Consider the following 114,967-nt stretch of genomic DNA (forward strand, 5'->3'; position numbering starts at 1 on the left):
TCGGCACCCTTTTCTCTCCGCCAGATACGCAAAACGCCCCTTTCGGGGCGCTTTGCGTATCTGGCGGAGAGAGTGGGACTAAACGTGCCCACTCTTAAACCCTTGATATGCCTACAGAACTCAAACCTGACTGTGTCCTGGTGAGTGTCCCCGAAGAATACGCGAGGCACATCAAGACGTGCAACGTGACCAGTGATAGCTTCGAATTGCGACGCCGGGCTCAGGGGGCGGTGGCGGACAAAAATGGGGCGTCCTTGCACTTCATGAAAAGCCCAGCGCTCCTGGAGCTTTTGTCAGGTTGCTCCTGAGCCTTCGACGGCGCTGCCCTTTCGCCAAGTGGCGCGGACGACCTTCTTGAAGTCGCAGCCCTCTAAGAGCGTTGCCGTCCTGAGCTGGGGAAGGACTCAACGGGCGCTTCATCGCGGCTGGAGCACCAGTGCTACCGACCTTTCCTGGGTTGAGTTTCAGCAGCCTGGATCGATGGGACGCCAGAGGTCCGAGGAACTATCGCTCCTAAGCAGGTGAACCAGACGAGCTGGCACCTTACGCTCTAGCCTCTTCCACAGCGCTCCGCGCAGCAACCGTTCCCGCCCTGGAATGAAGCTCGCTTTCGCCATAATCGTGGGATTCCGCAAGGTCAATTACGCGATCAGCATGGTCAATGGTTTCCTGCCGATGTGCCACGACGACTCTGGTGATGTTCAGCGTGCTTAGGTGCTTGTTGGTAATCTGCTCTGAGTGCTTATCCAGATGGCTTGTCGCCTCATCTAGAACGAGGATACGCGGCTTCCTAAAGAGTGCCCTGGCCAGCAAAACCCTTTGCTTCTGCCCACCCGACAGTGCACTCCCCATGTCGCCGACCAAGCTTTCATAGCCCATCGGCATATTCGAGATGTCGTCGTGAATGTTCGCCATCTTTGCGGCGTCAACAATCTGATCAATTGAGGCGTCACTGTCAAAAAAAGAGATGTTCTCGGCTATTGTTCCCGCGAACAAGTTGTCGTCCTGCAGAACGGCCGACATGACCAATCTGACTCGCTGCACGCTTTCACTATCAATTCTTTGCCCACCAATCTCTATGTGTCCTTCGGAGGGAACATCGAGACCCAACAGCAGCTTAAGCAACGTGGACTTTCCGCATCCACTTCTACCTACAATGGCAACGGATTCACCAGAAGTTATGGTGAGGTTCAAGCCTCTCAGGATCCATGGATCACTGTGAGAGTAGCGAAACCCAACATTAACAAATCGAATGGAATGATCAATAAGCGGCTCGCCGGAATATGGCTTCGGCAATGGGAGCGGCTCCTCGAGCGCAATGTCTGAGAGTCGCTCAAGATGCATCTTGACAAGTTGGAGCTCGTTAATTTTATCGATAAACGCCGTTGACTTAGTCGTAAACTGATCGGCAAAGGTGACGGCTGCAACCAACATGCCGACCGTGAACTGGCCTGAGACGACAAGGCTCGCACCATACGCCAAAAGCCCCACTTTTTGGAGCCCAAAAAGCCCGACGTTTATACCGGATGAGGTCTCGCCAATGCGCTGAGCTTCCATCGATCGCCTGCAAGCCTCTGTCGCCGCATCGGATAAACGTCCTCTCCGTAACGGCTCGATGCCAGCTAGCCTGATCGGATTAATTCCCCGAATCGACTCTATGATCTCCGACTGCTGCCTAGCCATGTAAACCACGTTCTGTTCGTTTGCCTCCCATAGCTTTCGAAACATGGCACGCCTGATTACAAAGTAGGCAACGATCACGACAAGCGAGATGCCCGCAAAAGCAGGACTGTAATAAACCAGAATCCCAAGCGCCAGCAGCCCGAACGCGCTGTCTAACACAGCCGAGACGAACGCAGATGAGAGCGTATTCTGAATTGCGTAGATTGAAGAGAACCTAGTAAGGATATCCCCGGCGGAGCGCTTTTCAAAGAAGGATGTTGGCAGCCTTAGCAAGTGTGAGAACAGGTGGGTAATCCACTGCGAATTGAGTGCAGCCCCAAGCCAGCTGACCAGCCAACCACGCGCGATGGTTAGGAGAGAGTGCAATAATGCGGCGATCGCAAACGCTATTGCGGCGATTATCAATAGACGACCGTCACCTGTGGGGATGATGCTATCGATGGTCCACTGAAGCTGAAATGGAATAGCAAGCGCGATTACTTCGACACCAAATGCGAGCAAGAAGAGGTGCGCGGCGCCTTTAAACAAACCACGTATTCGACCGGTGAGGGACTGCAGGCCGATTCGCCGCCGTTCTTGGGTAGGGCTGAAGTCTGCGTCTGGAGTTAGCTCCAGAAGGACGCCCGTGAAGCTCGCGCTCACCTCTTCATAGCTCAGTCGAAGGCGGCCGCGCGCCGGATCGTGGACCGTTACACCTTTTCTGTCTGCGCGCTCTATAACTACAAAGTGACTCATATTCCAGTGAGCAATGCAAGGCGCGTTGGAGCTGGGGAGATACTCCAGGCCAGCCCGAAGCGCTTTACCCGAAAGACCAAGCTGCGAACAAACAGCAATGATGTGCGAAAGCCCGACGCCGCGAATTGAACCGCCAAAGCGCCGACGCAACGATGCAAGATCGACGTCATGCCCGTGATAGTTGGCAATCATTGCCACACATGCCAGACCGCACTCTGCGCTTTCCGTTTGCAGATAAAGCGGCAGCCTTCTTCTTGATCCCCATGATTGAGCCGTCACGCTAGCCACTAGATGAACCCTCAGTTGATGTTGAAGAGCGTGCGAACGATGCTTCTTGGCTTGGAGGCGATCCGCACGGAAACGACAGCACCAGGCTTCAATCCAGAAATCTGGCGCTGACTCCACTCTCCATCTGGAGCAAGCGAGACCCTGTAATGAGGCGCATCAATTTCAAGTCCGCGCATGTCCCTAATTTGATTGGCAGAGTATGGGCTGCTTGATGTATTCGCCACGGTCGCAGGGATGATGTGCGATTGCCCGAAGCTGCGTTTGATCACGATGCTTGCTCGCTGACCATTTACCGGGAAATCATTGACGCTCGCCGGGATCCACGTCTCCACGATCAGCGGGCTCTCATCATCAACGATGGACATCAGCGGGGGAGAGCTCGGATCCACGAACTGCCCAGCCAGCACGTTCGTCGTCGAGATTCGACCTTTTACAGGTGAGCGAATGAGCGCCCCACGAGCGATATCATTGTCAATGATGGAGTTCTTCACGTCGGCCAACGCTTGAACCAGCTGCGATCTTTCTTGCGCGGCAGTTGACTCTACACGGCCTCGTTCCGCCAGCAGCGCCGAGAGATCTTGCTCTTGTTGAAGCAGCTGATCTTTCGCATCGGCTGTCTGGCTGACCAACTGCAAAGCCGTATCGTATTGCTGCTCAATCTGATAGCGACTGAGAGCCTGAGTTCCCGCGTTACGCCAGGACTCGTAGAGCTTCATGGCGGCATCAGCCCTCTGCTCTTGAATCAGCAGCCTGTCGCGAAGTCTGCGTATCCGCTCCTGGGCAATGTGAATTCTCTTATCTGCGTCCTTTGAACTAGAGACAGTGGAGATGGGCAATAGCTCAAGGGCGCTCTCAATCGACCGGCGCTTCTCCCGAAGTGCTGTCTCCATCTCAGCTTCACTAGACCCGCCTAGACTCGTTCGGTGAAGCTCAATCTCAGCCAAAGGCGTGCCAACTTCGACTGCGACGCCCTCCTTCACCAAGAGCCTGACCACAAAGCCGGACGATGGCGACTTAATGGAAATAATTCCAGTTGTTGGCACCACAACACCCTGGGCAGGAAGCTGTCTTGAATATGAGCCAACCAGGAGCAGGCCCAATAGAGTCATGCAAACTGCTAGGGATGATAAGGACACGATCCAAGTGCCCACGGGAGGCGTCAAGTTGATCGCTTCTGAATGGCCCTGTCGAGCGCATGCCTCTTTGCGAAACAGACTTCCAGTCACTGTATCCATCGCTGCGTTGATGCCTAACATCCATGTCGATGAGGACTCTTATCACACACGCCGGAAAGCTTGCAAGAGATTCGGCACGGTTCAAACCGGCCGCAGTTGACTCATGCGAGCCATGAGTGTGACTCGCATCTCAAAATGAGAAATTCTCATTTCTTCTGACCACGAGTGCTTGCCAATGCCGTTTCGCGCGTGGGCCAAAGAAATTATGCGGTTTTTGGCGCTCAGTCCGGCCAACGCAACAGGGTTGAATGGTCCGGGTGGGGGTTGACACCAAGCGGCGTCAACGGGTAGTCATAAAGCGCCGGGTCATTCGACGCGGCTTAATCACATGCAAAGGAATAAGGAAATTATCATGCTGAATAAAGTGATCACCAAGGAGCTGTCTCGTGAATTCGCGCCGGCGCGCGAGCTGTCTCAGGAAGAGCTGAATGCCGTCAATGGTGGCGATTTCGGCGGCGAGGTGACCTACACCCACACCTTCAGCAACCAGGTGGAAGTGAAGGTCGAAGTCTCGAACGGCAAGTAATTGCCACGGGCACTGCGTGGAGACGCGCGGTGCCCTCTTCATGGAGAGAAGTGGTGATTACAGTTGTTTCATCCTTTTTAGATCTTCACGCAGCAGCGATAGTGTGGTCGCTCAACAAAGCCGGCGTTTCCGCGGAGCTCGTTGAAACCTTCTTCGGCCTAGATCAAGAAGGCGCCGGCGTTTCGGTCACCGCATGCTCAGCCGAAGAGGATCAGAACTCCGTTACCGTGGAGCTAGGGCGTTCATTTTCTGAGCAGAAATTGATGTATTTCCGAGGTGATTACACTCCGCGGGTCGACATGCTTGAAGGGGAAGAAGACTTCCTGTTCGTCCGGCGCGAGAAATCCGTTCACCAGAACTGGCTTTTGCAATTGTCTGTGGACGTAGGGACGCAGATTTTTGTCAATGCACCTTGCTCAGCAATTCGTGCAGATAACAAGATGCTTCAATTGAAAGCCGCGTGCGACGTTGGCCTTTCGCCACCCAAAAGCTACTTCGGATCAAGCATTGATCGTGTAAAAGAAGCATTCGGCAACACACGCAACCTGGTCATTAAGCCGTTTGAGCCGTTCAGCTGGCGCTATGCCGACGGAAGAACTAGGTGCGCCTTCGCCTCAAGGGCGAGTGTTCGTCTACTGGACAACTACGAGGCCGGGACGATCTTGGCAGCACCGGCGATATTCCAGGAAGAGATTGTCAAGGAATTTGACGTCCGCGCCTTTGTCTTTGGCGATCAAATTCACGCCTATAAGATCCACCAGACCTCTGGCCGGCTAGATTCTCGAGAAGATCTGACTGATAGCAAGGTGACAACAATTAGCAAGATGAACCTTCCTGTAGACGTGCAGCAAAAGATAGGTCTCTTGATGTCAAGGATGGGTGTCGAAGTAGCCTGCATGGACCTCGTTCCAGATAGAAATGGCGAATACCATTTCCTGGATTTAAATCCGTCCGGAAACTGGTTGTTCTTGGAATCCAAGGTCCCGGATTCAAGTCTTCTTTCAAAATTCTGCTCATACCTTGCAAGCAGGGCCGGCGCCCAGCTTCTTCAAGAGCCCCCTAGTTACGCAGATTATAGGGCTTCCGTTGACTTTGGGGTGATGCAAGATCGCATAAATTTGCTCGGAGCGAAATTCTCGACTAGGCAACGAAATGATCAGTGGGTGGAACAGTCATGAAACCACGAGCGGCATCTCTACTTCTTATTGCTATTGGTTTGGGAGTCGGAACGGTGACTGCAGCGAACTTGTCGAATGGGTCTAGCGAGGTCGCGGCCCATCCAACTGACAAACGATCATTAGCTCAGGTAGCGAAGCAGCTGATTGCTCTCGGCGAAGAAGATCAGCGTGATCGCACGAAGGCCATGACGCCTGGATTTGATGACGCGGTACTTGCAGAGGCAGACCGGCGCCGCGAGGCAGCATGGCTAGAGATCACTTCCGGAAGGCTGCTGGGCCTGAGCGAGGTTGGTGAAGCCGCTGTTTCCGCACAATTTCTATTGTTGCAACACTCTGGCGACCGTACCCTGCAAGCGGATATGGCCCGCCAGATGCAAGAACTTGTAAACAAGGGAGACTTCCCGAAGGATGCCTTCGCTACATTCGTTGATCGCCAGCTGGTCTACGATGGAAAGCCACAGCGATTTGGCACCCAGGCAAATGAGTCTTTTGAGCTATATCCAATTGAAGACGAAAGCAATGTAGACAAGCGGCGTGAATCCATGGGGCTGCCGCCTATCGCTCAGCTGCGCAAAAAGCTGCAGCAAATCAAGAACGCCGTGGCGTCCGGTAAAGGTCTTGGTGAATAGCTTTCTTTCACGAGACCACGGGAAGCCGCAACCACCCTCGTCGTGCTCATCGAGCACAGGTAAGCTGCCAAGCTCGTTTTTGCGTGTTCCCGGTCGTTCTTCAATGCCAGGAGCGTTTGCTCGATGAGCTTACGGCGAAGGAAGGACTGCAAGTCGGGTGGGCACACGCTGACGAAACGTGCAGGTGTCGGAAGGGGCGGGACTAAACACTCCCATGCCTAATCCTTGATCTGCCTACAGAACTCAAATCGGACTGTGTCCTCGTGAGTGTCCTTAGAGCTACCGATCTCCGACCGCATCCGCCGAGAACGATCCCAATGTCGTGCTATGTCGCGCATGTGCCTCTTTGGGGCCGATTGGGCACCCCGGCGCTATGTACGCTGTCAACGATGTCCAAATAGAACGTCACCAACTCTTGATTAGCAAGGCTCTTTCCGCCGATTTACCAACCTCTAGGCGAAGTAGCATTGATCTCTACGGCAGTGAGCTCGCGCTTCTTGCCGAGCACGGTCGCTGTCAGTTACGTCAGGACACTTGCAACTTTGTCTGATTGCTTTTGCGATGTGTCCGCCGAGACGTGAAAACTGAGATACGGCATACCAAGACTCTCCTTAGGTTTTTAACGCGCGAGAAAAAGTGTATCGGGCCTAGCTGTCCGACACTGCTTTGAGCATGCAATAATTCGTCTGAGCGTAGAGAGCCTGATCGGCCGCCTTGCAAAGCCTGCTGCAACAGATATGTCCAGAGCGCTGCCAGCTTAGCGTCATCAGACCCCACTATAAAGCGGTGCCTCTTGGACTCTACTCCGACAGCGCCGCACCCTAGCTGCATCCGTTTTAAAGGCCCAATGAATGACCAAACTGACCCTTGACTCTATCCTCACCGCCAAGCAAAAGCTTCAAGATGAGATCCAAGCTCTCGAGGCCCAAGAGGCTCAACTGCGTCAAGAGCAAACGTCTGATGCCCACGCGGAGATCTTGAACCTCATTGCTCAGTACGCTAAGAACTTCAACGCCAAGCAAAGAGCTGAGATTTCTTCTTCACTTGCGGCAAGCGTCGGTCAGCCGCGCAAGAGTGCGGGCCCGAGAAAAGCTGTTGCCGCCAAGTATTGGCTGCCTCACACCCAAGAGACTTGGTCAGGCCGAGGCCGCACGCCGAGATCATTTGCTGCCTGGGAAGGCACGGCTGCATACAAAGAGTGGAAAGCTAAGCACCCAGAGGAAAAATTCCCCGCTTATCCGGGCTAACAGTCAGATCAGAAGATCCCCGGCAACGGGGATCTTTTTTTGCCTGGGTTTTCCAAGGCACTTAGAACATCGGTCGTCGCCCTCGCATCCTATGTTCCCAGTTCCCCGCCTCTTCTGCGCGAGCAGGCGGCGGATCCATGTCCCCAAGCGGGCTTCTGGGAAGGATTGCGGCTTTGGGATCAGCAAAGTGCTTTTCCAAGTCGTCCCTTGCCTCAGTCATGCGCTTTCTGGCCTGATCAATACGCCAACGCTGGATCGCCGCAATCCTCGGTGACAAATGGGTCTTCGCGCGGTAGACGCGCTGACGGGCGCGCGTCGCCGCTTGCGTCTTAGGTGCATCGGCGTGCTCCGATAGCTTCGCATGAGCATCAAGTAGCGCCATCCGCGCCCGATGCGGCCGCGCCATCATGTGCGCATACTTGGCCAGGGTGCGGGCCAGCACCTCAGTGTCTTCGAAGGTGAACGCTTTGCCCGCGTAGTCATCCACACGCCGGCACAAGATACTGGCATGGGCAAATTGGAACTCCGGCTCAATTTGAATTCCGGGGACGCTTCGAAGTAGCTCCAATGAGTCCTGAGCAACTTCTCGCTGCGCTTCGAGCCAATCCTCAATGAGCTTCGCTTCTGCATTGAGAACCTCGGCATCGCGTCCTGATGCTCTCGTGATCCGCTGCACACGACTCAGATGCAGGGTTTGGCGGCTGTATTGATCAAAGCTCCGCGCGGCCGTGGGTCGGCGATCCAAGAGATGCTCCCGCACTCTCTCCACGACATCACGCGGGTGAGCTGCCCTGCCCTGCTGCGGTGTGAGCCTGTCTTCCGCCTTCGCTCGATCCCGCAAAGCAGATGCGTGGCTGTGGCCCTCTGGCACCTTTGGATCGTCTATCAATGCTGCTTGGTGTGCCGATATGGTGGCAACGAGCTTCATAGCGGCGTCTTTGCCGCCAAGGCCTTGAACGGACCAAGTCAGCCGGCTTTTCCGTTCTAGTGCGGTCTTGACCTTCCCATTATGCCTTCCTGGCGTGCGTGTCAGCTCCCGCGCAAGCTCAAAATTGCCCTGCAAAGCCGCTTCGCGCGCTTGGGTTTTTAGTTTTCTGGGATCAACCCGCTTCTCAATGCCCGCCAGATCGAGATGGCCGTTGATGGTGGCTGCAATCTCCAGTCGCAGCTCTTTGACTGCCTTGCTGCCCTGCCCTTGCCGACCATCGAACTCAGCACCTGCGCGCATCCCAAAGCCTTCTGGGCCAACTTGCCGAGCGGACATCAAGAGATGGACATGATGGTTACGCTGGTCACCGTTTCGACTTGGCGCGTGAATTGCGACGAGGACAGCGACTTGGTAGCGATCAACCAAGAGCTGCCCCAGGTCCAGAGCCAATTCCTTCCGTTGCGCTTGATCTAAGCTCTGCGGCAGAGCCACCTCTACTTCCCGGGCGACTAAGGCGTTCTTGCGTGTCTCGGCAGCCTCGTTGGCGTTCCAGAACTTTTCCGTGTCCAAGCACCAGGCTGGAGCACCTTTGGGGGCAAGCATCTGGGCGTGATCAACGCCGTGCCGGCGAGAGTACTGATGCGACAGCCCGGTCGCCTCGTCGACAAGATCAAAACCGGCGCGATATGCCGCTGCTGCAACCGAGCTATCGCCTTTGCCTCGGCCAAAGGACTTCATGTGTGAGTGATAAATTGCCACGACCTCTCCTGTTCATATTTGGGAGAAGCCAACAAAAGGTCTTTTGCGTTTTTTGTCTAGACGCGAAACTTGACGGCAACTTCGTGCGCGAAATCACAGGGTTTTGCGTCGCTTTGTGACTCGCGGAGCGAGACACGAGGAGGCCAGCGGCCTCCGCACTGCCGGCAGGCAGCGCACGGAATTTCGAGAATCGAAAATTCCATCAGTGCGCTATTGCTTCTTTGAATTGTGGGTCCCAGTGAAGACCCTGAACGCGGCAGGATGGGACTCACTCCTGCCCCCCCAAACCGCGGCGGTAGACCCGGCAGCCAAAGATGAACGAAACTTAACTTTAACCCAGTCACAAATTAGGTGGATGAGTGGCTTTGCAGCAAAGCAACCCTATCGCGAGCCTTGTTTTCCTGCCTTTCGCTGCAATTCCGCCACGATTAGCCGCTGCTCTTCGAGTGGAAGCTTGACCAAGGCTGTGATTGCCTCTGCGACCTCATCTGTTTCCGCATAGAGCGCTGCCAACGGCATGTCCAATGCCTCCGCAAGACGCTTCGCCGTGCGCAGATCGCATTCGCGCCCTCCTTTCTCGTATCGGTTGATGCGGACCCTGGCCACGTCAACGCTCAACCCGGCCGCTACGCCGAGTGCCTCCTGGGTTAAATCGGCCGCGAGTCGAGCTTGCCGCAGGCGATTGGCAAAGATTAGGGGAGCGTCGTCCAGTTCCAAAGCGTGACCAAGGGTAGAAATCCTTAACGATCATGAAGTCTCCTAGTTGCGCAGTCTGTTTCCTTTTCGGTAACATCATCGCGCATCAAGAGCAAGGCCGCCAGTACCGGGCTTCTCGCTTCTGAGCCGAGGTCATCTACCCCCTCCATCTCTAGGAATTTCCATGTTCAAGGCCCGCATTGCAGCCGTTGGTGCGCTGATCCTCGCTCTGGCCGCCTGCTCAGGCGGTGGTCCCTCGCACGACGAACGGCAGAACGCTTTCTTGCAGTACGTAAAAGACAACAGCAACGAAAAAGCGAAGATTCGGGAGTTCAAGAGCGGGAAATGCGCGAAAGCCGAAGGCGCCCCGAGCTACAACTGCGCCGTCTCGAGTCAGGTCATGGCGATGGAACGGGACTTCGGAAGCCAAATGGATGGCGTCTACACCTTCACCGAGCTGGGCGGCACTTGGAAGATCACTGGCCGAGTCCAGTAGTCCGCCGAACTTCTTATCCTCCCCTCTTGCAACCATGGAGCTCGCATGAGTGTCGGCACCTTCTTTCTCATGCTCGTCCTGAGCGCCTGCGCTCTTGTGGCTCTTGCAGTGGGCAGGACTCTCAGGTCACGCGGCGACCGGGCAGCTTTCGCGGCGGAGTTCGACCAATCCTACTTCTATGGCAACAGCGCCTTGGCGCTGTCCATGGCCCGATCCCGGATCAAGCTCCGCACGATCCGGACAACGAAGATCTATCTGCTGGACGATGTCCGGGCGTGGGAAAAGCACTGGCACAATTCAAAGCGCCAAGGCACCCTGACGCTGAGTGTTCGCGACGCAGACCATCCCGTATGGACGATCCAGTTCGCCAGCGAGAACGATCTGAATCGCTGGTATGAAATTTTGAACCAAGCCATCAACGACAGAGCGATGCTGTAACGGTCCGGTGGCAGGCGAGGAATGGGGGTTGACGGCGAAACGTTCTCTGCTACGAATCAGGTCATGCCCCCACTCGGATTCTTCGCATGAAACAAGGCTCGACCCACTCACCTCTACCCCTGGACGAACAGGAAGCTCAGCTGCGCCATGCTCACGTGGAAAGCTGGATTGCAGATCAACATGCTGCCGGCTTTGGCGTGGACCAGCATATGGCCAACGCACTCGATGCCTATCTTGAGGGTGCGGTGGCTTTGCCAGAGCTGTTGACCGAACTTCGCCGCCCGTACCTTCAATGACTTTTCGCAAGCAGGCGACTTCTTTGGCTTGAATGCGTCAAGGAGACCGTTCCCCACGCAGGGGCATGGAGTGGACGTGCAGATGGACTATAGCTTCTGATTAGCTATCGCGGTGCCGGCCCCAAGCAGGAGCCGGCACCGCGGACTGCCTGCATTACCTCCCGGGTACCGCCTGGATCAGCACGCCGTCCTTGAACGAAAGCGGGATGGTCACCGCCCCCTGCGGCGAGGACAGCTGTAGGGTCAAAGATTGGCGGGCCAAGGTGCAGGATGAAGCTATCCCTTGGAACCAGGATCGCTCCGGCGCCTGCGCGTTAATGGCCCGTAGCTGCGCGGTCGAAACCTCCGCGCCATCCACCTTAAGCTCTGTCAGCCTGACAGGGTTCGGGGACTCCAACGCCAACTCGAACACGCGGCTGCCACAACTCAATCGGTGCTGCGAGATATAGCGATGGGCAGGCATGCCATCTTCGCTGCGCAGCACATCTAGGTCCGATGTTTCAGCACGCGCCACCAACGAACATGCCGCTGCTGCGCCGAAAACGAGCGGGGCTATTGCCACGGCAACATTAATCTTCATAGCGTCGAGCCCAGTGTTTCCGCATCGCGGTCGTGGAAATCATACTCGCGAGTCACGCCGTCTGGCCCGATGATGTAGTGGCGGAATTCGTCGGCATTCATGCCGTGATCGCGTAGCAGGTCGGCCACGCCCCAATCCCCGCCCTCATAGGTCACGCCGTTAACGGTGCGGTTGTCGGACGGGTACTTATTGACCTCATGCGTCTCAGACGGGAAGACCCCCGCCGGATGCGAATGGATGATCCCGACCACTTGGGCCGCTGTTATGCCCCACTCCGAGAGCGGATAGCTGATGGCACCCGGATTGCTGGCATCACCGCGCACCATCGGGCTGGATTTGATTTCCCCGGTCACCGCATCACGGTAGAGAACCGTGCCCAGCTCCTGGCTCTGGTAAGCCGGATCGGCCTTGATCAGTGCTTCCACGTCGCGAGCCACGGCGTCGGCCTGCCCATCCACCACCTCGTACGCGCTCGGCGGCCCGCCACCACCGCCGCCACCGTCTCCACCACCCGGATCGTAAGGATCGGTCCAGTCCGGCGGATCAGTATCTGGCCAGCCACCATCATCCGGCGGCAACGCATCTACGGGAGGGAGCTCGGTGGTATCTACCTGCGCACCGCCAGAAATCAATGCAAGCTCTTCCAACGACCGCTCGCGAATTCCGTTTTTCAGCATATCTGCAACTCCTTGCTTCGTGCCTGAGGTGGGGGTTTTAGCGCAGCTTCCACGTGAAGGTCAAACAGCTCAGCCGATTTGCTTCCAGATGAAAGTGCGATGTCGCGCAAACGCGAGACTCGTCAATTGCTGTGCGTCACCATTCCGTTTAAATCAGAATTTTCTGACAGCGCTACATCTGCTTCTTGTGATACTGGTAGTAGGTTCTTAGGTGCGGGGTGGTCGATACGTGTCTCATAGGAATGGACGCAATGAGATTTTGGATGTCCGCAGCGGTTGTGCTTAGCGTGGCCACGCCTTCGTCAGGCCGCGACGTGGTCGTTAAAGACAGCCATGGCATCACAGTGGCCGTGATGCAGGGCAATTCAGCAGTGCTGGAGGGAATCGGCAAATCGGAAGGACCGGGACACCTGGCCGCTCGCGCCGGCTACCACCGCACCCGAGGCGAAATTGCCCAGTCCAACCGCTGGGCCGACACCTGCATTGCCGATGCTGCCGTCGTACCCGAAAAGAGCCAAGGCGTTATGTACCTCTGCCGCAGCCTCCGTGCCGGCAACCGTCTGCTGGAAGGCGACATCCAGGGCTGGGCCGCCGACATGCAGAAGGTCCGCGCGCTCTATCAGCAACACGTGGCACCGTCGCTGCGTGCTGGCGAGGAAGTGAGTGCCATCACTGCCCCCGCCTTCGATGCGTTTAGCCACTGGCCGCGCTCGGCCATGCTGGCCGCGCCAGCAACGCCCGGGTCTTGGCTGCCCCTGTCTTCCAAAGCTGGTGTCCCCGTGGTTAGCGGCAAGATCCAAGGTGGCCAAGATGAAAAGCAGCGCGACATCGACTCCGATTTCATCATCGATACGGGGGCCACGCGCTCGCACATCAGCCGCAAGGCAGCCCAGGCCATGGGCCTGGCAGTAACCGATGGCTTTGCAATAGACAACACGCTGCCCAACCAGCCTGTTGCGATCGGTCTGGCTGCCCCCGTGGACGTTCAGCTGGGCGACCTCCACTTCAAGGATGTCTCGTTCACTGTCGCCGACCAGATCCAATTCAACATCATCGGCCTAGACCTGCTTTACCGACTGGGTCCGTTCGTCCTGAAGCCTGCCGAACTCGAGTTGCTGCGAGCGCTGCCTGACGGCGCCTGCAAGCAACCCTTAGGTGCCACGTCTGCGCTCTGGGGCGGGCAGTACTCGCTGCGTCTGCCCATGCGCATCGGCAAGCGCGACGAACTTGTCCTGCTTGATACGGGCACGGATGTCACGCTGGAGGCCTCTGGCATGAGCCTGGCTACTTCCCCCCAAGCCAGCCTGGTGCAGCGGCGCCGCTGGACGATGCACGGGCTAGAGCCTGTCCGCTACACTGAAGCCACTGCACCGGTAACCTTCAACGGTCGCACGGTGACCTTGCAGACGCAGGTCTCGGACCAGCCGGCCACTGTGTTCCCTGTGTCGTGGCGCGTGGGCTTCGGCCTGCGCAATGACTACGATTACTACGTGGACGTTGCCGCCGGCCGCGGGTGCCTTGCACCCCGAACCGTGCGATGAAGCCCTCACCGACTCGAACCTTCACAACCACTCGTCAACGCAGGCCAAATGGAACCAGCTAGCAAGGATGAGACGGCGGACGCGATTCCGCTGTTCCGCAACGAGGCGATCGAAGCCACCACACAACGCTTCGGTTCGCCGGTGCAGGCCCCCGGGGTTGGCATGTGGCTGGCGACCGGCTTCGTGGTGGCCCTGCTGGGTCTAGCGGCGCTTTTCCTGGTCACAACCTCGTTCCCGCGCAAAGAAACCGTTGCCGGGGCGCTGGTGCCTTCACGCGGACTGCTGCCGATCATTAGCCAGCGCTCGGGCATCGTCAGCAACGTGCACGTGGAAGAAGGCGCAAAGATTCGCCAGGGTGACCCCATCGTCACCGTCTCGGTCGATTCGGTGAGCGACACCGGCGAAAGCACCGGGGCCACTCTTTCGGGCATGGCCGAACGCCTGACCCAAGCCTCGGTCGATCGCGAACGCGCCACTGAGGCGTCGCTGGAAAGCCAGGGAGCGGGCATCCGCGAACGCATGCTAGGCACCACCCGCCAGCTCGCTGTGCTGCGCGACAACGTAACCTTGTACAAGCAGCAGCAAACCATCGCCGAAAAAACCGTGCACGATTTGGGGCGGCTGCGGGCGGACCAGCTGGTTTCGGAACTGCAATACCGCGACGCCGAAGTACGGGTACTGAACGTGCGCCAGTCGGTGGCAGAGGTGCAAACCCGTATCGCCCAGCTCGAACAAGAACACGAACAGATGCGGCATGAACTGGGACGGTTGAAGGCCGAAAGCGACGCAAACCGCGCCACTTCGCTGTCGGATCTGCTGGGAGCCCGAGAGAAAGCGATCAACTACAAACTCGGCACCCAATTCAACCTGGTCGCACAATCCGCCGGCCAGGTCACCTGGTTGCAGGCCAAGCCCGGCGCCACGGTTACCGCCGGCCGCACGCTAGGCGTCATGATGCCGGAGGGTTCGCAGCTTTTCGCCGAGTTGTGGGTACCATCTTCAGCCATCGCCTTCCTGGACGTCGGCACCGAAGTACGGTTGATGTACGACGCGTTCCCGTACCAGAAGTTCGGCGTTGGCCATGCGCGGATCGTGAAGATCGCGCGTTCGCCTACCTCTCCGGAAGATTTGCCCGCCGACTTGCAGGCAGTCGAGAGCCAATACCGCTTGCTGGCCGCACTGGACGACCAGCAGATGCAGGCATATGGCAAGGCTCTGGCGCTGGCGCCGGGCATGCGCCTCAAAGCCGATCTGGTTCTAGAGAAGCGCTCACTGCTGGATTGGCTACTGGAACCGTTGCTAGCGGCGAAACGACGGCAGGAATGAGATTGACGGTCGGCATCGACGGCGACGGCGACGCGCTAGGCTTGCGGGTATCGCCGACAATCCGGCCCTGGTCGATGCGCACGAGGCGATCCGCCAGGCGCATGGTGTCGGGCCGGTGGGTGATCAGGATCCGGGTGATATCCAGCTGGGCGAGCGCCTGATAGATGTGGCTCTCACGCGCGACGTCTAAGTTCGCTGTTGCCTCGTCCAACACCAAGATGCTGGGTTTGCGGTAGAGGGCGCGCGCCAGCAGCAACCGCTGCTTTTGGCCACCGGACAAGGTTGAGCCCATATCACCGACCAGTGTTTCCAGCTGCATCGGCATGCGCTGCACATCCTCCTTCACCGCTGCCATTTCCAGGCACTGCCAAACCAGCGCGATATCTGGGCGTTCGTTGAAGAAAGTTACGTTCTCCACGATCGAGCCGGTCAGGAGCTCATCGTCCTGCATGACCACGCCCATCCGCTGGCGCACTACCCGCGGCCCCCAGCCGGCGATATTCAGTCCGTCAAAGAGCAGCTCGCCGGCACTCGGGGGGTAAAGACCAGTGAGCACCTTCACCAAGGTGCTCTTGCCGCAGCCGGACGGCCCGGTGATGGCAATGAACTCGCCGGGTGCGACGGATAGGTTGATGTCCTTCAAGGTCGGTGCTTCCTGCGCCGAGTACTGGAAATAGACCGAGCGCAGCTGGATGTGCCCTTCGATGCTGTCCGACGCTGATGGATCCTTGCTGAAACCCTCTTCGCTGGGGCTAAGGGCAATGTCGGCGATGCGATCCGAATGCAGCTCGGTAAGCCGCCAGGAAATACACTGATCCACCAAGGTGGTCAACCGGTTACTGAGCTGCTGGCGATAGGCCACAAAGGCATACAACGCGCCCACCGTCATGTCCCCTGCCAGCACGGCCTGGGCGCCGATGTAGACGATGGCCACCAGACTGACACCGTCCAGAAGGGTGCGGCCTGCGCCGATGCCGACTTGGAGGTTTGCGCTGTTCAACGAAGCGCGGACCAGATCGGCGTACTTGTTGGCCCAGATCGCCTCTCGCGAGAACTCCCCGCCCATCGTCTTGATCGATTGCATCGCGCGCAGCGTCTCTATGCGCGTTCCGCGTTCTGCGATGTTCGCCTGCAGGCTGGCCATGCCCAGCTTCATCGACAGCGGAATGGTTGTCACCCGCATCAGTACGTACAGCGCCAGTGCGGTCAGCGCCACTAGGCTCATCAGCGGCGAGTAGATGAACATGAACACGATGATGCCAACGGCCAGCACGCCATCGAGCAGCGCACCGATGAGTCCATTTGCGATCAGCTGTCGTATCGGGTCAATCGACTCCATGCGCGACAGCGCATCGGCCAAACGGCGCCGATGAAACCAAGTGAGCGGCAGGCTAACTAGATGATGGAACAGGCGGCGGCTCATGTCCCAGCCCATCAACGCGGATGCACGTTGCAACGTGACCCCACGCAGCGCCTCGGCCACGCTGTTGAATAGGGCCACCGCGCCAAAGCCAAGCGCCAGCGCCAACAGGAAGCCGCGATCCCCGCGCAGCACGCCTTCGTCCACCGCCAATTGCATGAAGAACGGTGACAGCAGCACAAAGCCCTGCAGTAGCAGTGTGTAGACCATCGCATGGAACAGCGCGGTGCCGACGCCGCCCTTGAAGCGGACCATTGACCAGATGTTGAGCGGAGAACGCTGCTTTCGCGGACGGAAGCTGGGCGAGGAATTCACTTCCACCGCGATGCCGGTGAAAGCTTTGGAGATCTCGGCTTCACTGAAGGACAGCGAGCCATGCGCCGGGTCAATGATGTGGTAGCGACCGCGCGAGACCTTCTCCAGCACCACGAAGTGATTCAGCTTCCAGTGCAAGATGGCCGGCGTACCCAAGTGCTGCAGGTCGCGAGGTTCACAGCGCACGGGTCGGCACTGCATGTCCAGGGCGCTAGCCACCGCGATCAGCTGGTTCAGGTCGACGCCGCGCTGCGAGTTGTGATACTTGCGCCGCAGCTCACTCATTTCCAGATCTGCGCCCAGCATGGATGAGCAGATCGCCAGGCACGCCAGTCCGCACTCACTAACCTCGGACTGCACCCTCCAATAGCGCTTGTTGAACATCAGACATCCTCGTTCTGGTCGGGCGTGGCCGGCTGCTTTCCAAGCCACGCATACAACTCCATCGCCGTGCAGTGATAGGCATAAAGACCATCCCAGCGACCGCACAGTTCTGCCTCGCGCAGGCGAATTTCGTACCCTCCTCGAGAGAGAACCGTCAGCGTCTTCAATGGTAGGAAGCACTGGTCAGGCAGGCCGGCCCGGTGAAGGCAGAAGTTGAAGAGCGCGCGCCCCAACCGCCCATTGCCATCGCAAAAGGCATGGGCATTATTGACCAGCGCCAACACCAGCACCGCGGCAGTTATGCCAACACCCACCGCGCCGTCGGCGAGCAGTCGCAGCAGTTGGGCCAACCGCTTGGCGCTGTGGTCGGCCGGCACCATCGGAAGCTGCGAATGCCCGTCGTGCGAGCATATCCACACCGGCGTCGTGCGCAGCGCGCCATCTCCTCCGGTGCAAAGCGCAATGAACCGCTGCACGTCTGCCATAGACAACGGCCAGCATACGGTGCGGCGCCAGTCTTGGTAGATGCGCGCCTCCTTGGCTTCAATCTCTGCCAGTCTCGGCAGGTCCAGCGCCGGCATCCGCATGCACGGCGAAAGTCGATGGCGAAGCTGCCGCGCCGCCGCGTGCATTTGCGGCTTCCCGCGATGCGCCCACAGCTGCTGGCAGGGTAGTCTGCAAGGTTGCAGCGTCGGTAGAGCGGCGTCGCAGGCCTGCAGGCGGAGCGCCACCGCCGCAGACGGGGCCGGCGGCGGCACTGGCATTAGCACCCTCGCGCCGGGTGCAGCCGCCTGAACAGGCGAGGTAGGGGTATGCGCGATCATCGCCATGCTTAGCTTCGCCCGGGACCCGCGACCAACAACACCAGGCCATGGTTGCGGTCCTCGGTGCCTGGCCTGCGCGACTGATACAGCATGGTGAAGTAAGAGGTTAGCTTGACCAGCAACCAGGGCTCGGCGTCGCACGGCACGAATCGCATGTCGATGTGCTCTAGCAAGAACTTGCGGGTCAGCCGCTGCAACGCCCTGCCAGGCTCAAAGCGCACCTCAGACCGGGCTCGGTAAAACACCACAATGTCCAAATCATTCGGTGCGGCATTTGCCACGTCCACGAAGCTTCCGCCGACCAAGCTGCATTGCACATCCACCACCTGTGCCAGGTCGTCGAAAGCCTGCTGCAATGCTGCCAGCCGCTCCTTTCGCAGAGCATTGCCACCGAAAGCACGCTGGAAGGCCGCGTTGTCGACCATCCAGGGCGAGGCATTGCCCGGCGAGCTCTCCGCAATCGGAAGGCTGTATCGCGGCAGCCCAGCGTCCACGATGCGCTGGAAATTGGCATCAAGAGCGCCGATAGGTGCAGCGGAGGTGTGCTGGCTCGCGGCCTCCTGTGCGGTGATGCCCAGATAAGCACGAATACGACCGGCCTGCGCGCGCACCAGTGAGGCGTGGTCGGGAAAAACTGCTGCCGACACGTAGGCGTAGCAATCTTTCACCGTTCGGGAAATCGCGTCAAACGCCTTTCTGACGCTTACCCGTTCCGGAATGGGCAGATCCCGTTCGGGAAATCGCGGCTCACCCAGCGCCGGTTTGGGAGCAGCCTCGCAACGCGCATACAAATCGTTGTCAACAATGGCGAGATCCAAGTCAGAGTATGCCGGCGAGAATCGAGCCCCGTCTCGGAGACAAAAGCCAAACCGCGCAGACCCCACCACGTGGATGGCCCCAGGCGGAACGCGCAGCACTGCCGCGACGTCTTCCAGTAGCGCTGCGGTCCTGTTGCTACCTTCGAAGGAAAGGATGGGCCCACGCAGTGCCGCTTGCGCTATGCCCTCCGCATTGCCCCCCCGATCGTGTTCCTTCCGAATCCATTCCCCATACTCCATGAAATACTCTCTAATCCGGCGGGTTCTCAGCCCGCCGGAGGCGGCACCGATCCGAGCGGCATCAAGCAGGCTTTATTGTCAATGAAGTCCAAGTAGATAGCGATGCTCCGCAGACTGCCGCCTCCGAGTACGTAACGTGTCCTAGAGGGATGGGTTCCGACGGAGGTACTCATTAGTAGCCTTGCAGAACCTCCCAATGTCTGAACGGTCACGTCTCTTGAAACCGACGTCTTGCGCTGTTGCCCTTGAACACCCTGAACGACGCTGTGCTGCGCTGGACCCGCCGGAAGCGCAGCGCCTACTGGCAATGCCTCCATCAGCTCGCCGCTGTTGCCGGTGTCGAGCATGGCCTCTTGGCGCTCACCATCGACGGTGATGAACAGTCTTGGCACGGTCTGCGCACCGCTTAGGTCCGCAGCCGAGAACAACGGAGCCTGGCAGGCAGGCGCAGCTGCCCCCGGCGCAAGTACCTGTATCCCGTCCTTGCCAATGATCAGCCGTCCTAGTTTGGACAGCACATCCAGACCAAGAAGGTTCACCGGAATCTGATCGCTGGCAGCCAGCAGCGGCTGGGCGATGACAAGCGAGCCCAATTGCAGCGTCTGCGGCTGGGCTATCGTGCTGCGGGCAGATGACACACCAAGGATGCCGGAAAGTGCGAACCCCTCCATGAGAGCAGGCTCTGTCAGCGCCGAGGGGTGCACAACGGTCAGCGCCGAGCCAGTATCCACCAGAGCCTGCGTGGACCTCCCGTCAATCTGAATCTGCGCCATGTTGAGGTAGCTGACCTCTCCCCCACCATGTCCTTCGCCGGATGCTACCGTCACCGTGCCGACATGTAGTGGGATGACTCCTTGAGCCTGTGCCAGAACATTGGGGGCCGGCCGGGCGGCTAGTGCCGCGTAATCGGGGATTCGCGTGAAGACATCAATGTTGCGCAGGGTCTTTCCGCGATCAGCAGCGGTGGTGCGTAGGCGCTCCTGCGCTTGCACTGTCAGGCGTGCCCAAGCTGGCAGGTCACCAGCGACCGCCTCCACGCCAGCACGCAGTCCCCCGCAGACAGTCAGACCGGCTAAGTGCTTGGCTTGCTGGGCGGCCTTGATGCAATCATCTGAGGCCTTGCGCGCACCGGGGAGATCAAGCAGAACCCGCCGCTCAGCAGCCTTGGCCATCTTTTCTACGACGGGGTTGGGCTTGTTCAATTGCAGCCGCCGCAAGGCGGCGACATCTCCCTGTGCCAGCGCTTGGCTAACCGGCGTCGGGTCGTTGAAAATTTGGGTAACGCCTTCGGCTTGGCCGACGCCAGCTGAGGATGAAGCAAGAAGGAGCGCAAGTGATAACGAGAGCATAGGACTCCGGGGAGATGCCGCATCCGAAGATGCGGCATCTAAGGTAAATCAGGGACTCTTGTTGTGGAGGAATTGTGCCTCGCCCTTGACGTCGTTGTCTGCCGAGTTGTAGCTCACATTTATCTGGAAACCGAAACCGCCGCCGATATCCCAGTAGTAGCCACCATTGATGGTGGATGACCAACTACCTTCCTGTAGTTCCCACTTCAACAGGCTTCCATCGGTACCCACGAAGTCTAACGTGCCCTTGCCATCCTTGAAGGTACCGTCGGTATTGAACTTGAGCTCGGTGCTGACCGTCCACAGACCGAACTCATTCGGAATTGGGTAGCTCAGCACTGCCTTGTTGTAGCCCTGCTCGCCATTCTCGCCTGGTGTGTAGGTCAGCTTGCTTTCAAAAGGCTTGACGTCAATGAAAGTGATGTCCGGCTCGCCATCGCTTCCGTCGCCTCCGTCGCCTCCGCCATTGTCGCCGCCCCCACCACCGCCACCGCCATCGCCGGGATCCCAGGGATCAGGCCAAGTGGGCGGGTCAGGAAACCAGTTGTCATCCGGAGGGGGGGTCACGTCGATCGGGGGCAGGTCAGTGGTGTCCACCTGTGCGCCACCTGACACGAGTGCGCGTTCTTCAGCTGAAAGATCGCGAATTCCAGAGTGAGACATTCAACAACTCCTTTGTTGGTTCACTTCATTGACGACCGTGGGCATGGGTATGCAGCTCTGTTACCCCGGCCCAGATTTGTACCAAGGGTTGGTCCAAATCTCTATCAGAGAATTCTGACAAGCATGAAAATGTGAGGCCGCCCTCACCTAACGATGCGGGGGTGTGACGAGGTGACATCTGCCCCCCCTTCAACGAGATCGCGGTTGCCCCCAAGAGAACTGCCCGAGAGCTACCAGGCCACCACTGCGATCAATCTCATCCCTGTGGCGCCTGCTTGTCTCATCCAACACCTTCGATTGGTGCCGCTGAGAACGATCAACGATCTCGATGTGAGTCCTGACGGCGCGGCAGCTCGGCCAGAGCCATTTTCGCAGCTTCGGTACACATGCCTGCATTGAGTTGCAAAGCACTCGGAGACCTAACAGCGCTGTTCCGAGGCAGGTCCGTTGCGTTGGCCGCAACCATGGGGAGCGCGCTGGCCTGTTCCCGCCGCGCTCGCTCAGCCGTGTGGCCCACCGGGACGGGCAGAAGCTTGCCCTCCTTGCGGTAGCGCCCCAAGAGTTGCTCAAAGCTCGCTTGCTCGTCGCGAACGCTTCCCTCGCCCCGACGCATGGCAAGGCGCTCCGCTAGATCCTGGGGCTCGTGCTCAACCTGGATCTTGCTTTGACCTCGATGCGCATTGATGCGTCCAGAGATCATCGCTCGAATCCAGAGCACCTCACCGTACCCATTGATTCTTCCATCCAGGACACGCGTCTTGGCCGCCAGCCCAGAGGCTTCCATGCGCCTGGTCGTGACAAGAAGATGGGCGTAGAAGTAGCGAGGGTCATCCTTGGTTGGCCGGTGATGGCTCGCTTGTAGCGCAAAGCCGTACCGCTCGATCAGCGCATGTGAGATGTCGAGAACCAGGTCCCAACGCTCGCGGTCATCGAGCTCGTGCGGCAAGGCAATGGTGAAATCACGGCAAACGGTGCTGTTCCGGCGGCGCTCTGCTGCCTCTACTGCGGCCCAGAGGCGTTGCGGGTCATTGACCCAAGCAGGCGAACCTGGCGGTGCCAAGAAGCACGCCTGAATGATGCCAGCCCTGCCTCGATAGTCATGCTTGGCGCCGGATTTGGGGTCAATGAGCAAAAATCCCCCTCGATAGGCAGCGGCTGCGAGGGCGGAATGACCCTTAGCTCGACTGTAGGTTTTGATGCGCGTGTGTTCGATGGTCATGAAGCTTCCTGTGTCTTAGTCCATTTCTTTATGGCTCAAGATTTTAGAAGCGCAACAGAACAAATAACCTTATTTTCATGCGTTTTCTTTGCCTCAGAGGGATTCACTCACGCGGCCGATTCACTTCGAAAACCTCACACAAACGAACGAATCGGCATCACGAGCAACAACGCTCCACAGGCAATTTTTCTCGCATAGCCCTCGCTATTAAGGTGCGTGCGCTGGCCGCACATATGCAGCTCGCGCCTGCAACGCGACCACGTGCGCCCTAGTCACCCGTGACCACGGTTATGCAATGACAGACCTTTTACTGAATTTCTTCAGATTCCTTGGCCGCACTCTTCAAGCGCTTATCGCGGGGCGGGTCACCAGCCGTTATGCCCCGTCCTCCAATGAAGGAAGGATTGCACTCACGCAACACAGCGCCAGCCGCTGGGACGAGCTTGACCGTTTCGTCTAGTTCTGAGCTAGGTTTTGGTAGGGTCTTGAGGATCAGGTTGTCGCGATAGGCTCCGGCAACCAAGGACCCGTCTTGGCACAATCGGCCGCCCCCCATTCGTTCGTTCCAGAACCCAAACCCGCTAATCAGCCACGATGTCAGAAGCACTCCGAACGCGACGAACAGAGCGTCTGGCAACCAAGGAAGCACCTTACGACCCTCCCCATTCGCGCTGACCTTTTTCTCAGGCTCAGTGATCGCCGATAGCGCAAAACCGACCGGAACGATCAACGAAGAAAGGGTGCCTTGCACTGTCGTTGAATAAAGAAGGGCCGGGAGACCGAGGAAAATATAAAAGACCACGAACATCGTCAGGAACCGCGCAAACCAGGAGCGACCAACCATCCATTTAAGCAACACCCCAATGACCATCAGCAAAAGGGTGACGAGCACGGCGATCGCCACGCCACCCATCAGCAAACGGTTGATCGGCAAATCGATCAGCATCGATGGCACTTTAAGGAAGCGGTAACGGCCTGACTCATACGCATACACACCGAGCATGCCCAAGGCCGGCGCCAGCGCCAGCAGCACAGCCTCTCTCTTCAGCAACTGCATCCCTGAGTCCCCCAAAGCCCCCGATCTGGGAGCGACGTGGCTAGCTTAGGTTGCTACGGTCTCAGGTGGCGATACCCCGGATGGGCTTGCCGGTCCTTTACGGCGTATATGGCCAGCGGCTGGATACCCCTAACCAGCTGGGTCCCGTGAGCACCGAGCAAGGGATATGATCCCCATAGGGGCCCGGAGTGGCCAAATAGGGGAAGAGGGATGGAACGAGGTTCTGAATGGCGTAGATGGGATCCGCATGTCCACACGCCTGGCACGTTGCTTAACGATCAGTTTGGCTCCGGATCGTGGGATGACTACCTGGATGCCTTGGAGGCCTTCTCTCCCCCTATTGATGCCTTGGGCGTTACAAACTACTACTTGCTGGACAGCTACGAGTACGTGCTCGCCGCAAAGACGCAGGGAAGGCTCGCAAAAATTCCCCTCGTCTTTCCGAATGTTGAAATCCGGCTGGACGTCCATGCTAAGTCAGGCTACGTCAACGCCCATCTGTTGATCAGTCCTAACGATCCAGACCATGTCCATGAAGCTGGTCGATTTTTGGAACGTCTTACTTTCTCTGCTTATGGCGACCGATTTAGCTGCAACCGGCAAGATCTGATCCGCCTGGGCAAAAAGGCCGACCCAAGCATCTCGGACGACTTGGCTGCGTTGCGCAACGGCGCCATCCAGTTCCGGGTGAGCTTCGTTGAACTTCGACAGTCTTACGTCGATAGCACCTGGGCCAAGGACAACATCTTGATTGCCGTCGCTGGGGCCTCTGGCGACGGGACCAGTGGGCTGAACCAAGCGGCCGACGTCACCGTACGGCGGGAAATTGAGAAGTTCGCCCACATCATCTTCTCAAGCAATCCCTCCCAACGCGAGTTCTGGCTCGGCCAGAAGGCACTGAGCAAAGACCAAATCATCGCCACCTACGATGCATGCAAACCTTGCCTCCATGGCAGTGATGCCCACGCATTGAACACCGTTGGTCAACCCGTGGGCAACCGCTACTCTTGGATCAAGGGTGCAGCATCGTTCGATGCCCTTCGCCAAGCCTGCATCAATCCCGAAGGCCGTGCTTACGTGGGGGAGACACCGCCCAAGTCAGCCATGCCTTCGCATGTAATCACCCACGTCAGCATCCAGGGCGCTCCCGGGTTCCAAATGCCCGAAGTGCCGCTGAACCCTGGGCTCGTGGCGATCATCGGCTCGCGCGGCTCCGGGAAGACCGCTTTAGCCGATATCATCGCAGCAGGCTGCGATTCGATTCCCGTGGAGGGATGGAGCGCCAATGAGAATGCAAGCCCGTCCTTTCTCGTGCGGGCACGGAGCCTGCTTGGCGGAGCATCGGTCAACTTGACGTGGGGAGGCGGGTCCAATGATCAACGGCCGCTCGCCTACCGGCCTGACGCCGTGTCTTATCCAAAGGCGCGCTACCTGTCTCAGCAGTTCGTAGACGAGCTCTGCTCAGCCTCCGGAGCCTCGGATGGCTTGGTGGAAGAGATTGAACGCGTGGTTTTTCAGTCTCACGACCCGGGTGAAACCAACTTCGCGAGCGATTTTGCAGAACTTCGCGATCAGAAGACACAGCTCTTTAGGCAAGCACGTGATCGAGAAGAGCTGGCGATTTCTCAGATCTCCGACGCGGTTGCGTTGGAGCTGGAAAAGGAAGCTACCGTCGCTAGCCTGACTGCACAGGTTGAGCAGAAGAAGCAGGTCATTGCTGGCTACATGACGGACCGGGGCAAGCTCACACTGCAAGACACCCAAGCGCAGCTCCAAAGGCACACCGAACTAAGCGGGGTTGCTCAGGCGCTAAGAACCAAAATCCAAAACCTCAGCAACCAGCGCCGGTCGTTCGCGTCCCTTCAAGACGAGGTGGCGTCCACACGCGCTACGGGTTCGCCTGAGCTGCTACGGCAGCTACGCTCGCGCCATGCTTCCAGTGGCATGGGAGACGCACAGTGGGATGCCTTCCTTCTCGTTCATAAGGGCGACGTCGATCAGGATTTGCAGGGGTATATCGAGTGGGCAGACAGGGAAATCGCGAAACTGACCGGCGTGCCGCCGCTGCCCCACGACCCAAAGGTCCCTTACATCTCCGACGATGCCTCACTCGACAGCCTCCCATTGGCGCTGCTCGAGTCGGAAGTTTCCCGACTTGCGGCCTTTTTTACCGCCGATCAACTGACGCAGAGGCAATATACCGCGTTGACCGACCGCATCAGCAAAGAGCAAACCGCGCTCAACGGGATCGAGCAGCGACTGGAGGATGCAAAGGGCGCTGCTGATCGCAGGAAGCTACTTCAAACCGAGAGAGAAAACGCTTACGAGCGCGCATTCCAAGCCGTTGTCAACGAGCAGCAGGCATTAGAGCAGCTCTACTCGCCGCTTCTGACCCGCCTGGCTGCATCCTCCGGCACCTTAGCCAAACTCGGCCTCGCCGTTCGCCGAATTGCCGATGTAGACGCATGGGCTGCCGAAGCAGAGGAAGGATTGCTGGATCGCCGTAAGGCGGGAAGCTTCCAAGGAATCGGCGCCTTCACCAAAACTGCCAGGGAAGTCTTCCTGGTCGCGTGGGAAACAGGATCTGCCGCCGATGTCCGCGCAGCCATGACCACGTTTGTCACGACTCATTGGAAGAACCTGCTTGCGCACGCCCCCTTCAATCCCCAGGCACCAGAAGAGGTACGGGCGTGGCTAAAGAGGTTTGCCCGATGGCTCTTTAGCACCGAACACCTGCGGGTTCGTTATGAGATCACCTACGATGGCATTGACATCCGAAAGCTCTCTCCGGGGACCAGAGGCATTGTCCTGCTCCTGCTCTACCTCGCCTTGGACGACGCCGATGATCGCCCGCTAATCATTGACCAACCCGAAGAGAACTTGGATCCCAAGTCAGTGTTTGACGAGCTTGTATCGCTGTTTGTCCAAGCCAAGAGCACCCGGCAGGTGATCATGGTCACGCATAACGCCAATCTCGTCATCAACACCGATGCCGACCAAGTAATCATCGCCGAGTCCCAGCACGACGGCTCAGGAGGTCTTCCACGGATCACTTACACCACTGGCGGTCTTGAGTCCGCAGTCATCCGGAAAGCCGTATGCGACATTCTTGAAGGCGGGGAAGCCGCGTTCAAGGAGCGGGCCCGGAGATTACGCGTGCGCTTAGTGAGGTAGCCCATTCGCGATGGTGCCTTCCGGCCGACAACCGGAGGGTAGCTGCGAGACTCGCCCCAGGGCCCATGGAGAGTTGAGTTAGCCGCCACAAAGATCACTGTGAAATCTCTACAGCCCAGCACGCTTACTAGCCTGCTGCAACAGAAAAATCGAAGCGGTCCCGTACCACCCGATATCAGGGGCGGTCCCCAGGATAAGAACTCATTGAACAGGAGACCCCGTCATGGCAACCATCATCAGCTTCGCCATCTTGGGAGTGCTATGCCTCCTCGTGCCCACCCTCTTATATCTGTCAAGCTCCGGACCTGTGAGTATTGATAAGTTTGGTGCCTTCTTTGGTAGCACGACAGGCCCTTTGCTTAGCTTTTTGGCGCTTCTGGCCGTTGTCGCGACCCTCAGGAACCAGACCGAGGCCATTAGGCAAGACGCGTCTGCGAGGATGGCGGGGGAACATCTGCGTTGGCTTGACGCGATCTACAGTGATCTAGGCGAACTGCTCGACCGCAACATCAAGGGCAACAACGGAAGCGATCTGACGCTTCGCGGCATTCTCAATAGTGGAACCATGCCGGAGGACTCTTTAGGACCGGATACACGGCCGGATCTGAATGATTTCACAGTACTCCTTGGCCAATACTGCGAGGCAATCGCCATCTATCGCGACAACTGCGAACCCCTCTTCGATGTGAAGATCTACGTCGACCGAGGAGCACGGTTGCTCGACCTGCTTAAGCGCAATACCGCTGAGCTAGATGGAATGAGTCCCATCGCGATCGAGTTCATGGACATGCACTTGCAGGGCGAAAAGAAGCGAGCCAAAGCTGAAGCGATGAGCCGGCCTACCCGAGGCTAGGAGCAGCAGCGCTCACCCTCTTTCGGCTTATGTGCTTGGCCGTAACGCGGCTAGCCCAGTGTGCGGCAATACTTTCGCATACTCATTGAGCATTTCGATGCAGGCGGTCTGCCGATACTTCACGGCATACTCCCAGGCGCGATAGCACGCCGTCTGCCGGTCGGGCAGCGGAGAGGCCAAGATCTCAGCAACGATGCCGACCTCTCCACGCGCCGCAGCCAGTGGGAGCGCCCTAGCCGCCGCAGCGATTTGCGAGGAGTGCGGCAGTAGGTGCTGCACCACTTCGAGTGAACCCACTCCGCACGCTTCCACAAGAGCTTGGCTTCCATGAGCGCGGGCGTCGCAGTGGGGCAAGATTGACTGAACCAGAGCGGCGTTGCCACTTCGCGCCGCACAAACCAGCGGATCATCCCAGCCACTCCCCTTCGTGAAGGGCGCGAGGAGTCCGACGGCATACTCGTCACCCGAAAGACATGCCATACAAAGATGCAGCGATCCCCACATGGCGGGGTGATGGTCCTTGGCAACATAGGCAAAAACGTTCTCAAGGCGCAGGGTTGCTGCCATCCATAAGGTCTCTTGCGCGCAAGAGCTCAGATACCAGCTATCGAGTAGGGGCATCGCCCTCGCCTCATCTCTTGTAAGGAGCGCACCCCGCAGCGAAGGCCAGTATTTTGGCCGATCATGAAAGGTGCGAAGTTCCTGATGATGGATCTTCAGATAGGCGATTCGCGGGGGATCAATGAGGATGTTGTGCATGGCGGCTCCGCAGCCAAGCTAACCCACCCTGACTACCTGTCAACCTCGACGCACTCAATGACGACACCGGGGCAAGACAAAGGTCGAGCTATACTGGCGCCACGCCAACAAGGATGTCTCGATGAGCTATGTGAGCGAAGTGGAAGGCTTTCTCGGAACCACATTGAGCCCTACTTGGCGCAAGGTTGCCGAAGTTCTAGAGAGGTGGGACTGCTCCTCATTTCATGCAGCCGCGATCATTCACTGGATGATACGGGGTCGTAAAAGCCATGAAGAAACGCTGCTCAAACTCCGAAGGCTAGCCGAAACCAACGCAGCAATTAGCTCGGGCATAACGTTCCAGCTTCAAATGCTCAAACACCAAATCAGCAGAGCCAGCAAGTCTGAACACTGGCCGGCTATCCTCGCCGCTGCGCAGCAAACCGGCATGAGCCTTAAGGAAATCTCGGCATTGTTTGAGGGGTTTTTGGATGGCGTCATTTCACCTCACGCCATCAGTAACCCTGCCGCAGCGCTTGCCACCATCCAGCAGAACCACTCGAAATATAGGATCTGAAAGGACTTAAAGTCGGCGAACTTGCGGCTGGCCAGCGCTGAGACCTCCGCAGCTCGAAGCCGCTTGCAAGTCGCGGGCGTTTCGCGCTGCCTGTTGCCGCCCTAGCTCCTCGTGGAGTTGACTCATCTGCTTATCTGAGAACAGGCCTTCTAGATCTCTATCTTTGCATCGTTCCCAAGCAAACACGGCGCAAGTCCAATGCTTGCGTTCTGCGGCGACAAACATGATGAGTTGCCAATCCGCATCGGGCCCTACTCGAGCCGCAAGTTCGTAGAAGAGCGGCAGGTCACCAACGCTCGTCACAGCCTCAAACAGAGTTCTAAGTTGGTCCGGACGGCAATAGTCGTTTGCCAATGCGGTTTGCACCAGATAGCGCACCATCTCGGCGTGGCCAGCTTCCGCGATGAGCGCGATGACACGCATGAGGATGGCCTCTTTGTCAGGCAACGGCCAAGTGAGGAGCTCGCGCACAACATCAATGTGCCCGGCATTTGCAGCAATCGGAAGAGCGTGTAAAGACGCCTCAACTAGCGAAGCCGTAGGGCGCATGGCGACGACCGCGCCCAGATCTCCTAATCGACAAGCCTGTTGAAGCAACAGACCGCTGCGGGATGGCTCGATGTCAAAGCCACCGTAGCGCGGATCGCTCCAAGGCCTAGAGGACTGTAACCCTGCAAGCGACCAACTCTCCCGCGCCATGCAGGCGACGCCCACAGGTGAGCGTTGGCGATCATTGGAACTAAACTCCGAGGCGACCTGACTCAACTCTGATGCCGCGCTCGCCTTTTCTTTGCACTGAGGGACCATCAGCCGAACCTAGCCCAGCGCGTGCAAGTGTCAAGCAGGTGACTCCGCGTTGGCCGGGCGTTGGCGCACCCGAGTAGGCATATCAGTGCTCAAACCTTAGGCAGAAGCCAATCGATGGTGGCCTGGTCTAAGAATCCTGTGTAATAACCCGAACGCACTTTTGAAATAAAAATTCGGTCATTTTTGTCGAGCTTCTGAGCGAGATCGCTGTAAAGCTGCTCTGCAGTCCACGAAGTCGATATCCATCTTACCGACTCGAGTCCCGAGTCGGCACGGTTTGTGTGCCGTTAGAGGTGCGTCACGAATGCACGACGCGCCTGATCGTAATTCGTCCGCTCTCGGTTCAAGTTCCAAGTCACAACAAAGACTGCCATGTCCTATATCCCTTGATTGCACTCATGTGCAATGCCGATACTATCGCTGGCACGGGCAAATTATCAACCAGGGGATCGAACCGCCCCTGGTCCACCTGATGTATGGATAGAACTCCCTCCATGCCCCGTCGTTAGAACGCCCTCCGTCCGAGTCCGGCCTAGCGCACGCGTCCAAGGTCAGTTTTGGAAGCAGTTATGTCGTAAAACTAGCGAACGCTCGGTTTCCCTAACCACGGAACTCTAGTGCCTTCTTTGGGATTGCCTAACTGTCTTCTTAAGAAGAATTACTTAAGGCAGCCGACCGTTCATTTATCTTTCGTTCAGTTAAAAATGAGAGAAATATCTCCCTTTTCTCCAATTTATTACTTTTAAACACTACACGCGCATATATGGATTTAGTTAAATACACGATGGCAAAAGCCATGTCGCGCATAGCATGACACGAATAAATTAAATAAAACTCGAGATGCAATGCTCGCCATTTTTGAGTTACATCTCCGCATTGCCTAAGTCATGCTTGAATTCGAACTTCTCGTCATGATTTTGGATTGACAGAAATCCGGGCCACCTTATCAAAGATCCACCTCCTGCAATTGGATCGTAGATGCATTTTCAACACCCTCAACTTGATCACTACTTAAACAAGCCTACGGGTCAGCTCTATATCCGCAGCATACGTATCGGCAACGTCGAATTTGGCGATCTCGTCATTCAAGATCGCGCTGGCGCGCTCCACCTCCAAGACTTGGTCCAAGCCACCTACGATCACAGCGAGAAGATTCGACGACTGCGGCGAAACGGCACCCGCTATCCCGAACCCCTGCCCTTAGCCACTCCCGCCAGGCTTTTATCAGAGGAGGTCGACGACTTCCTCAAAGACAAGGAGCGGCAGAACCTTCGCACCACCACCATCGATGCCTACCAGCGGACGCTTGCCATTTTGCAACGAGTGACCGGCAACACTTCCGTATCTAGGATCGATCACACGCACATCTATCAGATGTGGGATCTGCTGCGGTGGGCACCTCATGACTTCATGACCAGCCCTGCATACAGCGGCTTGACGCCAGAACTGCTGATCGCCCAGGGACAAAGCCAAGTGCGACCACAGCCGGCCAACTCCACCCTTGAACTCCATCGACGCTTCCTTGCCTCCTTCTTCAACACCTTAGTCAAAGCCCGCGCCATCCCTCACTCGCCAATGGATGCGTTCAAGCCAGCACGAGAAGAGCTCTTGATTGATCAAGACGAGCCCGAGCGACTGCTTTCCACCGAGGAGGTCCAGAAGATCTTAAATCCAGAGACATTCGTTCCGTGGGCTAAGAAATATCCCCACCGTTGGTGGTGCCCGCTCATCGCGCTATATACAGGCGCACGCATCAATGAGATCGCTCAGCTCAAAGTGGCTGACATCGTTCAAGACCACGGCGTGTGGTGCTTCTCTGTGCAAAAGACCGTGGATGAGGATCTCGGCCAAAGCACGGGGCGCCGGAGTCGCCAGAGCATCAAGGGCAAGAGCGCGATACGCAAGGTCCCGATCCACGCCAGCCTGATCCAGGCAGGCTTCATGGACTTCCTCGCTGACATCAAAGCCTGTGGACATCCTCGGCTCTTCCCAAACCTATCGGCGGGCGTCTCGAAAAAGACAGGCAAAGTCACTGGACGCTACAGCCAAGGCTTCGTCAATCAGTTTGGCACGTACCTAAAAGGAGTTGGGTTTGCCAAAGGTATCGGCTCCCACGCATTCCGCCACACACTGGCCACTGAGCTCGATGCCAAAGGAGTACCGGTTGAGCACATCGCCTTGATCACAGGCCACTCGCTCAACAAAAGGGCACCGGTGCTCCAAGACAATTACGTGCACAAGTCCGCCAGCAATGTCCGGAAAACTCAGGTTGAAGCGTTGGGCCACTACCAGCCCGCCGTTTCACTTCCCGGATATGTAAGGGGCCAATTTAAGGAACGGTTGAGCAAGGAAGCGAGGATGTATCCCTGAGCACATCCTCAAGGCAACAAGTATGTCGCGGCGCAAATCTTTCAAGCGCCTCTAAACTATGCCCGTATGCGAGATATCTCGATTCACCCTTGACATGCGAAGAGACGCTGACCTTGCCCCCGCAAAACGTATCCCTTGCCGTGTGATGTAATTCACGCAAGGAGAACGACATGACGAAGACTACACGAGCGCGCTATACCCTTGAATTTAACCGTGAAGCAGTACGCCAGGTGGATTCCTCGCAGACCAAGGCCTCGGTTGCCAAGACCTTGGGCTTGGTGGAGCAGACCCTGTTCAACTGGGTCAAGGCCAGTCAGGAACGCAAGCTCATCGGTGCCGACACCAAGCCGGTCAGCGCGGAGAAGATCGAGATTGCCCGGCTGCGCGCTGAGCTGGCGCGGGTCAAGATGGAGCGCGACATCCTGGGAAAAGCGACGGCGTACTTCGCAAAAAGCCCGAAGTGAAGTACGCCTTCATCCAGCGCCGCCGAGAGATATGGCCGATCAAGGTGCAGTGCCGCGTGCTTGGTGTCAGCGTAAGCGGGTACCACGCGCATATTGCTCGCGAGCAAGGCGCCGCAGAGCCACCACGGCGCAGCCTGAGCGAATCGGCGCTACTGGTGCACGTCAAGGCCGTCCATGCGCAATCCAGAGGCAGCTACGGCCGTCCCAGGATTCTGCGCCAACTGCGCAGCGACGGAGTGCATGTCGGTAAACACAGGCTGCAACGAGTGATGCGCGAAAACTGCATCATGGGGAAGGCTAAGCGTCGCTTTCGGGTCACCACAGACAACAATCACACGCTTCCAATCGCGCCGAACCTGCTCGATCGACAGTTCAATGTGACGGCGCCTGATCGCGTGTGGGTCGGCGACATAACCTACATTCCGACAGACGAAGGCTGGGTATTTCTGGCGGTAGTCATCGATCTTTTCAGTCGTCAGATTGTGGGATGGTCGCTACGGGACGACATGCCCCGCGACATCGTGATCGATGCGCTGACGATGGCTTGGTTCAAGCGCAACCCAGGAAAGAACACAGGTCTGATTTTCCACAGCGACCGAGGCAGCCAGTATGCCAGCGAGGACTACCGCGCACTCCTTCAGGAGCACGGGATCAGTGCTTCGATGAGTCGCCGTGGCAACTGCTGGGACAACGCGTGCAGCGAGACGTTGTTCGGATCGCTGAAGGTAGAACGGCTGCACGACCACCGTTTCTCCAAGCGGCGTCATGCAAAGGACGAAACCATCGAGTGGATGCTGTGGTACAACCAATCTCGATTGCACTCGACGCTGGACTACGTCAGCCCGATGCAATTTGAGAAACGCTGGCGCGCTGATCAGTTGACGGCGGCCAGCCCCTGAGAGCGGTTACGGGATGCGCTGTACGGGGGCAAGGTCAACCCGAGGAGATCCCATGAAGAAGTCCAACGAAGGCGAACGAAGGCGAACGCCGGCTTTTACTCCGTGCGACCAATTATTCCATCCAAGCCTTGGGCAGCCAAGCGCGCAGAGTTCAACAGGCGCGGATGCTCCTGACCACGCCGAGCGTTCGCGGAAAGACCGATCATGACGGTGCTGATGTAGTCCGTCACTCGATAGGCCGCATCAGGGTGGCGAGCAGCGACGAAATCGCGAATTGCCTCTTCGGCGCGCACCAGAAATTCACTGGCCGCTTGCTTAGCGTCATGATCATTTGATTGCGCTCCTTCAATCACCAAACACCCTGCGGCGCCCGACTTCCCAGCGTATCGGCATGCAGCCTCCTCAAGCACGGCAGCCAGGCACTCGATGACAGGCCGATCAGGATCCAGCAGCTCTTGCAGCGGGATTGCTCCTTCATACTCATACTTGCACAGCGCCTTAGAAAAAAGGCATGCCTTGCTCCCGAACGCAGCGTAAAAGCTTGGCGGATTTATCCCCAAGCAGCTCGTGATATCCGCGACACTCACTCCATCGTAGCCACGCTCATGGAACAGGCGCTGCGCGACACCGATGGCGGCATCTGGATCGAAGATCCTGGGACGCCCTCTAGGACGAGTTTTTTTTGTATCGATCACTAACAAATTCCTTGACGGGCGCCTCGAACGCTTTGTATAGTAGATCCTATATTAATGACCCAAGAGTGTCCACTGATGGTTTTTGAAAGCAAGAAGATATTGGTCCTGGGCGGTAGTCGCGGGATTGGAGCAGCCATCGTCCGCCGATTTGCCGCAGACGGCGCCTCCGTGACATTTACGTACAACGGATCCCCACAAGCAGCACATGCGCTTGCGTCTGAAACAAACGCTGTCGCCGAAGAGACCGATAGCGCAGATCGCGACGCGGTCATCGCGCGCGTCAGCAACACCGGGCCTCTTGACGTTTTGGTTGTCAATTCGGGCATCGGGATCTTTGGTGATGCATTGGACCAGGACCCTGATGCCGTGGACCGCCTGTTTCGCATCAACGTGCACGCGCCTTACCATGCTGCAGTTGAGGCGGCTCGCAAAATGCCCCACGGCGGCCGCATTGTTGTGATCGGCTCCGTGAACGGAGACAGGATGCCCGTCCCAGGGATGGCGTCATATGCTGTGAGTAAATCCGCGCTACAAGGGTTGGCTCGCGGATTGGCAAGGGACCTCGGGCCCCGAGGCATTACGATCAACGTAGTTCAGCCCGGCCCGATCGATACGGATGCCAACCCCGCCAACGGTCCCATGAAGGATATGTTTCATGACTTCATGGCCATCAAGCGCCACGGTCGCCCCGACGAAGTGGCCGGAATGGTGGCTTGGCTGGCTGGCCCTGAGGCAAGCTTTGTTACAGGAGCCATGCATACCATTGATGGTGCATTTGGGGCTTGATGATCTAAGAGCCTCTCAACTCGAGAGAGCAATATATGAGTTGAGAAAGGCCGTTTTAGCCATCGTCCTTGGACCCTGCGCCAGTCCGCAGATTGCTCGACTCATGCGACGGCGCTTTCTTTCCCTTTGCATGAACGCCAGCTCGCGTGCTTTCGGGAAAATGCACCCCTAAACTGAACGAATGCGATGGCAGCACTCTCGCCCCTAAGGCGGAAGCGTCTGCCAACGCTCGATAGTTGGCTACAGGAGGCACGCACACGGACCGGTGTGGGATCTACGATCAACGCGCCCGGCGCACCTAAAGTAGTCTGAAAGCCTTACCCCGGCCGTCAGCCTGCACACTTGACAGTTGGAGTTCATTTAAGTGCCGCGCGCCGCCTTACATGGAGCGAGTGCGGATGCCAGGAAGCTCGCAACCAAAAACGGGGCGGTCCATTCCCCGGGCTTCCGGCCGAGCCCAGGCACCGAAGATGGATAGGTGTGTTTGTCAATCAAAAGCGATGCGTAACTAGATCGGATCACCGTTTTTCTGACAGAGACCGAATTACCACTGAGCGTCCGCAAGACAGCCAAAAATCAGGCTTCCTGAGGCTTCACCTTCGACTTTTGGCCACGATTTACAAGCTCTGGAAGTAGCGGCAGCCCAACTTCAAAGCAGTCCTACAGCGCCGTAAAGTTCAGCGTCTTCACGACGGCCTTAGGGAAAGCGGAGGGGGCTGCTTTTTTATGCGTGGTTGCCAGGATCATTGGGCTACCAAACAGGCTCCGAGGTATTGCGCCGTCCACCCGACAACCACTGGGCTGGCAGCCGTGACGCGCGGGCAAGGCCTGCACTGCATCAGCCGGCCTGGAGCAGGCGAAGATCGCGGTACGGCACGCCGGGTCGAGCGCGGTAGCTTTTCCTGCTGCGCTCGGACAGCGGCCTAGCCTTCACCAGCCGTGACTACAAGCCCTTGGTGCGCTGATACGGCTTTAGGCAGGAATTCATCGCGCCACACTGCCCACGCAAGAACGGAGTGGTGGAATAAGCGATACGGACATTTAAGGAGCAATGCGTGCATCGTCACCGGCTTGAGAGCCAGGCCTACGCTTTGCGGGTCATTGACAACCGGATTGCCTTCTACAATCAGCAGCGGCCCATCAAGCACTGAAGATGGTGACCTCGGATGCGGCCTATGCCGCTACATTAACGGCGTGACCTGAGCATAAATCAGCGGATCATTACAGGTCTTCGTAAATCTCAAAGTCCTCCACCAGCCATCCATGGGTATCGGACAGCGCGTCAGCAATGTCATTTGGCCCAGCGCATTGCACGACCGCCTCACTGGGAAGCACGCCCTGCCCTTCGCCTGCCCAGCAAATGCCGCGAACTCTATAGATCGCCACCACCCCTCCGCCGCCCTGAGGAAAAGCCACACTTTCTCCCTTAAGCTGAAGATACCAGCGGATCACGCCCAGCGGGAGGCCGGACTGGCAAACCGCCTCGCCGAGCGCCGACTCAGGCATCTTAACCGGCGTCAACGCTGGTTTCGCTGCCAAGGTGAGACACTGCCCGACTTCAAACCCTGCCGGTGCCCGCCCCGTGATGTTCATGCCCGACGGCCAATCGGCCAACCCCCTTCGCTTCCTTGCTGGTGAAGGTCAAATGGCGGACATGATTCGCTCCCACGACTGGGCTGACACCCCGATGGGGCCCGCGGAGACATGGCCGCACTCGCTCCGGACCTCATTGGGCTTCGTGTTGAACTCGACGCTACTGGGAGCTGTGCTGTGGGGACCTGAGCTCCGACTGTTCTACAGCGATGGGTATCGGGAGATGCTGGGCGACCGGCATCCAGGCGCATTGGGCCAACCGGTCGTTGATGTTTGGGGCGAGACCTATGCGCCCATCGCTGAGAGTTTTGCCACGGTAATGGCGACCGGTCAGGGCTTCGGCAGCAGGGACATCCGCCTGCCCATGGTGCGCGATGGGGTTCAGAAGACCACTCACTGGAACGCTACGGCCTCCCCCATTTTCGGAGAGGACGGCTCCATCATGGGGATCTTAAACATCGCCATCGAGATTACCGATCAGGTCAAGGCCAACGCAGAAAGGGATGAGCAGCATCTGGCGCTAAACAGCGAGAACAAGGCCCTATCGGACTCGGTCGACGTGAGGATCGCCGAGAGGGATAGTGATGTTTCCAAGGAGCAAGCCTTTGAGCAGGACGCTGAGCGCGGCCAGCTGGCGCTGGCTGCAGGAGCGATTGTCGGGACTTGGAGTTGGGACCTGACCCAGGACCGCTTCACGATCGATGAGGCCTTCTCGAAGAGTTTCGGGCTTGAAGATTTGAGCCGACTCAGCGGGATTCCGTTGGCTCGGATTGTCGCCAACGTTCACCCAGATGACCTTGACGGGCTTGCAGCTGCAATCTCGGAGGTCATTGCACGGGGCGGTGCGTATGCCCACCAGTATCGGGTGCGCCAATGCGACGGCGAGTATCACTGGGTCGAGGCCAACGGGCGGGTTGAACACGCTCCGGACGGAACGCCCCTTCGTTTCCCCGGCGTGATATTGGACGTGGGTGAAAAACGAGAGCTGGTGGAACAGAGAGACAATGCTTGGAACGACTTACGGCAACTCAATGCTGCACTGGAAGACCGCATCACCGAGCGCACCCAGGAGCTGATGCAGTCCGAGGAAGCCCTCAGGCAGTCTCAGAAAATGGAGGCTGTCGGCCATCTGACTGGCGGATTGGCCCACGACTTCAACAATTTGCTGGCAGGAATTCTGGGCGCCCTAGACCTCATCGCCCTTCGGCTTGAGCAAGGCCGAACGAAGGACCTAGAGAAATACGTCACCACTGCGCAAGGAGCAGCAGGGCGCGCCGCCGCACTGACGCACCGCTTGCTGGCCTTTGCTCGCCGGCAGACGCTTCTCCCAGAGCCCACCAGCGTCAATCGGCTCGTCATCGACATGCTAGGCATGATTCAGCGGACCGTTGGCCCGGGCATCCGTATTGAGAACGTGGCCGCTGCCGGGCTATGGCCCGCCTTGGTCGACCGATCGCAGCTGGAGAACTCGTTGCTGAGTCTCTGTATCAATGCCCGCGACGCCATGCCCACAGGGGGACGACTGACTATTGAGACCTGTAACCGATGGATCGATCCGGGCATGGGCAAGCAGCTGAACATGCCAGAGGGCGAATACCTCTCGATGTGCGTGAGCGACACCGGGGCAGGCATGCCACCGGAAGTCATCGCCAAGGCCTTCGACCCCTTCTTCACCACCAAGCCTCTGGGTGCCGGCACGGGACTAGGGCTTTCCATGATCTATGGCTTCGCCAAGCAGTCCGGCGGACAGGTGCGGATCCACTCCGAGGTCGGCGAAGGCTCCATGGTGTGCATCTACCTGCCCCGCCACCACGAGGCCGGTGTGGAAGCTGACAAGAGTGTGGCGCCCCTCAAACTGGTTCCGACGAACGCGGGTGAGACGGTCATGATCGTTGACGACGAGCCGTCTATCCGGATGCTCCTCACCGATGTGCTGGAGGAAATGAGCTACCACGTCATTCAAGCCGCAGACAGCCAAACCGGCTTGAAAATCCTGCAGTCCGACGTGCGTCTGGACCTGCTCATCAGCGACGTAGGCCTACCAGGTGGCATGAACGGCCGGCAGATGGCTGACGCGGCGCGGGTCACGCGTCCCAACCTGAAGGTTCTGTTCGTCACTGGGTTTGCCGAAAGCGCCATGCTCAACGAGGGTCACCTCAGCCCCGGAATGACGGTAATGACCAAGCCCTTCAATATCGGCATCCTGACCGAGCGCGTTAGAGACCTTATATCTTTGTAATGCGCCTGCGCTCGAAGGCCGGCGCCGACGCATGGCAGTTCTGAACTGAACTGCTGGGCGGGTCGCAAGTGTGCAAAGCCCAATGTCTAACGACGATCGTCTGGCTATCCCAAGATACGACGAGTCTGCAGCTGTGGACTTGGCTCGACAAGGAGCCGAGCTGGTCGGGTCAGAACCCTGCAGCTCCAATGCAGACGCATTCATGCAAGCCTGGCGGCAACCGGAAGACTCGACGGCGTCGCTAGCTGCCATCCCCTGCCCAACCGGACAATATTTGATTGTTGACAACTGGATTGCTAGCAATACAATATCTGTCGTCCGACATGGACTGACATCAGCTATGGAAACCTCATGAGCACCCTTTACACTGCCAAGGCAACCGCGATCGGTGGACGCAACGGCACCGTACGCAGCGACGACAGCCTGATCGATTTGCAACTTGCCCTCCCCCCGGGACTCGGCGGCAAAGGCGACGCGACTAACCCCGAGCAGCTCTTCGCAGCCGGCTATGCGGCTTGCTTCGGCAATGCGGTCATCCATACAACACGCAACCAAGATGTGAAGATTCTCGATAACGATGTGGAAGTGACTGCGACTGTCGGCATCGGACCGACCGCAACCGGGGGCTTCGGGCTAACCGTGGCGCTGGATGTGACCCTTACCGGCGTTGACCAGACCAAGGCCGAGGAGATCGTCGCGCAGGCGCATAAGGTCTGCCCGTACTCCAACGCGACCCGCGGCAATGTCGATGTAGCGCTGTCGGTGCATACGCGCTGAGACAGCCTGGCCGATTGGCGAACTATCAGAGAATGGAAGCAGCGCTCCTGGGGATTCCAGGAGCGCTGGCGGCAGGCGTGATCGAGGCAATAGGTCCCAATGCTTGCACGCATTTTCGACGGATCGCCGAACTCTAGCCGGGAAAGGAAGGGCGTATTGGACACAGTGAGCATCGGCAGCGCGCACGCGCGTTACCAACCAGCATCTTAGGGGATCTCCCTCGGCATGGAGACGCGTATAAATGGCACCGCCGAGTGCTTTGCGCTCTGATTGATCAGCCCGAGGAGTCAGCTTGCATGTTATCGGCGGCGTTGCCGCCAATGAACTCAGTCACGCGTGTCAGCGTGACCCTTTCCACTATGCAGAGAACTTGCGATGACAAGCAAAATTCGCGCCAAGAAATCAACCACAACAGAAGCGGAGAACGATCCACTGCTGCTGGATCTGCAAGTCTGCTTCCCACTGTATGCCGCATCCAACTTACTGACTCGACTCTATCGCCCAGTACTGGAACCGCTTGGACTTACCTATTCACAATATCTGGTCATGTTGGCGCTGTGGGAACGCACTCCTGCCAGCGTCGGCGGCTTAGGCGAGCGGCTGCACCTAGACTCTGGCACCCTGACGCCGCTGCTCAAGCGCATGGAGCACGCTGGATTCATCCTTCGGCAGCGAGATACCCAAGACGAACGGCGAGTACTCATCACCCTCACCGCGCATGGGCACGAACTGCGCAAGGCCGCTATGAGCGTCCCGGGTACACTAGCGAAACGACTGGGACTAGAGCCGGACGCGATCGCTGAATTGCGTAACTCGGTGAAACGTTTGGTAAGTATCCTCGACGGTGAACGGCGGTGACGGTTACCGTTCGATGCTCGGGAAGCACGCGATCAATCGAGCACCCTGTACTGAGCAGGCATCCCGGCGCGGCGGAAGCGCCACGCGTGCGGACGGCCGGTCCCAGCGGCTGCGGCACTTGACGTCTGATCGCTGAGCGGCGCTATTCCTGCTGAAAGTGCCGAGCCACCCACGCGACGCGTGCCGCTACTGCGGCCTTAGAGACTGCAGCTTCGGGCACGACTGCGTAAAAGCCGTGGCAGCCACCCGCCCATACGTGCAGTTCTGTCTGGACATCCGCCGCCAAGAGCGCGCTGACGTGGCGGCTCAACAGCAGGATCAAATGGCGGGCGTGGAATGTGATCTGACAAGATCGATCTCCTGGTTTCCGGGGTGGGAGGAGCATCTGCAAGCGGCGCAAGTCGGGCTGGGGATGATGGGGAAGGTTCGACATCGTCTTTGCGTTGACGTGCGGCTTGGCAGCTTAGGTAGTACACTACATTATCGCCATCCGTATTGCGTGCCACTATAGAACATCATGCGGCGTCGTCCAGACGCCTGAAGGAGCAATTCATGACAGAAACGAAAAAGCTGGTAGCAGTCATAACGGGAGCAAGCCGCGGTCTCGGCAAGGGCATTGCAGTCGAACTCGGCGCGCGTGGCGCGACCGTGTATGTCGTCGGCCGTACAACCATCGGTATGAGCCAGGTATCGGCAGGGGGGCGGCCGGTGCCCGGCTCGATCGACGAGGCTGCCGAGCAGGTCACGGCGGCCGGCGGCCATGGCATTGCCGTCGCGTGCGACCTATCAAACGACAATGACATTCAGGCGCTCTTCGAGCGGATCAAGGCCGAGACCGGCTACCTGAATATCCTAGTCAACAACGCCGCCTCGCTGCACGACGAGATGGGCAAGCGCCCCTTCTGGGAAGCACCGGTCAAATTTGCTGACATCATCGATGTCGGCCTGCGCTGCCATCAAGTGGCGACCTACTATGCGGCCCCCTTGCTAGTCGCCGCCGGACGCGGACTGGTCGTCAACATCTCGTTCTACAGCAACGCCAAGATCCACGATCCAGCCTATTACGCCGCCAAGGCCGGGCTGGACCAGCTGGCGGCCTCGTGGTCGGAGGACTTCACGCCCCGCAATGTCGCAGCGATCTCTCTGTGGCCCGGCTTCATCCGGACCGAGCGTGGCGAGGCAATGCTGGGCGAAAAGACTGAAGTGTTCGAGGGAATGGGCATGGAGAGCACCCGTTATGAGGGCCGTGTCATCGGCGCAGTTTGGGACGATTCAGACATGATGACGCTGACAGGCAAAACGCTGATCGGTGCCGAACTGGGCGAGCGATATGGCCTATCCGATCTTCCCGGCTTCAGCCCTAAGTCGCTGCGGGAGTTCTACGGTCCGCCGCACCCGCGCTTCGACCTGGATTGAGCGACATGATCGCGGGTGACATTTTGCCTCTGCCCTCAACAACGGGACCAGAAACGCCCAGGCAGGGCGGTGTGGCCGAGCAGCTGTCTTTCGCGCTCTACGGCGCCGCCAACCGGGTGGTACGGCTGCACAAGCCGTTCCTCGACCCCCTGGGGATCACCTTCCCGCAATTCCTGGTGATCCTGGAACTGCTGAACGGCTCGCCCCGGACGGTAGGTGAGTTGTGCACGCGTCTGGATATGGACACGGGCACGCTCACGCCGGTGCTCAAACGCCTACAGGCCGCCGGCAGGGTTACGCGCACGCGCGACGTGAACGACGAGCGCCGTGTGCTCGTCGATCTCACCGAGGCCAGCCGCACAATGGCGAGTGAGATTCACGCCGTTACTGGCAAGATCAGATCAGCCTGCCAGCTGACTGAAGCCGATGTCTATGACCTGCGGCTGACGCTTGAGGCTTTGGCGCACCCCGCCAGCGAATGAGGCACACTGAAAAGGAAAGGCCATCGTGAAGATCGGTATTCTTGGCCCCGGAAGCATCGGCGCGACACTTGCCCGTAGGCTCGCCACCGCAGGGCATGGCTTGACGATAGCGAACTCGCGCGGCCCAGAGGCGATTGCAGCCACGGCACTGGAAACCGGCGCATGCGCGGCGACGGCGGACGGAACGCTCGCGGGCGTGGACGTTGCGATCCTCTCCATGCCGCATAGCGCATTCGAAAAAGTCAGACCCTTCATCGTCGCGCCACCAGCGAAGACTGTGGTCATCGACACTGCCAATCATCTCCCGGTCCGCGACGGTTCCAATCCCGAAATGCAGGCGGGACAAGTGGAAAGTGAATGGGTCCAGGACTTCTTTGGGCGGCCAGTTGCCAAAGTCTGGAACGCGATCGCGGCCGGACCATTCGCCGGAAATGCAAGCCCCGAAGGTGATCCGGATCACATCGCCGTTGCTATCGCAGCAGACAGGGAGAATGATCGCGAGGTTGCGATGATGTTGATAAACGACACTGGATTCCATGGCTTTGATGCGGGCGTGCTTGCTCAGTCATGGCGTCAGCAATCTGGCTCCCCGATTTACTGCACAAACCTACGCTTCGAGTAAATCGCACCAGCACTGGCAGCCGCAGAGCGCGACAGGCTCCCTGCCCGTCGCGAACTGTCTATCGCCGTATTTGCGGAACGCATCGGCCCATGGTCAAACCCGGACGCGGAGACTGCCGTCAGGATCAGCCGGGCCCTGTTCATGTGAGATTCGGAAGTTGGTGTCACACGGGTTTTAAGAGCTCTGGAATTGTTGACGCGCGCAACGGCTGTTTGCTTGGATCAACTACACCAAAATATTCGCGCTTGGCATTCGTCGGAAGCGGGACACTTTTGTGAAAAAGTGCCACAGCAAGCCGGGCGTAGCGAGCAAGATCGTCCATAACGCCGGGCGCCATCGAACCCTTGCCCGCGTCAGCGCGGCCAGCAACGGCGGCTTGCCGCTGATCTGAGTGCCAAGTGCAAGATCGCTGCCACCCATTATGGCCAGCAATACACCCACGCGCCCAGCGCGTGCCGGCTCGACCTGCATCTGTATCGCCCGCACCGGACTATCATCGACCAGGGCGCGTCGAACCTGCAATGTCCACTGAGCATCTCTTCGACTGGCAGCGATCATCTGATTATTGGCGCGTCTCGCCTCAGGCAGCCAACAGCGCGCTGACGGTCGCCTTGGCGCCATTGCGGCCATGCCTGCACAAAACACGCCTGCAACGCAGTGACTGCGATGCAGCATTCAGATGGGGAAGCTCAGTAACGTCCCACCAAGTTCAAGTAATAGCCACGATGGTCGTAATCGAAGTCGGTCAGGTCGTCACTGAACCTGGTGAAGTTGTAGCCCACGCCCACCCGCATGCTGCGGGTAACATCTCGATCCAACCCTGCCATCCAGCCTTCGCGCTGGCCGCCATCGCGCACATCCAACCAGCGGTACTCGGCCAGGCCGTACCTATTCCAGCAACAACACTTGGGTGCGCTGATCGTAGTCCAAGCCTTTGACTTGGCCCATCGTCGACAGGTCATACAGGTAGGTATAGCGCCCAAACACCCCCAACGGTCGCCATTCCAAGGCCGGTAGGCGAGGCCGAGATTGCCTTCGATGAAGCTCGCGCTCGCGATGGGGTTGAGCACGTCATCGGTATCGGCATAGTGGAAGCGCCCGGCAATCCGCCAGCTCTCGTTGATCTTGTGGCTCAGGTGGTTGGCGCTCACCCATCGCGTGCGGCGCTCGGCACCGGCATCGCGGCGCCATTCCAGCTTGCTCTGCCAATCGGTGTCAGGCGAGGCACGGCCACCGAACAGGCTCACCGACTTGCGGTCGACCCGGCCACCGTCGCGGGTGTCCAGCTCGCTATCGCCTAGGCTGACGCCCATGTTCCCGCCCACCGCCGGATAGAAATCCATGCCGAAGGTGTGGGCCAGCCCGGACTTCTGCGTGCCCTTGAGGGACTGGCTTTCATTGAACACGTTGACCTGGTCGGACAAGCAGGAGAGCAATCCACCGACAGAGCACATGTTGCATGCCATTAGGAAACGATATAGTGTCGTTTTTATGGCATCGACCCTTCAAGGTAAACCGGCTCCCGGCCGCCCTCTTGACGTCACTCGGGAGAATGCCCTTCTTGATGCAGCCCTCGAAATCCTCGGCGAGGTGGGCTTCGAACGGCTGACGATCCTCGCCGTCTGCGAGCGGGCGGGCGCAAGCACCAAGACCGCATACAGGCGGTGGGCCCACAAGGAGGAATTGCTCGCCGCGTGCCTCCGGCGTGCCGTGCTTAGGGAGGTCGAGACCGTCCGCCCTGTGCAGGAGAGCGACTGTCTGCGCGACGAGCTTGTCGAGATACTCTCTGAGCAGTTCACATCCTTTCGGGCCAATCCGAACTTGGTGGTTGGGCTAATCGTCGCCTCCCGCCTGTCTCACGAACTTGGCGAGATTTCGAAAGGAATGGTTCAGCACCATGAGACGGCATATGCCGACCGGCTGATCCGGGGCGCACGTGCGCGCGGCGAGATAAGCGCCACACCCGATCCAGCACGCGTCGCATCACTTATCCGCGGCTACTTCCTGCACGAAGTATTAGTGACGTCATCCCGGCCTTCTGAAACCCAGATAATCAGCTTCGTTGACGACGTTCTGATGCCCTTCATTTTGCGATGACAGCCGCCACATCACCTGGCACAGAACACCAAAATGAACATCAACCGGAAGGTGGAAAAATGAGCAATGACTACAACGATAAGTACAACAAAATTCAGCATTCGACGGCTGAGGTCACCCTTGCCGATGAGACCACTCACTACGAGTCCCTAGCAACTCCATCGGGCCAGTACGATATCTGGGAGGAGACCGCGGCAGGCGTTGTGGCTGAGGCTGGTGATTGCGACGTTCTGCTCTGGGCAGCAGGCTACGCACTCTTCGGTAACGGTCAGGGCATCTGGGGACCCGGCCATTCCGCGGAGCGAGAGATTCAGCTGATCATCGTGCCGAAGTCACAACGCGGCAGCATGAGCAACAACAACTTCGTGCGCGTTGGCTGGACGCCGAGCGAACGCATCCATAAGGACAAATTCACCGTTACAGCGACAGACGACAAGGTTGTGTGGGACTTCGACGGACTACGGTTCGTGGCACAGCCGCCGCGCTGGACGATCGAGGGGACGGCTGGAGAAGCAGAACTAAACTTGGTCTACGAACAGATCGGTACGGCGTTGTGGAACTGGGGTCCGTTCAACAAGGCTCACGAGGGTGATCGCGCAGGCTACGACGCTTTCGTTAAGGTCAACGGAACTATCAAGACCGACAACCATAACCTGACCATCACCGACGGTTATGGCGTTCGCGAACATATCATCACGGGGCAGTCCAACGACCCCATCAAAAATCTTCCGGCACCGATGTGGATGTGGTGGCTTTACACCATTAAGGACGACGTGAAGATCAACTTCTTCCAACCTGGCCCGATGGACATCGGCTTCGTCAAGTACGGCTCCGAACAGGTCAACTTCAGCTCTGCCGCACAACAGACCCGCTTTGTGATCACAGAGAAATGGGAGGATCCTCGCACCGGGATGAATCTTCCTGTGCGCTGGTCGCTTCAGATGGAAGCCGAAGGATGCAAGGTAGATGTCGAAATCGCAGCTCATGGCCGCGCATACAGCCATTGGACGGTCGCCAGCGGTACGCGCATGTACTGCTATCTGCTCTCGACCATGAGTGGAACGGTCGTTCTACCGGATGGCCGGATGATCACCCTGGATGAGCACCTGACTGTCAACTCCTTTTGCCGAACCATCCTCACGGCAGGCGAGACGACAAATGGAGCGACGCCAACCTTGCGCTGAGCACAGCAGTTCACCTCTGTTGATAAAGGTGCGCTGCTTCTGCATCTGACGGCCTAACGCTGTCAGGAAACTTAGAATAGCGCCGCTAGATACTGCGTTCAATACAGTGGAGCGCAGGATTTCAAGCACCTGATGTGCAGCCTACTTGACCCGCAATTCGCCCAGTGAATATTGGAATCCGACTAACTGGTGCTTGGAAAATGGAGATCAGTGTGAACGCAGGATCAAATGAAACCTCTCTGAAAGGCGACCTTGTTGTTCCTGAGCGACGTATCCCAGTCCCTATGACAATCAGTTCGCAAGCCCAGGCGTTTCTAGCTGCACCGCCGCCTGCCCGAGAAACTGAGGAGCCCGATCCGGAAGATCAAGCGGCATGGCGCGTGTATATCGACTCTATGCAAGAGATGGTAATGAGCCATGTATCGGAGCTTGAGTTCAGGTACCCCGCAAAGATCGAGGCACTGCCCCTCGCGAATGCATCGTTGTATGTGATAACACCTGAAAATCTCGCGCCGGAAGACGAAAGCCGCGCAATCCTCTATGTGCATGGCGGCGGATTTATCGTCGGGGGTGATCGCGCGGCCGCCATCGCCGCCCTGCCTCTCGCCTGTGCGTCCGGCTGCAGGGTCTATTCGATCGACTACAGGATGCCGGTGGACTTCCCCTTCCCTGCCGGCCTGGATGACGTGTGCGACGCCTATTTACGAGTGCTTGAAGAGCATCGCCCTGAAAACGTGGCCGTTTTCGGCGTGTCGGCCGGGGGCGGGTTGGCGCCGGCGATGCTGATCCGAATGAGGGATCGCGGAGAACCGCTCCCCGCTGCCGCCGTTCTTTTCACGCCGGGCGCCGACATTTCCGAATCAGGGGATACCTACGAAACCAATCAGCATATCGACGTCGTTTTAAAGACACGGATGCCCAAGACTTTTGCCCTGTATGCCAATGGTACGGATCTGCGAGACCCGGAGCTTTCGCCTGTCTTTGCGGACTACACAAAGGGTTTCCCACCTACCCTTCTTATCTCCGGCACCCGCGACATCCTTCTATCAACGACTGTGATCATGCACCGCGCGTTGCGGCGCGCTGGAATAGAGGCCGATTTGCACGTTTTTGAAGCCATGCCCCACGCCGGCTTTCGTGGCGCTCCCGAAGATGCGGAGGTTCTCGCCGAACAAGTTCGTTTCATCACCGAGCGTCTAGGCCGATGATTTGCGGAGCGGGGCGACCAACGCCCCGCTTGTCTGACCAATGCCTTCCGAACAGCTAGTTTTCTGGCGACAAGGTGTTCTAGCTTCTAATTTACGTGCGTCTTTCGTGCGGTCTGCTAGGACCACTATACCGTGACTCACTGAGCAGCGGTTTTCCACCATACCGAAGGCGAACGGGATGTTAATCGGCCTTGCAAAAGCTGAGTCAGCGAGCTTGCCGCTATGGCGTGGCGTTATGAAGTCGGACAGCAAGGCCATACCGATGAGAAAGCGTACTCAAGGTTCCTGCGATTAGGTTGGTGATTGAGAAGAGACAAAAGCAACGCACGCCTCCTCCAACTCACGCAGTATACGAGCGGCTGCCATCCCGTCTTCTGGATCCATCCGGGCAACGACAACACCTCGAAGTTCCTGCAACGCATCCTCCAGCTTGGCCGCCAGCTCCCTCCCCTGTGCAGTGAGGTGCAGCGTTTTCGCTCGTGCATCAACCGCATCGGTTCGGCGGAGCAGCAACCCATCAAGTTCGAGCTGAGTGACCGAGCGTGCGATGGCCGCCGGATCAATAGCCGACGCCTCGGCGACATCCTTCTGGCGGATACCGTCGCCAAGCCGGACTATCACGAGGACCAAAGCTGCGGCCGAAAGGGAGATGCCTAGCCGCGCGAGTGCCGCTCCAGCAGCTCGCTGCCATGCGCGGCCAGCTGGCAGGACTGCCCAAGTGAGTGCGGTTTCCCAGCTTTCGTTCTCTACATCCCGCATGCTATTGTTGACGCGTCATCTAATTTGAATGATACATATAGCACATCGTAACCACGTTGCGCCAAGCCCGTGATGTGGTCTGACAAACGAGGAGAAGCTCATGAACCGCCTTCAAGATCGCATTGTGATTGTCACAGGGGCCGCCCAGGGAATGGGGAAGGCCATAGCGGTACAGGCCGCGCGGGAGGGTGCTGCCTGGATCACACTCGCGGACGTTCAGCAAGACAAGGGAGAGGCCGCTGCGGAAGAGGTGCGGCAGGCAGGCGCCAAAGCGCTGTTCCTGAAAACCGATCTGCGCAGCTCGGATGCGATCCGCCACATGATCGATGAAACGGTGAAGCAAGCCGGAGGACTGGACGTCTTGGTAAACAATGCCGGTGTTACCGATGACGGCGTCGCCCGAACCGCACCGTCGGTGGAGGATCTGACCGAAGAGGTTTGGGATGCCGTGATGGACATCAACCTGAAGGCGATGTGGCTCGCGACAAAATTCGCCGCCCCTTATCTCCGGAAGTCACGCCGCAGCCCGGCTATTGTGAACGGAGCATCGGTAGCAAGCACGGTCGCCTATCCGGGGCTGCCTGCCTATGCCGCGAGCAAGGGAGGGGTCGTGATGCTGACACAGGCGATCGCCGTGGATCTCGCCGATGGCGGTATTCGCTGCAATGCCTATGCTCCTGGAGCGATCTCTACACCCATGCTTGAACAGAGCGTTGCGGCTGCACCGGACCGGGCCGAGGTCGAGAAGAGGCTCTGGGGTCCGCATCTAATCCAGCGTCTCGGCCGCCCGGAAGAGGTGGCGAAGTTGGTGTGCTTCCTCGCGTCGGAAGAAGCGTCGTTCTCGACCGGCGCCGTGTTCCGGATTGACGGTGGCACGCTCGCATGGCGCGGCGTTCACTGATCTATTACTCCGCTGCTGCTGCCAACCGTTTTTCTCGCTCTGAAGGAACTCTGATGTCACACAGGTTGCAAGACAAAGTCGCTTTCATCACAGGTGCGGGCTCCGGGCTGGGCGCGGCGCAGGCGCAGCGCTTCGCCGAGGAAGGCGCGGCAGTTGTCGTCGCGGATCTTAACTTGGAAGCCGCCGCGAAGGTTGCAGCTGTCATCACCGAGGCGGGTGGACGCGCGATCGCCGTTATGATTGACGTCACCGATGCCACGAAGGTCGCATCGGCGGTCGCAGAGGCTATCGAGGCATACGGGCGCGTCGACATTCTCAGCAACACCGCCGGCGCCTTCGATGCGTACGCGCAAACTCTCGACACTCCGCCCGAGCGCTGGAACGCGCTCATCGCGGTAAACCTGACTAGCGTCTACACCGTGACTAACGCAGTGCTTCCGCACATGCTTGCGCAGGGTAAGGGGGTGGTTCTCAACATCGCCTCCGGGGCCGGCTTGCGTGGCGGCGGAGGTGGGGCCGCCTATACCACCACTAAACATGGAATCGTCGGTTACACCCGCCAGCTCGCCGCTGGCTATGGCCATCAAGGTATCCGTGCCAACGCCATCGCACCCGGCCTGATCGACACGCCGATGGTCGCCAATTTTTCCCATGGGGAAGCGGCGCAGGCCATGGTGGCGGCAAAGCCTGCTGGCAGGCTTGGTCGAGTCGAGGACATTGCACATGCCGCACTGTTCCTTGTCAGTGACGAGGCTGATTACATCCATGGCGTCACACTGCCTGTAGACGGCGGGCTGGTGGAAACGCTTTAAGGCATCCCATACAGCGACCATGGGTATGGCGCTGCAGCAGTAACAGCAGAGAATCCTCGAAAGCAGCAGTGAGTACCCGGGAGCGTGGAGCTTGGCAGGCATCTAATGAGTGTCACAACACACAGAGGGTTCCTGCCAAGCATAGGCTCGCCGTGGAAACCATAAGCGCAGCAATCGCCTGCTTGAACGGGGGGAGTGCCTATACCTCTAGCTGAACAGATTTCGGCCGACCCAAGCGGGTGCCAGGTGTCAGACTTGCCCTTGGGAAGCGTCGAACCTCTCAGTCAATCACTGCTCCACCGTTATGCCCTTGAGCTAGCTCGCCCCGAGCAACCTGCGGCGTAAGCGCGCGCAAACAACCCGACCGTTGTCTCGCTAGCGGACATCGGCACTGTTGTTTGCAGCAAGCCGTTCTCCGCGACGATCAACCTTAAGAACTTCTCACCGTCTGTGGCATTGTTCGAGCCTGGTGAAGCGTTCGCAAGAGCTCGTATTGCGAAATTCAGATACGGTTGAAGCACCGCATTCCAATGCTGCAGGTAAGCGTTCTTGTCCAGCTCAGAGCGCATCAATGTTTGACAAAATGCTTGACAGGACGGATGCGACGCCAGTACCTGGATGCCCTCGTCGATGCAGGCAAGCGCATTGCTAAGTTCAACTCCCGCACCCATGCCAAGCGTGAGTGCGGGCATCGTCGCTACGTGCCCGTCCATGACCGCTTTGTAAAGACGTGCTTTGTCGCGAAAGTGCGCGTAGACCGTGACCTTCGTCACGCCACACACCTCTGCAATCCGCTTCATCGTCGCGCTCTCATAACCGTCCTTCGCGAACACGTCGGCAGCAGCCTCCAAGATCCCCTGACGACTTCTGGACCTTGCGTTTTCCCACCGCACTGCGGTCTTGCTCATCGGGAGCGTTTCGCTGCTCGTTCTCACAGACGCCGAAATACTGCGCTGGCATTCACGCCACCAAACCCAAACCCATTGGTCAGCGCAAACTCCATTTCGGCCTTCTGAGATTCACCGGCCACGATCGAAAGCCCTTTGGCTAACTTATCCGGATGAACGAGATTGAGCGTCGCTGGCGCCACCTGATCACGCAAGGCCAGCACGGTGAAGATTGCTTCGATGCCGCCTGCTGCCCCGAGCAGGTGCCCGGTGCTGGACTTGGTGGCCGAGATCAGAAGATCGGGCCGGGAACCAAACAGCGCACGCATCGCTGCAAGCTCTGCCCGGTCGCCCACCTGAGTGGAGGTGGCATGCGCATTGATGTGATCAACCTGCTCCGGAGTAATGCCGGCTTGCGCGAGCGCGATCTCCATCGCCCGGCGCGCTCCACTGCCATCATCGGGACCCGCGGTCAGGTGGTAGGCGTCAGAGGTCGTGCCGTAGCCCACCAGTTCGGCCAGTGGTGCGGCACCGCGCGCCAAGGCGTGATCGAGTCGCTCGATCACCAGCAGCCCTGCCCCTTCGGACATGACAAACCCGTCCCGCTGCTCATCAAATGGGCGAGAGGCTGCTTGGGGAATGTCGTTGAACGACGTGCTGAGCGCCTTGGCCGCCGCGAAGCCGCCCAGGCTGACCCGGTGCATCGCCGCTTCCGCACCACCGCACAACGCGATGTCCGCCTCCCCCGAGCGAATGAAGCGCGCCGCATCACCAATGGCTTGGACCCCCGCAGCGCATGCCGTGACGGGCGCACCCTGCGGACCCTTGAAACCATACCGGATCGATGCCTGCCCCGCCGCCATGTTGGCCAGGAAGGTCGGCGCAGTGAAGGGCGACAACCGGCCAGGCCCACGGTTTTCGGTGGTGTGAACTGCATTGACGATGGATCCAAACCCACCGATCCCGGTCGCAATCACGGTCGCCGTTCTCAGCAGGCCACGCTCATCAGCCTCACTCCAGCCTGCCTGCGCAAGCGCTTCGTGGGCAGCGACCAACGCGAACTCGACAAACCGATCCATCTTCTTCAGATCCTTCGGCGCGATAATGCCGCTGGAATCGAAGCCCGCCTCAGGATCTTGAAGGCGGTCAGGCACGCGTCCACCGACTCCGCAGCCGGTTCCCGCCGCAAGATCGGCTCCCAGCGACCCGATGCCGGAGCGCCCTGCCAAGAGACGTGACCAGACGGTTTCAACCCCGCAGCCCAGTGGACTGACCACGCCCATTCCGGTCACCACGATGCGATCTTTGTCGGCAATGCTCATAAATCACTTCCCATATAAAAGAGGTCCGGGCCAATGTCAGGCAACGGGGGTCTTCTCCGCTCGGACCTTAAACCAGATGGCATACATCGCCGGGAGGAATACCAGCGTCATCACGGTGCCGGCGATGGTGCCGCCGATCAACGTGTAGGCAAGCGTTCCCCAGAACACTGAATGGGTCAGCGGAATGAAGGCAAGGACCGCTGCCAGGGAGGTCAAAATCACCGGGCGCGCACGGTGAACCGTCGCCTCGATGATGGCGTGGAACGTCTCCATTCCTGCCTCTTCGTTCTCGTGGATCTGACCAATGAGGATAAGCGTGTTGCGCATCAGGATGCCCGACAGTGCAATCAATCCAACCAGTGCGTTGATGCCGAACGGCTGCTGGAACAGCAGCAAGGTTGGCACCACCCCGATCAGCCCCAACGGACTGGTCATGAAGACCATGATCATTGCCGAGATGGACCGCACCTGCAGGATGATGATCAGCAACGTGATCGCCAGCATGATCGGGAACAGTGGCAGCATGGCGCTCATCGCCTTGCCGGACTCTTCAATCGCGCCGGCCTGGGCAATGGCGTAACCGTCTGGCAGCGAGGAGATGAGCGGCTCAAGCTGTTTGCTGATCGCCGCGGATACGTCCGGCGGCTGCAGGGCATCGTCGATATCACCACGCACGGTGATGGTCGGCACACGATCACGCCGGCGCAGCACCGGCTCTTCCATGCGGACCTCGACGGAGCCGATCTGCGATAGAGGCACGCGCTGGCCAGCGGCGCCAACCAAGGTGAAATCGGCAATGCGTGCGGGATCCAGGCGCGTGTCCCCGCCAGATCGAGCGACCACTTCGACGGTGCGGATGTCCTCGCGAACCGCGGTCACTGGCACCCCGCTCAGGAAGAACTGCAACTGCTGCGAGACCGACGCCGAGGTCATCCCCATCGCCTGCAAGCGGTCCTGATCCAGCGTGAAGTGCAGCGTCGGCGTGCGCACGCCCCAGTCGGTGTTGACGGTCCGCATCATCGGGCTGGCGTGCATGATCTGCTCGACCGTGGCCGCAATGCCACGGATAACGTCTAGATCCGGTCCACTCACCCGATAGGCCACCGGGTATGGCGAATACGGACCAAACACCAGCTGCGTCACGCGCACACGCGCTTCGGGCGCCAGTCCCTCGGCCACCGCGTGACGGAGCTTTGCTTTCAGTGCATCGCGCTGGTCCTGGCTGTCGGTGCGGATCACGATCTTGGCAAACGCGGGATCGGGCAATTCAGGTGAAATGGCCAGAAAGAACCGAGGCGCGCCCTGACCGATGTAAGCAGTGACGATCTTCGATTCTTCCTGCTCCGAAAGCCAGTTCTCGACTTTTTTGGTCGCCAAGCTGGTCTGTTCAATGGCGGTACCGTAGGGCATCTGCACCTCGACCAGCACCTCGGGGCGATCAGAGATCGGGAAGAACTGCTTTTTCACCAGCCCCATGCCCACCACAGCAAGCACGAACAAGCCGATCACCGAACCTGCGGCAAGCCACTTGCGTGCGATCACCCGCGCTAGGATCGATCGGAAGCGGTTGTAGCGGGGCGTGTCGTAAAGGCTGCTGTGCCCCCCTTCTACGGTTTTGAGCTCAGGGAGAAGCTTCACACCCAGGTAGGGCGTAAAGAACACCGCGACCACCCACGACACGATCAGCGCGATACCCACGATCCAGAACATGTTGCTGGTGTATTCGCCAGCAGTGGATCGGGCGAAACCATTTGGCATGAACCCTACCGCAGTCACCAGGGTACCGGCCAACATGGGCGCTGCCGTATGGCTCCAAGCGTAGGCCGATGCCTTGACCCGGCTGTAACCTTCTTCCATCTTCACCACCATCATTTCGATGGCAATGATCGCATCGTCGACCAGCAGACCGAGCGCCAGGATCAGCGAGCCGAGCGTGATACGGTCGAAGTTCTTGCCGGTTGCGGCCATTATCAGAAACACAGCAGCCAACGTCAGCGGCACGGCCGCCGCCACCACGATACCCACTCGCCAGCCCATGCTGACGAAGCACACCAGCATCACTACTAGCAGCGCGGCGAAGAACTTCATCATGAACTCGTCAACCGACGAGCTGATGTTCACAGCCTGATCGGTGACCTTGTCCAGTGCCATACCGACGGGAAGTCCGTCGTTGATCTTTTTAACCTCCGCATCCAGTGAGGCACCAAGATCCAAGCCATTCCAACCGTCACGCATGACGATGCCCAGCAGCATGGCCGGCTCGCCGCCATTGCGGATCATGAAAGTCGACGGATCCTCATAACCACGCTTGACGGTGGCGATGTCCCGCAGTTTCAGCGTCTTGCCCTGTGCCACGATGGGCGTATCACGGATCTTTTCCAGCTGGTCCAGCGCCCCGTCCAGGCGAATGAATATCTGCGGCCCATTGGCCTCGACGGAACCGGCCGGCGTCAGGACGTTCTGCCCGTTCAGCGCCGTGAACACGTCCTGCGGCGTGATGCCCAGGTTCGCCAAACGTTCGTGGGAAAGCTCCACATAAATCCGCTCGGACTGCTCACCGATGATGTTGACCTTTTTCACACCAGGAACGTGCAGCAGCCGCTGGCGCAAAGTCTCGGCATCGCGGGCGAGCAGGCGGAACGGTTCACCCTTCGCCTTCAGTGCAAAAAGGGCAAAGGTCACGTCCGCGTATTCGTCGTTGACCATCGGGCCGATCACGCCTGCGGGCAGATTCGCGGCTTCGTCTGCCATCTTCTTGCGCGCCTGGTAGAACTCTTCCTGCACCTGCGAAGGGGGCGTGCCGTCCTGCAGCGTCAGCGTGGTGAAGGACAACCCAGGCCGGGTGTAGGTTTCGCTGCGGTCATACCAGCGCAGCTCCTGCAAGCGCTTTTCCAGCTTCTCGGCAACCTGGTCCTGCATTTCCGTGGGCGTGGCACCCGGCCAGGCCGTCACTACGGTCATGACCTTCACGGTGAACGCCGGGTCCTCCGCCCGGCCCAGCTGGAAGAACGAGACGATGCCGGCAACGGAGATCAGAAAGATCAAAAAGACCGTGATGGCGCGCTCGCGCACCGCAAGTGCCGACAGATTGAATCCACTCACGGGTGGGCTCCGTTTGCAGCGGGGCTCTTGGCCGTGTCAGACAGACGAACCACCTGCCCTTCCCGTAGTTGATGTGCGCCAAGGGCGGCCACGCGATCCGACGCTTTCAGGGCACCCTCAACCAAGGCCTGGTCATCGCCCAACTGCTTGACGGCTACCGGCGTCCAATGGGCTTTGAGCGGGTCACCACCGATCACCCATACGCCGGGACCGGTGCCAGGATCAAACAGCGCGCCCAACGGTACTTCAACGCCTGCCGCGGTGCTGGCAGGTGCTGCACCTGAGAGCTCAACCGCCACCGTTGAGCCCAACGGCAGCGGCGTATTGCCGTCTTCCAGCGTGTAGCGGGCTTCAAAGGTACGGGTGGCGGGGTCTGCCGATTCAGAGAGCACGCGCAACCTTGCGGGGATCTTGCCGCTTCCCCCGAACGAAGACGCCAAGGCGACCGAGCCGATCTGGGGACGAAGTGTCTCCGGCAGTTGGACGACCGCCTCTCGGCTGCCCGCGCGAGCAAGCCTGGCGACCATCTGTCCGGCCGCGACGACCTGGCCGGGTTCAGCGGAGATGGTCATGACCACCCCATCGGCATCGGCGACCAGCGCTGTGTATTGACTGGCATTACGCGCAACCCGGGCTTGTGCTTCAGCCGCTTTGAGCTGTGCCGATGCTGCGTCCGCCGCCGCTTTGATCTGGTCGTAAGCCGATCGGGATACAACGCCCTTTGCCGCCAGATCGCGATACCGCGCTTCGTCAGCAATCGCTTGAACGCTTTGCGCGCGGACCGCAATAACCGCCTGCTGCTGAGAGGCGGCTGCCAGGTTCAGATCAATGGGATCAATCCGGTAAAGCACGTCGCCACGCTTGACCGTTTGCCCGGTCTCTACGAGGCGTTCGGTGACCTTGCCCCCCACTCGGAAAGCCAGATCGCTCTGCACGCGTGCGGCGATGGTGCCCGTGAAGGTACGCGTGTTTCCCGCGGCCGGTTGTACTTGAGCAACCCGGACGATGGGCGGCGCAGTGCGGGGGTCGATGTGGTCCGACTTACCGCAGGCCACAAGGAACAACGGAACAACGCAGGAGACGGCTAGGACTACAAAACAGCGACGCATACGGCCTTCCGGAGTGGGATATCCGGAAGCATTGTGTTCCTAGTGACCGATATAGTCAACCGTCACACATTATGGAGCGAGACTCCTCAGAACCAGCTCCTGCATTGCCTTGGGCGCCTCCTCATGCAGCCCTGACAAGTGAGGAAGCGTCACTGGATTCAGATAAGGGACCAAGACTTGGTAGACCGCGCGGCTGGTCTGATCGAGCGGCGTCTTGTTCTCGAACGCCCCGGATGCGCGTCCCTCTTCCAGAATTTCTTCGACAAGTTGCCGGATGCGCCCTTGGTAGGCCTGGGTCGACGGCCATTGATCCGTCGCGGCCGCCACGGCAATTTCATACAGTCGGCGATCTTGCAGGAACAAGCGAAGACTGGCGTCCACGATGGCGGTGAAGAGCACCCGGAGCCGATCCGGCGCATCTGGGACCCCCTGCAAGGCGGTGTCCACGTCGCTTTCTATCTGAGTCAGGCAATTGGCACAGATCACCTCCCCGATTGCCTGCTTGGAGGCAAAAAACTTGTAGATGTAGGCCTTGGAGAAGCCGATGGCTTTGGCCAGGTCGGAGACCGTGGTCTTGTCGTAGCCGTAGTGGCTGAAATGGGCTGTGGCAGCATCGATGATCTGGGTGCGCACGTCATGCTCAGCGGGGCCGCGCCCGGCATCAAGCGCTGCGGGGATTGAAGTAGACATTGGGCAAGAGTAGCGCCCCCCAGGGATGCGAGCAAATGGTGACCATTCGGGTAGCCGTTCACAAAAAGTACAGAAGTGACGCTTGACTTCAATGGTCACTCGACGAAGAATCCGACAAACCCTGCTGGCTGATGGAAACCTGACGTCAGGCAATCCTAGGCATCACGCCGGGCGAATTACGCCGGTAGGAGGACGTCTGGGCCCCAGATATCTCCTTACGCGCGAACTGTCGGACCGACATTTGCCTGTGGAGGGCAAGCAATGACCACAAAAACGATACTCGCACTTGCGTTGCTGAGTGCTTTGGCCAGCGTGGCTGACAATGCGAGCGCCGCTGCATTCCAGTTGAAGGAAAAAAGCGCCAAGGGCCTAGGGCGGGCCTTCGCGGGCTCGATCAGCGCGCCAGGCGACGCATCGGTCATTGCCGACAACCCGGCTGCGATGCGCCTCTTAGATGGGCGCCTCTTCCAGGCTGACGCAAGCGTTGTGAACTACACGATCGACTTCAAGGGCCAAGGCAGCGACGCGCTGGGCCGCCCTCAATCTGGAGGTGGTGGTGGCGACGCGGGCGACACAAGTCCGGTGCCTGCCCTGTACTTTCACACCCCCTTGGGCGACAAGGCTCACCTTGGGCTTTCATTGACGGCACCTTTTGGCTTCAAAACCGAATACAACAGCAACTGGATTGGTCGATACAACGGCATCAAAACGGAGATCAAGGCAGTCGATCTGGGCCTCTCGTTATCCTATGACGTAAATCCCTATGTGTCCTTTGGCGCCTCAGTCTTTCTCGAACGCGCAGAAGCTGAGCTCTACGACGCCGTCGACTTTGGTGCGATTCTAGCCGGCGCCCGAGCACCAGGCTTTTCCCCCGGCAGTGCGGATGGCTACACCAGAATCGAGGCCAAGGATGACGCGGTTGGCTTCACACTGGGCGGTCTTTTCACGCCAGCGGAAGGGACCAATATTGGCATCGCGTACCGGTCCAAGGTCGACCACAAGCTCAACGATGCGGATATCAGCTTCGGCGTTCCAGCTAGTGCCGCCCCCTTCCTGGCAGCGGCCCGGCCGGGGTGGTTTGTCGACACACAAGCCAGCACTGCGCTAAATCTTCCCGCCACGCTGACCGGCAGCATCAGTCATCAAGTCAATGATCGCTGGACCGTCATGGCCGATGTCACCCGCACGGGCTGGTCGAAGTTTGCGGAAGTGCGGCTGGACTTCGACTCAGCTCAGCCCACGCGCACGTTAGACTTCGGCTATCGGGATACGACGTTTGCTTCCATCGGCGCCGAGTATCGCTATAACGAAAAGCTCACGCTGCGCGGGGGCCTTGCGACTGACCAAAGCCCGGTCACCGACAACATCCGCGATGTTCGCGTGCCAGATACCGACCGAAAGTGGGTGTCTCTGGGCGCGACCTATCGTGCGTCCCAGTCTGCCGAATACAGCTTTGGCTACACACACCTCTTCCTCGATGAGCCCGAGGTGTCATTGGTGTCGGCCACGGGAAGCACAGTGCAAGGAAAATATGATGTCGGCACAGACATCGTGGCGTTTTCCGCCGCCTACTACTTTTAAAAGAGAGGACGGGGGCCCTCACGAGTCCTCAGGCTGGCGGCGCAAGCCGCCAGCCTCCTCTGCACTGGGCAGTCGCAATCAACTCATATCGATACGACTGACAGCCAGTCTTCCTGTCCTCAAAGCGGGGCTTGATGGGTAAGCCTCGGTTGGATCCGCAGTGCTGGAACTCTGCCCGTGCGCTTCGAGTGGATTCATTTCAATAGACCCGAATCACCACCTTGCCGAATGCTCCGTCCTCAAGCCGCTTGAAGGCGACAAGCGCTTCGGAGAAGGAAAAGACCTGATCGATCACCGGCTTGATGCCGAACGAATCGATGGCATGGTTCATCTCTTGGAAAGAACGCCTGTGCCCAACGGAAACGCCGCGTAACGTGGCACGTCGGAGCTGAAGCGGGATCGCCGGCAGACGAAGTTCAGCATCTTCCATGAAGCCGATTTGGAGGATGTGCCCTCCCCCTGCCAAGGCCTCTACGGACTGTCGCAGGTTGTCGCCACCGATCATCTCTAAAATGTGGTGAGCGCCCTCGCCCTCTGTCAGTTTGACGACCGCGTGTGCCCAATCAGGCGTCTGCAGGGCGTTGATCGTTGCCCAGGCACCCAAGCTCCTTGCCCGGCTGAGTTTGTCGTCGCTGCGCGAGGTCACGATGACCCGCGCGCCCAGCGCGCTGGCAAATTGCAGGCCGAAGAGAGAGACGCCACCGGTCCCTTGGACCACGACAGTCTGTCCCGCGCGAACATCCGCCGCCTCGGTCAGTGCGAACCACGCGGTAAGCGCGGCAACTGGCAACGTGCAAGCCTCTTCATCGGTGAGTGAGCTAGGCGAGTGGACCGCAGCGTCCTCGTGGATGACCACGTATTCGGCGAGCATGCCTGGCAGCGGGCCGCCGAGCGAAAGGCCGTGTCGGAGCATCTCAACGGGCGGATCATCATCCAGCCATTGGGTCCAGAAGTTGCCAACAATCCTGTCCCCGGCCTTGAATCGAGTCGTGCCCGCTCCCGTCGCGACCACTGCGCCCGCCATGTCGGATACGGGAACAAACGGCATTGCGGGATGATCTTGGAGCAACGCGCGATTGATGACCAACGTATCTCGATAGTTCAGAGACACCGCTGCGACCTTCACCAGCAGCTCGTTGGGACCCGGCGCAGGGATAGGGCGCTGAACCATCTCAAGATGCGACAACCCCGTTGCTGGCAGCTGCCAGACCTTCATCATCGTGTTCGTCATGTTCAATTCTCTGGCACCTCGCATCATCGCGGTGCCTCAGTCTATTGACAATTAATCGTCTCCATTGATTAATTATTCTATATACACTGACAACCTAAACTTGCCAACTCGAAATCCTATGTCCACTTACAGCGCTTCGCGCCTTCAAGGCATCAGCGTGTTCGTTCAATCAGTAGATGCCGGCAGCTTCACCGCCGCAGCTCAACGGCTGGGCGTCACCAAATCAGCGGTCGGCAAGAGCGTTTCAACTCTGGAGCGGCGGCTCGGAATTCGCCTGCTGGAGCGCACGACGCGTCGACTGGCGCTCACCGAAGAGGGATCGGACTTCTACCAAAGCTGCCTGAAGGTGCTCGCAGAACTGGACGAGGCCGAAGCACGTGCGGCGTCTCGCCGACGCGAAGTTGCAGGCACCTTGCGTATCAGCTTGCCGGTAAGTTTCGGCAGGCGATGGGTCATGCCCCAATTGCTAGAATTGGCACGGAGCCATCCCAAGCTCCGCTTGGAAGTAGGGTTCTCCGATCGCGCCGTCGACCTCCTCGAGGAAGGATTCGATATGGTCGTGCGGCTGGGTGACCCCGGCAACAGCTCGTCCCTCTCTTCCCGAAATCTCGGTCATCAACGATTGATCACCTGCGCCTCACCGGCATACTTGGCAGAGCGCGGCTCGCCTGCACACTTAGCCGATTTGGCCGCGCACGACTGCGTTACCTTTGGCAGCTTGGGACGAATTCTGCCTTGGGCGCTGCTCGACGACACCGGTCGAGTGGCCGAGGTCGCCATCAATGGACGGCACATCATCAGCGACGGGGAGGCGCTACGCAGCGCAGTACTTGATGGACTGGGTATTGCTCAGCTTCCGACCTGGCTTGTTGCAGATGAACTGTGTAGCGGGAAACTCGTCGCCATCCTGGCTCCGCAAGGCGTTGAAGGCCAGCCTATCCAGGCCTTGTGGCCAGCAACACGCGATCTTGCGCCAAAGATCAGGGCAACGGTTGACCAGCTACTTGCGTCATTTGTACCTTTGGCGCCTTGGGATGCCCGGCGGTCGGGCAAAGAAGCCGCTCCCCAGAGGTGATCCGGGAGTCAATGGACTGTTTGACGCGAGCGGCCAGCGGACGTGTTCTCGGCAATTGACACGAAAGAGAGCGGCGCGATGTGCCAGACCTCGGTTTCAGGTATACGGCAGAAGTCCGCTCAGTGCTGGGCGAGCGCGTACTTTTTCTCGCCTGCCAGCACCGCCAGCCGTACGCGCTGACCACGGTCATCTTCCACCGCCAGGCGGTTCTCCGGCGGCGGCAGTGGGCAGGTGGCGAAATCCGTGTAAGCGCAGGGCGGGTTGTAGGCGCGATTGAAGTCCAGCGTGACCGTGCCGTCCGCCGCCACGGGGCCGGTGCGAAGATAGCGTCCCACTCCATAAGTCTGCCGGCCGGTGGTCTGGTCCTGAAACATCAAGTTCAGGCTCTTCGCCGGATCGCCCAATGCCTCCAGCCGCCATTGGCGACCATCCTGTTCGAACTGTACGTAACCGGGGTTCGGGGCATCGGCGACCTCGCCGATCACGCTCACAATCGGCAGGGTCTTGCCGGCGGGGTGCGGAACGAACCGTGCCTGCACACTCCAGCGCTCTTCGGGTGGGAAAAAGTCCAGGCCGGTGAAATGCAGCCGCGCCGGTGCATCGGCGTGGCGCACCCGCAAGGCCACACGCTGACCGCGCTTGATCACCGTGATCTGGCCTCTGCCCCCGTCATAAGCCAGCTTGGTCCCAGCCCCCTTTCCCTCAGGATTCAAGCGCACCTCGCCGTGAACGGACCTGCCGTCGGCAGTGACACGCTCGCCTTCAACGGGCGTGAAGTACACGCCATCCGCTCGCTGCTCCACCTGGCCCAGTCGATCCGGTGCGATGGCCAGCTCGAGGGTGTTGCCCGCCCCAGCACCCACGCTTTGCGTTCCGGCCTCGATCCAGTGCAGCCCGATCAGGCTGATCCAGCCATCGGCCTTGCCCAGATCCGCCGCACGGTCTTTCACCCATGCGGCGTGCTCGCCCGCGAAATCCGGCACAGGGGGCGCGGCAGCGCAGGCCTGCGCCGAGGTGGGGTCGGCCTGGGGGCTGCACGCAACCGCAGCCAGGACGAACAGCAGGCAGAAGGCACGTGTGTAGGTATTCATGCGGATCACCAGTTCTTGGAAATGCCAACGTGCAGGTAACGTCCGTAGGTTTCATGCAACGCGCTCAGGTAGTTGCCCGAAGCATTGAGCGGCGGTTCTTCGTTGAACAGGTTGCGTGCGCCGACTTCCACCGAAGTGCCGTTGAGGCGCCCTTCGTTGAAATCCTTCTTTACCGACAACGCCCAGCGCTGGGTGGCCTTGACGACGTAGGGCGTGCGGTCGGAATATGCGCCGGCCCTGACGCTGCCGATGTAATCGTCGCGCAGGCGGACCGTCCAGTCCTGCAGGTTCCAGATGAACGTGGCACTGCCCCGCCATTCGGGCTTTGCGCCGTTGATGCCGACCTCGTTGGCCGCGCCCAAGTCGGGCGCGATGATGTTCAATTGCCCGTTCGCAATGGCTGCCGCTACCTGCTGGATCTCGGCGGGCTTCTGCTGGGTATATTCCCCGAGTTGACTGACGCTGAGCAGGACCGCGAAGTTGCCCCACGCCGTGTCGCGCACGCGCCAATTGAAGTTGTAGTCCACGCCCGAAGCCGTCAGCGGCCGGCGGTTCTGGTAGCGGTTGTAGATATGCGTCACCACGCCCGCAGGCGCAAGCCCGGACCCTTCAAACAACGCCGCGTCTTCGGCCGTAACCGCAGCACGCACCACGTTCGCATTGCTACTGCCTTCCACCACGCGCAGGTAGGTGTCGTAAAGCAGCTCCTCACCCAGGGTGTTGATCGGGTTTTCTACTTCCACCCTCCAGGCATCCACGCTCAGGCTGATCGCGCCCAGACGTTCGGGCAGAAATTGCGGCTCCAGTACCGCGCCCCATGATGACTGTCGGGTAGTCTCCGGTTTGACGTCATCTCCGTAGGAGGTCACCGCGCTCACCGTTGGTTTGACCTGCGAACCACTGCTGTAAGCATTCAAGCAGGCGGTGTAATCGGGCTGCGCGCCCTTGCTGATCAACGCGTGACAGCGGACCGCATCGTTGTTGAAGCCGAACCCGTAGGTCGGCGGCGAGTTCACCAGCTCCAGCCCCGGCGCGCGGAAGCCGCCACTGATCGAGCCACGCAGCAGCACACTTTCATTCACCTTCCAGGCCGCCGCCAGTTTCGGCTTGGCCACTCTACCGGCATCGCTGTAGTCCTCCCAGCGACCTGCGATCTGCAGGTCCAGCGATTGAACCAGTGGCACATTCTGCGCAGGCGAGATCAACGGCACCGCAAGTTCGATCAGGGCCGATTTGACATTGCGGCTGCCGTGGACATCCGGTCGCGGGCTATGCGTGAAGAAATTGCTGGCCGCGACGGTGCCGGTATACCAATCCGTATAAGGATGGCTGCCATCGATATTCTTATCGCGATCATCGGTACGGCTTTCATACCGGTACTCAACGCCCGCGGCGAGGCCAATGTCACCGGCATACCAGCTCACGAGGTCTGGGCGATTGACCTTGAAGTCCCACAGCGCCAGTTCGGTCGTCCCTTCGCGCGTCGCCTCGCCAATGAACGAGGACGTATCGTAGGGCGTAGCATCCCCTACCCGAATACTGGCCGGATCACCGCCACTGAACGGGTTGTAGGCACCGGCATCGGTGCGGCTCACTGCGGTGATGAAGGCATCGGTCAGCCCACCCTGCTGCGTGTCGGTGCTGCGAGCACGCGAGTACAGCAAGGCCGTTTCCCAGTTCCAGCCGCTTTCGGTCCAACCGCGAAGGCCCAGCAGGAGGCGCGACTGATCGTTGTCCACCTTGACCCGGCGGATCCCGGAATCGGCGAACTGGTAGTTCAGCAGCCGGATCGCATCGGCACCGCGCAGGGATTCGGGCACCCAATACGCATCCGGCCGGATATGCAGCAGGAAACCGTCCCCGCCGAATCCCGACTCGCTGCTCACCCAGGATTCGGAGGTGGCCCGGTAGTAGCCCAGCTCACCAAACAACTGCATGCTGTCGGTGAGATCGAAGCGACCGCTGGCGAACACATTTCCCTTGCGGATGGACGGTGACGAGGTGATGCCCGGCTCGGCGGCCGAATCATAGTGATAGCGCGTCGGCACCGTGCCGGAGATCAGCGCGCCGGTGGCCGGATCGACATGCCAGCTGCCGGTGCGCCGGCCATCGGCGTACGTGTCGAAATGACCCCACGGCGTTCGCGTGCTGAAGCCGGCCGTGCCGTCGGGATTGGGCACGCTGGTGCCATCGCCCAGCGGCCGGCGACCGTCGGTCGCGGTGAACCAGGCATCGGAATTACGCTGCGCCGTGCGCCGGGAAACGCCATACAGCACCGAGATGTTGCCGCGGCCGTCGGCAAAATCACTGCCGAAGTAGCCGTCCAGGGAGACATCTTCGCGGTGACCGTCCGTGACCTTGCCGTAGTTCAGCTTGATGCCACCGCCATTCTGCAGGTTGCTCGGCGTCACCAGATCGGCCACGCCGGCCACGGCGTCGGAGCCGTAGATCGAGGCCGCACCATCGAGCAGCAGGTTGACGCGCTCCAGGCCGAAGGTCGGAATCGCATTGGCGTTGTAGGTGGTGTCATCGCCGCTGTTGCTGATAGGGTGCTGCACGGTACGGCGGCCGTTGATCAGCAGCAGCGTGTACTTGGCGCCGAGGTTGCGCAGGTTGATCGAGCCCACGTCGCCGCGGGCGACATTGGAGTTCCGCCCTGCGTTGGTGGTGCCCTTTTCCGTGACGGCGACATCACCGAACTGCGGCAGGCTGCGGAACAACTCGTTGCCGTTCGTCGCCAGGGTGGCATCGATCTGCTCGCGGTCCACAGCCACCACCGGCAAGGCTGCCTGCGCGCCGCCACCGGCGATCTGCGACCCGAGTACCGAGACCTTGTCCAACAGCCGGGCATCGGTACGCTGTCGTTCCGGATCAAGCCCCGCTTCTTCCGCCGCCTGCGCCCCGGGCGCCAGCAGCGTGCACAGGGCAAGCGCCAGACGGCCGCGACGCGGCAGCAGCCCCTGCACGTCGTACCACGGATGCTTCACGGCCGGCTGCGAACGAAGAACGCGCGTCATTGAGTATTCCCAAGTCGTTTCTGGAGAGCACGGTGGGCCCGGGCGCCGCGCCTACGGTGTCCCCGGGAGAATCGCGGCCGGCAGGGCCGCGGCGCGCAGGCGCGCTTAGTCGTTCACTTCCGCATACGCGCCGCGGACGATGCTGCCTTCCAGCTTCTGCTCGTCCTTGACCAGGTTGTAGAGCGGACAGGTGGCTTCGACCGACTGACGCAGCGCGTCGATGTCTTTTTCAGACGCCGGCGACTCAATCCTCACCTTGTAGCGGATGTCGCTGTAGCGGGCCGGCGAGCGGACATTGCTGCCGAAGCGCGGGCTGAGCTGCCCATCAACGGTGAGTTCCAGCGCGTCCAGCAGCACGTTTCGTCCCGCCGCCTGCACCTCGAAAATGTGGGTCAGGCAGGTGCCGGTCACGCCGAGCAGGTGTTCCTCCACCGTGGGCGCCAGCCCGTAGCCCAGCAGGCCCGGCGCGCTGTCGTGCAGTTGCTGGTGGTAGCCATCCTTGCCCAGGAACACGCGACGCAGTCCGGTGCGCGGTTCGACATGGGCACGCGCCACCAGCGTTTCCGGCTCCGCTTTTTCCTTGCCGGCGGCTGGCTTGCCTTGCCTGGCCAGCACGGCCGGGCGCTTCTCTTCGGTGATGAAATCACGCAGGCCGGGCGGAAGCCCGGGATCGCGCACTGCCGCGCTGTGGATGTATTCGACCTCGGCGTGGCTGACCTGCTGCGGCTTTGTCACCAGATCGATGGCCGAGGAATTGGCGTGCACCGCGCGCTTGAGCGTGTCGAGCTGCGCATCGGTGGCCGGCGAGTCGATGTAGGCCACATAGGAAAGATTGTTGGGATATGCCAGGGTCTCGCTCTTGCGCTCAGGGATGCTGGTGAACACCACATCCAGCGCATCCAGTGGCACGTCCTGCACCGCCGCCTGCACGATGTACTCATCGGCCACCGAGCTGGCCAGCGTGCCGACCAGCGAATCCCAGGAACCAGCACCCAGGTTGTACCCGGCGTAGTTGCGGCCACTGTCGCTAATGTACTGGAACTCGCCGGTTGGCCCGATGCGCAGGCGGCGTACGCCGGAGCGGCTTTCGGCGGTGACCTTGGCATGGATTTTCGTGGGCGGCACCACCTGGGCCGACTGCGCTTCAATGGCCGCGCGCTTGGCCGCAAGGTGCGTGCGCAATGGAGACGCTGAATCCTGTGCAGAGCACACTAGCGGTGCTGTCAGCAGCAGGATCGCGGACAATGCTGTCCCGATGATGACCTTGGGCGATGGCGCACAACGGGCGATGGACATGGGTGGGCGGGCTCCTGAACAGATCTGAACAAGAGCTCACTCTTTCATGTTGCAACGCTGCGTTTAAATAACCGTTGGCAATTCTGATATTCGCACGCGGTGATGAAGGACATGTTCGCTTGGTTCAACGCATGCGTTTCCCTTCAAACAACCGCTTGGGCTACGGCGAAGCTGTCTTCGAACATGCGGAACCTGGTGATCTTTCCGTCGTCGACAAGGATGTCGAGCGCAAACTCGGTGGAGATCAGTTTGTCCGTCTGCCGGACGCGGGAGGCCAGCTCGCCCAGAATGATTGCGCGTCGGCCCTGCACGATCACGTCCGATATCTTGAATGCCTCAGAGATGATCAGCTGGCGGATCTGCCGATAGAACTCTGCGGCACCGGCCTGCCCGTTCTTCCGTCCGATCCAAGGAACATTCGCTATGTCACCTGCGATGTAAAAGTCGACGTCGTCGCTGAACAACGCCCCGATTTGCTCAACCGGTGCCCCTTGGCCCGTCAGGGAAATGAATCCGTCTACTACCTGCTGCGTGCTCTGGGTCATGACCATCCGTATATGTGTAATTCTCACGACATAAAGCGTACGCTTGCCAAGGCACAATGTGCAATCAGGTCCGACAGAGTTCGCCCAGACATGCCCACTGCCGCACGCGGCCGTCCCCGTAGCTTCGACCGTGACCAGGCTGTGCACCAGGCCATGCTGGCGTTCTGGGACGATGGCTATGAGCGCACCTCGGTTGCGAGCCTGGTAGAGCTGATTCGGATCAGGTCGCCCAGCTTCTAAGCCGCGTTTGGCTCTAAAGAGGCACTGTTCCTTGAAGCGCTGGAGCTGTACAGATCCACCATAGGCAGTAAGACCCTGGCAGCACTTGAGAGCGCCGCGGGGCGCGCCGCGATCTCGGCCTTTCTGAAGCAGTGCGTGATTAACGCCACTATGCGAGCTTCCAGCGGCTGCCTGATCACGCTTGGCGGGCAAGCCTCCACCCACGCAAGCGTCGCCTCCACTGCCGTTGCGTCGCTCCAAGCGGCAACGTGGGCGGCGGTATATCGGCGCCTGCAATTGTCACTTTCGGAGGGCGCGCTGTCCGCAACGGCAGATCTGTCGGCGCTCGCCGACTTCTTGATCACCGTTGTTGATGGGATATCGTTGCAGGCCCAACGAGGGACAAAAGCTCCTGCGCTTGAGAGTGCAGCCACCATGGCTGTGAACGCGCTGCCTTGGATCGAGCCAGGCAGCCAGCGCCCCTCCATGGCGGATACCGTCGACTGACTGATGAGCATCCAAACGCAGTCAACACAGATCTCTGAGCAATGGCCACTCAATCTTGAGCCATGGGGTGTAGACATCTGGTTCTTCGCCGAGCAGAGCATCCAGCTCGTACCGGTCAACCCATCGATACGCACTGATCTCGGCAGGATCGATATTCAGGTCAGTGCTGTCCAAGACAGCTGAGTAGACATGGCACAGCTCGTACTCGCTGCCAACGTCCAAGTACCGCGCCCGGTAGATGAAGCTGAAGTGCCAAGTCAACGGCGAGTTCAGCATTACGCCCAATTCCTCCCGCGCTCGTCGAAAAACTGCGTCGGCCATGGCCTCACCCCATCTGGGGTGCGAACAACAACTGTTCGCCCAGAAGCCTGGCCAGAGAGGCTTCAGCGCGCTGCGCTGCTGCAGCAGCAGCTGACCCTGACGGTTGAACAGGAAGAGCGAGAACGCCCTATGAAGCTCGCCCTCACCGGCATGACAATCCGCCTTGGAGATAGGCCCGAGCAGCTCATCATTGGTCGATACAGCGATCAGCGGCAGTTCAACGCAGGTAGCGAGAGGGGTGTCCATATCCCGAACCTAACAGGGTAGGCGGAGACGCTTGTGGCGAAATGTGGCGACATTACTGCGGGCGGCTTGCTACCTTTGCTACTCATTCCCGCGTGCTACTCCACCCTTCCCGTGACCCACCTCCTGGTTGTCGACGACCACCGTTCGATCCGCGATCCGTTGGCCGCCTACCTGCGCCGGCAGGGCTTCGAGGTGACCACTGCCTGTGATGGCGTGGAGACGCGCGCGCGCCTGAAGGAACAGTCCTTTGACCTGGTGGTACTGGATCGCATGCTGCCCGGTGAAGACGGCATGTCACTGTGCCGGCATATCGGCCAGGACTTCGGCACGCCCGTGATCATGCTCACCGCGAAGGCCGAGCACGCCGATCGCATCACCGGCCTGGACGAGGGCGCGGATGACTATGTAACCAAACCCTTCAGCGTGGATGAGCTGGTAGCACGCATCCGCAGCGTACTGCGCCGCTCGGCTGGCAGCGGGCCCAGCCTGCGCAGCGGGCGAGAATCCGGGCAACTGCGCTTCGCAGGCTGGTCGCTGGACCTGCTGCACCGGAACCTGCGTGACCCATTGGGCGTGGAAGTGGCGTTGAGCACCGTGGAGTACCGCCTTCTACGCGTGTTCCTGGAGCGGCCCAACCAAGTGCTCAGCCGCGACGACCTGCTCGACCTCAGCCGGCGCGACAACGTCAGCTTTGATCGCAGCATCGACAGTCAGATCAGCCGATTGCGACGCAAGCTGGAAGACGACCCTCGCCACCCCACCCTGCTCAAGACCATCTGGGGTGATGGTTACCTGCTCGCGGCGAGCGTCGAACACGCGCCGGCCCCATGAGATACCTCCCGCACAGCTTGGGCGGGCAGCTGGTCTTGCTGATGCTCGGTGGTTTCGTGCTGGGGCATCTGTTCGGCACGCTTGGCCTCTGGCAGCAGTCAGGCGTTCTGCACCCGATTGCGCGTGACCATGCGCTCTCGCGCACGGTCACCGCCTATCGGCTGGCACAACAGCAAACGGTGGGTGCCGACAGTTGGCTGAGCGCCTTCAACAACAACGTGGCGCAACTTTGGATCGACCGTCAGGCCAGCGCGGCGGGCACCTCAGAACGTGAGCAGTCACTGGCGGCGGACTTGCGGCGGCGGCTGCCCGACAGCATCATCGCCGTGCGCATGCCCTGCCGCGATGACGCTGCCACCCGGCTGCTCGACCCCGCCGTGGACCGCGCCGGCACCGGGCTGGAATGCGTGGAGATCAACCTCGCACTCGGCCAGGGTCGCTGGCTGCACACCCGCCAGGCCTTGCCGGTGCAGTCGCTGTGGCGCGAGAGCTGGCAGCGGCTGCGTTTCTCGCTGCTGGTGGGCATCCCGCCGGTGCTGATCCTGCTGTACGTCTTCGTCAATCGCATCCTGCGCCCCACCACCGCCTTGACCGATGCGGCCGAGCGCATGAGCCGCGGCGAGCGCATCGATCCCCTCTCGCTGCAGGGCCCCGATGAGATCCGCGAGATCGCCCGGGCCTTCAACGACATGCACGAGCGCACCACGCGCTTTGTCGATGAGCGCACCCGCATGCTCGCTGCGATCAGCCACGACCTGCGCACGCCACTGACCTCGCTGGAACTGCAGGCCGCCATGCTGCCCGACAGCCAGGAGCGCAGCGAGCTGCTGCGCACGCTGGAGGAAGTGCGGCAGATGGTCAACGAGACGCTACGCTTTGCCACCCACAACGCACGCAGCGAAGGCAGTGAAGCGGTGGCACTGGACGCCTTGCTGGCCGAGGTCTGCCAGCGCCACCGCAGCATGGGCCATGTGATCGCACTGGATGCGCCGCAGCCGGTCACCTACCGATGCCGTCCGGTCGCCATGCGGCGTGCGCTGGACAACCTGATCGTCAATGCCCTGCGCCACGGCCAGCACGTGAGCGTGGCCCTTCGCGACCAAGGCGCGGACGGCGTGTGCATCGAGATCGCCGATGACGGCCCAGGCATCGCCGAGGACATGCTGCAACGCGTGTTCGAGCCGTTCTTCCAGCTCGACCAGGCCCGGCACCGCGAATCGGGCAGCAGCGTTGGCCTGGGCCTGGCCATCGCGCGCGACTGCGTGCAGGCCCATGGCGGCCGCATCGAATTGAGCAACCGCGCCGCAGGCGGGCTGCAGGCCCGCATCCTGCTGCCACCGCCGCACGCGCGCTCGGCCGGCTGAGTCCGCGGCCCTGTTTGTTGCAGGGCGTCACACTTTTACATAGTTTCCGGCGCCCGCCGCCCTACCCTGTGTCCATGCAAAAGGCGTCACGTGCCCGCACTCCCCTGCGGCACGGGCGCCTTTTTTGTTTTTCTTTTATTCTTATAAATCAATTACTTAAACTGATTTAAATCAATGCAGCGGTCCACGGTGAAGCGGAGTATCGGCATCAACACACCGATCCCCCACCGGAGACACCCTGATGAGCAAGACCCTTCCCCGCAACGTTGACGTGCACGACCTGCGCTCGGCACTGGCGCTGCTGCAGACCTACGACGACGAGTACATCGAGACCAACGAACCGGTCGATCCCGAGGCCGAACTGTCCGGCGTGTACCGCTACGTCGGCGCTGGCGGCACCGTGCAGCGCCCCACCCGCGTCGGCCCGGCGATGATGTTCAACAAGGTCAAGGGCTACCCGGACGTGCGTGTGCTGATCGGCCTGCTGGCCTCGCGCCAGCGTGTGGCCCGCATGTTTGGCGTCCCTAAGGAAAAGCTCGGCTTCCTGCTGCGCGATTCGGTGGACAACGCCATCGCCCCGGTCGTCATCCCGCGCGAGCAGGCTGCCTGCCAAGAAGTGGTGCACCTGGCCACCGATCCCGGCTTCGACCTGCGCACGCTGCTGCCGGCGCCCAAGAACACCCCCGAAGATGCCGGCCCGTACTTCACCCTGGGCATGTGCTACGCCGCCGATCCGGAAACCGGCGAACACGACGTCACCATCCACCGCCTCTGCGTGCAGAGCAAGGATGAGATCTCCATGTACTTCGTGCCCGGTCGCCACCTGGACCAGTTCCGGATCAAGGCCGAGCAGGCCGGCAAGGCGCTGCCGATCACCATCAGCATCGGCGTGGACCCGGCCATCGAGATCGGTGCCTGCTTCGAGCCGCCGACCACCCCGCTGGGCTTTGATGAACTGTCCATCGCCGGCGGCCTGCGTGGACGCGCTGTGGAACTGGTGGAAGGCGTGGCCGTGGGTGCACGCGCGATTGCCAATGCGGAGATCGTCATCGAAGGCGAGCTGATGCCCAACTACCGCGTGCGTGAGGACCAGAATACCAACACCGGCAAGGCCATGCCCGAGTTCCCCGGCTATACCGGCGAAGCCAAGATGGAAGTGCCGGTGATCAAGGTAAAGGCCATCACCCACCGTCGCGACCCGATCCTGCAGACCTGCATCGGCCCCAGCGACGAACACACCAACATGGCCGGCATCCCCACCGAGGCCAGCATCCTGCAATTGGTGGAACGCGCCCTGCCCGGCTTCGTGCAGAACGTGCATTGCCCCTCGCCGGGTACCGGCAAGTACGTGGCGGTGCTGCAGGTCAAAAAGCGCAGCGGCCAGGACGAAGGTCGCCAGCGCCAAGCCGCCCTGCTCGCCTTTGCCGCCTTCTCCGAGCTCAAGCACGTGTTCCTGGTGGACGAGGACGTGGACCTGTTCGACATGAACGACGTGGTCTGGGCCATGACCACCCGCTACCAGGGCGACGTCAGCACGGTCTTCATTCCCGGCGTGCGCTGCCATCCGCTCGACCCCTCGCAGGACCCCGCGTTCAGCCCGTCGATCCGCGACCACGGCATCACCTGCAAGGCGATCTTCGATTGCACGGTGCCCTACAAGCTGAAGGCCAACTTCCAGCGCTCGCAGTTCATGGATGTGGACGTCAGTCGCTTCATCCCCGGCTTCATCAAGTAAGCGGAGTCTGTCATGCAGAAGCCAAGAGTAATCGTCGGCATCAGTGGTGCCACCGGCTTCCAGTATGGCGTCAAAGCGCTCCAGCTCCTTCGGGAGCTGGGCGTGGAGACCCACCTGGTGATGTCCAAGGCCGCCGGTCTGACCCGACAGCATGAAACCGCGTTCGACCGCGAACAGGTCGAACAGCTGGCCGATGTGAACTACCCCTCCGGTGCGGTCGGCGCGGCAATCGCCAGCGGTTCGTTCCGCACCCTGGGCATGATCGTGGCGCCGTGTTCGATGCGCACGCTCGGGGCCATTGCCAGCGGCGTGACCGATACCCTGCTCACCCGTGCCGCCGATGTGGTGTTGAAGGAACGCCGCCGGCTGGTACTGATGACCCGCGAAACGCCGTTGCACCTGGGCCACATCCGCAACATGGCCACGGTGACCGAGTACGGCGCCATCGTGTTCCCGCCGGTGCCCTCGCTGTACGCCGGCCCGCAGACCATCGAGGACATGATCGCGCACAGCGCGGCCCGTGCCATCGGCCTGCTCGGGCTGGACCACCCCTCCCTGCCGCGCTGGGGCGAAACCCTGCCGGCACTGCTGGCCGAAGGAGAGCAGACATGATTGTCGGTCCTTACATCAACGGTGCCGCCGTGCTGGTGGGCGCCCTGGTCGGGGCAGGCCTGGCCCAGCGCATGCCCGAGCGTCTGCGCAGCGCGATGCCGCTCACCTTCGGGGTCGCGTCCATGGCGATGGGCGTGATCCTGATCAACCGCGCCGCGCACATGCCGGTGATGGTGCTGGCCGGCATCCTCGGGGCGCTCATCGGCGAGCTGGTGTTCCTGGAGCGCGGCATCGGCAAGGTGGGCGGGTTTGCCCGCGCCCTGGTCGAGAAGGTGGTCCCGGCCAAGGCGGGCGGCCTGTCGCAGGACGAGTTCCTGGAGAAGTTCGTGGCCATCCTGGTGCTGTTCTGCGCCAGCGGCACCGGCATCTTCGGCTCGATGAACGAAGGCATGACCGGCGACGCGTCAATCCTGATCGCCAAGTCGTTCCTGGATCTGTTCACCGCGGCCATCTTCGCCACCACGCTCGGTTATGCGGTGGCCACCATCGCTGTGCCGCAGCTGGTCATCCAGCTCAGCCTGGCCTTCGGTGCGGTGCTGATCCTGCCATTGACCTCGCCGGCCATGATCGCCGACTTCTCCGCGGTAGGCGGCCTGCTGATGCTCGCCACCGGCTTCCGGATCTGCGGCATCAAGATTTTCCCAGTCGCCAACATGCTGCCCGCGCTGTTGCTGGCCATGCCGATCTCGGCCCTGTGGTCGCACTTCTTCTAGCTTAGGAGCCTTGCAATGATTCCGCTTCCTGCGCTTCTGGCCGCGTTCCTGCACAGCCACAGCGTGCTGTCGCTGGCCACCAGCTACGACGACATTCCGTGGTCGGCCAGCGCCTTCTACGCCTTTGACGATGAGCAGACGCGACTGCTGCTGCTCAGCTCGCTGGACACCCGCCACGGCGAAATGCTCTCCATCAACCCGCAGGTGGCCGGCACCATCACCGACCAGTTCAGCGACATCCAGCAGATCCACGGGCTGCAGTACACCGGCACCGCCCGCCACCTGGACAGCCCGTCCGAAGCCGCACCCGCGCTGGATCTGTATTACCGGCGATTCCCTCAGGCCTACGGCATGACTGCGCCGGTCTGGGAGATCCGCCTGCTGCACCTGAAGTTCACCGACAACCGCGTGGGCTTCGGCTCCAAGACCCTGTGGAGCCGGCATGACAAGGACGCTGACCCCGTCCTGTGCCGTGCCCACTCCCGGTGTGCCCCCTTCGTCTCTCCAAGGAATGCATGATGCGCATCACCTCCCGCTATTCGCTGCTCGCCCTGGCGCTGCTGGCCTCCCCGGCGTTCGCCCAGACCCTCGCCGGCCCGGCCCTGCCGCGCGGCACCCAGACCGTGCTCAAGGTCACCAGTTACGCCGATGACGGCAGCGAAGGCACCCTGCGCTGGGCGCTGGAGCGCAACAACGCCAACCCCGGCCACAACCGCATCGAGCTGCGCGCCATCGGCACCGCGCCGTATGTGATCAAGCCCACCCGCGAGCTGCCGCCGATCAAGGGCCCGGTGGTAATCGAGAACATGGACTGGGCGCGCAACGGTACCTATGTCGCCATTGATGGCGCGGCCTACGTGATCGGCCCCGGCACCCGTGCCTGCCCCGGCGCGGTGGAGGGCCAGTACGGCACCAACGTGCGCACCACCACCAAGCCCGGCCTGATCCTGCGCGATACCGAGGCGGTTGAAATCCGTGGCCTGGAGATCAGCAACTTCTGCATCGGCATCCTGGTCAACCGCGCCAGCGGCAACCTCATCCATGACAACCGCATCGTGGGCAACAAAGGCGGCGCCGGCATCATGGTCACCGCCGACGATGGCAAGGGCAATGCCACCGCCACCACCACGCTGCACAACCGCATCCTGCGCAACCGCTTCATCAACAATGGCGACGCCATGGAGATGACCCGCGGCGCGGCCTTCAACCTGGTGGCCGACAACTTCATCACCAGCGATGACAAGGACAACGAAGAACCCTCGCAGGGCCTGGAAATCCTCTGGGGCAACGACAACGTGGTGGTGCACAACCACTGGGAAAACCTGTCCGACGGCGTGCAGCTCAACTGGGGCAACCGCAACTACATCTCCGGCAATACCTTCACCGGTATTTCCTCGGCGGTCACCCTCAGCGGCACCGGCAACATCGTCGATGGCAACACCATGATCGGCAACCGCGTGGCGGTGTCGGTGCGGCCGCAGGCCGAACCCGGCGCCGATGCCGCCCCCGGCCGCAACCGGGTCACCGGCCCGGCGGTCAACACCATCAGCGCCAACGTGATGATCGACAACGGCCGGGACATCCGCCGCTGCTTTGCCGGTGGCTCCTGCCTGCCCGAGCTCAAGGGCGCCATCATCTTCAATGTGCCGGGGCTGGAGCACGGCAAGTTCATCGGCAACCGCGGCGGCGGCGTGGAAGGCGACCCGTCCAAGCTCGAAACCATCTGCGCGCTGGATGGCCCGGTGCAGGGTTGCGAGCCCTCGCCCAACCACGGCCAGGCAGCGCCAACGCTGCTGGCCACCTTGGCCGGCAGTGCGGGTGGGGTCGGCGTCCGCGGCCAATTCGTGGGCATCCCGGACAGCCTCTACCGCGTGGAGCTGTTTGCCAACAGCAAGCCTGGCATGACCGAAGCCGAACGCTACCTGGGCTTTATCCAGGTGCCGGTGGACGCCGAGGGCCATGCCAGCTTCGTGTTCCCGCTGGCCTCGGCCGATGCCGCCAAGGCCGCCAACGTGACCGCCACGGTCACCACCACGGACGGCGCCACCTCGCCCCTGAGCGCGCCACTGAAACTGCGCCGCTGAGTGCAGCCCGCGCACCACGCCACCCCGGCGTGGTGCGCCCCTCTCCCCACCCGAGGTGCCCGACATGCGCGGCCCGTGGACCCGATACGCCCTACATCCACTCACCTGGAATTTCCAGCAGCGATTTCTGGCTGGCCTGCTCGGCTGCGCCGGTGTGCTGTTGTATGCGCTGTACACGCAGTACTTCGGCGGGCTCACGCCGTGCCCGCTGTGCACCCTGCAACGCGGTGCCTTCATGGCCCTGGCCACGCTGTATTTCCTCGGCAGCCTGCATGCACCGCGTTCGGCCAAGGTACGCGCCGGCTACGTCGCACTGAGCGTGGTCATCGCCCTGCTCGGCGCCGGCGTTGCCACCCGGCATGTGTGGCTGCAACTGCTGCCAGCCGACCAAGTGCCCGCCTGTGGTCCGGATCTGGCCCACATGCTGGCGTCCTGGCCCTTGCTGGACGTGCTCCGGCAGGTACTCACCGGCTCGGGCGAATGCGCGGTGGTGGACTGGACCTTCCTGGGTCTGTCGATGCCGGCATGGAGCCTACTCACCTACCTGGCCCTGGCGCTGTGGAGCGCTCTGGCCCTGCGCGCGCCACTGCGTCGCCGCTGACACCCCTCTCTCTCCCTCGTTACTTCTCAAAGGCAAGCGCATGAACACCTGCTCCCTCCCGCGTTACCTCCCGCGGCACTCGCCCCTGGCCACTGCGTTGCTGTGCACGCTGGCCGCGCTGCTCGCCCCCGCCGCCTTTGCCGCCGACGCGCCGGCGGCCGACGACCTTTACACCGGTAAGAGCATGACCGGCGACTGGAACGGCAAGCGCAGCGAATGGGCTGCCGATGGCGTTTCCTTCCGCGGCGGTTTCATCACCGAAGCGATGGGCGTGGTCGACGGTGGCATCGACCACAGCGCACGCAACGCCTTCCAGACCCAGCTCGGGGTCGACCTCGACCTGGGCAGGCTGACCGACGTCTGGGGCGATGCGCGCCTGCACCTGACCATCAACGACCGTCGCGGCCGCAGCACCTCCGGTGAGCTGGCCGGCAACGATTACATGCCCATCCAGGAGATATACAGCGACCAGTTCACCCGCCTCACCGAACTGAGCTACGACCAGAACCTGTTCAACGGCAGGCTCAACTGGAAGGCCGGCTATTACGTGATGGGCAATGATTTCGGCATCAACCAGATCATGACCAATTTCGTCAACGCCGCGCTGTGTGCCCACCCGATTTCGCTGTCCACCAGCGCCGGCTGGACCAACTGGCCGCGTCCGCGCTGGGCCACGCACGTCACCGTACACCCCACCTCGGAGGTGACCGTGCGCGCCGGGATGGTGCTGGTCAACACCAACTACAACCTGGAGAAGAACCGCTGGAGCCTGTACGAGAAAGGCACCACCGGCCATCTGTACCCGGTGGAAGTGGAATGGGCCCCGGGCACTGCCGACCGCGGCCATTACCCGGGCCACTACAAGATCGGCTACTACTACGACACCTCCGACAAGCCGATGGTCGGCAGCCGCAGCGACCAGACCGCCCGTCGCCGCGAAGGCGCCTATGTGATGACCGACCAGAAGCTCACCAACAACGCGGTCAACGGCGGCCTGAGCGTCTTCGCCCAATACACCGAGCAGTCGCAGCAGACCGCGGTCATGCACCGCTGGGCGTCGGCCGGCATGGTCTACCAGGGCCTGTTCCACAGCCGCCCGCAGGACCGCGTGGCACTGGGCTACGTGCGCGCCTCGATCAACCGTCACCTGCTTGAGCAGCAGTTGCAGCAGCAGGCGCAAGGGCTGATTGCCGATACCGACTGGGAGCTCAACCAGGCCGAGGAACTGTGGGAGCTGGCCTACACCTTCCAGGTCAAGCCGTGGCTGTCGCTGCGGCCGGACGTGCAGTACATCACCAACCCCGGCACCTTCCGCTACAAAAACACCGACAACGTGCTCGCGCTTGGCCTGCAGGCCAAGGTCACGTTCTGATCCGCCCCCTTTCCCGCTCTGGAGCTACCCCATGAACACCCCCGCGCGGCGTGCTGCCGCTTCCCTCCTGTTGGCGTTGCCGCTGCTGGCCGCCAGCGTTCCGGCCACCTTTGCCGCCTCCCCGGCCGCGGCCACCAGCGCTGCCGCCGCACCGGTCTCCCTGCGCCACGCGGTACCTTTCAGCATCCGCAGCACGGTGATCGGCGAAGGCGCGCCGAAGACCATCGTGCCCACCACCGGTGCCAGCAGCGCGCAGGTGCTGGAACAGGCCCGGATCATCGGCGCCAACGCCAACGCCGATCTCATCGAGTTCCGCATCGACTACCTCGACTTCGCTACCGACCCGGTGCAGATCGCCAAGCTGGGCAAGCAGGTTGCCAGCGCCGCACGCAACAAGCCGATGATCGTCACCTTCCGCACCCAGGCCGAGGGCGGCAGCAAGCCAATCACCGACGCCGCCTACGGCGCGCTGTACACCGGGCTGATCGATGCCAGCTTCATCGATCTGCTGGATGTGGAGATGTTCCGCGCACCGGACGTGGTTGCCGCGCTGGTGACCCGGGCGCACGCCAAGGGCATCAAGGTGGTCATGTCCAGCCATGATTTCCACGCCACCCCGCCGGCCGCCGAGATCGTCGCGCGCCTGCGCCGCCAGGACCAGTTGGGCGCGGACATCCTCAAGATCGCGGTGATGCCGCAGAGCCCGGCCGACGTGCTGGCTCTGCTGGACGCGACCGCACAGATGCGCGCAACCTATTCGGACAAGCCGCAACTGACCGTGTCGATGGGTGGCCTGGGCGCCATCACCCGGCTATCCGGCGAAGTGTTCGGAAGCGACTTGACCTTTGGCATGATCGGCACACCGTCTGCTCCAGGCCAAGTGGATGTGGGCCAGTTGCGTCAAGTGCTGAATACCGTGCACGACGCAGTCAAAGAGAAGTAGCCCCATCATCAACGCCACAATTAACGCCGTCGGAATTCGTCGAGGCCTATGAAAAAGACCCAGAGAGTTTCTTACTGAGGGAGGCATTGTCTCTCTGGGTCGACCAAGCTGAGCAGAAGCGTGGAGGATGACTGATGTGCGCATTCGATCAAATCTCTGCCGTGGCAGCAAACCCGCCAATGTGAAAAGGCAAAGGATAATTTACATTCGTCGCGAAGGCCGGGAGTTAACAATCGTGACCCGAAGGCCACGACTGTTGACTCGGAGGATGCCAAGGGCCTGGCGTCCTCCGGCCCGCTTTATCCAGCATGTTGGCGAAACGACTGGCGCAACTCAATTGCCTAATGATCACACGCTCAGGCGCGCGCATTGTGCGGGGCCGCTTGTAAGAGAGCGATCATGATAGTTCAGACTCAGGGCGACCGACGATCAGAACGCACCGTCGATGTCGGTGATCGCAATCAGCTTGTGATTGACGAACTCCTTGATGCCTAAGCCGACCAGCTCCCGGCCATAGCCTGAGCGCCGAACTCCACCAAAGGGAAGATCAGCAGCAACACCCGTCGGGTGATTGATGTAAACCATGCCGGTGGAAATCTTCCTCGCTACTTCGACCCCATGCTTGAGGTCTTTGGTAAAGACTGAGCCACCCAAGCCAAATGGACTATCGTTGGCGATACGAACAGCGTCCGTTTCGTTTTTGGCGCGAATCACTTGTGAGACAGGCCCAAAGAACTCCAAACTGTAAGCGGGATTGTCTTCCTCCATGCTCAACAGAATCGGCTGAAAGAAGGCTCCCGTCTCTGGTACCGCCGCGCCGATGATTTCGACTATCGCCCCGTGAGAGACGGCGTTCGCCACCTGAGCCTTGAGATCATCCACAGCAGCCTGGGAAGACAAAGGCGCAAGAGACGTCGACGGGTCAAGTGGGTCACCCGCCCGCAGTTTTGCAACGCCCGCCTTGTACATTTCTAGAAAGGCGTCATAGACCTCAGCAACGACGATAATTCGCTTCGACGAACAGCACACTTGACCAGCATTCCAATGGCGACCGATCACAGCCCACTTCGCCGCCTTCTCGATGTCTGCGTCCGCCAGGACAACGAATGCGTCTGCACCACCAAGCTCCATGGTGGACTTCTTCAGCGCATTGCCTGCCTGAGAGGCCACTACAGCCCCAGCCGCCTCCGAGCCAGTGAGTGCGACCCCCTGTACTCTGGAATCCTCGATGATCGCCTTGGTCTGACTTCGATTGGCATAAAGGCTGGTGAACCCGCCCTCGGGCAAGCCTGCCTCTTTGAAGAGAGCCTGGAACGCTGCAGCACTTTGCGGCACGTTTGAAGCGTGCTTGAGAACAATAACGTTGCCAGCAGCTAGTTGAGGTGCCGCGATCCGGACAATTTGGTAGTAAGGAAAATTCCAAGGCTCAATGGCAAGCAAGATTCCTTGCGCTTCGTGCTCCACCCAACACTTTGTGTAGGAAGGATGCTTGCTGGGCAACTTTTCTGGAGCGAGCAGCGCTTCCGCGTTCTCGGCGTAATACTCCAAAATTTGGGCTGAAAGCTCGACCTCTGCCTCTGCCTCCGTCAACACCTTCCCCATTTCCAAGGTGAGGATCTTTGCGAACTCTGTCGATCGAGAGCGGAGGACGTCTGCTGCCTTTTTCAGGACAGCGCTCCGCGCCGGGATTGCCACATATCTCCAACTCTCGAACGCTGTCTGCGCTTGATCTAGGGCCTGACTCACCTCAGCATCGGTTGCGTCAGGAAAACTCCTCAGCGTCTGTCCGGTGTAGGGATTAATCGTCGCGTATGCCATGGGTACAGCTCCTTCCGAAGTGGGGGTTTCGCTACGCAAGCGCCTTAGCCACTGACCGCCCTAATGACTGGCGGACGCGGGGCTGGCTACTCAACATATGCCAGGTTGGCATTTCCGTCATGGAACAGTAGGTTCTGAACGAGGCAAACCCACCACTTTCTGTAAGAGCGCGTGGTTGGGGACATTTTTTACCAAGGTGAGACGAACGACCCTAGAACCTGCCTTGCGCAGATCGTTAAGATAATCAGTTCGAGGGTCGACACCCCAAATCAGACAATGGAAGGTGGCCCAAGCAATTGAGAAGGGCACTTAGCACAGCGAAGGCGAGCACGCTCTAACCACGACATGCACGATCAGCATCTATCCGGATCGAAATGGCGACCACACCTTAACGTCGGGCGCAGCTCTCCAGATAGGTTGCAAAGGAGCTATCACCCAGTTGCTTAGCGAATGTAAGCGCGTCCCCTTCCTCTGGATCCGCACCATGCCTCACTAGAACTGACGCTACTGAAATTTTCTTTTTAGGGTCCATTTCCTCCGCCATAGCCAACCACACCAAAGGCGGCTCATCCCACTCATTTTCCGTGAAGGGATAAGCGTTGGGACTGATTCCGGCGTTTAGCAATCCCTCCACCAACTCGACATCGCCCAGAACACAGGCGTTGTGCAACTGTGGATAGTTCAGCGCCCTTGCGCGTCCGACGATGCCCTTCGGCAGGCGGTCAACGGCCTCGCAGGTTTTTCGAAATGCGTCTCGGAACTCGGGGAGACTCACATAGAGCTTACCCAGTCCGCCGGCAATCGCCTTTGGCAGCAATTCCATGGACATCTCCCTTTCCAACTTGGGTCAGCGGTAATTTTAACGCTTGCTCAACCATCCTAAACCCAGTGGCTTAGGCGCACAAACGAGGGCCTTGGGTTGTTCGCGAGGAGGCGCTGCCGGTGATCCGATCAGGGTAGGCGCAGCGACTTCTGCCTCCGAATTCGAGACCTCAATGACGAGCTACGGGGTGCCCAACGCGAGTCTGGACGGACCAAAATCCTCCGCCGCATGTGACAGAGGACAGACAAACGTCAAGGCAGGGACGGCGAAGACGAGCATCCTCAGGCAGATTAGCGCGGCGGTGAATGGCTTCTAGCTGGGCGCATCAACGTTGCTGCAGATCTTCACCGCCACGCCACCCACGCCCCCGGCTGCACTGACTAAACGTCGATGGCGGCTCCCCGCGCCGCCCTGACCAGTCGGCAGAACGCCATGTCGAAGGGCCCAACAGGCGACCGATCCTCCACCAGTGACCGTGCCACATCGTGTCTCCCTCGTGGAAAATCCGCCGACCCGTCGCCGATACCAACCAGGAAACCTGCGTGATGCCGTAGCCATCCGAGGCGGGCGCCGCTGTGGCAGTGAAGTCACCCACCAACTGAGGCTCCCAGAGCCGTGCTGGTCGAACCCGTGCGCCTCGATGGACGGGAAGCGGATGGGTGCCCTCCCGGGTAGATCAAGCTCCCGCCCTTTCGCAACGCCCGGTCCACCACCTCGGCGTCGAAGTGGTCCGGGTGCACGTGAGTGAGCAAGAGCGTGGTATCTCGGCCATCCAAGGTCCGACAGGCGGGAGCCGCGCCTGGCCGAACAACGCACGGTCACCGTTGAAGTAAACGACCAATCGGGGCAAGAGCGGGCGCTGGCGGATGTGTCGGCCGTGTTTGTGCTGGCCAAGAACCTGATTGAGAGCGCCATCCACCATGCGCCCCTGGGCGGCCACGTGTGCATCTTGTGCCTTGGAGGTTTCTCCGTGCAAGACGACGGCCATGGCGTGGCGCCTTCGCAGCAGCCATTGCTGTTCAACCGCTTTTGGCGTGCCAATCCACGAGACAGCACCGGCGCCGGGCTGGGTTTGGCTACCTGTATGGAGATCTGCCTCTCGCATGGGTGGAGCCTGCGCTATGATGCTGCTCAAGCCAAAGGCCCCCGGTTCGTCGTTGACACGCGAAAGCCCGCCGCATGATCCCCCTCTCAACGGTGGTGAGCGCGCCCGGTCCGCGAAGTTAGCGGCGCGAGAACCCGTGACACGCCAGACCTCCCATCCGTCCCACCAAAGAGCCAGCGCCTCAGTGCCGAATACAGGTCGTTTCTACCTTCTGGATGTTGAAGGGGTAAGAAGTCAGGACGGCCGGCTTTTGGAGCTCACTCGGGTTTACTGCCGCTGCCTCCAGTGCAGTGCAGCGTTCACCGCCATTCCGTCCCAAGGGCTTGAACCTCTGGAAGGAGGGGCGACCATCAAGTGCCCCAAGTGCGGCGAGCACCAAGCCATCAGCCTTTTTCGGTTTGAAGACTTCTCTCGCCAACACAGATCGGACATTGCTTAGCCCCGCGGGCTCGCTGGCGCAATTTCCAAGAATACGAAACCGCTGTCGCTGCGGAGACGAGCATGGGTATTGGAGCAAGAAGGCAAGAGCACTGCAACTGCTGAAAGGTTGCGAAGGCGCAATGCTGGAGCCGACAGATAACTTCCTCGGTGAGAGCGCGTCAAAAGCGGCTAAAGACGCCATGCCCACCACTGAATGTTGGTGTTCAGTGATGGGGGACGGTCGCCCTATCGGGAATGAACCTCTCTGCCTCATCTCCAAGAGACTTGCCGCCTGTAGGAAACGATTGCTTGATGGCGGCCGCAGCAGATGGCACATTCCCTTCTGACGACATAGGAGCTGGAATTTGGCGCTCGAAGCAAACAGCCTTGCTCTGTTGGCAGACCTCAGCATGGTGGCGCAGGGTTTTCGGCCTTCCCCTTCGCGAGCGACCAAGCTCGTGGACGCAGGCGTCGTATGGGTAATGGTCGATAAACCGCCACAGCAGGGCCTTACCTCCTTGGGGAAAACCGCGCTAATGTCCCTCGTCTGCGACGACGCTCTCCTTGACCCGGCCGATCTGGCCGCGGCGACTGAGCGCTTATCGCCCTCCGTGACTGACTTCGCTTCTGGCACCGCGTTCTTGGATGAACTCGAGTCGCAAGCACGAACAGGGCAAAAGCTGCGCCCGACTCTCGAACAGGCCGCCTTTTTGCTCTGGCTACTTGATGAGATGCCCAGCACGGCCCCCGCCCCTGCTGCCTTCGCTGACCGGGGAGAGCCGTCACCCTAGCCCTTCGCGAGAAAGTGAAAAGGCCTGCTAGCGAGCCCCCCCCTGAACGAGAAAAGCTGCTGTGGATTTGGCTAGTAAGCCGCCCGAGTCTAAGCAATTTGGCAGTCTGGTGCTGGCGGACGGACACACGCTGGTGGCGGAGGGGATGGCAAAGTTACTGGAGAGCCGGTTCTCACGCATCTGGATTGCTTCAACGGCGGCGCGCTTCCAAGAGCTTGTCAGCCAAGTACGTCCGACCTTGGTGATAACCGATCTCTACTTGCCTGGCGCCAGCTGCATAGCTCTGATGGACAGAATGCTGAAGCAGGAGGGCGCGCCGGCCTTCATCTTTCTCCCAGCAGAGGCCGGCCCGGACACCGTGACCCAAGCGATGACAGCCGGAGCGAAGGGATTCCTGCACAGACGCTGCAGCAGCAAGGAGCTATATCGCGCAATCGATTGCGTCATGAGCGGATGCACGTATGTAGCAGCCAGCTTTCTTGCCTCGCAGGCGGAAGCGAAAGCTGCAGCCCCCAAGAGACGGCAGGCGATGCTGACGGCCAAGCAATTGCAAGTCTTGGAGCACGTGGCGCTGGGAATGAGGGCCCAAGATGTCGCGCAGAAGCTTCATCTTTCCACGCGCACGGTGGAGTCCCACAAACGCGCCATCATGCGTCAACTGGATGTGGGCAACTCGCTGGAAATGGTTCGAGTAGCCCGGGAAGAGGGAATTCTTACGTGAGCGTTCCCTGTTACAGAAAAGGCTCCGCCTGAATGGCCGAGCCCTTGACTCGTCAACGCTTGGGAAGCTTACTCTTCCTCGTCCTTGCCGCCCCGCTGGCCGAACCGCTCGCGCTTGTCGTTCTGGTCCTGCTGCTGTTGACCTTGGCGCTAGGAATCCCGATCTTGTTGCCCCTGCTGCCCCGGCTGGTTCTGCTGACCTGGCTGGTTCTGACCGGGATTCGGACTCTGCTGATTCTGATTGCCCATGATCGTTCTCCGTGTACGGCATCACCATGAAGCCGACGGGCAAACCCAACGTTGCTATCAGTTAGGTTTCCGTAGCCTGACACGTGCACAGCTAGACAGGCCGCGCACCTTCCTAACTCGTTCACCATGCGAGCGGGATGAGCCTTTACGTTGTCGGGGGGGCTTGGACGGACCAGAACTCGGCCAGCAGACGCAGGCCCGGGTTGTGCTGAGCATCTTCTTCCAAGTAGGGGTGGCTGCGCTCACTCCAGCGTGCGGCTTCTATCTTCTGGATCATGGACGCGTCCGCATGCTGGCAAGCAATCGACCAGTTCCAGAAGTAGCGTTCTGGCACTTCACCACTGGTGAGCACCCGGATATCCACATGCCGCTTAGACTGCTTTATGCGGTCAAACACCGAGGCAACTCCCTCCTCGGGGCCTTCCAGGTATTGGAGAAACGTTGTGCCGTCGTAGAGCAGCACCCCCGTTACGTCCGCCATTCGATTCTGGGCCGACGCGTCGATGAGAATCTCTTCCAAATCCGAGTTTTCGAGATTTGAAGAGGAGCGGCTGGCGTAGGCCAATGCGTAAATAGGCGAGCTGTCGGTCATCGCCACTATGATATCTCAGCGACATCAGCCAACCGAGCGGGGGCCTCCGCCGATGCATGGGACGCTGAATTGTTCACATGCGAGTTCCTGTCGGATTGATCGCTCTAATGACAGGTCGATCATTGCTAGGGGCTCCAGTGGGCGGGGCTGGAGCGACGCGATGCAGACAGAGGAGATGCCGAGGTGCTTGTCACTGAAAGATTCATCATCACTAACGTCACCGAAGCAAAGCGCCTGACGACCAGTGCAGTTGCTGAGGAGCCCGTATGGCCTGGGGCTGAAAGCATGGACATCGAGTGTCTGTCCTGCCACGGTCGCTGGGTGGCAGTGCTGACCGGGGTGCACGACTTCGATCGTCGAGAGGGTGCAACCATCGTTCGTTGCCCAAAGTGTGGAGCAGCAGAACCGGTGGCGGACGTCGCACTCCAACACGAAGCGACACGGTAGTTGTCGCACTCAGCAGGCTGGGCCCGACACCTCCGCATTTCATGGGATTTCATGAGAATTAGTGATATAGAGTTGACTTACCGTCGAATGGTTGCCGCGCAGTTGCTATGAATGTGCCTATCACCGAAGCCCAGGAGCGGATGGCGGTCTTGGGAGCAATGCATGTCTTGGACACGGAGTCCGGGCCGTCCTTGGATCGCATCACCTCGCTGGCCGCCTTCGCCTTCAGCGCTCCGGTGGCGTTCGTCTCAATTGTCGGTGAGGATAGGCAGCGATTTATCTCGCGAATTGGGTTGCCGGTCGCAGAGACAGATATACGGGTTTCCATTTGCGCCCATGCGATCACCTGCAACGAGGTGATGGTCGTCCCTGATCTTCGGCAAGACCCACGCTTTAAACACAACCCCTTGGTCGTTGCGTCGCCGCACCTGCTGTTCTATGCCGGAGCGCCCCTTATCGCGAAGAACGGCGTCGCTATAGGCGCCGTGTGCATCATGGACACGAAGGTGCGCGAATTCTCAGAGTCAGAGCGCACTCAGCTGTCCACTCTTTCGCAGTTGGTGATCGGGCAACTCGAACTAAGAAACATGTCCGGGCGCTTGGAACCTGTCAGTGGAATTCCCAATCGCCACCAGTTCCAGATTGACTATGCCGGCTTGGCAGAGAGGAACCGCGGCCGGCGAATGTTTGCCGTTCTTGTGGACGTGTTTGATATCCCCCGCGCCAATGAGGCCGGCCAAGCCTTGGGCATGCGGCCGTTAGAGGTCTTAATTCGTCGAGCAGGCGTCCGGCTCAAGCTAGCATTGGAAGGTTTGGCGGACGTCTACCACGTCGGAGTGACACGCTTTGCATTCTTGGTCGACCTACCCAGTGCGAAGGAAATGGAAGCACTGGCAAACGAACTTCGCCAGCGCATGTCCCGACCATTGATGGCAGCTGCAGTTCCGATGTCTCCCCGCTTCCATGCGGGAATTTGCGCCGTGACCTTGGGTGAAGACACAGGTGACGATGTGATTCGTAAAGTGTTGATTGGGCTGCACGAATCCTTTGAAGCGCGACAGCCTTTCGCTTGGTATTCCGAGCAACGCGACCATCACATGCAGCGTGGCTACCGCTTAGCCGCGGACGCGGAGCGCGGGCTCCGAAAAGATGAGTTCTACTTGCAATATCAGCCGCGCTACCGCGCATTTGACCTTCAGCCGGTGTCAGCGGAGGCATTGCTTCGTTGGACGCATCCCCGCCTGGGTCCCGTGAGCCCAGGAGAATTCATCCCGATATTTGAGCGGACGGCCTTGATGGAGGCCGTCACCCCATGGATCCTCGACACGGCATTGGATCAACTGGTCGCGTGGCGTGACGCAAGTCACTGCTTGGCCTTGTCCATCAACCTGTCTGGCGCTGATCTTTCCTCTGAAGACGCCTGGACAAGACTTCGTTCAATGCTTGAGGCGCGCCGCCTGCCCTTTGACTGCATTGAAATTGAAATTACGGAAGGCGAATGGCTGCGCGCCGACTCTGTCGCGGGGCGTCAGATCAGGGCAATGGCAGAAGCTGGCATCAAGATCGCTATCGACGACTTTGGGAGCGGCTACAGCAACTTCGGCTACCTGTCCGACCTGCCGATCGACACGATTAAGATGGACAAGTCCCTCATCGACGACCTGGAGACTGATCTCAAGGCCAAGACCAAAGTCAAGGCGATCATCAACTTGGCCCGCGAGCTTGGTTATCACACCGTGGCAGAAGGGGTGGAGACACCCGCTCAGCTCAGTTTTCTCCGGGACCATGGATGCGATCAGATTCAAGGGTATCTTCTTTCCCGTCCTCTCAATCCCGATGCCCTGCTTGAGGTTTTTAGCGGCAAAGGCACCGAAGAAATCGAAGGCAGCCCCCCCATGACTCCTTGATGACTTGTGCGCGCTACGGCTTTTGATTTCGCTACGATCAGAAGCCTTTCTTGGAAACGGCCTACTGCCGCCGCTCCCATGCATGCATCGCAACAGCAACCGAGCAACGCCGCGTAGCAATGCGCGTCAGGGTTTGCTTTTGCGGGCAACCCTGACTTCTTAGCTGGCCGCAAACTTTGACCAGTAGTTCCTGGGAAACGCTCTGTTGCTCAACACGGCGTGTGAATACCGGAGCAGCTGAAAATATTGAGACGTCTTACCGATGTCATAAGCATGGAAAGGGATTGGCGAAGCATGATCACGATCGCGAAATGACGCCGAACTGCGCAAACGATGGATCGCAAAGCTACCGGCCGATTCCTCCGTCGCTTTGGCACGCAGCACGTATCGCATCTCCTGCGAGAGCCTCGGCTGCTAGGAGCGCGTCTTTCAGAGACGGAAACGGGCGCCTCAAGTCTAGGAGAGCGCGGCCTGCGTCCGGAGTAACGGCCAGCAACATCCATCGATCAGGGTCGTCTTGCCAAACTTCGGCCAAATACCCTGTGCCCTCCGTCGCCAACCGGATGGAGTAAAACCGTTCGTCGGATTGATTTGTCCTCAAGGGCCACCCTCCACACACCAAACTTGCCCAGACTCACCCGCTGGTGCCGGCGCGTCAATTGACCGAGTGTATCGCCCAGGACGTGCATCCCAACACATCGAGCACTGCCTCCTCTCCTCCGCCGGCATCCCAAATGTTAAGGAGGGCCTTGTTGATCTCTGCCGCCACCTTCTCCAGCTGAACTAAGTTGTGGAGTGGTCGGAAGCGCCGCTGGACCGCCGCATGGACATCGGACTTGGGATCCGCGTCCTCATCCACTGACACGTCCTCATCTAGCGGCACAGGGCTTGAGCTTGGAGTCAGGAGCTGATCTTTGGCCCCTAACAACGCGCTGAGGTGTATCCAAAGGCTCTTGGTCATAGTTCACGTCCACGCCAACCTCGCGTCCAATCAATTCCAGCTTGCGGAGCACGGCCTCGTCGCAAAAGCGCTCAGCTCCTGAAATCCAGCGGCCGGGGAACAAAATCAGGTCCCAAGGCTTGGCAGAATGCCTCGACCGCGAAAGCCGTTAGACCGACCGCCCCGGTGACCATGTGCAGCTTCGCTGCGCCCTGTTCGCGGGCTGCCCGTCGCAGACCCCGGGCAGCGTGGTTCAGCTCCGGCCGTGGACAATAGGAGGCTTCACCCACCGCTCTAACCTTCTTCTTAAATTTCACTTGCATGCCCGCCATTTCGGCCGCGGGAGTATGCCAGAGGCCTCGGGGTTCTCACCCGGGCCAATCGGCAGCCTGCCACAGAACTGTGACGCGCGTCGCCGAGGCGTTTTGGCAGCGCGGAACAACAGGTGCACTGGCAGAAGACCATTCTTACGGGCCAAGTTGCGTCAATGGGCGCTTGACCCTCCGCTCAGCGCCCTCGACAGTAGGCATGTCAAGCTCCGATCTTGATAGCTAACTTGGCTGTCGCCGAACCGATAAGTCCCCAGGATGGCGTCGGCCGGCGTATGCGAAAGAGCCATGATGGAGGTTAAGCCAAAGAGCGAATCGGACCAGGGTCACCTTCGTGACCAGCGCGCGCGCACTTTCTGCCTTACTGCTATGAGATGCCGCTGCCAGTCGGCGCGTCCTTAACCATTAAGACCAACATCCCTGCAGGGCTATTCCTGTTAATGCCGTTTGTTAACCTTCCGCAAGTCATCGTACGCTTGAAGTACAGATACGACGCAGATCACGCCCGACTACCCGTTGGTCCCTACCTTCAATACCGAAGATTGGGCTGCTGGCCTGGACATCCATGGAAGCGTAAGAAGGGACGCAGGAAACATGAGGAAAATCGCCAATCACCTTAATCTTCAACGTCTGATCGTCGGCCTTGCCGTACTCTCCGCCGGGGTCATGTTGGCAAACGCTGTGTTTGCCGCATATCAAGTTCAACGCGAGCAACTGATCAATAGCGCACTCGAATCGAACCGTGTCTATGCCCACAAGCTCGCGCAGACCACCCATAATTTTCTGGTATCGACTCAGCAGCAGCTGGAATACAGCGCACGGACGATTGGGGCCGGTCGCGTGGGCAGTGGCGTCGACTCCGCCGAGGCACATCGGTTGAAATCCCAGACAAATGCGTTCAACTCGGTTGTGGTGGTGGACAACCAAGGACGAGTGACGGCATCTTCCCCAACCCTACCGCAGATCGACGGCCAAGTTCTTTCCAGCTTAGCCAACTCCTTAGCGATCGCCAGTCGCGCCCCGCTCGTGAGCAACCCCTACGTTTCTGCGACCGGCAAGTTGGTCCTGACCATCTCGCAACCAATCTTTGACCCGTCTGGGGGCTACCAAGGCTACATCAGCGCTTCAATCCACCTGAAAGAGCCCAACGTGCTCCATACCTTACTTGGAACACACTACTACCGGGACGGGTCATATCTTTACGTCGTAGGTCAGGACGGAAAGCTTCTCTATCACCCCGAACCTGACCGGGTGGGCGAATCGGCGTTAAAAAATGAAGTGGTCAAGGCCGTTTCTCGCGGAGAAGCCGGTGCCATGCCCACGATCAACAGCCATGGGGTGCATATGTTGGCCGGGTATGCGCCTATCCCAGCCGTGCATTGGGGCATCGTTTCTCAACGTCCCGTCGAGGCTACCCTGCGGCCACTGACACACCTGATGAACACCGTGCTGCTCAACGCCGCCCCTCTGGGCATCCTCTCGCTTCTGCTGATCTGGGTGGTTTCCCGGCGCATTTCACGGCCGTTGTGGCAGCTGGCATCGACGGCCCAGAACAGCGATGTATCTCAGGCGATTCTGACCGTGACTGCGGTTGATACGTGGTATTACGAAGCAGATGAACTACAGAAGGCCGTGCTGATCAGTTTCAATGCGTTCAACGACCGAATTGGTCGGCTGGACCAGGCCGTACTGACCGATCCACTGACCGGCTTGCTCAACCGCCGGGGGCTGGAAAGATCGCTAGGTTTTCTGTCCAACTCGGGAACGCGGTTTGCGATCATTGCCTTGGACATCGACCATTTCAAGAAGGTCAATGACCGCCACGGTCATGAGGTAGGCGACGGGGTAATTGCGGGTGTGGCCGATCTGATGCGACAGAACTCCCGGGCAGAAGATATCCTCTGTCGCATCGGGGGCGAGGAATTTTTGCTGCTGTTGCCCGACGTGAGCGCAGAGACCGCTGAGTTCGTCGCCGAGCGGCTCCGCAGAAGCATCCACGACCACGCATTCCCCATCGTCGGCAGCACCACTGTCTCCATGGGCGTCAGTCATTTCCCAGAAACACACGAGGACGCCGACCACGCCATTCGGCAGGCCGACAAGGCCCTATACAAGGCTAAGGGCGAGGGGCGCGATCGGGTGGTCAGCTATCGCCGCAGAAGGGCGGATCGTTAAGTCAGGGGCCACTGGCTGCTGCCCGCAAGCTCATGCGGTAGGTGCAGCACCTCCGGCGATGCAACCGCTGAACGCCCCTGTGCATGACGTGCGAGGCGCCGGTCCAAGCGCCTCGCCGTCGCTGCCAGCAATGCCCGCTCATCTGGGAGGGAGCCCGCCCTAGACAGCAACAACAGCTCCCGCGCGACGTTGAGCAGCCCCCGGTCACCCTGCTCCACGGCTCAACAGAAAAGCAACGAACTGCGTCTGGTCGGCCTCCTTGGCGTGTTCCAGCGGATCACCTTCATTAACGTCCGCGCCGCGGTCGAGCAACAGGGTCGCGAGCCTGATCTTTTCGTCAGTGTTCAAGAGGTCGTCTCGAGCGAGCCACACCAAAGCCGGCTCGTCCTCTTCGTTTTCGGTGCAGGGGTATGCGTCGGCCGCAATACCGGCATCCAGGAGGGCAGCCACCAAGTGCACATCTGCGCCGAGGCAAGCGTGATGAAGCTGCGGGAACGGAAGCTCTTGCCCCTAGCGTGAAGGGGCGGAGGCAACGCGTCCAAGACCTCGTGCATCTCGTCGAAGATCGCTTTGAAATCGGGGTTTGTCGCGTATGCCTTGCCCCAGCCCGATATTTCAGCTTTTGCTTCCAGGTCCATTCGACGCTCCTTATTAATTGTCACAGGTACAACCTGGCTCAGCCCACGAACTGAAGACCACCGATCACGGGCCCGCCGAGCCCTTCTTGCCGGACCGTCCCAAGGCGCGTCATCAACTAACGGCGGCAGCAAGGGTGCTTTGGCTTGGGAAGGATCAAGCACAGATTGCCAAGCCTAACCTTTCAGGAGAGCGGCCTATCTTCTCAGTGGCGTCATGCACCGATCCCTTAAGAGCAAAGCACGAAGACCAAGGCGCGGATGGATCAGGTCCAGCCGACCCAGATATCCTCTGCGACATCTGGGCAGATCCGAGGACTTCTGCGGAACTGGTGAGATCGGTTCGCGAACAGCGCCTGACGTTCTTGTTTGCCTCAGCGTTTCTGGCGTGGGCCTGTCTCATGCTTTTCGACGCACTCAGGCGCGCTTTTGCAATCCGCGCTCTTGCGCGCTCCCTGCCGCAGCCCTCAATACAGACCGACGCCCCTTCGGGGAAAAGCCGCTATAAGCTCATCATGCTACTGAAGTGCGGAGATTGGCTCGAGTGGCGAGTTGGCATCAGAACGCACATCCCTAAGACTACCGCCAGCGACGCTCATCGCGGAAACTGACGCAAGGCAGCCCTAGCGGATATTTGGCGGTCGTCGCGCTACCGAGATGGGGGCATGTGGCCTCACTTCACCGCGCCTGGAAAGCACTGTCGGTGATCGAGGAGTCAGGCGGCTGTAGGCAGCGTTAGCCTCTGAGCCTCGCAGCAAGAGCACTGGTAGCCCCTGCTCGCGCGTCTCCTGAGACCCGTTCAAATTCTCCGCTGTGGCACCTTATGCCTTACTGCCTGAGGCTTGGTGCACAGATCCAACTCGTCCCGGACAGCTTCCGACCGCCGAAGTGCGCGGTATGTATCCATGCAACTCCGATCGGTCTCCGTTATCCACCGATCAAACAGCTTGTCATCTCCCCCATCAAAGATATGCACGGCAGCTGGCCACCTCTTCTCGATCAGAGCGAGACGAAACACTGCAAGAATGACCTTGTTGGCCGGGCGATACGCCAACATGATCTCATCAATGAACTCGACAGCGCCGACACTCCCTGCGGCATAAAGCGACTTCACCAACGCTGGTGGCTGAGCGAACCGTGAGGCCTCGAAAAGCAATTGGCGGACGGTCGCAGTCCGAGCGTCTTTGATCGCCGCCGCCAACGCTCCGTCCAGAGCATCGGCGGAATTTGGAAAAGCACTTCGAATGATCATCGACGCAATATCGGTGTGATCCAAACCTGCGGCCACTCTCAACGCGTGCTGCGCCCCCCTTGCATCCGACAGGGATGCCAGCGCCAGCCTCACAGCAGAACAGTCGCCCCTTAACACCGCAATCAACAGATGACGGCGCTCTTCCTCGTCCTGGCCTTTCCCAGGATCAGAGTCATTCACTGACGTATCGGAGCTCGAGGTTTGATCCATTCACCCACGTTAACTTAACGTTTTTACCTGTCAACGTGCACACGGAGTTGGATCTGGTAGCCCGAAAGTTGCGAGCTACCAGTCCAGGGATTCGCAGGAGCTATAAGGCAGGAAAGGCATGGGTTTCAATTGGACGCTTGAGGCCGTTGCGGGAGACCCCTGCTGTCACTCGTAGTCTTCCACGTTTGCAATCTCCAGCTCATAGTTGCTTGCGATGAGCACGCCATCCTCAGACAAACTCTCGATCGTAGGCTCATTGATCCACTCCTCGATGGCGAACGACGCATCTGACAAGAACGTCTTCTTGGCCAGCCTCAGGGCATCTTCCGGGCTTTCTGCTTCGACTTCCAAATAATGCGCGCACTGCGCCAGACCATTGAACTCGACTTCGTACTTCATGTTACTTCTCCTTGCCGAGCACCCTGCCCGGCTTCGGAGCAAAAGTTACAGCGAGTTGCTTGGACCATCGAGTACGAACTCGTACCGACTAGCTGACCGTCGATTCATGTGATATGACCGTTGCCTCATCGAGCTCCTGCCTATCCAGGAAGGCCATCGTCTCTGCATGAAATCGGTCAACATGAATTCGATAGGCTCGCCGCCACAGGCGCTTCTCGGCAGGACAAACCCAAGGCAGAGTCAATGCCTGATCGACGCAAAGCGCCGAAATCCTGGCGCCGCGGGCAAAGGCGTCTTCTATCGCGTCCAGATCAAGGGTTGTGATGCCGGCATGCGAGATGATGCGGTTTATCTTCTTCTTGGCGTCGCGCATCACAATAAAAGGCGTTCCGTGGCGGGTTCGGCCGAGGTGGCCTTCCAATGTCCCGGTCATGGCGTGCACTGATTTATTCACGCGGCCGAACCAAGTCAGAAGCTCGCACTTGCTGATCAACTTCGGACGACCAACAGCGTGGGCAAAAGGGTTGAGATGCGTGCGCTTTAGAGCTTCGAATTGCCGCCTCGGGATGGCCAAGTAGAACTCAGCCATTGACTGCGTGAAGCGCGTGTTGCTTGGCGCCTGATCCAGAAGCTGACGGACAGTTTGATGGTCCGACCGCGCAAGAACGGCCGAGCGTTTGCCAGGATGGGCAATGATCTCTAGCGCAGAGCGAATGAACCCTTCTTCCAGACTGTCTTGATTGCTGATCAGCGTCATTAGTTCGAGCCCTCCTCGTGACCCGAAGCCACTCTAGCTATGCGCAAAGTATGACGTGAATTTCAGATCATAGGCGGCGCGCAGGATGCTGCCTTTTAGGCAGCCCGCCCGCCGTCGTTTCATATCCCTTCTCTCGATACTTCTCGTTGCACCGCAGTTCCTTGTTCTGGGCAGCGGCGCCAGCCCTCGCGATTGATCGATCCAGCCTCACCTCGACGTCCTCGTCTGAAATCAGTTCACGCACGTGGTCCAGATTGACCCGGCGAACCAACAGATCAGCCACCGCATCGTGTGCGCCGAGCAATGCAGCGTATAGGGCCGCTTCGGGATAAGCAGTTTTATGCGCAAATTCCATTACCGATTTCACCACCTCGGCATGACCGTTTTTGGCGGCAACGAATAGGGCCTCCTGGCCGAAGTCGCGCGGTGCAAAGCTGGTTCGGACAATGGCCCAAAGCAGAGTTCGGACCAACGAGACATGCCCCCTTGCAGCTGCGGTGTTCAACCCTAGGCTGTACGTATCCTCTGGATCGGGAAGTCCGGCCCCTATCAGGAACTTGATAATGGTCTCATGGTTGTGCTCCGCCGCAGCTTCAAATCCCCGCTGCGCGCATTGGATCTTGGACGAGAATGGTAGAAGGTGCTTGACCACTTCCAGATGACCTGCTCTGCAAGCAGCGATCAGTGCTCGACTGCCCCTGACTTTAGCATTCGAGAATAGAACCAATTGGAAGACGACATCGGCGTGGCCATGAAGCGAGGCCTCATATAGCGCTTGTGAGTCTCCCTCCAAAGGGCTGCAAAAGCGCATAAGCAGCTTGACCGTGTCAACATGCCCATGCTTGGCTGCGTGGATGAGCGCATCTCCACTTTCGACGTTGCAGAACGGGATTAGCCTCGCCACGCACTCTGTCTTGCCAGCCTTAGCCGCCTCGTTCAGTGGCTCACTCCGCCAGGAGGCCGTCAGCAGCGGTAGGAGCTGCTCAATAACATGGTCACGATCCAGCCTCATCGCCAAGACGATGGCATTTCGAGCTGCCTCGTCTACATCCTCTTGCTTCTCGCAGAGAGATACGATCGCGCCCAAATCGCCCGCATGGATCGCTCTCGTAAGTCCTCGATAGAACTGTTCTTTGTTCTTGCTGCTCATCCTTCCAACGTATCGCCAAAATTGATTTCGTCAAGGCTCAAAGAGGAGTAGACCTGCCAAGCGTTCAATACTTGACAGATGCGCGCTTTGCCTTAGAAAAGGTGAACATCAACTTCTCAACTACTCATGAACATCGAAGAATTTTGGAACAGCGCATACATCGCAGCGCTTTCTCGCTTGCCGGCCAGAGATGCCCGCCGCGAGGCGGATCTTGCCACTGAGCTTTGTATCGAGCATTGGCGCTCACATCAACAGCATTGGGAGCCCGCATACCTGGTCCGCTGGAGAGATCAAGATATCTGCCGAGCTTTCCCCGACGATAGAGCCGAGAAGAACAAACCAATTTAGATAGGGGATCTTCCAGAATAGCCAACCTGCTGAGTCGATTGGTTCAGCCCAGCCTCCTCAGCCATCAACTTCTCCTTGGCAGCCAACTTCACTGCCTCGTGATACGCCGTTGCTGGACTCACAAATGCACTTAGCAAGGTGCCCTGATCTTTTGCAAAAAGCACATATCTCGCTGTTGGCTGCGGCTGCGCCAGAGCACCACTTGGCAGGTAGATGGTTGCATACATGACTTGATATCGACCATTGGGGGAAGCGTAATACTCAGCCATCGCCTGATAGGCGCCGACATCAAAGGGGTCAGTAGAAACGTTGGCAAAGGGCTTCCATCGCTCTACCAGTTCGCTCGGATTGGTACAAGCCATTGATGCGGGGCATCCGTATTCAATTCTGGCGCGTTTAACAAAACCGTTGAATTGATCGCCTGTCACAACGTGTCCGCCATCCATGTGCAGCTGGAAGATCGCATGGCCATCTATCTCCTCCTCGGGCTCGCACCCCAAGATCGCAAACTGACTTGCGCCACATGCTTCTTCAGTCTCGCGCACTTCACCTGATACCGGGCCTTTGGGCTCCGCAGGGGTCAAACCGATGAAAAAGAACTCGCTCATCTCGCTTCCTCCTTGGAATTCTTGTCTGACAGCCCCTATGTCAAAGCCGCCAAGAGCAACGGGGCCGCTCCCAGCATCACTCGCTCAACGCGCGTCATCTCTTCCAGCAATCGCGCATCGTCCACCTTTGTATAACGACCGGTCACGTCCCGACTGTTGCCGTGTTTGAAAAGGCGCTTCACCACCGCATACGAAGCCACTTCCTCAGCCACTGTAGCAAAGGTTCGGCGCAGATCATGGGTCCGAAGCGCCTCGATCTCGCCAGCTTTCTTCAAACCCTGCAAAATTGCCTTGCTGTCCAAATAGTGTCCCGGCCCTGCTCGGAGCGCAGAACGCCCGCAGTTCGGCACTACGCCCTGCCTGGCGTTCGCAGATGCAACTCGTAGTTCAACGACGCTAGTCCCGGCGAATGCTTGCCCATTCCGGTGAGCTTTTCTTTAGCCGTGAACGCGCGGCTGTATGTGGCATGGTGCTCATCATCCAACTCATGACCCACGATCTGAGCGCGCAGCTCGGATGCCACACCGAGTGTTTGAAGTTCTTGGATGAAGGTCTTTCGCAACGAATGGAAGCCGCGCTTTGCTTTCGGCCAGTCCTTGCCGATCACCGACAGATGCCGGCTAAAAGCCTTCGTGATCCAGTTGCCCTGACCATTGAGCGCATCGCCCTTCGCTTGGGGGAACAACCGTTTGTGACCTACCGCTTTGCGCGTTGCTACCCAGTCCATGAAGCCTAGCGCCAACAGGTCCGGATGCAAAGGAACGGTCCGAAGACTGACCTCCGTTTTGACTTTTTGGTTCTCGCCTTCATCGGAGATGCGAATGCAAGGGAGCTTGGCTTCCAAGATGATGTCAGCGATCAAGAGCTGACCCACTTCCGAGGCTCGGGCGCCTGTGTAGAGTCCAAGGAGCGACGCCCATCGGGCGTTCTCTGAGAGCTTCCCAAAGTTGCTCGGCGAGAAGATCGTTTGGATCTGATCACGGTCGTACGCCTTAAAGCCAAGCTTGCGCCTAGCGCGCTTCTCCCGCAACGAATAGCTCACATGCCCGGTAGCGGGATTGTCGCCCTTGGCGTAGTAGCCAGACGCAATGGCCCAGTCAAAAAAGCCCCCTTTCCCACCCACATAACTCTGTTTGTTCGTCAGTGTTGGCGTCGACGCCCCGCCGTCACGAAGATGTTGATACCAACGCGCTAAGTCAGGTCTTGTGACAGTGTGCAGCTTTGACTTAGGTCCGAGGAAAGCAACGAGCGACTCCACTGCGGCTGTCTTAATCGTAAAGGTCTTGGGCAGCGTGCGCGGCTTGATGCTCGCGAGCCACGCATCGCGTGCCTTTTCCAGAGAAATCGTCTCCGTTACTTGCGGACGGGTTTCGCGAACCAGATTAGGCTCTGGGTCGATCCTGCCGATGGCTGCTACTTCTGCGGACGTCGCGAAACTATGCGCTTGGCGGAACAGACGGACATCGTCTTCGCTGTCGATCTGCCAGCGTTCCGTAATCGTGCCGTCCGCCGCTTGCGTGCGATGGAGCGTCAAATCGCGCCGATCTCCACCGCTGCTTAGGCGGTCAACGAGGGCGTCCAAGTCTTTTTTACTAAAACGGTCCACTCGCTGGTCCCTCAGCAGGTCGTAGGCGTGAGCATAGCCTGATGCCAAGACAATCGCGCGCAACCTGGCTGACGCCAAGTTCGATGTTCGAAGCGTTTGCTTGATCAGCTTACGGCGGATGACGACTTGCAAATCGCTGGGCACGCGCTGACGAAAGGCGTAGGTGCCGGAAAGGGTGCGGATGAGGTGATGGGGGATGCGCATTCGGGAGATGTGTCCCGATCTGTGTCCCGCTGGCAGACCTGTATATTCGAAATAAGTTAAATACAATCAATAACTTAGATGAACATTGGCGGAGAGAGTGGGATTCGAACCCACGGAAGGAATGACCCTTCGCCGGTTTTCAAGACCGGTGCCTTAAACCGCTCGGCCATCTCTCCGGTGTGCGGTCCGGCGCTTGGCCGGGGCCGCATTCTCGCATGACAGGCCCGATTTACCCAAGACCTGCGCAGCTCACCCCGCATCCACCGCCAGCGCACCCAAGGCACTGGCCTTGATCTTCTCTTTGGCCCGCTCGCACGCGCCACCGCAATCCAGGCGCGAGGCCTCCAGCTGCGGCGGCAGGTGTTCAGCCAGGAAGTCGATGAACACGCGCACCGCCGGCAGCAGGCCGCGGCGGGAGGCGAACACGGCGTGGCAGATGCCCTGCGGCAGCGACCAGTCCGGCAGCACCACTTCCAGTTCGCCGTTGCGCACGGCGTCGGCGCAGACGGTTTCCGGCAGCATGGTGATGCCGAAGCCGTCCTTGACCATGCTCTGCAGCAGCGGGAAGTCGAAGCCGGCCACGCGCGGCTGCAGGTCCACGCGGCGGACCGCACCTTCCGGGCCGTGCAGTTCCCAGCGCTGACGGGCTTCGTCTTCGCTGATGCTCAGGGTGACGTGATTGGTCAGCTCGTCCGGGTCTTTCGGGCGGCCGGCGCGGTCGAGGTATTTGGGGCTGGCCACCAGCAGTTCCTGCACCTGGCCGAAGCTGCGCATCACCAGGCTGCCATCGTCATCCAGGCGCGAACGCACGCGCAGGGCGACGTCGTAGCCTTCATTGATGATGTCCACGCGGCGGTTGCTGATGTTCAGCTGCAGCCGCACCTTGGGGTATTGCGCCAGGAAGATCGGCAGCAGCTTGGGCAACTGCATCTGCGCTAGCGAGACCGGCACGCTGGCGCGCACCAGGCCGCGTGGCTCGGCGCTGAGGCGATCCACCACCTCACGCGCGGCCTGGGCCTCGGCGAGCATGGTCTGCGCGTGGCGATGCACGCTGGTGCCGACGTCGGTCACCGCGAAGCGGCGCGTGGAGCGCTGCAGCAGGCGGACGCCCAGGTCGGTTTCCAGCTGGCTGATACGGCGGCTCAGGCGGGATTTGGGGATGCCTAGCGCGCGTTCTGCTGCGGCGAAGCCACCATGATCCACCACCATGGCGAAGTAGTAGAGGTCGTTGAGGTCTTGCATACCGAAGTTCCAGATATAGAACAATACGTGGTATTCAACCACCTTTATTCCAAACAGGCAACAACCTAACCTGATCTTCGTCGGCGGCGCCCTGCCCCGCCCCTCCTCAGATAACAGGTGATTGCCATGAAGCTTCTTCACATCGACGCCAGCGTGCTTGGCGACAACTCGGTCTCCCGCCAGCTCTCCACCGCCGTGGTCCAGCAGTGGCGCGACCAGGTGCCGGGCCTGGAGGTGAGCTACCGCGACCTCGACGCCCAGCCGGTCCCGCACCTGCGCAGCTCGTCGCTGGCCCAGTCCGACCCGGCCGAAGTGGCCGATGCCGAGCAGGTCCTGGAACAGTTCCTCGCCGCCGACGTGGTGGTCATCGGCTCCCCAATGTACAACTTCAGCGTCGCCTCCACCCTCAAGGCGTGGATTGACCGCCTGGCCGTGGCCGGGCGCACCTTCAAGTACACCGAAAACGGCCCGGTGGGCCTGGCCGGCGGCAAGCGCGTGATCGTGGCCAGCAGCCGCGGTGGCCTGCATACCGGCGCCCCGACCGACTTCCAGGATCCGTACCTGCGCCAAGTGTTCGCCTTCTTCGGCATCGACAACGTCGAGTTCGTGCGTGCCGAGGGCATTGCCTATTCGCCGCAGCACCGCACCGATGCGATTGCGCAGGCGCTGGCCGCGCTGCCGCAGCCGGAAGCACTCGCCGCGGCGTGAGTCAGGCGACCCACACCGTTCCCTCCCCCTCGTCGTGACGGTGTGGTGGTGGGACGCCGGTTCTCTCTCCCCTGCCGGCGCTCCCCCTGATGGCCCCTTTCGGGGCCATCTTTTTGCCTGGCTGCCGGCTGCCGGCGTCCTGCCGCCGCGGCGCGCCTGGCCCCCTGTAACCTACCTCAGGTCACAATGGCGCATTGCCGGGGTCTCCCGTGCCATGCCATCGCCGGTGCAGGCCGCGGTGATGGCCTCGCCTTTACGCAGGCCGGCGGCATCCGTCGTTGTCAGCCCCATCAGCAGCACCCGCGCGTCAGGGCCGGCGGACAAGTGGACGACGGGCTGATCCAGAGAATCGCCCTGGATGGCCTCCACATCGCCGGAGATCACCAGGGGCTTGCCCTTGTAGAGCACGTCGGCGGCGATCTCATTGGCCTGGTAGTCCAGATACAGCTGCTGCGCGGCCAGCTCGATGGTGTCGGCCAGCACGCTGATCGCCTCGCTCTCGGTCTCGGCGGCGTGCGCATCTTCCCGCGGGGCGCTGACTGCGCTCAGCGTTCCGGCAAAGATGGCGATGCCAACGAAGTACACCATCGGCGAGACCATCAGCGAGAGCAGCAACGGTGCGAGACCCCTGGTCACCCCACCGCTGGACATCGCCACGATGGCCAGGATGAAGGCCACCAGATTCAGTGGCCAGCCGATGAAGAGCCCCAGCCCCGGAAAGGGAATCAGGAAGCACAGCCAGGCGATCACCAGAAGCATCCACGCAGCAGCCCCTGCCGGGTGGAAAGGCGGCGTTGTTGTGCCCACTGCGTTCACGGGGATGGTCCTGCGGGAGGTGAATGACGTTATCCATCGTCGTTGCCGCCCGGCTGCGCGAGTGGACGCAGGTCACATCCCACGGACTCCGCCGGAAACTCCAGAACCGCCCCCTTTGCCCTGCGCGCCTTGTGGGCAGAGGGTTCCGCGCTGGCCGGGAATTCATCTGGTGATCGATGGAGCTCTGCACCGACAGCACAACGGAGTTCCGCCTTACTCGATCAGGCTCTGGACCGGAAGCACCCGACGTGACGCATTCGACCCAAGGCGGTCGCGCAGATCGCTATGCTGATCCGTCCTTCTCTGGATCAGCCCGCATGGACTACCGCGTCACCGCCGCCCACCGCAGCGAATTCCCACATCCGATCACCCTGCAACCCGGCGACGCACTGCAGGTCGGCGAGCGCTATCAGGGGCCCGAAGGCTGGGACAACTGGTATCTGTGCCAGACGCCGGGCCAGGCCGCTGGGTGGGTGCCGGCGCAGGTGATCGGCCGCAACGCACAGGGCGATGCGGTAGCGGCCGAGGCTTACTGTGCGCGCGAACTGGATGTCGACGTGGGCCAGCAGGTGCGCGGTGAGCGCGAGCTCAACAGCTGGGTGTGGTGCGAGGTGGTCGGCGGCACGTCCTCTGGCTGGGTGCCGATGGGCGTGTTGACGCCGATTACGCCCCGGTAGCCACCCACAAAAAACCCGCCTTCCGGCGGGTTTTTTTCATGCGTCACGGCGTTGGATCAACCGATGATCTCGACACCGCCCATGTAGGGCTTCAGCGCGTCCGGCACGGTGATGCTGCCGTCGGCGTTCTGGTAGTTCTCCATCACCGCGATCATCGCGCGGCCGACCGCCACGCCGGAGCCATTGAGCGTGTGCAGCAGCTCGGGCTTGGTGGTTTCCGGGTTGCGCCAGCGGGCCTGCATGCGGCGCGCCTGGAAATCACCGCAGTTGGAGCACGAGGAGATCTCACGGTAGGTGTCCTGCGAGGGCAGCCACACTTCCAGGTCATAGGTCTTGATGGCCGAAAAGCCCATGTCGCCGGTGCACAGCAGCACCTTGCGGTACGGCAGGCCGAGCTTTTCCAGCACGACTTCCGCACAGCGGGTCATGCGCTGGTGCTCTTCATCGCTCTGCGCCGGGGTGCACGCGGCGACCAGCTCCACCTTCTCGAACTGATGCTGGCGGATCATGCCGCGCACGTCGCGGCCGCCACTGCCGGCTTCGGCACGGAAGCACAGCGAATGGGCGGTCATGCGCAGCGGCAGCTGGTCGGCATCGATGATGTCATCGCGCACGATGTTGGTCAGCGGCACTTCCGAGGTCGGAATCAGGTAGCGCGTGGACTCGCCCACGGCCGTCTTGAACAGATCGTCCTCGAACTTCGGCAGCTGGCTGGTGCCGCGCAGCGACTCGGCATTGACCAGCGCCGGCACATTGGTCTCTTCGTAGCCATGCTCGCCGGTGTGCAGGTCGAGCATGAACTGCGCCAGCGCACGGTGCAGCCGCGCGATCGGGCCACGCAACACGGTGAAACGCGAGCCGGACAGCTTGGCCGCGGTCTCGCCATCCAGCCAGCGGTTGCGGGCGCCCAGCTCGACATGATCAAGCACCGGGAAATCGAACGCGCGCGGGGTGCCCCAGCGCTTCTGTTCGACATTCTCGGACTCATCCTTGCCGGCCGGCACATCCTCGGCGGGCAGGTTCGGAATGCCCAGCGCGATCGCTTCGATTTTCTCGCGCAACTCATCCAGGGCCACTTCCGAGGCCTTCAGCTCATCGGCGAACGCGGCCACTTCGGCCATGATCGCCGAGACATCTTCGCCCTTGGCCTTGGCCTGGCCGATCGCCTTGGAACGGCTGTTGCGCAGGCTCTGCAGCTCCTGCGTGCGCACCTGGATGCGCTTGCGATCGGCTTCCAGCGACTCCAGCCCGGAGACATCCAGCTCGAAACCGCGCGAGGAGCGCAGGCGTTCGGCAAGGTCGGCGGGCTGTTGGCGGAGCAGGGCTGGATCGAGCATGGCGGCAGAGGGGTCGACGGATTCGGAGGGGGATTATCGCCTGTTATGCGTTTTTCTGCCGCCGGTTCATCCCGGGCGTGGCAGAATCGAGGTGATCCATACGGTATGCCCCATGTCTGCTTCCCGCTCGACTTCTGGCAAGAACATCACTTTCCACCTGCCCCGCCGCAGCCTCGTGATCGCCGCGATCGCCTTCGGCGTGGGCCTGCTGCTGTTCCTGGTGGTATGGCTGAGCAGCCGCAACTCCGACTTCTACAAGGCCGACCCGGCCGCGCAGACCCCCGCCCAGGTGGCCGACGTGGTGCCGCTGCCCGAGCCGCTGGCCGCTGCCGCCGGCTCCAGCGACATGCCCGACGCCAAGGCCCCGCCGGTCAACGAGGAAAAGCCGCAGCTGGTGGAGACGGCCCCGCCGCCGCCACCGTCCGCCCCGGCTGCGGCCGCCGCACCCACCGCGCCCACGGCCATGGCGCCGAGCGACCGCCCGCAGCCGATCGCCGACCAGTCGCCGCCGCCGAGTTACCCGCCCGCCGCATTGCGCCGCGGTGACCGCGGCACGGTGGTGGTCCGCGTGGATGTGGATGCCACCGGCTATCCCTCGGCCGTGACGTTGATCCAGCGCAGCGGTTCACGCGACCTTGACCGCGCGGCGTCCGATGCGGTGCGTCGCTGGCGTTTCCAGCCGGCGCAGAACAACGGTGTGCCCGTGCCTGGCAGCCTGGAAGTGCCGTTCGACTTCACGCCGCAGTGAATCATCGCCGCCACGTGCGGCGATTGTGCAACGGCTCAGCAAACTGAACCTCGATGGGAATGCAGTCGTCGCGTTGACGTTGCGCTGACACATCCACAACCGTGTCCGGGCAAGACTGCGGGTGTCACATCGACACCAGGAGTCAGCCATGAGTGTTACCCATGCCCCGGACATGCCCCATTCGCCGCAGCATCAGCGCGACGTGATCGATGAGCCCCACCATCGCCGCACCTCCCCCTGGTTGTGGGTGGCGTTGATCGTGGCGATGTTCGCCGCCGCGCTGGTGTGGTTGCGGTATGCCACCCCGGGCGATACGAACGACGCGCCGGTGGGCCAGCGCATGTTGCCCGCCACCGAAACTGCACCCGTGGCCACCACGCCGGCACCTGCTGCGCGCCAGGCCGCACCGGCGGCCGAGCAGCGCAAGGCGACGCCGGCCGTGCGAAACCGCGAGGCCCGTCCGCTGGCAAGCAACGCCAAGCCGGCTTACCCGCGCACTGCCCTGCGCAGCGGCGTGCAGGGCAGCGTGGTGGCCAGCCTCAACGTGGATACCCGCGGCCAGGTGACCGAGGCGAATATCGTGCAGCGTAGTGGCACGCGTGATCGCGATCTGGATCGAGCGGTACTGACCACCGTGCGCGACTGGAAGTTCGAGCCGGCGATGCACAACGGCCGTGCCGTGGCCAGCGTGGTGCGCGTGCCGGTGGATTTCCGCACCGAGCGCTAAACGGAGGCGCTGAGGCGGAAACGAAAAGGGAGGCCAATGGCCTCCCTTTTTTCGTCCCGCGTATCGACGCCACGGCGACAGGTAGTGCCGGGCGCTGCCCGGCAACCACCCAGGTCTCGACGCAGCCGCCGGACAGAACCGGGCGCTACCTCAAGCGGCGCGAAGCCCGAAGCCGGCGCCCGTCGCCAGGCCATCGAAGTCCGGGAAGGACGTCGCCACGTTGGCGATGTCATTGACGCGCACCTCGCCACTGCTGAGCTGGCCGGCAATCGCGAAGGCCATCGCGATGCGGTGATCGCCGTGGCTCTCGATGGTGCCGCTGCCAAGCACGGCGCCGCCATGGATCGTCGCGCCGTCATCGGTTTCATCGACCTGCACGCCCAGGGTGCGCAGGCCGGTTGCCATCGCAGCCAGACGGTCCGATTCCTTGACCCGCAGTTCGGCCGCGCCGCGCACCACCGTGTTGCCCTGCGCCGCTGCCGCCGCGACGAACAACGCCGGGAACTCATCGATCATGTCCGGCACCAGCGCTTCGGGAATCTCGGCACCGTGCAGCGGTGCGTAGCGCACCACCAGATCGGCCACCGCTTCCCCACCCTGCTCGGCATGGTTTTCTTCGGTGATGTCCGCGCCCATCAGGCGCAGCGCCGCCAGCAGCCCGGTACGGCGCGGGTTGAGGCCCACCGCACGCAGGCGCAGTTCGGAACCCGGGATGACGCTCGCCGCCACCAGGAAGAACGCCGCCGAGGAGAAATCGGCCGGCACCACGATATCGGTCGGGCGCAGCCGCTGGCCGCCACGCAGGCGGGCCTGGCCGGGCGAGAACGCGATATCCACGCCGAACGCGCGCAGCATGCGCTCGCTGTAATCCCGGGTCGGGTGCGGCTCGGTGACGGAGGTTTCGCCATCGGCGTACAGACCGGCCAGCAGCACGGCGGATTTGACCTGCGCGCTGGCGACCGGCGAGGCGAACGCGATGCCGTGCAGCGCCTGCCCGCCGTGCACACGCAGTGGCGGGGTGCCATCGGCCTCGGTATCGATCTTCGCGCCCATCTCGGCCAGCGGACCGGTCACGCGGCGCATCGGGCGGCGCGACAGCGATTCATCCCCGACCATCACCGAGTCAAACGGCTGTGCAGCCAGCAGCCCGGCCAGCAGACGCATGCCGGTGCCGGCATTGCCACAATCCAGCGGGGCGCTCGGTGCCTTCAGTCCATCCACGCCGACGCCGTGCACGATGCGCTGCGAGGGCGACGGGGTGTCGATGCGCACGCCCATCTGCGAAAAAATCGCCGCGGTGGCGCGGGTGTCTTCGCCTTCCAGGAAGCCATCGATACGCGACACGCCATCGGCCAGCGCGGCAAACATCACCGAGCGGTGCGAGACGGACTTGTCGCCGGGAATGGTCAGGCTGCCCTGCAGGGGCTGGCCCTTGTGGGCGATCCAGTACGGAGATGCGGTCATCGGAAATCCTAGGGGGCGGGCCGCCGCGGCGGCGATGCAACGGTGTGCGGGAGGGGCCGCAGCGCCCCTGCGGGCGCCGGGCCGGGCGCAGCGCGCGAGGCGGCTACGCCGGTCGGATCAGGGCACGGCGACCGGATAGGAGCCGAGAATCTTGATCTGCGCCGAGTGGGCTTTCAGTTCGGCCAGGGCCGCCTGCATCGCCTCGTCGTCGACATGGCCGGCCAGATCGATGAAGAAGCCATACTCCCACTTGGCGTTGTGCGAGGGGCGCGACTCGATCCGGTTCATGCTGATGCCATGCCGTGCGAACGGGCTGAGCACATCGAACAGCGCACCGGGCTTGTCGTGGATGAACACCAGCACCGAGGTGCGGTCGTGGCCGGAGGTCGGGAAGATGTTGCGGCCGATGACCAGGAAGCGCGTGGTGTTGTCCGCGTCGTTCTGGATCGGCTTGGTCACCACCTTCTTCAGGCCGTACACATGCCCGGCGCTCTCGCCACCAATCGCGGCGGCATCATCGGCATTGCGGGCGCGGCGCGCGCCTTCGGCATTGCTGGAGACCGGAATCTTCTCGGCCTTGGGCAGGTGGGCGCGCAGCCACGAGGAGGTCTGCATGAACGACTGCGGGTGGCCGTAGACGCGCTCCACATCCTCCAGCCGGCCACTGCGCGACATCAGGTACTGCTGCACGCGCAGTTCCACTTCGCCGCAGATCTTCAGGTTGGAGGTCAGGAACATGTCCAGGGTGATCTGGATGGTGCCCTGCCCCGAGTTCTCCACCGGCACCACGCCGAAATCGGCGTTGCCCGCTTCCACTTCCTGGAACACTTCTTCGATGCTGGCCAGTGGTAGGCCCAGCGCCGAGCGGCCGAAGTGCTTGAGCACGGCCTGCTGGCTGAAGGTACCTTCCGGGCCGAGGTAGCCGATCTTCAGCGGCTCCTGCTGGGCCAGGCAGGCCGACATGATTTCGCGGTAGACGTGGACCAGCACTTCATCGCTGAGCGGGCCCTCGTTGCGGTCCACCACCATGCGCAGCACCTGCGCTTCGCGCTCGGGGCGGTAGTAATCCACCGCGGCAGCAAGCTTGCCCTTGGCCTTGCCGACCTGGTGGGCGAAGTTGGCGCGCTCGGCGATGAGTGCCTGGATGCTGCGGTCGATATGGTCGATCTTGGCGCGCACGTCCGACAGCACGGGCGCGGCAACGGCCGGCGCGGCGTCGCGCTTGGCGGCTCTGGCCTTCTTCGCGGGGGCAGCCGCCTTGGGCGGGGTCGGCGCTGGCTTGGCAGCCTTGGGCTTGGCGGGGTTGGTGGCCATCTGGGGTCCAATTGCAGTGGGGCGGCGGGCGCCCCGGGAAAAACGAATGCGTCAGCCGTTGCGCTGCTGGAAATCGCGCATGAAGGCGGCCAGCGCCTGCGCGCCCTCCACCGGCATGGCGTTGTACAGCGAGGCGCGGATGCCGCCGACCGCCTTGTGGCCCTTCAGCGCCAGCAGGCCGGCGGCTTTGGATTCACTGACGAAACGCGCATTGAGCGCCTCGTCGGGCAGGAAGAACGGGATGTTCATGCGCGAGCGTGCGGCCGCGACGACCTCATTGCGGTAGAAGCCGCCGGACTGGTCGATCGCCTCATAGATCAGGCCCGACTTGACCGCATTGCGGCGGGCGAATGCTTCCACCCCGCCTTCGGCCAGCATCCACTGGAACACCAGGCCGGCCAGGTACCAGTTCCAGGTGGGCGGGGTGTTGAGCATGGAATCGCGCGCAACGTGCGAGCGGTAATCGAAGATGTCCGCACGCGGCTGGCCGCTGCGCTCAAGCAGGTCGCGGCGCACGATCACCACCGACACGCCGACCGGGCCGAGGTTCTTCTGCGCGCCGGCATAGATCAGGCCGTACCTGCTGACATCCAGCGGCTCGCTGGCGATCGAGGAGCTGAAATCGGCGAACAGCGGCACCTCACCCACGTCCGGGGTGTCACGGAACTCCACCCCGTGGATGGTTTCGTTGGCGGTGATGTGCACGTAGGCCGCGTCATCGGAAAGCTGCCAGCTGGCGCGCGCCGGGATGTCGTGGAAGCCGTTGGCTTCGCTGCTCGCGGCGACGTTGACCGTGACGTAAGGGCTGACCTGCTTGATCGCGGTCTTGCCCCAGTGCCCGGTGAGCACGTAATCCACGGTCTGGCCGGGCTGGGCGAAGTTGAGCGCGAGCAGGGCCTGCTGGGTGGTCGCGCCACCGGCCAGGAACAGCACCGCGTAGTCGTCCGGGATGCCGATCAGGCGACGCAGATCGGCCTCGGCCTGGGCGGCGACGGCCATGAACTCCGGGCCGCGGTGGCTCATTTCGACAATGGAGGCGCCCGCGCCGTTCCACTCCAACATCTCTTCCTGCGCCTGGCGCAGGACCGATTCCGGCAACGTTGCAGGGCCGGCACTGAAATTGAACGCGCGCGTCATGTCACACCTATGGGGCAAGACCCCTAGTATGCCGCAGCGCACCAGCCTTTAGGCCTTGCAGCACAAGGCGAATTTGGTTGCAAACGAATCTAATGGCCCACGCGAGACGTGCCTGGTTGCCGGCCAGCGGCCGGCACTACCTCGCCCCGAACCAGAGCAGCCCGCTCAGCGCTGCGGCCAGCAGCAACGCACTGGCCAGCAGCCACGGCCAGCGGCTCACGCGTTTGGGCGCGGCCACCGGTTCCGGGCGCTGGCGTGCGTCGAAGCCGTCGTCCTCTTCTTCGATCACGATGCGCTTGCGGCCGTCGTGCGGGACTTCGAGCACGAAACGGTGCTGGGCATCGAAGACCAGCTGGTCACCCGGCTGCAGCCAGCAATGGCGAACGGTGACGCCATTGACCCGCGTGGACTCACCCGCCCCCAGGTCGCGCAGCAGCAGACGCTCGCCGTGCTGTTCCAGGCGGGCGTGCTGCTCGGCGAAGGCGGGGTCATCGATCACGATGTCCGCTTCGGGTCCGCGGCCGATCACGCGCGGCCGGTCCAGCGTGAAGCTGCGCCCGTGGTGCTGGCCGCCGACGCCACGCAACAGGCGCTGGTCGTCGCCGCCCTCATCGCTGCGTGGCGGCGCATGCGCGACCGCTTCGCAATCGCCCTGCACCACCATCTCCACGCCGTCGGCGTAGACGGCGTCGCCAGCGCGCAGCAGCGCCATCCGGCGCACCGGGCGGCCGTTGACGTGAATGCCGCGGATGCCGTTGGCGACCTGCAGCCACAGGCCGCGGTCATCCAGGCAGAACTGGGCCAGCAGCAAGGTGCCGGGGGTGTCATCGCCAAGCCGGACGGTGCCCGATGCATGACGCACGATGCGCTGCACCCCGGGCCGCAGGGGCTGGTCGGGATGTTGGCGGTGAGTAAAGTGAACTAGCAGGTTCTGCACGCGGCGCAGCCTAGCAGGTTGAATGTCAGGGAAGAAGAAGTGTGACGCAGACCTTGGAGTTGTGCCTGAGGATGCGCACAATGCACGCCCAAATCCGCGCCGTTGTCCGCCAGGAGGCTGTATGTCCACCATCGATATCCGTCACGCCCACGCCCTGCCCGCCGAAAATGCGCGCAAAGCCATCGAAGAAGTCGCCGCCAAACTGTCCGAGCGTTTCGGTCTGCAGTCCAACTGGGTGGGCGACGTGTTGAACTTCAGCGGCTCCGGCGTGGACGGCGCGATCGCGCTGCAGCCCGGCCAGGTGCAGGTCACCGCCAAACTCGGCTTCCTGCTCTCGGCCATGAAGGGCATGGTGGAAAGCGAGATCCAGCGCGTCCTGCAGGAAAAGCTCGGCTGAACCGACGCCCGGCCCGGCGCTGCACTGGCGCCGGCCATCACATCGCTTGAAGCCGGCGATGCATACGATCCAAGGGTGTCCACCCAAGGGATCGCCCCATGAATTCACCCAACGACTTCGACGATCGCATCCCCGGCGAGAAGCCCTCGCTGCAGGATCAGGCCGAGCGCTTCTCGCGCAAGCTGACCGATTCGGCCCAGCAGATCTGGCTGGCCGGTCTGGGCGCCTTCGGGCGTGCGCAGGCCGAAGGCAGCCGTGTCTTCGACAACCTGGTCAAGGAAGGCGAGAACATCGAGGCCCGCAACCGCGAGCAGACCGGCGATACGCCGCGCTGGCGCGACAATGTCGAGGAACACCTCGGCGAGGCCCGCGAAAAGGCCAGCGGCACCTGGGACAAGGTCGAGAAGGCCTTCGATGACCGGGTCCAGGGCGTGCTCAAGCGTCTGCACATCCCCACCGCCGAGGATGTCGCCGCGCTCAATGCCCGGATCGACGCGCTCAACACCCGGGTCAACCGTGCCGAGGCCCGCAATGCCTCGCCGTCGGCCGATCCATCGCCGGGCACGCACCAGTCGCCGACCTCCGACGCCTGAACTGACCCGCTGCGTCGATTGTTGCAAAGCAGCACGACTTTGTTGACAATCGAAATCGACCCGCCAATCGCTTCCACCGCCGTTTGTTCCCTCCCCTCACGGCTCTGGATTGGCGGGTTTTTTGTGGGCGCTGCTACCGCAAGGCCCCGCAAAGTGAGACGGCCGTCACCGACGTGACCGCCGGATGCAAACCGCGCCGACAACGACGCGCCGCAGACGTGCAAAGGCGCATATAAACTGTCTATCGCACTTCCCTGTTCATATCCCCCTGCATGCTCTCCTGGATTCTGGCCCTGCTGTTGGCCCTCATCGTCTGGTTCCTGGCCACGGCCTACTTCTGGCTGATCAAACGGAAGCGCAAGGAGACTCAGCTCGGCCTGAATGCCTTGGCCGGCATGCACTGGCGCGAGTTTTCCCTGATCGTCCGGCGCGCGATGCACGAGCAGCGCGGGCTGCAGGATGTACCGGACGAGACCGCAGACAGCCGGGAGCCGCGCAGCGATTTCCTGATGCACGACGGTCCGCAGCGCTGGCTGCTCTCCTGCAAGCATGGCCGCGCCTACCGGATCGGCACGGCGGCCGTGAACGAACTGGGTGCCGCCGCGCGCCTGGCCGGTGCCCGTGGCGGCATCCTGATCACCGAGGGCAAGGTGGAGCGCGATGGACGCATCGCCGCTGAGAAACAGAGCGTCGAGGTCCTCGATGGCCCGCTGCTGTGGCCGTTGCTGAAGCCCTACCTGCCGGGCGACATGGAGGCCCGGGTCGAGGCCGGTGCCCGTGGCGAAGCCCTCCGCCGTATCTCGATCGCGGCACTGGGCGCGGCGACGTTGGGCCTGATGGTCGGGCTGGGCTCGCTGACCGCCGGGCTGGAAAAGGAGTGGGCCGACGATGAAACCGCGGCGGCCGCGCCGGCTGCAGCGAAAGCACCCGCGCCGGCCGGCACCCAGCCCACTGCTGCGACGCCTGCCCCGGCAGCCCCGCAGGCCGCTGGCGGCGCGGCCGACGCCGCTCCGCCTGCAATGGAAGCGAACCCGGACGACGCCACGTTGGACCGCTACCAGCAGGAGCTGTCACGCAACGTGGCCAGCCGCTCCGGCGTGGCCAGTGGCATCTGGCTGACCCGGCAGACGCTGGCGATCAACCGCACCGGCGAGATCGACACGATCTGGCCGCTGATCTGCGAGGAAGTGACCCGCTACCCGGCGCTGCGCACCGTGCGCATCCAGCTCAACCCGCGCCCCGGCGTGGATGAGCCGGTCCGCTGGCGGCAGTGCACCACGCTGTAAGGCTCAGCGCGCGCCCGGCGAGAACCGGGCGACCAGATCGTAGGCATCGCCCAGGAACATCTGCCGCACGCAGGTGATCGGTTGCTCGCCGCGCCAGGTGAGGCGGTCGATCACCAGGCACGCCGTGCCGGGTTTGACCTGCAGCAGCGTCGCGGCCGCCTCATCCGCGCCCCAGGCACTGATCCGGTGCTGCGCGCGCGTCCAGGAGACGTTCTGCAGCAGCCAGCTGCCTGGCGCGGTCGTCTCGAAATCCACCTCCAGCACCTCCGGCACGCCGACCGGGCTGATCAGGCGGTGCTCCAGCGCCAGCGGCCGGCCATCGGCCAGATGCAGGCAGCGGATCGCCAGCAGCTTCTCGCCGCCGGCCAAGGTGGTTTCTTCGGCCACCTGCTCGCGCGGGCGCCGGTAGGCACGCTCCAGCAGCTGGTAGGCATAGACGTGCCCGCGCGCTTCCACCGCCATCGCGATATCAGGAATCTCCAGCGCCACCTGTTCCAGGTGCGGCGGCTGGCGCGCGACGAACGAGCCCGCACGGCGGCGGCGCTCGATCATGCCGCTCTCGGCCAGCGCGGTCAGCACCTTGTTCACGGTCATCCGCGAGCAGCCGTACTGCTCCATCAGTTCGTGTTCGTAGGGGATGCGGAAGCCAGGCGCCCACTGTCCACTGAGGATGCGGCTTTCCAGATCAGCACGGATGCGCTGATTGAGGGTTGCTGCTTTCTTGCCCGTCACTCTGGATTCCTGCATGGGAGGGCCGGATCAGACCCTCAACAACGGTCGAAGTGCCGCGGCGAACCGTGCGGCCACCGCCTCGCGTTGCGGGTGGCGACCGTCACGGACCCACTGGCGCCCTTGGCGCCACACCGATCGCACGGCGCCATTACGTGCGGCGAACACCCAGCTGTCAAGCAAGGCATCACCGTCGCGGGCGATCAGCGCCGGGTGGTCCGGATCGAGTTCGACGATGTCGGCCGGTGCGCCTGCCTGCAGTCCGGTGGTCACGCCCAGGGCCTGCGCAGCACCGTTCAACGACTGTTCGTACAGCCAGCGGCCGGTGGACTGCCCATCGCCCGGGGCCAGCACGTTGCGCCCGCGCAGTTGCAGGCGCTGGCCGTACTCGAGCAGGCGCAGCTCTTCGGCGGCGTCGATCAGCACGTTGGAATCCGAGCCCACGCCGAACCGGCCGCCGGCACGCGCGAAGGCCTGCATCGGGAACAGACCGTCGCCCAGGTTCGCCTCGGTGATCGGGCACAGCCCGGCCACCGCACGGCTGGCGACGATCTGCTGCATCTCCACCTCGGTGATGTGGGTGGCATGCACCAGGCACCAGCGCGCATCCACCGGCGCGTGTTCGTACAGCCACTGCACCGGCCGCATGCCGCTCCAGGCGACGCAGGCATCGACCTCGCGGGTCTGTTCGGCGATGTGGATGTGGACGGGTCCGGTGTTGAGCGGCAGCAGCGCGGACAGTTCCTCGCCGGTCACCGCGCGCAGGCTGTGCGGGGCGAAACCGAGCACCGCATCGTCCTGGTCCTGCAGCGCGCGCGTGCAGCCCTGCAGCAGCGCGGCAAAGCCGTCCACGTCGTGGATCAAACGGCGCTGGGCCGGGTTCGGCGCGGCGCCACCGAAATCGGCATGCGCGTAGAACACCGGCAGCAGGGTCAGGCCGATCCCGCTGGAGCGGGCGGCGGCGGCGATGCGCTCGGCCATTTCGGCACGGTTGGCATACGGCGCGCCGTCCGGGCCGTGGTGCAGATAATGGAACTCGCCGACCCGGGTGAAGCCCGATTCCAGCATCTCCACATAGGCCTGCTCCGCGATCGCCTGCATCGCCTCGGGCTGCAGATGCGCCAGGAAGCGGTACATCAGCTCGCGCCAGCTCCAGAAGCTGTCGCCGCTGTTGCCGCCGATCTCGGTCAGCCCGGCCATCCCGCGCTGGAAGGCGTGGCTGTGCAGGTTGCCCAGGCCCGGCAACGCGATCGCCAGCGCGGTATCGCCCGGCTCGGCCGACACACCTTCGGTCACCTCGAGGAGCGTGCCACCCTGGCTGAGGATGCGCACATCGCGCGCCCAGCCGTGTGGCAGCAGCGCGCGGGCAGCGTGGAAACGAAGGATCGGTGCGGGGGTGGCTGGCATCACTGGACATCCCGGAAGAGGCGTCTATATTGTATAGACATATACACCGATGTGGTTGCTGCCATGCACTGTGACACCCTCTGGTACCACGCCAACCTGATCACCGTCGACGGCCCGGGCCTGGGCGTGATCGAGAATGGCGTGATCGCCGCGACCGATGGGCGCATCATGCATGTCGGTGCGGCCGGTTCTGCCGATCACCTGCAGCCCGCCCAGCGCATCGACTGCGCCGGGCGCTGGATCAGCCCCGGTCTGATCGACTGCCACACCCACCTGGTCTATGCCGGCAACCGTGCCGGGGAGTTCGAACAGCGCCTGCAGGGCGTGAGCTATGCCGACATCGCCCGCGCCGGCGGCGGCATCGTCTCCACCGTGCGTGCCACCCGCGCCGCCAGCGAGGCCGACCTGCTCGCCGCCAGCCTGTCCCGGCTCGATGCCATGCTGGCCGAAGGCATCACCACGCTCGAGATCAAATCCGGCTACGGGCTGACCCTGGCCGACGAGACCAAGCAGCTGACGGTCGCGCGCGAACTGGGGCGGCAGCGCGCGGTCGAGATCGTGCCGACCTTCCTCGGCGCGCACGCGATCCCGCCGGGCCGGCAGGCGCAGGAATACATCGACGAGGTCTGCAACGTCATGATTCCGGCCGTCGCGGCGGCCGGGCTGGCCGAGGCGGTGGACGTGTTCTGCGAGAACATCGCCTTCAGCGCCGCACAGGCCGAGCAGGTCTTCCTCGCCGCGCAGCAGCACGGGCTGGCGATCAAGATCCATGCCGAGCAGCTCAGCAACCAGCACGGTGCCGCCCTGGCGGCACGTCACGGCGCACTGTCGGCCGACCATATCGAACACCTCGACGCCGACGGCATCGACGCCATGCGCAGCGCCGGTACCGTGGCCGTGCTGCTGCCGGGCGCGTTCTATTTCACCCGCGATACCACCCTACCCCCGATCGCCGCACTGCGCGCCGCCGGCGTGCCGCTGGCGCTGGCCACCGATTCCAATCCCGGCACCTCGCCGCTGACCAGCCCGCTGCTGGCGATGAACATGGCCGCCACCCTGTTCCGCATGACCGTGGCGGAGTGCATCGCCGGCTTCACCCGTGAAGCGGCGCGCGCCCTTGGCCGCCAGGACCGGATCGGCCGGCTCGCCGTCGGCCTGGACTGCAACCTCGCCCTGTGGGACATCGAGGCGCCTGCCGACCTCGTCTACCGCATGGGTTTCAACCCTCTGCACAGCCGCGTGATGCGCGGCCAACCCGTCTGAATCTAGTGATGTCTGGAGATTTCATGAGCACTACCCTGACCCTGCACCCCGGCGCCGTCACGTTGGCGCAATGGCGCGCGATCCATGACGGCGCGCGGGTGCGGCTGGACCCGACCTCGGCCGCGGCCGTGCTGCGCAGTGCGCAGACCGTGGCCGACATCGTCGCCAAGGGCGCGCCGGTGTACGGCATCAATACCGGCTTCGGCAAGCTGGCCAGCGTGCGCATCGAGCGCGACGATCTGGAAACCCTGCAGCGCAATATCGTGCTTTCGCATGCCGCCGGCGTCGGCGAGCCGATGCCGGCGCCGGTGGTGCGCCTGATGATGGCGTTGAAACTGGCCAGCCTGG

General features: G+C 60.8%; 105 protein-coding genes and 1 tRNA gene (1 of these 106 only partly in view). 54 read left to right on the forward strand and 52 right to left on the reverse strand.

Translation table 11 applies throughout. From position 1 onward, the window contains the following. Positions 1-543 precede the first annotated feature (543 nt). Positions 544-2,823, reverse strand: a complete 2,280-nt coding sequence (locus tag BCL79_RS03600) for a peptidase domain-containing ABC transporter (protein WP_121037485.1) — start codon at positions 2,821-2,823, stop codon at positions 544-546. Then, a complete protein-coding gene (locus BCL79_RS03605) occupies positions 2,718-3,815 on the reverse strand; it encodes an HlyD family secretion protein (protein ID WP_183073661.1) in 1,098 nt (365 codons plus the stop codon). Before BCL79_RS03605 ends, BCL79_RS03600 begins: the two co-directional genes overlap by 106 nt. Before the next feature lie 478 nt (positions 3,816-4,293). On the opposite strand from BCL79_RS03605, the gene BCL79_RS20260 reads away from it, so the two are divergent. From BCL79_RS20260 to BCL79_RS03620, 4 genes are all read left to right on the forward strand, one after another. Beyond that, on the forward strand, positions 4,294-4,467 hold the full coding sequence (locus BCL79_RS20260; protein ID WP_183073662.1) for a hypothetical protein: 174 nt from the start codon (positions 4,294-4,296) through the stop codon (positions 4,465-4,467). 53 nt (positions 4,468-4,520) lie between these two features. Then, positions 4,521-5,645, forward strand: coding sequence for an ATP-grasp domain-containing protein (locus BCL79_RS03610; protein WP_121037492.1), 1,125 nt, complete (start codon positions 4,521-4,523; stop codon positions 5,643-5,645). After that, a complete protein-coding gene (locus BCL79_RS20460) occupies positions 5,642-6,274 on the forward strand; it encodes a DUF6624 domain-containing protein (protein ID WP_259462098.1) in 633 nt (210 codons plus the stop codon). Before BCL79_RS03610 ends, BCL79_RS20460 begins: the two co-directional genes overlap by 4 nt. A gap of 851 nt (positions 6,275-7,125) precedes the next feature. Then, entirely contained in the window at positions 7,126-7,521 is a 396-nt protein-coding gene (locus tag BCL79_RS03620) for an H-NS histone family protein (RefSeq protein ID WP_121037496.1), read from the forward strand. A 61-nt stretch (positions 7,522-7,582) separates the two neighbouring features. Here BCL79_RS03620 and BCL79_RS03625 read toward each other — a convergent pair whose 3' ends face one another. Beyond that, positions 7,583-9,208, reverse strand: coding sequence for a MobA/MobL family protein (locus tag BCL79_RS03625; protein ID WP_259462099.1), 1,626 nt, complete (start codon positions 9,206-9,208; stop codon positions 7,583-7,585). Between the two features lie 381 nt (positions 9,209-9,589). Beyond that, the gene (locus tag BCL79_RS03630) at positions 9,590-9,925 is read right to left on the reverse strand and encodes a helix-turn-helix transcriptional regulator (RefSeq protein ID WP_121037502.1); all 336 of its coding nucleotides are present in this window, start codon (positions 9,923-9,925) and stop codon (positions 9,590-9,592) included. A 163-nt stretch (positions 9,926-10,088) separates the two neighbouring features. Between BCL79_RS03630 and BCL79_RS03635 the strand changes: the two genes are divergently transcribed. From BCL79_RS03635 to BCL79_RS03645, 3 genes are all read left to right on the forward strand, one after another. Next, positions 10,089-10,400, forward strand: coding sequence for a hypothetical protein (locus BCL79_RS03635; RefSeq protein WP_121037505.1), 312 nt, complete (start codon positions 10,089-10,091; stop codon positions 10,398-10,400). A gap of 45 nt (positions 10,401-10,445) precedes the next feature. Next, a complete protein-coding gene (locus BCL79_RS03640; RefSeq protein ID WP_121037508.1) occupies positions 10,446-10,838 on the forward strand; it encodes a hypothetical protein in 393 nt (130 codons plus the stop codon). 86 nt (positions 10,839-10,924) lie between these two features. Further along, a complete protein-coding gene (locus BCL79_RS03645; protein WP_121037511.1) occupies positions 10,925-11,134 on the forward strand; it encodes a hypothetical protein in 210 nt (69 codons plus the stop codon). 154 nt (positions 11,135-11,288) lie between these two features. Here the strand turns inward: BCL79_RS03645 and BCL79_RS20035 are convergent, their stop codons facing one another. Further along, entirely contained in the window at positions 11,289-11,714 is a 426-nt protein-coding gene (locus BCL79_RS20035) for a hypothetical protein (protein WP_147433842.1), read from the reverse strand. After that, a complete protein-coding gene (locus BCL79_RS03655; RefSeq protein WP_121037517.1) occupies positions 11,711-12,391 on the reverse strand; it encodes a hypothetical protein in 681 nt (226 codons plus the stop codon). Before BCL79_RS03655 ends, BCL79_RS20035 begins: the two co-directional genes overlap by 4 nt. Positions 12,392-12,654: 263 nt before the next feature. On the opposite strand from BCL79_RS03655, the gene BCL79_RS03660 reads away from it, so the two are divergent. Further along, on the forward strand, positions 12,655-13,932 hold the full coding sequence (locus tag BCL79_RS03660) for a retropepsin-like aspartic protease (RefSeq protein ID WP_183073663.1): 1,278 nt from the start codon (positions 12,655-12,657) through the stop codon (positions 13,930-13,932). Positions 13,933-13,980: 48 nt separating this feature from the next. Further along, positions 13,981-15,258, forward strand: coding sequence for an HlyD family secretion protein (locus tag BCL79_RS03665; RefSeq protein WP_121037522.1), 1,278 nt, complete (start codon positions 13,981-13,983; stop codon positions 15,256-15,258). Here the strand turns inward: BCL79_RS03665 and BCL79_RS03670 are convergent. From BCL79_RS03670 to BCL79_RS03700, 7 genes are all read right to left on the reverse strand, one after another. Continuing rightward, the gene (locus BCL79_RS03670) at positions 15,173-17,377 is read right to left on the reverse strand and encodes a peptidase domain-containing ABC transporter (protein ID WP_121037525.1); all 2,205 of its coding nucleotides are present in this window, start codon (positions 17,375-17,377) and stop codon (positions 15,173-15,175) included. The two genes, BCL79_RS03665 and BCL79_RS03670, sit on opposite strands and share 86 nt — an antisense overlap. Beyond that, the gene (locus BCL79_RS03675; RefSeq protein ID WP_121037528.1) at positions 17,377-18,207 is read right to left on the reverse strand and encodes a Fic family protein; all 831 of its coding nucleotides are present in this window, start codon (positions 18,205-18,207) and stop codon (positions 17,377-17,379) included. The genes BCL79_RS03670 and BCL79_RS03675 overlap by 1 nt, the downstream gene beginning before the upstream one ends. A 2-nt stretch (positions 18,208-18,209) precedes the next feature. Then, on the reverse strand, positions 18,210-19,019 hold the full coding sequence (locus tag BCL79_RS03680) for a DUF6932 family protein (protein ID WP_147433843.1): 810 nt from the start codon (positions 19,017-19,019) through the stop codon (positions 18,210-18,212). Positions 19,020-19,285: 266 nt separating this feature from the next. After that, the gene (locus BCL79_RS03685; protein WP_121037534.1) at positions 19,286-20,608 is read right to left on the reverse strand and encodes a retropepsin-like aspartic protease; all 1,323 of its coding nucleotides are present in this window, start codon (positions 20,606-20,608) and stop codon (positions 19,286-19,288) included. A 48-nt stretch (positions 20,609-20,656) separates the two neighbouring features. Then, positions 20,657-21,271 (reverse strand): hypothetical protein, encoded by a 615-nt coding sequence (locus tag BCL79_RS03690; RefSeq protein WP_147433844.1) that lies wholly within the window; start codon positions 21,269-21,271, stop codon positions 20,657-20,659. 316 nt (positions 21,272-21,587) lie between these two features. Continuing rightward, a complete protein-coding gene (locus tag BCL79_RS03695; protein WP_121037540.1) occupies positions 21,588-22,490 on the reverse strand; it encodes a MobA/MobL family protein in 903 nt (300 codons plus the stop codon). 307 nt (positions 22,491-22,797) lie between these two features. After that, on the reverse strand, positions 22,798-23,547 hold the full coding sequence (locus tag BCL79_RS03700) for a hypothetical protein (RefSeq protein WP_121037542.1): 750 nt from the start codon (positions 23,545-23,547) through the stop codon (positions 22,798-22,800). 210 nt (positions 23,548-23,757) lie between these two features. Between BCL79_RS03700 and BCL79_RS03705 the strand changes: the two genes are divergently transcribed. Then, positions 23,758-26,721 (forward strand): TrlF family AAA-like ATPase, encoded by a 2,964-nt coding sequence (locus BCL79_RS03705; protein WP_121037545.1) that lies wholly within the window; start codon positions 23,758-23,760, stop codon positions 26,719-26,721. Positions 26,722-26,944: 223 nt separating this feature from the next. Continuing rightward, the gene (locus tag BCL79_RS03710; RefSeq protein ID WP_121037548.1) at positions 26,945-27,574 is read left to right on the forward strand and encodes a hypothetical protein; all 630 of its coding nucleotides are present in this window, start codon (positions 26,945-26,947) and stop codon (positions 27,572-27,574) included. A 27-nt stretch (positions 27,575-27,601) separates the two neighbouring features. Here the strand turns inward: BCL79_RS03710 and BCL79_RS03715 are convergent, their stop codons facing one another. Beyond that, positions 27,602-28,333, reverse strand: coding sequence for an ankyrin repeat domain-containing protein (locus BCL79_RS03715; RefSeq protein WP_121037551.1), 732 nt, complete (start codon positions 28,331-28,333; stop codon positions 27,602-27,604). A gap of 121 nt (positions 28,334-28,454) precedes the next feature. On the opposite strand from BCL79_RS03715, the gene BCL79_RS03720 reads away from it, so the two are divergent. Further along, positions 28,455-28,889 (forward strand): hypothetical protein, encoded by a 435-nt coding sequence (locus BCL79_RS03720; protein ID WP_121037554.1) that lies wholly within the window; start codon positions 28,455-28,457, stop codon positions 28,887-28,889. A 6-nt stretch (positions 28,890-28,895) separates the two neighbouring features. Here BCL79_RS03720 and BCL79_RS20040 read toward each other — a convergent pair whose 3' ends face one another. Further along, entirely contained in the window at positions 28,896-29,654 is a 759-nt protein-coding gene (locus BCL79_RS20040; RefSeq protein ID WP_147433845.1) for an ankyrin repeat domain-containing protein, read from the reverse strand. 1,020 nt (positions 29,655-30,674) lie between these two features. On the opposite strand from BCL79_RS20040, the gene BCL79_RS03735 reads away from it, so the two are divergent. Together BCL79_RS03735 and BCL79_RS03740 are read left to right on the forward strand one after the other, a co-directional pair. Next, positions 30,675-32,066, forward strand: coding sequence for a site-specific integrase (locus tag BCL79_RS03735; RefSeq protein ID WP_121037560.1), 1,392 nt, complete (start codon positions 30,675-30,677; stop codon positions 32,064-32,066). A gap of 170 nt (positions 32,067-32,236) precedes the next feature. Continuing rightward, a protein-coding gene (locus tag BCL79_RS03740) for an IS3 family transposase (protein WP_121037563.1) occupies positions 32,237-33,429 on the forward strand; the annotation gives its coding sequence in 2 pieces (ribosomal slippage) (positions 32,237-32,492 and positions 32,492-33,429; 1,194 coding nt in all). 95 nt (positions 33,430-33,524) lie between these two features. Here the strand turns inward: BCL79_RS03740 and BCL79_RS03745 are convergent. Then, complete coding sequence (locus BCL79_RS03745; protein ID WP_121041110.1) at positions 33,525-34,121, reverse strand: TetR/AcrR family transcriptional regulator; 597 nt, start codon at positions 34,119-34,121, stop codon at positions 33,525-33,527. 78 nt (positions 34,122-34,199) lie between these two features. Between BCL79_RS03745 and bdcA the strand changes: the two genes are divergently transcribed. Beyond that, positions 34,200-34,910 (forward strand): SDR family oxidoreductase, encoded by a 711-nt coding sequence (gene bdcA, locus BCL79_RS03750; RefSeq protein ID WP_428999396.1) that lies wholly within the window; start codon positions 34,200-34,202, stop codon positions 34,908-34,910. 1,221 nt (positions 34,911-36,131) lie between these two features. Here the strand turns inward: bdcA and BCL79_RS03760 are convergent. Then, the gene (locus BCL79_RS03760) at positions 36,132-36,503 is read right to left on the reverse strand and encodes a hypothetical protein (RefSeq protein WP_147433846.1); all 372 of its coding nucleotides are present in this window, start codon (positions 36,501-36,503) and stop codon (positions 36,132-36,134) included. Between BCL79_RS03760 and BCL79_RS03765 the strand changes: the two genes are divergently transcribed. From BCL79_RS03765 to BCL79_RS03790, 6 genes are all read left to right on the forward strand, one after another. Further along, positions 36,496-38,742, forward strand: a complete 2,247-nt coding sequence (locus BCL79_RS03765) for a response regulator (RefSeq protein ID WP_121037568.1) — start codon at positions 36,496-36,498, stop codon at positions 38,740-38,742. The genes BCL79_RS03760 and BCL79_RS03765 overlap by 8 nt on opposite strands. A 351-nt stretch (positions 38,743-39,093) precedes the next feature. After that, positions 39,094-39,519, forward strand: a complete 426-nt coding sequence (locus tag BCL79_RS03770) for an organic hydroperoxide resistance protein (RefSeq protein ID WP_121037571.1) — start codon at positions 39,094-39,096, stop codon at positions 39,517-39,519. Positions 39,520-39,894: 375 nt separating this feature from the next. Next, positions 39,895-40,377: a MarR family winged helix-turn-helix transcriptional regulator gene (locus tag BCL79_RS03775; protein WP_121037574.1), complete on the forward strand. Its 483-nt coding sequence runs from the start codon at positions 39,895-39,897 to the stop codon at positions 40,375-40,377. A gap of 552 nt (positions 40,378-40,929) precedes the next feature. Further along, positions 40,930-41,793, forward strand: a complete 864-nt coding sequence (locus BCL79_RS03780; RefSeq protein WP_121037576.1) for an SDR family NAD(P)-dependent oxidoreductase — start codon at positions 40,930-40,932, stop codon at positions 41,791-41,793. A 5-nt stretch (positions 41,794-41,798) separates the two neighbouring features. Next, positions 41,799-42,275: a MarR family winged helix-turn-helix transcriptional regulator gene (locus tag BCL79_RS03785; protein WP_121037579.1), complete on the forward strand. Its 477-nt coding sequence runs from the start codon at positions 41,799-41,801 to the stop codon at positions 42,273-42,275. A 25-nt stretch (positions 42,276-42,300) separates the two neighbouring features. After that, on the forward strand, positions 42,301-42,897 hold the full coding sequence (locus BCL79_RS03790) for an NADPH-dependent F420 reductase (RefSeq protein ID WP_220668895.1): 597 nt from the start codon (positions 42,301-42,303) through the stop codon (positions 42,895-42,897). Positions 42,898-43,586: 689 nt separating this feature from the next. Here BCL79_RS03790 and BCL79_RS03795 read toward each other — a convergent pair. Further along, positions 43,587-44,321, reverse strand: coding sequence for a hypothetical protein (locus tag BCL79_RS03795; RefSeq protein ID WP_259462100.1), 735 nt, complete (start codon positions 44,319-44,321; stop codon positions 43,587-43,589). Positions 44,322-44,388: 67 nt separating this feature from the next. On the opposite strand from BCL79_RS03795, the gene BCL79_RS03800 reads away from it, so the two are divergent. The 3 genes from BCL79_RS03800 (at position 44,389) to BCL79_RS03810 (ending at position 47,386) form a co-directional block, all read left to right on the forward strand. After that, complete coding sequence (locus BCL79_RS03800) at positions 44,389-44,994, forward strand: TetR/AcrR family transcriptional regulator (protein WP_183073664.1); 606 nt, start codon at positions 44,389-44,391, stop codon at positions 44,992-44,994. Between the two features lie 59 nt (positions 44,995-45,053). After that, a complete protein-coding gene (locus BCL79_RS03805) occupies positions 45,054-46,178 on the forward strand; it encodes a hypothetical protein (protein WP_121037582.1) in 1,125 nt (374 codons plus the stop codon). Between the two features lie 200 nt (positions 46,179-46,378). Beyond that, on the forward strand, positions 46,379-47,386 hold the full coding sequence (locus BCL79_RS03810; protein WP_121037585.1) for an alpha/beta hydrolase: 1,008 nt from the start codon (positions 46,379-46,381) through the stop codon (positions 47,384-47,386). 291 nt (positions 47,387-47,677) lie between these two features. Here the strand turns inward: BCL79_RS03810 and BCL79_RS03815 are convergent, their stop codons facing one another. After that, positions 47,678-48,145, reverse strand: a complete 468-nt coding sequence (locus BCL79_RS03815) for a MarR family winged helix-turn-helix transcriptional regulator (RefSeq protein WP_121037588.1) — start codon at positions 48,143-48,145, stop codon at positions 47,678-47,680. Between the two features lie 100 nt (positions 48,146-48,245). Between BCL79_RS03815 and BCL79_RS03820 the strand changes: the two genes are divergently transcribed. Together BCL79_RS03820 and BCL79_RS03825 are read left to right on the forward strand one after the other, a co-directional pair. Next, complete coding sequence (locus tag BCL79_RS03820) at positions 48,246-49,046, forward strand: SDR family NAD(P)-dependent oxidoreductase (protein ID WP_121037591.1); 801 nt, start codon at positions 48,246-48,248, stop codon at positions 49,044-49,046. A gap of 53 nt (positions 49,047-49,099) precedes the next feature. Further along, positions 49,100-49,858: an SDR family NAD(P)-dependent oxidoreductase gene (locus BCL79_RS03825; protein ID WP_121037595.1), complete on the forward strand. Its 759-nt coding sequence runs from the start codon at positions 49,100-49,102 to the stop codon at positions 49,856-49,858. 302 nt (positions 49,859-50,160) lie between these two features. Here BCL79_RS03825 and BCL79_RS03830 read toward each other — a convergent pair whose 3' ends face one another. The 5 genes from BCL79_RS03830 to BCL79_RS03850 all read right to left on the reverse strand — a co-directional run bounded on the left by BCL79_RS03830 (position 50,161) and on the right by BCL79_RS03850 (position 56,968). Beyond that, a complete protein-coding gene (locus BCL79_RS03830) occupies positions 50,161-50,766 on the reverse strand; it encodes a helix-turn-helix domain-containing protein (protein WP_147433849.1) in 606 nt (201 codons plus the stop codon). Positions 50,767-50,789: 23 nt separating this feature from the next. Next, positions 50,790-52,067: a beta-ketoacyl-ACP synthase II gene (gene fabF / locus BCL79_RS03835; protein ID WP_121037601.1), complete on the reverse strand. Its 1,278-nt coding sequence runs from the start codon at positions 52,065-52,067 to the stop codon at positions 50,790-50,792. Positions 52,068-52,103: 36 nt separating this feature from the next. Then, complete coding sequence (locus BCL79_RS03840; protein ID WP_121037604.1) at positions 52,104-55,169, reverse strand: efflux RND transporter permease subunit; 3,066 nt, start codon at positions 55,167-55,169, stop codon at positions 52,104-52,106. Beyond that, positions 55,166-56,278 carry an efflux RND transporter periplasmic adaptor subunit gene (locus tag BCL79_RS03845; RefSeq protein WP_183073665.1) on the reverse strand — a complete coding sequence of 371 codons (1,113 nt, stop codon included), beginning with the start codon at positions 56,276-56,278 and terminating at the stop codon, positions 55,166-55,168. The genes BCL79_RS03840 and BCL79_RS03845 overlap by 4 nt, the downstream gene beginning before the upstream one ends. A 69-nt stretch (positions 56,279-56,347) precedes the next feature. Further along, positions 56,348-56,968 (reverse strand): TetR/AcrR family transcriptional regulator, encoded by a 621-nt coding sequence (locus BCL79_RS03850; protein ID WP_121037609.1) that lies wholly within the window; start codon positions 56,966-56,968, stop codon positions 56,348-56,350. A gap of 261 nt (positions 56,969-57,229) precedes the next feature. On the opposite strand from BCL79_RS03850, the gene BCL79_RS03855 reads away from it, so the two are divergent. Continuing rightward, complete coding sequence (locus tag BCL79_RS03855; protein WP_121037612.1) at positions 57,230-58,549, forward strand: outer membrane protein transport protein; 1,320 nt, start codon at positions 57,230-57,232, stop codon at positions 58,547-58,549. Between the two features lie 199 nt (positions 58,550-58,748). Here BCL79_RS03855 and BCL79_RS03860 read toward each other — a convergent pair whose 3' ends face one another. After that, positions 58,749-59,780 (reverse strand): zinc-dependent alcohol dehydrogenase family protein, encoded by a 1,032-nt coding sequence (locus BCL79_RS03860; RefSeq protein ID WP_121041118.1) that lies wholly within the window; start codon positions 59,778-59,780, stop codon positions 58,749-58,751. A gap of 118 nt (positions 59,781-59,898) precedes the next feature. On the opposite strand from BCL79_RS03860, the gene BCL79_RS03865 reads away from it, so the two are divergent. Next, a complete protein-coding gene (locus tag BCL79_RS03865; RefSeq protein ID WP_121037615.1) occupies positions 59,899-60,855 on the forward strand; it encodes a LysR family transcriptional regulator in 957 nt (318 codons plus the stop codon). Positions 60,856-60,974: 119 nt separating this feature from the next. Here the strand turns inward: BCL79_RS03865 and BCL79_RS03870 are convergent, their stop codons facing one another. The 4 genes from BCL79_RS03870 to BCL79_RS03885 all read right to left on the reverse strand — a co-directional run bounded on the left by BCL79_RS03870 (position 60,975) and on the right by BCL79_RS03885 (position 66,804). Then, positions 60,975-61,946, reverse strand: a complete 972-nt coding sequence (locus BCL79_RS03870; RefSeq protein WP_121037618.1) for a DUF1684 domain-containing protein — start codon at positions 61,944-61,946, stop codon at positions 60,975-60,977. 5 nt (positions 61,947-61,951) lie between these two features. Beyond that, entirely contained in the window at positions 61,952-64,963 is a 3,012-nt protein-coding gene (locus BCL79_RS03875; RefSeq protein WP_121037621.1) for a TonB-dependent receptor plug domain-containing protein, read from the reverse strand. 105 nt (positions 64,964-65,068) lie between these two features. Beyond that, positions 65,069-66,145, reverse strand: coding sequence for an OsmC family protein (locus BCL79_RS03880; protein WP_183073666.1), 1,077 nt, complete (start codon positions 66,143-66,145; stop codon positions 65,069-65,071). A gap of 257 nt (positions 66,146-66,402) precedes the next feature. Then, positions 66,403-66,804: a nuclear transport factor 2 family protein gene (locus BCL79_RS03885; RefSeq protein WP_121041120.1), complete on the reverse strand. Its 402-nt coding sequence runs from the start codon at positions 66,802-66,804 to the stop codon at positions 66,403-66,405. A 375-nt stretch (positions 66,805-67,179) separates the two neighbouring features. Here BCL79_RS03885 and BCL79_RS03890 point away from each other — a divergent pair, with 375 nt between their 5' ends. Next, positions 67,180-67,530: a hypothetical protein gene (locus tag BCL79_RS03890; RefSeq protein ID WP_147433850.1), complete on the forward strand. Its 351-nt coding sequence runs from the start codon at positions 67,180-67,182 to the stop codon at positions 67,528-67,530. A 21-nt stretch (positions 67,531-67,551) separates the two neighbouring features. Here BCL79_RS03890 and idi read toward each other — a convergent pair whose 3' ends face one another. Continuing rightward, positions 67,552-68,097 carry an isopentenyl-diphosphate Delta-isomerase gene (gene idi, locus BCL79_RS03895; RefSeq protein WP_121037631.1) on the reverse strand — a complete coding sequence of 182 codons (546 nt, stop codon included), beginning with the start codon at positions 68,095-68,097 and terminating at the stop codon, positions 67,552-67,554. Between the two features lie 111 nt (positions 68,098-68,208). Here idi and BCL79_RS03900 point away from each other — a divergent pair, with 111 nt between their 5' ends. The 10 genes from BCL79_RS03900 to aroD all read left to right on the forward strand — a co-directional run bounded on the left by BCL79_RS03900 (position 68,209) and on the right by aroD (position 78,352). Then, complete coding sequence (locus tag BCL79_RS03900) at positions 68,209-68,928, forward strand: response regulator (RefSeq protein ID WP_121037634.1); 720 nt, start codon at positions 68,209-68,211, stop codon at positions 68,926-68,928. Further along, positions 68,925-70,292 carry an ATP-binding protein gene (locus BCL79_RS03905; RefSeq protein WP_121037637.1) on the forward strand — a complete coding sequence of 456 codons (1,368 nt, stop codon included), beginning with the start codon at positions 68,925-68,927 and terminating at the stop codon, positions 70,290-70,292. Before BCL79_RS03900 ends, BCL79_RS03905 begins: the two co-directional genes overlap by 4 nt. A gap of 241 nt (positions 70,293-70,533) precedes the next feature. Further along, positions 70,534-72,027, forward strand: a complete 1,494-nt coding sequence (locus BCL79_RS03910) for a UbiD family decarboxylase (RefSeq protein ID WP_121037640.1) — start codon at positions 70,534-70,536, stop codon at positions 72,025-72,027. A gap of 12 nt (positions 72,028-72,039) precedes the next feature. After that, a complete protein-coding gene (locus tag BCL79_RS03915) occupies positions 72,040-72,639 on the forward strand; it encodes a UbiX family flavin prenyltransferase (RefSeq protein WP_121037643.1) in 600 nt (199 codons plus the stop codon). Next, positions 72,636-73,352, forward strand: coding sequence for a DUF554 domain-containing protein (locus BCL79_RS03920; protein ID WP_121037646.1), 717 nt, complete (start codon positions 72,636-72,638; stop codon positions 73,350-73,352). Before BCL79_RS03915 ends, BCL79_RS03920 begins: the two co-directional genes overlap by 4 nt. Before the next feature lie 15 nt (positions 73,353-73,367). Continuing rightward, entirely contained in the window at positions 73,368-73,871 is a 504-nt protein-coding gene (locus tag BCL79_RS03925; protein WP_121037649.1) for a pyridoxamine 5'-phosphate oxidase family protein, read from the forward strand. Then, entirely contained in the window at positions 73,871-75,436 is a 1,566-nt protein-coding gene (locus BCL79_RS03930) for a NosD domain-containing protein (protein ID WP_121037652.1), read from the forward strand. The genes BCL79_RS03925 and BCL79_RS03930 overlap by 1 nt, the downstream gene beginning before the upstream one ends. A gap of 64 nt (positions 75,437-75,500) precedes the next feature. Then, complete coding sequence (locus tag BCL79_RS03935; protein ID WP_121037655.1) at positions 75,501-76,037, forward strand: disulfide bond formation protein B; 537 nt, start codon at positions 75,501-75,503, stop codon at positions 76,035-76,037. A gap of 40 nt (positions 76,038-76,077) precedes the next feature. Beyond that, on the forward strand, positions 76,078-77,409 hold the full coding sequence (locus tag BCL79_RS03940; RefSeq protein ID WP_121037658.1) for a carbohydrate porin: 1,332 nt from the start codon (positions 76,078-76,080) through the stop codon (positions 77,407-77,409). A 31-nt stretch (positions 77,410-77,440) separates the two neighbouring features. Continuing rightward, complete coding sequence (gene aroD, locus BCL79_RS03945) at positions 77,441-78,352, forward strand: type I 3-dehydroquinate dehydratase (RefSeq protein WP_121037660.1); 912 nt, start codon at positions 77,441-77,443, stop codon at positions 78,350-78,352. A 429-nt stretch (positions 78,353-78,781) separates the two neighbouring features. On the opposite strand, the gene BCL79_RS03950 is transcribed toward aroD, so the two are convergent. Together BCL79_RS03950 and BCL79_RS03955 are read right to left on the reverse strand one after the other, a co-directional pair. Continuing rightward, positions 78,782-80,170 carry an NAD-dependent succinate-semialdehyde dehydrogenase gene (locus BCL79_RS03950; protein ID WP_121037663.1) on the reverse strand — a complete coding sequence of 463 codons (1,389 nt, stop codon included), beginning with the start codon at positions 80,168-80,170 and terminating at the stop codon, positions 78,782-78,784. A gap of 388 nt (positions 80,171-80,558) precedes the next feature. Next, positions 80,559-80,993 (reverse strand): hypothetical protein, encoded by a 435-nt coding sequence (locus BCL79_RS03955; protein ID WP_147433851.1) that lies wholly within the window; start codon positions 80,991-80,993, stop codon positions 80,559-80,561. An 877-nt stretch (positions 80,994-81,870) separates the two neighbouring features. Between BCL79_RS03955 and BCL79_RS03960 the strand changes: the two genes are divergently transcribed. From BCL79_RS03960 to BCL79_RS20265, 3 genes are all read left to right on the forward strand, one after another. Further along, on the forward strand, positions 81,871-82,176 hold the full coding sequence (locus BCL79_RS03960) for a sensor histidine kinase (protein WP_183073667.1): 306 nt from the start codon (positions 81,871-81,873) through the stop codon (positions 82,174-82,176). Between the two features lie 1,194 nt (positions 82,177-83,370). Continuing rightward, entirely contained in the window at positions 83,371-84,030 is a 660-nt protein-coding gene (locus tag BCL79_RS03975) for a LuxR C-terminal-related transcriptional regulator (protein WP_121037677.1), read from the forward strand. 32 nt (positions 84,031-84,062) lie between these two features. Then, positions 84,063-84,308, forward strand: coding sequence for a hypothetical protein (locus BCL79_RS20265; protein WP_183073668.1), 246 nt, complete (start codon positions 84,063-84,065; stop codon positions 84,306-84,308). Positions 84,309-84,423: 115 nt separating this feature from the next. Here the strand turns inward: BCL79_RS20265 and BCL79_RS03980 are convergent, their stop codons facing one another. Continuing rightward, positions 84,424-84,870, reverse strand: a complete 447-nt coding sequence (locus tag BCL79_RS03980) for a BLUF domain-containing protein (protein WP_147433852.1) — start codon at positions 84,868-84,870, stop codon at positions 84,424-84,426. A 554-nt stretch (positions 84,871-85,424) separates the two neighbouring features. Here BCL79_RS03980 and BCL79_RS03985 point away from each other — a divergent pair. Next, on the forward strand, positions 85,425-87,224 hold the full coding sequence (locus BCL79_RS03985; RefSeq protein ID WP_259462101.1) for a putative bifunctional diguanylate cyclase/phosphodiesterase: 1,800 nt from the start codon (positions 85,425-85,427) through the stop codon (positions 87,222-87,224). A 655-nt stretch (positions 87,225-87,879) separates the two neighbouring features. On the opposite strand, the gene BCL79_RS03990 is transcribed toward BCL79_RS03985, so the two are convergent. Further along, complete coding sequence (locus tag BCL79_RS03990; protein WP_121037683.1) at positions 87,880-88,185, reverse strand: hypothetical protein; 306 nt, start codon at positions 88,183-88,185, stop codon at positions 87,880-87,882. 902 nt (positions 88,186-89,087) lie between these two features. On the opposite strand from BCL79_RS03990, the gene BCL79_RS03995 reads away from it, so the two are divergent. Next, positions 89,088-90,668, forward strand: a complete 1,581-nt coding sequence (locus BCL79_RS03995) for a sensor domain-containing diguanylate cyclase (RefSeq protein ID WP_121037686.1) — start codon at positions 89,088-89,090, stop codon at positions 90,666-90,668. Positions 90,669-90,872: 204 nt separating this feature from the next. Here BCL79_RS03995 and BCL79_RS20270 read toward each other — a convergent pair whose 3' ends face one another. After that, positions 90,873-91,118, reverse strand: coding sequence for a hypothetical protein (locus BCL79_RS20270; RefSeq protein ID WP_183073669.1), 246 nt, complete (start codon positions 91,116-91,118; stop codon positions 90,873-90,875). A gap of 274 nt (positions 91,119-91,392) precedes the next feature. Between BCL79_RS20270 and BCL79_RS20580 the strand changes: the two genes are divergently transcribed. Next, positions 91,393-91,914, forward strand: coding sequence for a DUF6216 family protein (locus tag BCL79_RS20580; protein ID WP_220668896.1), 522 nt, complete (start codon positions 91,393-91,395; stop codon positions 91,912-91,914). 188 nt (positions 91,915-92,102) lie between these two features. Here BCL79_RS20580 and BCL79_RS04005 read toward each other — a convergent pair whose 3' ends face one another. The 9 genes from BCL79_RS04005 to BCL79_RS04045 form a co-directional block, all read right to left on the reverse strand. Continuing rightward, a complete protein-coding gene (locus BCL79_RS04005) occupies positions 92,103-92,735 on the reverse strand; it encodes a hypothetical protein (protein WP_147433854.1) in 633 nt (210 codons plus the stop codon). Positions 92,736-92,930: 195 nt separating this feature from the next. Then, a complete protein-coding gene (locus BCL79_RS04010) occupies positions 92,931-93,164 on the reverse strand; it encodes a hypothetical protein (protein WP_121037695.1) in 234 nt (77 codons plus the stop codon). Between the two features lie 88 nt (positions 93,165-93,252). After that, complete coding sequence (locus BCL79_RS04015; protein WP_121037698.1) at positions 93,253-93,921, reverse strand: hypothetical protein; 669 nt, start codon at positions 93,919-93,921, stop codon at positions 93,253-93,255. A gap of 67 nt (positions 93,922-93,988) precedes the next feature. Beyond that, positions 93,989-95,071, reverse strand: coding sequence for an ankyrin repeat domain-containing protein (locus BCL79_RS04020; protein WP_121037701.1), 1,083 nt, complete (start codon positions 95,069-95,071; stop codon positions 93,989-93,991). A gap of 344 nt (positions 95,072-95,415) precedes the next feature. Beyond that, entirely contained in the window at positions 95,416-96,027 is a 612-nt protein-coding gene (locus tag BCL79_RS04025) for a hypothetical protein (RefSeq protein WP_121037704.1), read from the reverse strand. A 35-nt stretch (positions 96,028-96,062) separates the two neighbouring features. Next, positions 96,063-96,329, reverse strand: a complete 267-nt coding sequence (locus tag BCL79_RS04030) for a tyrosine-type recombinase/integrase (RefSeq protein ID WP_183073670.1) — start codon at positions 96,327-96,329, stop codon at positions 96,063-96,065. A 47-nt stretch (positions 96,330-96,376) separates the two neighbouring features. Then, positions 96,377-97,837: a site-specific integrase gene (locus tag BCL79_RS04035; protein WP_121037710.1), complete on the reverse strand. Its 1,461-nt coding sequence runs from the start codon at positions 97,835-97,837 to the stop codon at positions 96,377-96,379. A gap of 86 nt (positions 97,838-97,923) precedes the next feature. Next, a tRNA-Ser gene (locus tag BCL79_RS04040) sits at positions 97,924-98,013 on the reverse strand. Positions 98,014-98,086: 73 nt separating this feature from the next. Continuing rightward, positions 98,087-99,079, reverse strand: a complete 993-nt coding sequence (locus BCL79_RS04045; protein ID WP_019184298.1) for a LysR substrate-binding domain-containing protein — start codon at positions 99,077-99,079, stop codon at positions 98,087-98,089. 126 nt (positions 99,080-99,205) lie between these two features. On the opposite strand from BCL79_RS04045, the gene BCL79_RS04050 reads away from it, so the two are divergent. After that, on the forward strand, positions 99,206-99,787 hold the full coding sequence (locus BCL79_RS04050; RefSeq protein ID WP_121037724.1) for an FMN-dependent NADH-azoreductase: 582 nt from the start codon (positions 99,206-99,208) through the stop codon (positions 99,785-99,787). A 171-nt stretch (positions 99,788-99,958) separates the two neighbouring features. Here the strand turns inward: BCL79_RS04050 and BCL79_RS04055 are convergent, their stop codons facing one another. Continuing rightward, positions 99,959-100,546 carry an OB-fold protein gene (locus BCL79_RS04055; protein ID WP_121037727.1) on the reverse strand — a complete coding sequence of 196 codons (588 nt, stop codon included), beginning with the start codon at positions 100,544-100,546 and terminating at the stop codon, positions 99,959-99,961. Between the two features lie 374 nt (positions 100,547-100,920). Here BCL79_RS04055 and BCL79_RS04060 point away from each other — a divergent pair, with 374 nt between their 5' ends. Further along, the gene (locus tag BCL79_RS04060; RefSeq protein WP_121037730.1) at positions 100,921-101,280 is read left to right on the forward strand and encodes an SH3 domain-containing protein; all 360 of its coding nucleotides are present in this window, start codon (positions 100,921-100,923) and stop codon (positions 101,278-101,280) included. Between the two features lie 56 nt (positions 101,281-101,336). Here BCL79_RS04060 and serS read toward each other — a convergent pair whose 3' ends face one another. Continuing rightward, positions 101,337-102,617, reverse strand: coding sequence for a serine--tRNA ligase (gene serS / locus BCL79_RS04065; protein WP_121037733.1), 1,281 nt, complete (start codon positions 102,615-102,617; stop codon positions 101,337-101,339). A gap of 112 nt (positions 102,618-102,729) precedes the next feature. Between serS and BCL79_RS04070 the strand changes: the two genes are divergently transcribed. Together BCL79_RS04070 and BCL79_RS04075 are read left to right on the forward strand one after the other, a co-directional pair. After that, positions 102,730-103,365 (forward strand): energy transducer TonB, encoded by a 636-nt coding sequence (locus BCL79_RS04070; protein ID WP_121037736.1) that lies wholly within the window; start codon positions 102,730-102,732, stop codon positions 103,363-103,365. A 148-nt stretch (positions 103,366-103,513) separates the two neighbouring features. After that, the gene (locus BCL79_RS04075; RefSeq protein WP_121037739.1) at positions 103,514-104,092 is read left to right on the forward strand and encodes an energy transducer TonB; all 579 of its coding nucleotides are present in this window, start codon (positions 103,514-103,516) and stop codon (positions 104,090-104,092) included. Positions 104,093-104,242: 150 nt separating this feature from the next. On the opposite strand, the gene aroA is transcribed toward BCL79_RS04075, so the two are convergent. The 4 genes from aroA to BCL79_RS04095 form a co-directional block, all read right to left on the reverse strand. Further along, the gene (gene aroA, locus BCL79_RS04080; RefSeq protein WP_121037742.1) at positions 104,243-105,556 is read right to left on the reverse strand and encodes a 3-phosphoshikimate 1-carboxyvinyltransferase; all 1,314 of its coding nucleotides are present in this window, start codon (positions 105,554-105,556) and stop codon (positions 104,243-104,245) included. A 117-nt stretch (positions 105,557-105,673) separates the two neighbouring features. After that, a complete protein-coding gene (gene pheA / locus BCL79_RS04085; RefSeq protein WP_121037745.1) occupies positions 105,674-106,870 on the reverse strand; it encodes a prephenate dehydratase in 1,197 nt (398 codons plus the stop codon). Positions 106,871-106,921: 51 nt separating this feature from the next. Then, the gene (gene serC / locus BCL79_RS04090) at positions 106,922-108,007 is read right to left on the reverse strand and encodes a 3-phosphoserine/phosphohydroxythreonine transaminase (protein ID WP_121037748.1); all 1,086 of its coding nucleotides are present in this window, start codon (positions 108,005-108,007) and stop codon (positions 106,922-106,924) included. A 136-nt stretch (positions 108,008-108,143) separates the two neighbouring features. Then, positions 108,144-108,944: an FHA domain-containing protein gene (locus BCL79_RS04095; protein ID WP_121037751.1), complete on the reverse strand. Its 801-nt coding sequence runs from the start codon at positions 108,942-108,944 to the stop codon at positions 108,144-108,146. Between the two features lie 121 nt (positions 108,945-109,065). On the opposite strand from BCL79_RS04095, the gene BCL79_RS04100 reads away from it, so the two are divergent. The 3 genes from BCL79_RS04100 to BCL79_RS04110 all read left to right on the forward strand — a co-directional run bounded on the left by BCL79_RS04100 (position 109,066) and on the right by BCL79_RS04110 (position 111,220). Beyond that, complete coding sequence (locus tag BCL79_RS04100; protein ID WP_121037754.1) at positions 109,066-109,341, forward strand: polyhydroxyalkanoic acid system family protein; 276 nt, start codon at positions 109,066-109,068, stop codon at positions 109,339-109,341. Between the two features lie 98 nt (positions 109,342-109,439). After that, entirely contained in the window at positions 109,440-109,934 is a 495-nt protein-coding gene (locus tag BCL79_RS04105; RefSeq protein ID WP_019184310.1) for a phasin family protein, read from the forward strand. Between the two features lie 272 nt (positions 109,935-110,206). Next, complete coding sequence (locus BCL79_RS04110) at positions 110,207-111,220, forward strand: restriction endonuclease (protein ID WP_121037757.1); 1,014 nt, start codon at positions 110,207-110,209, stop codon at positions 111,218-111,220. 3 nt (positions 111,221-111,223) lie between these two features. On the opposite strand, the gene hutC is transcribed toward BCL79_RS04110, so the two are convergent. Continuing rightward, positions 111,224-111,952, reverse strand: coding sequence for a histidine utilization repressor (gene hutC / locus BCL79_RS04115; protein WP_121037759.1), 729 nt, complete (start codon positions 111,950-111,952; stop codon positions 111,224-111,226). A gap of 27 nt (positions 111,953-111,979) precedes the next feature. Next, complete coding sequence (locus BCL79_RS04120; protein WP_121037762.1) at positions 111,980-113,356, reverse strand: formimidoylglutamate deiminase; 1,377 nt, start codon at positions 113,354-113,356, stop codon at positions 111,980-111,982. Between the two features lie 63 nt (positions 113,357-113,419). On the opposite strand from BCL79_RS04120, the gene hutI reads away from it, so the two are divergent. Both hutI and hutH read left to right on the forward strand, forming a co-directional pair. After that, positions 113,420-114,619, forward strand: a complete 1,200-nt coding sequence (gene hutI / locus BCL79_RS04125) for an imidazolonepropionase (RefSeq protein ID WP_121041124.1) — start codon at positions 113,420-113,422, stop codon at positions 114,617-114,619. A gap of 23 nt (positions 114,620-114,642) precedes the next feature. Next, positions 114,643-114,967, forward strand: the 5' end (the start) of a protein-coding gene (gene hutH / locus BCL79_RS04130) for a histidine ammonia-lyase (RefSeq protein WP_121037765.1). It continues 1,217 nt past the right edge of the window; the window shows 325 of its 1,542 coding nt (coding positions 1-325); the start codon lies at positions 114,643-114,645; its stop codon lies off the right edge, out of view.

Source organism: Stenotrophomonas rhizophila (genome assembly GCF_003651185.1).
Taxonomy (GTDB): Bacteria; Pseudomonadota; Gammaproteobacteria; order Xanthomonadales; family Xanthomonadaceae; genus Stenotrophomonas; species Stenotrophomonas maltophilia_Z.

Bases quoted from the DNA above. Each gene is read 5' to 3' on its own strand.
- BCL79_RS03930 (WP_121037652.1), top strand. From the start codon at position 73,871: ATGCGCATCACCTCCCGCTATTCGCTGCTCGCCCTGGCGCTGCTGGCC.
- BCL79_RS03940 (WP_121037658.1), top strand. From the start codon at position 76,078: ATGAACACCTGCTCCCTCCCGCGTTACCTCCCGCGGCACTCGCCCCTG.
- BCL79_RS03885 (WP_121041120.1), bottom strand. From the start codon at position 66,804: ATGACCCAGAGCACGCAGCAGGTAGTAGACGGATTCATTTCCCTGACG.
- BCL79_RS04035 (WP_121037710.1), bottom strand. From the start codon at position 97,837: ATGCGCATCCCCCATCACCTCATCCGCACCCTTTCCGGCACCTACGCC.
- BCL79_RS04105 (WP_019184310.1), top strand. From the start codon at position 109,440: ATGAATTCACCCAACGACTTCGACGATCGCATCCCCGGCGAGAAGCCC.
- BCL79_RS03605 (WP_183073661.1), bottom strand. From the start codon at position 3,815: ATGACTCTATTGGGCCTGCTCCTGGTTGGCTCATATTCAAGACAGCTT.
- BCL79_RS03705 (WP_121037545.1), top strand. From the start codon at position 23,758: ATGGAACGAGGTTCTGAATGGCGTAGATGGGATCCGCATGTCCACACG.
- BCL79_RS03805 (WP_121037582.1), top strand. From the start codon at position 45,054: ATGAGCAATGACTACAACGATAAGTACAACAAAATTCAGCATTCGACG.
- BCL79_RS03950 (WP_121037663.1), bottom strand. From the start codon at position 80,170: ATGGCATACGCGACGATTAATCCCTACACCGGACAGACGCTGAGGAGT.
- BCL79_RS03700 (WP_121037542.1), bottom strand. From the start codon at position 23,547: ATGCAGTTGCTGAAGAGAGAGGCTGTGCTGCTGGCGCTGGCGCCGGCC.
- BCL79_RS04020 (WP_121037701.1), bottom strand. From the start codon at position 95,071: ATGAGCAGCAAGAACAAAGAACAGTTCTATCGAGGACTTACGAGAGCG.
- BCL79_RS03785 (WP_121037579.1), top strand. From the start codon at position 41,799: ATGATCGCGGGTGACATTTTGCCTCTGCCCTCAACAACGGGACCAGAA.
- BCL79_RS20035 (WP_147433842.1), bottom strand. From the start codon at position 11,714: ATGAAGATTAATGTTGCCGTGGCAATAGCCCCGCTCGTTTTCGGCGCA.
- BCL79_RS03660 (WP_183073663.1), top strand. From the start codon at position 12,655: ATGTCCGCAGCGGTTGTGCTTAGCGTGGCCACGCCTTCGTCAGGCCGC.
- BCL79_RS03825 (WP_121037595.1), top strand. From the start codon at position 49,100: ATGTCACACAGGTTGCAAGACAAAGTCGCTTTCATCACAGGTGCGGGC.
- BCL79_RS03870 (WP_121037618.1), bottom strand. From the start codon at position 61,946: ATGAATACCTACACACGTGCCTTCTGCCTGCTGTTCGTCCTGGCTGCG.
- serC (WP_121037748.1), bottom strand. From the start codon at position 108,007: ATGACGCGCGCGTTCAATTTCAGTGCCGGCCCTGCAACGTTGCCGGAA.
- BCL79_RS03770 (WP_121037571.1), top strand. From the start codon at position 39,094: ATGAGCACCCTTTACACTGCCAAGGCAACCGCGATCGGTGGACGCAAC.
- BCL79_RS03635 (WP_121037505.1), top strand. From the start codon at position 10,089: ATGTTCAAGGCCCGCATTGCAGCCGTTGGTGCGCTGATCCTCGCTCTG.
- BCL79_RS03955 (WP_147433851.1), bottom strand. From the start codon at position 80,993: ATGGAATTGCTGCCAAAGGCGATTGCCGGCGGACTGGGTAAGCTCTAT.
- BCL79_RS03710 (WP_121037548.1), top strand. From the start codon at position 26,945: ATGGCAACCATCATCAGCTTCGCCATCTTGGGAGTGCTATGCCTCCTC.
- BCL79_RS03875 (WP_121037621.1), bottom strand. From the start codon at position 64,963: ATGACGCGCGTTCTTCGTTCGCAGCCGGCCGTGAAGCATCCGTGGTAC.
- BCL79_RS03850 (WP_121037609.1), bottom strand. From the start codon at position 56,968: ATGTCTACTTCAATCCCCGCAGCGCTTGATGCCGGGCGCGGCCCCGCT.
- BCL79_RS03675 (WP_121037528.1), bottom strand. From the start codon at position 18,207: ATGGCGATGATCGCGCATACCCCTACCTCGCCTGTTCAGGCGGCTGCA.
- hutI (WP_121041124.1), top strand. From the start codon at position 113,420: ATGCACTGTGACACCCTCTGGTACCACGCCAACCTGATCACCGTCGAC.
- BCL79_RS04075 (WP_121037739.1), top strand. From the start codon at position 103,514: ATGAGTGTTACCCATGCCCCGGACATGCCCCATTCGCCGCAGCATCAG.
- BCL79_RS04070 (WP_121037736.1), top strand. From the start codon at position 102,730: ATGTCTGCTTCCCGCTCGACTTCTGGCAAGAACATCACTTTCCACCTG.
- BCL79_RS03800 (WP_183073664.1), top strand. From the start codon at position 44,389: ATGGCATCGACCCTTCAAGGTAAACCGGCTCCCGGCCGCCCTCTTGAC.
- BCL79_RS04050 (WP_121037724.1), top strand. From the start codon at position 99,206: ATGAAGCTTCTTCACATCGACGCCAGCGTGCTTGGCGACAACTCGGTC.
- BCL79_RS03820 (WP_121037591.1), top strand. From the start codon at position 48,246: ATGAACCGCCTTCAAGATCGCATTGTGATTGTCACAGGGGCCGCCCAG.
- BCL79_RS03980 (WP_147433852.1), bottom strand. From the start codon at position 84,870: ATGACCGACAGCTCGCCTATTTACGCATTGGCCTACGCCAGCCGCTCC.
- BCL79_RS04100 (WP_121037754.1), top strand. From the start codon at position 109,066: ATGTCCACCATCGATATCCGTCACGCCCACGCCCTGCCCGCCGAAAAT.
- BCL79_RS03830 (WP_147433849.1), bottom strand. From the start codon at position 50,766: ATGAGCAAGACCGCAGTGCGGTGGGAAAACGCAAGGTCCAGAAGTCGT.
- BCL79_RS04015 (WP_121037698.1), bottom strand. From the start codon at position 93,921: ATGACGCTGATCAGCAATCAAGACAGTCTGGAAGAAGGGTTCATTCGC.
- BCL79_RS04010 (WP_121037695.1), bottom strand. From the start codon at position 93,164: ATGAAGTACGAAGTCGAGTTCAATGGTCTGGCGCAGTGCGCGCATTAT.
- BCL79_RS03690 (WP_147433844.1), bottom strand. From the start codon at position 21,271: ATGTCTCACTCTGGAATTCGCGATCTTTCAGCTGAAGAACGCGCACTC.
- fabF (WP_121037601.1), bottom strand. From the start codon at position 52,067: ATGAGCATTGCCGACAAAGATCGCATCGTGGTGACCGGAATGGGCGTG.
- BCL79_RS03995 (WP_121037686.1), top strand. From the start codon at position 89,088: ATGAGGAAAATCGCCAATCACCTTAATCTTCAACGTCTGATCGTCGGC.
- BCL79_RS04120 (WP_121037762.1), bottom strand. From the start codon at position 113,356: ATGCCAGCCACCCCCGCACCGATCCTTCGTTTCCACGCTGCCCGCGCG.
- BCL79_RS04055 (WP_121037727.1), bottom strand. From the start codon at position 100,546: ATGCTTCTGGTGATCGCCTGGCTGTGCTTCCTGATTCCCTTTCCGGGG.
- BCL79_RS03865 (WP_121037615.1), top strand. From the start codon at position 59,899: ATGTCCACTTACAGCGCTTCGCGCCTTCAAGGCATCAGCGTGTTCGTT.
- BCL79_RS03645 (WP_121037511.1), top strand. From the start codon at position 10,925: ATGAAACAAGGCTCGACCCACTCACCTCTACCCCTGGACGAACAGGAA.
- BCL79_RS03735 (WP_121037560.1), top strand. From the start codon at position 30,675: ATGCATTTTCAACACCCTCAACTTGATCACTACTTAAACAAGCCTACG.
- BCL79_RS03670 (WP_121037525.1), bottom strand. From the start codon at position 17,377: ATGTTCAACAAGCGCTATTGGAGGGTGCAGTCCGAGGTTAGTGAGTGC.
- BCL79_RS03765 (WP_121037568.1), top strand. From the start codon at position 36,496: ATGTTCATGCCCGACGGCCAATCGGCCAACCCCCTTCGCTTCCTTGCT.
- BCL79_RS20260 (WP_183073662.1), top strand. From the start codon at position 4,294: ATGCTGAATAAAGTGATCACCAAGGAGCTGTCTCGTGAATTCGCGCCG.
- BCL79_RS03695 (WP_121037540.1), bottom strand. From the start codon at position 22,490: ATGACCATCGAACACACGCGCATCAAAACCTACAGTCGAGCTAAGGGT.
- BCL79_RS03855 (WP_121037612.1), top strand. From the start codon at position 57,230: ATGACCACAAAAACGATACTCGCACTTGCGTTGCTGAGTGCTTTGGCC.
- BCL79_RS03685 (WP_121037534.1), bottom strand. From the start codon at position 20,608: ATGCTCTCGTTATCACTTGCGCTCCTTCTTGCTTCATCCTCAGCTGGC.
- pheA (WP_121037745.1), bottom strand. From the start codon at position 106,870: ATGGCCACCAACCCCGCCAAGCCCAAGGCTGCCAAGCCAGCGCCGACC.
- BCL79_RS03815 (WP_121037588.1), bottom strand. From the start codon at position 48,145: ATGCGGGATGTAGAGAACGAAAGCTGGGAAACCGCACTCACTTGGGCA.
- BCL79_RS03920 (WP_121037646.1), top strand. From the start codon at position 72,636: ATGATTGTCGGTCCTTACATCAACGGTGCCGCCGTGCTGGTGGGCGCC.
- BCL79_RS03620 (WP_121037496.1), top strand. From the start codon at position 7,126: ATGACCAAACTGACCCTTGACTCTATCCTCACCGCCAAGCAAAAGCTT.
- BCL79_RS03715 (WP_121037551.1), bottom strand. From the start codon at position 28,333: ATGCACAACATCCTCATTGATCCCCCGCGAATCGCCTATCTGAAGATC.
- BCL79_RS04025 (WP_121037704.1), bottom strand. From the start codon at position 96,027: ATGAGCGAGTTCTTTTTCATCGGTTTGACCCCTGCGGAGCCCAAAGGC.
- BCL79_RS03655 (WP_121037517.1), bottom strand. From the start codon at position 12,391: ATGCTGAAAAACGGAATTCGCGAGCGGTCGTTGGAAGAGCTTGCATTG.
- BCL79_RS20460 (WP_259462098.1), top strand. From the start codon at position 5,642: ATGAAACCACGAGCGGCATCTCTACTTCTTATTGCTATTGGTTTGGGA.
- BCL79_RS03935 (WP_121037655.1), top strand. From the start codon at position 75,501: ATGCGCGGCCCGTGGACCCGATACGCCCTACATCCACTCACCTGGAAT.
- BCL79_RS04060 (WP_121037730.1), top strand. From the start codon at position 100,921: ATGGACTACCGCGTCACCGCCGCCCACCGCAGCGAATTCCCACATCCG.
- BCL79_RS03760 (WP_147433846.1), bottom strand. From the start codon at position 36,503: ATGAACATCACGGGGCGGGCACCGGCAGGGTTTGAAGTCGGGCAGTGT.
- serS (WP_121037733.1), bottom strand. From the start codon at position 102,617: ATGCTCGATCCAGCCCTGCTCCGCCAACAGCCCGCCGACCTTGCCGAA.
- BCL79_RS03905 (WP_121037637.1), top strand. From the start codon at position 68,925: ATGAGATACCTCCCGCACAGCTTGGGCGGGCAGCTGGTCTTGCTGATG.
- BCL79_RS03640 (WP_121037508.1), top strand. From the start codon at position 10,446: ATGAGTGTCGGCACCTTCTTTCTCATGCTCGTCCTGAGCGCCTGCGCT.
- aroD (WP_121037660.1), top strand. From the start codon at position 77,441: ATGAACACCCCCGCGCGGCGTGCTGCCGCTTCCCTCCTGTTGGCGTTG.
- BCL79_RS03720 (WP_121037554.1), top strand. From the start codon at position 28,455: ATGAGCTATGTGAGCGAAGTGGAAGGCTTTCTCGGAACCACATTGAGC.
- aroA (WP_121037742.1), bottom strand. From the start codon at position 105,556: ATGACCGCATCTCCGTACTGGATCGCCCACAAGGGCCAGCCCCTGCAG.
- BCL79_RS03925 (WP_121037649.1), top strand. From the start codon at position 73,368: ATGATTCCGCTTCCTGCGCTTCTGGCCGCGTTCCTGCACAGCCACAGC.
- BCL79_RS03665 (WP_121037522.1), top strand. From the start codon at position 13,981: ATGGAACCAGCTAGCAAGGATGAGACGGCGGACGCGATTCCGCTGTTC.
- BCL79_RS04110 (WP_121037757.1), top strand. From the start codon at position 110,207: ATGCTCTCCTGGATTCTGGCCCTGCTGTTGGCCCTCATCGTCTGGTTC.
- BCL79_RS03810 (WP_121037585.1), top strand. From the start codon at position 46,379: ATGGAGATCAGTGTGAACGCAGGATCAAATGAAACCTCTCTGAAAGGC.
- BCL79_RS03910 (WP_121037640.1), top strand. From the start codon at position 70,534: ATGAGCAAGACCCTTCCCCGCAACGTTGACGTGCACGACCTGCGCTCG.
- BCL79_RS20265 (WP_183073668.1), top strand. From the start codon at position 84,063: ATGGCCGAGCCCTTGACTCGTCAACGCTTGGGAAGCTTACTCTTCCTC.
- BCL79_RS04045 (WP_019184298.1), bottom strand. From the start codon at position 99,079: ATGCAAGACCTCAACGACCTCTACTACTTCGCCATGGTGGTGGATCAT.
- BCL79_RS03915 (WP_121037643.1), top strand. From the start codon at position 72,040: ATGCAGAAGCCAAGAGTAATCGTCGGCATCAGTGGTGCCACCGGCTTC.
- BCL79_RS03775 (WP_121037574.1), top strand. From the start codon at position 39,895: ATGACAAGCAAAATTCGCGCCAAGAAATCAACCACAACAGAAGCGGAG.
- BCL79_RS03990 (WP_121037683.1), bottom strand. From the start codon at position 88,185: ATGACCAAGAGCCTTTGGATACACCTCAGCGCGTTGTTAGGGGCCAAA.
- BCL79_RS03845 (WP_183073665.1), bottom strand. From the start codon at position 56,278: ATGCGTCGCTGTTTTGTAGTCCTAGCCGTCTCCTGCGTTGTTCCGTTG.
- bdcA (WP_428999396.1), top strand. From the start codon at position 34,200: ATGGTTTTTGAAAGCAAGAAGATATTGGTCCTGGGCGGTAGTCGCGGG.
- BCL79_RS03860 (WP_121041118.1), bottom strand. From the start codon at position 59,780: ATGACGAACACGATGATGAAGGTCTGGCAGCTGCCAGCAACGGGGTTG.
- BCL79_RS03985 (WP_259462101.1), top strand. From the start codon at position 85,425: ATGAATGTGCCTATCACCGAAGCCCAGGAGCGGATGGCGGTCTTGGGA.
- BCL79_RS03780 (WP_121037576.1), top strand. From the start codon at position 40,930: ATGACAGAAACGAAAAAGCTGGTAGCAGTCATAACGGGAGCAAGCCGC.
- idi (WP_121037631.1), bottom strand. From the start codon at position 68,097: ATGGACACCCCTCTCGCTACCTGCGTTGAACTGCCGCTGATCGCTGTA.